This is a genomic window from Rhodosalinus sp. 5P4 (genome assembly GCF_041365695.1).
GTDB lineage: Bacteria > Pseudomonadota > Alphaproteobacteria > Rhodobacterales > Rhodobacteraceae > Rhodosalinus.
On record NZ_JBGFSJ010000001.1, the window covers coordinates 55,297 to 165,813 of the forward strand.

Consider the following 110,517-nt stretch of genomic DNA (forward strand, 5'->3'; position numbering starts at 1 on the left):
CGGTGCGGTTGCTGCCCGCCAAGGGCATGACGCTGCCCTTCGTGAGTTACGGCGGATCGTCGATCATCGCCACCGGGATCGCGATGGGCATGCTGCTCGCCTTCACGCGGACACGCCCGCAAGGCGAGATCGGCGAGCTGTTGCGGGGCAGGCTGCGGTGAGCGCCGCGCCGCTTCTCGTCATGGCCGCGGGCGGCACGGGCGGGCACATGTTTCCCGCCCAGGCGCTCGCCGAGGAGATGCTGCGCCGCGGCTGGCGCGTGAAGCTTTCCACCGACGATCGCGGTGCGCGCTACACCGGCGGCTTCCCGCACAGCGTTCAGATCGACGAGATCGCGAGCGCGAGCGTCTCGCGCGGCGGCGCGCTGGCCCGGGCCGCGGCGCCCTTCCGGATCGCGCAGGGCGTGGCGACGGCGATCCTCGCCATGCGCGGCGACCGCCCTCTGGTGGTGGTCGGCTTCGGCGGCTACCCGACGATCCCCGCGCTGTCGGCGGCGGTGGCCCTGGGCATCCCGCGCATCATCCACGAGCAGAACGGCGTGCCGGGGCGGGTGAACGCGCTTTTCGCCAGGCGCGTGGACGCGGTCGCCTGCGGCACCTGGCCCACGGCGCTGCCCGGCGGCATCGAGGGCATCCATGTGGGCAACCCCGTACGCGGCGCCGTGCAGGAGCGGGCCGGCGCGCCTTACATCCCGCCCGGCGACTACCCGATGTCGCTTCTTGTGATCGGGGGTAGCCAGGGCGCGCGCATCCTGTCCGACACGGTGCCCGCGGCGGTGGTGCGCCTGCCCGAGGCGCTGCGCGCCCGGCTGCGGGTCAGCCATCAGGCCCGCGAGGAGGACCGGGCGCGCGTCGCGGGCTTCTATGCCGAGAATGGCATCGATGCCGAGGTTCGCCCCTTCTTCAACGACGTGCCGCGCCGGATGAGCGAGGCGCAGCTCGTCATCAGCCGCGCCGGCGCCTCCTCGGTGGCCGATATCGCGGCGATCGGGCGGCCCGCGATCCTCGTGCCCTATGCCGCCGCCACGGCGGATCATCAGACCGCGAACGCCCGCGCGCTCACCGAGGCCGGGGGCGCGATCCGCATCCCCGAATCCAAGCTTTCGCCGGAAAGCCTGTCCGAGCAGATCCGCCTGGTGCTGGACAATCCCGAGGGGGCGACCCAGATGGCCGCCGCCGCGCTGTCCTGCGCGGTGCCCGACGCGGTGGAGCGGCTTGCGGGCATGGTCGAGGAGCTGGCGGTGAAAGGACAGCGATGAGCGCAGCGACCAAACTTCCCACCGATGTCGGGCCGATCCATTTCGTGGGCATCGGCGGCATCGGCATGTCGGGCATCGCCGAGGTGCTGGTCAATCACGGCTACACCGTGCAGGGGTCCGACCTGAAGCAAAGCCCGATCACCGAGCGGCTGGCCGGCATGGGCGTGCGCGTCTTCGAGGGCCAGCGCGCCGGAAACCTCGACGACGCGGAGGTCGTGGTGATCTCCTCGGCCATCAAGCCCGGCAACGCGGAACTCGACGAGGCGCGCCGGCGGGGCCTTCCGGTGGTGCGCCGCGCAGAGATGCTGGCCGAGCTCATGCGGCTCAAGTCGAACGTCGCGGTGGCCGGAACCCACGGCAAGACCACGACGACGACCCTCGTGGCGACGCTGCTCGATGCGGGCGGGCTCGATCCCACGGTGATCAATGGCGGGATCATCCACGCCTACGGCTCCAACGCGCGGATGGGGCAGGGCGAGTGGATGGTGGTCGAGGCCGACGAATCCGACGGCACCTTCAACCGCCTTCCCGCCACCATCGCCATCGTCACCAACATCGACCCCGAGCACATGGAGCACTGGGGCGATTTCGCGCGGCTGAAGCAGGGCTTCCAGGACTTCGTCTCCAACATCCCGTTCTACGGGCTCGCCGTGCTCTGCACCGACCACCCCGAGGTGCAGGCCCTTGCCGGGCGGCTGACCGATCGGCGGGTGCTGACCTACGGGTTCAACGCGCAGGCCGACGTGCGGGCGGTGAACCTGCGTTACGAGGGCGGCGAGGCGCATTTCGACGTCGCGCTGCAGGCCGAGGGCAGGATGATCGAGGGCTGCCGGCTGCCCATGCCCGGCGAGCACAACGTTTCCAACGCGCTTGCCGCGGTGGCGGTGGCGCGCCATCTCGGCATCAGCCGGGCGGGCATCCGCGACGCGCTCGCCGCCTTCCGCGGCGTGAACCGCCGGTTCACGAAGGTGGGCGAGGTCGGCGGCGTGACGATCATCGACGATTACGGCCATCACCCGGTGGAGATCGCGGCCGTGCTCCGCGCCGCGCGCCAGAGCGGCGAGGGTCGCGTGATCGCGGTGCACCAGCCGCATCGTTACACCCGCCTCTCCTCGCTCTTCGAGGATTTCTGCGGCTGCTTCAACGAGGCCGACGTGGTCGCCATCGCCGAGGTCTACGCCGCCGGAGAGGACCCCGTCGCGGGCGCCTCGCGCGACGACCTGGTGGCCGGCCTCATCCGCCACGGTCACCGGCACGCCCGCGCCATCGGCGGCGAGGAGGACCTGGTGCGGCTCGTCCGCGAAGAGGCGCAGCCGGGGGACATGGTGGTCTGCCTCGGCGCGGGCAGCATCTCCGCCTGGGCCAACGCGCTGCCCGGGCGGCTCGGGGGGTGACGGTGGCGGCCGCCGCGCACGCGCACCGCACCGGGCCGGGTCTGCCGGCCGCCCCCGGCGTGGCGGAGAGCGCGGCTGTCGCGATCGATCGATCCGGCGGCGCGATCTCGCCGCGGCCCGGCCTGCCGGCCCACGGGCCACGCGTCTTCGAAGATGCGTTCGACGGGCGCGGGAGGCCAGGCGCCGCGCGCGGCCATGTCCCTGGAGCGACCCGCGCAAGCGCGACCCCCGTGGCGCGCCCCTTCGGATCGGGCGTGCCCGCGACCTGCCGCGCGGCCGGGGGGACGCCATGACGCTGTCGCTCACGCTCGCCTGCCTCTGGGTCGTGCTGGCCAATGTCGCGGGGATGCTCCCCTCGCGGGACAATCACTGGACCCGGGCCTACTGGCTGATCGCCGCGGGCATTCCGATCCTGGGCTTCGTCACCTACGAGAACGGGCCCTGGGCGGGGCTTCTCGCGCTCGCGGCGGGGATGAGCGTGCTGCGCTGGCCGGTCTGGTATCTCTGGCGCAGCGTCGCGGCCCGCCTCGGGCCGCCGCGGGGGCCGGACGGCGATGGTTAGCCTCGGCCCCGTCCTCGCCTATGGCGGCTGGGCGCTCGCGCCGCTCATGGCCTGGGTGGCGCTTGCCGCGGGGCTCGAGGGCAGGGCGGGGCGCTACCTCGCGCTCCTCGCCCTCTATTCCGGCTTCGCGCTCGTCACCTGGGCGGCGCTCGCGCGCAGCGAGGGCCCCGCTGTCGCGCCCGCCGCCGTCGCCATCGGCTGGGCGGGCGTGGCGGCCGTCTCCTCGGCGCTTTTCGCCTTCGGCCTCTGGGCCGGGCGGCACGGGCGGTGAGCGCGGGTGCAGGCCGCGGCGCCCTTGCCCGTGGCGCCGGCGAACGCTATCGCAAAGCCGCCGGGGCCGGCACGGACCCGGCGACGGGAGACGCCGAGATGAGCCGAACCACAGCCCCGCCCCCCGCCGCCCTGCCCGAGGTCCGCGGGCGCCTGACGCAAGGCAAGCCCCTGTCGGAGCTCACCTGGCTTCGGGTGGGCGGGCCGGCGGAGTGGCTTTTCCAGCCCGCCGACACCGGGGATCTCGCGGCGTTCCTGAAGGCGCTCGACCCCGCGGTGCCGGTCTTTCCCATGGGCGTGGGCTCCAACCTCATCGTGCGGGACGGTGGCGTGCGTGGCGTGGTGATCCGCCTCGGGCGCGGATTCAACCACATTCGGATCGAGGACGGCCGCGTCATCGCCGGGGCCGCCGCGCTCGACGCCCATGTGGCGCGGCGCGCGGCGGAGGCGGGGCGCGACCTGACCTTCCTGCGCACCATTCCCGGCGCGATCGGCGGCGCGGTGCGCATGAATGCCGGCTGCTACGGCACCTATGTCGCGAACCGGTTCGTGGAGGCGACCGCGGTGACGCGCGCGGGCGAGGTCGTGACGCTGGGGCCGGGCGAGCTGAATTTCCGCTACCGCCAGACCGACCTGCCCGACGGGTGGGTGCTCACCCGGGCGGTGTTCGAGGCGCCCGCGGGCGCGCCCGAGGCGCTGCGCGCGCGGATGGAGGAACAACTGGCCCGCCGCGACGCCACGCAGCCCACCCGGGCGCGCAGCGCGGGCTCCACCTTCCGCAACCCGGCGGGGTTTTCCTCCACCGGGCGGGCCGACGACACCCATGAGCTCAAGGCCTGGAAGCTCATCGAGGAGGCGGGGATGCGCGGTGCGCGGCACGGCGGCGCGGCGATGTCGGAGAAGCACGCCAATTTCCTGACCAACGCGGGCGGGGCCACGGCCGCCGAGCTCGAGGCGCTGGGCGAACGCGTCCGAAAAAGGGTTTTCCAAAACAGCGGAATAGAGCTAGAGTGGGAGATCATGAGGGTCGGCGAAACGGCCCCTGAAACAGGCACGATCCAGTTCGATAACGACAAGTCCTGACCGGGCTTCTGCCCGGGGACCAGGCGGAACGACACGGGCGCGAACGCCCGGGGCATTGAGGCGAGGGTATGTCGAGCAGGACAACCCCGAATGTGGCGGTGTTGATGGGCGGCATGTCCGCAGAGCGCGAGGTGTCGCTGTCCTCGGGCCGCGAATGCGCGTCGGCGCTGCGCTCCGAGGGATTCCGCGTCACCGAGATCGACGCGGGCCCCGACCTGCCCGCACGGCTCGCCGAGGCTCGGCCCGGCGTGGTGTTCAACGCGCTGCACGGCCGCTGGGGCGAGGATGGCTGCGTCCAGGGCCTGCTGGAGTGGATGCGGCTGCCCTACACGCATTCCGGCGTGCTGGCCTCGGCGCTCGCCATGGACAAGCAGCGCTCCAAGGAGGTCTTCGCGGCGGCGGGGCTGCCGGTGGCCGAGAGCGTCCTCGCGCCCCGGGACGAGGTGCGCGCGCGCCACGTCATGACCCCGCCCTACGTGGTCAAGCCCAACGACGAGGGATCCTCGGTCGGGATCTACATCGTCGACGCGGCGGCCGACGCGCCGCCCGCGCTCTCCGACGAGATGCCCGAGACCGTCATGGTGGAAGCCTTCGCGCCCGGACGGGAACTGACGACCACGGTGATGGGCGGCCGGTCCCTGGCCGTGACCGACATCCTGACCGACGGCTGGTACGACTATGCCGCCAAGTACGCGCCCGGCGGCTCGCGCCACGTCGTGCCAGCCGAGATCCCCGAGGTGATCGCGGCGCTCTGTCTCGACCACGCGCGCCGCGCCCACGAGGTGCTGGGCTGTCGCGGTGTGTCGCGCACGGATTTCCGCTGGGACGAGGCGAAGGGCGCTGACGGCCTCGTGGTGCTGGAACTCAACACGCAGCCCGGCATGACGCCCACCTCGCTCAGCCCCGAACAGGCCCGCGCCGTGGGGATGAGCTTCGGCGAGATGTGCCGCTGGATGGTGGAGGACGCCTCATGCGACCGCTGACGCGCTGGGTGCGGCAGGGCGATCCGGCGCCGTCGCGCCTGGCCTACCGGATGGAACGGCTGATGCTGACGCCGCTCTTCCGCGTCGCGTTGCGCCTGGGCGTGCCGCTCGTCGCCGTGGTCGCCGCGGGGGCGGTCTATTTCTCCGACGCGGCGCGGCGCGAGGCGATCGTCGGCGCCGTGGCCAACCTGCGCCACGCGATCGAGAGCCGGCCCGAGTTCCGGGTCGACCTCATGGCAATCGACGGCGCGAGCGCGGGCGTGGCAGCCGATATCCGCGAAATCCTCCAGGTCGATTTCCCGACGACGAGCTTCGATCTGGATCTCGACGCCATGCGCGCCCAGGTCCTCGAGCTTTCCCCGGTGGAGGCGGTCGCGCTGCGCATCCGGCCGGGCGGCATCCTGCAGGTGGACGTGACCGAACGCGTGCCCGCGGTGGTCTGGCGGCACCGCGACGGGCTCGATCTGCTCGATGCCGGTGGCGCGCTTGTCCACCCGGTCGACTCGCGCGCCGCGCGCGCCGACCTGCCGCTGGTGGCCGGTGAAGGGGCCGACGCCGCGGTGGCCGAGGCGCTCGCGCTCGTCGCCGCCGCCCGTCCCCTGCACGATCGGTTCCGCGGCCTCATCCGGGTGGGCGAACGGCGCTGGGACGTGGTTCTGGACCGCGGCCAGCGCATCCTGCTGCCGCCGACGGGCGCGCGCCGCGCGCTCGAGCGGGTGATCGCCATGGACCAGGCCGAGGACCTTTTTGCCCGCGATGTCGCGGCCGTCGACATGCGCCTGCCGGCGCGGCCGACGATCCGCCTGAACGCGGGCGCGGTGGAAGAGCTGCGCCGGATCCGGGCGCTGCAATGGGGAGAGGAGTGAGACGCCCATGATCGAGCTGTACGAGTCCCAGCGCGCCATGCGCAACATGCGTCGCGCCGCGATGCAGCGCGGCGTGGTGGCCATCCTCGACGTGGGCAGCTCGAAGATCGCATGCCTGGTGCTGCGCTTCGACGGGACCGCCGGGCGTGTGGGCGACGGCGTGGGCTCGCTTGCGGGGCAGGCCGGGTTCCGCGTGATCGGGGCGGCCACGACCCGCTCGCGCGGGGTGCGCTTCGGCGAGATCGACGCGATGGCCGAGACCGAGCGCGCGATCCGCACCGCCGTGCAGGCCGCCCAGAAGATGGCGCAGATCCGGGTGGATCACGTGATCGCCTGCTTCTCGGGAGCGGGGCCGCGCTCCTACGGGCTGGCGGGAGAGGTCGAGCTGGAGGGGCCGATGGTGACGGAGCAGGACGTGGCCCGCGCCCTTTCCTCCTGCGAGGTGCCCGAATTCGGGACGGGCCGCGAGGTGCTGCACGCCCAGCCGGTCAACTTCGCGCTGGACCACCGCACCGGCCTCGGCGATCCCCGTGGCCAGATCGGAAACCGCCTCGCCTGCGACATGCACATGCTGACCGTGGATGCGCAGGCGGTCCAGAACCTCGCCTACTGCATGAAACGCTGCGACCTCGAGCTTGCGGGGCTGGCCTCGTCGAGCTACTGCGCCGGTCTATCCGCGCTGGTGGAAGACGAACAGGAGCTCGGCGCGGCCTGCATCGACATGGGCGGCGGCGCGACGGGCGTGTCGATCTTCATCAAGAAGCACATGATCTTCGCCGACGCGGTGCGCATGGGTGGCGATCACGTCACCGGCGACATCTCGATGGGCCTCCAGATCCCGACGGCGAACGCCGAGCGGATCAAGACCTTTTACGGCGGTGTCGTGGCGACCGGCATGGACGACCGCGAAATGATCGAGATCGGCGGCGATACGGGAGACTGGGAACACGACCGCCGCACCGTCTCGCGCGCGGAGCTGATCGGGATCATGCGCCCGCGGGTCGAGGAGATCCTCGAGGAGGTGCGCGCGCGCCTCGACGCGGCGGGCTTCGACCATCTGCCCTCGCAGCAGATCGTGCTTACCGGTGCGGCAAGCCAGATCCCCGGTCTCGACGGGCTGGCGAGCCGCATCCTCGGCCAGCAGGTGCGCCTTGGGCGGCCCTTGCGCGTGCATGGCCTGCCGCAGGCGGCCACCGGTCCCGGGTTCGCCGGCGTCGTCGGCCTCGCCCTCTTTGCCGCGCATCCGCAGGACGAGTGGTGGGATTTCGAGATCCCGGTGGAACGGTATCCGGCGCGCAGCCTGCGCCGGGCAGTAAAATGGTTCCGCGACAACTGGTGACCGCAAGATGTCGCAATATGAGCGAAATCCCGCGAAAATGCGCCGCGGGGCATCCATATTTGGGGCTTTTCAGGCGTTTTTTGCGTGACGAAGCGGCACAGTCCCGGTAGACTCGCGTCAGGACAGGCAGAATTCCGACCCGAAACGAGGTCGGTCCTCGAAAAAAGCAGGCGGACAGATCGATGACACTCACCCTCTCGGTCCCGGGGCAGGACGAACTGAAGCCCCGCATCACGGTCTTCGGCGTCGGCGGCGCCGGGGGTAACGCGGTCAACAACATGATCGACAAGCAGCTCGGCGGCGTTGATTTCGTGGTCGCGAACACCGACGCGCAGGCGCTGCAGCAGTCGAACGCGGAACACCGCGTCCAGCTTGGCGTGAAGGTGACCGAAGGGCTGGGCGCCGGCGCGCGGGCGACGGTGGGCGCCAAGGCGGCCGAGGAGTCGATCGAGCAGATCGTGGACCACCTCGCGGGGGCGCACATGTGCTTCATCACCGCCGGGATGGGCGGGGGCACCGGCACCGGCGCGGCGCCGATCATCGCGCAGGCCGCGCGGGAACTCGGCGTGCTGACCGTGGGCGTGGTGACGAAGCCCTTCCAGTTCGAGGGCGTGAAGCGGATGCGCCAGGCCGAGGAGGGTGTCGAGGCGCTTCAGAAGGTGGTGGACACGCTCATCATCATTCCCAACCAGAACCTCTTCCGCCTCGCCAACGAGAAGACGACCTTCACCGAGGCGTTCAGCCTCGCCGACGACGTGCTCTACCAGGGCGTGAAGGGCGTGACCGACCTCATGGTCCGCCCGGGCCTGATCAACCTCGACTTCGCCGACGTTCGCGCGGTGATGGACGAGATGGGCAAGGCGATGATGGGCACCGGCGAGGCCGAGGGCGAGGATCGCGCGATCCAGGCGGCCGAAAAGGCGATCGCCAACCCGCTGCTCGACGAGATCAGCCTGCGCGGCGCCAAGGGCGTCCTGATCAACATCACCGGCGCGCACGATCTCACGCTGTTCGAACTCGACGAGGCCGCCAACCGCATCCGCGAAGAGGTCGACCCCGAGGCGAACATCATCGTGGGCTCCACACTCGACACCGAGATGGCGGGCGTCATGCGGGTGAGCGTCGTGGCGACAGGCATCGACGCGAGCGATGCCTCGCTCGAGGTTCCGGTGCCGCGCCGCTCGCTCGCGCGCCCGCTCACGCAGGAAGAGGCGGTCGCGCCCGACTGGGAAGACGCCCCCGCCGCCGACACGCCGCGCGTGGCCGCGACCGGCGAAGAGCCCTCGCTCTTCGAGGCGCTGCCGGACGACGACGCGGCAGGCGAAGGCCATGTCGACGAAGACGACGTTCCGCCGCCGGCCTACCAGCCGGATGTGGCGCGCTTCGAGCCGCGCGAGGACACGATCGAGGCCGATCCCGAAGCCTTCGTCGCCCCGCGCGCCCCGGCGCCCGGAACCCCGTCGCCCGAGGCGATGGACCGCCTGCGCGCGGCCGTGCGCCGCGGGGGCAGCGACTCCGCGCCGGGTGCGGCCCCCGCGCAGGATGCGCGGCCCGCCCCCGCCGCCTCGGGCGATCGCAGCCGCTTCGGTCTGGGCTCCCTCATCGACCGGATGACGGGGCACGAGAACGCGGACCGCGCGAGCGGCGGTGCACAGGTCGCGCGCCGCACGCCGCCGGTTCAGGCCGCGCGCCCGGCCGAGGCGCAGGAGCCCGCCCCGTCGAGCGAGCAGGACCCCGACCAGGAGCGGATCGAGATCCCGGCCTTCCTGCGGCGGCAGGCAAACTGAGCGGCAAATCCGCAACAGCGCGAAATCGGCCGGCCCTCGGGCCGGCCTTTTCGTTTCTGAAACATCATGATTATCAGGGGCTTGTGGTGAGTTTTTCATCGTAGGCGGGTTCATGCCGTCGCGGCGGGCGCCATGTTTCAGCCCGTTAGAAAGATTGAATTGAGCACACCCGCGCCCTCCGGTTACCACCATCCCGTCCAGGAAGGTGCATGCGCTCGACGGGATCCGTCACGCCGCACGCTTTGAACGAACAGGTTTCGGGGGTCCAGTTGCAGACCACACTCAAATCAGAGTTGCGCTTCGAAGGCCTGGGCCTGCACTCGGGCCGGCCGGCGAGGATGACGATCCGCCCCGCCTCGGCCGAGCATGGCATCTGGTTTCGGCGCTCCGACATTCTGGTCGGTGACGCGCTGGTTCCGGCGCGGTGGGACGCGGTGGAGCCGACGGCGCTTTGCACGCGGCTGCGCAACCGTGCGGGCGTCACCGTGTCCACGGTGGAGCATGTCATGGCCGCGCTCGCCGGGACGGGCATCCAGAACGCGTTGATCGAGATCGACGGCCCCGAGGTGCCGATCCTCGACGGCTCGTCCGCGCCGTTCGTCCAGGCGATCCTGTCCCGCGGCGTGCGCAGGCTTCACGCGCCGGTGCGCGCGTTCGAGGTGCTCCGCGAGGTGCGCGTCGAGACGGGGGCGGGCTGGGCCATGCTGTCGCCCGACGACCGTTTGCGGATCGCGTTCGAGATCGATTTCGAGGACGCGGCGATCGGCGCGCAGGCGCTGTCGCTCGACATGTCGAACGGGACCTTCGTGCGCGAACTGTGCGACAGCCGGACCTTCTGCCGGCAGGCCGACGTGGACGCGATGCGCGAGCAGGGCCTCGCGCTTGGCGGCACGCTGGAAAACGCGGTGGTGGTGGACGGCGCGCGGGTGCTGAGCCCTGGCGGCCTGCGCCACGCCGACGAGCCCGTGCGCCACAAGATGCTGGATGCGCTCGGGGATCTCGCGCTCGCCGGGGCGCCGATACTGGGCCGCTACACCGGGCACCGGGCCGGCCACGCGATGACCAACGCGCTTCTGCACCGCCTGTTCGCGGAAACGGACGCCGTGCGTCTCGTGGCCTGCGACGCGGATACGGCGGCACGGCTGCCGGGTGTGGGGGCCGCGCTGGCGGAAATCTCCGCGGTGGCGTGAGGCGAGCCGTCCAGCCTGGGCGCCGCCGCGCCGCCGGTGGATGCTCAAAGCCGTTTTGCCTCGTTTCTTTATGTGCTAGGACCGGCGCGTCCGGCCGGGCCGGACCGGAACCGGACAACCCGGACAGAGGTGAACGAGCATGACGGGCAAGGCGATACTGTCCAGAATGACCGCGGCGGCGCTGCTTGCCGCGCTCTTGGCAGGTTGCGGCGGTGGAGGCAGCGCCGATCGGGGAGGCTTTCTTGGCAGCAACGCGCCGCTCGAGTCGTTTTCGGCCCAGCAGATCTACGAGCGCGGCGAATACGAACTGCAGCGCGGACGCGAGGAAGACGCGGCCTTCTACTTCTCCGAGGTCGAGCGGCTTTATCCCTATTCCGAATGGGCGGAGCGTGCGCTCATCATGCAGGCCTACGCCTGGCACCAGGATCGCAGCTACGAGGAGTCGCGCGCCGCGGCACAGCGCTACATCGATTTCTACCCCGCCGAAGAGGATGCCGCCTACGCCCAGTACCTGCTGGCGCTGAGCTACTACGACCAGGTCGAGGACGTGGGCCGCGACCAGGGCGTGACCTTCCAGGCGCTGCAGTCCCTGCGCGAGGTGATCGAACGTTATCCCGACAGCGAATACGCCCGGTCCGCGATCCTGAAATTCGACCTCGCCTTCGACCACCTCGCCGGCAAGGAGATGGAAGTCGGCCGCTACTACCTGAAGCGCGGCCATTACGCCGCCGCGATCAACCGGTTCCGCGTGGTGGTGGAGGATTTCCAGACGACGACCCACACGCCGGAGGCGCTGCACCGGCTGGTGGAGTCCTACCTGTCCCTCGGCCTGACCGACGAGGCGCAGTCGGCAGGGGCGATCCTGGGCTACAACTACCGCGCGACCGACTGGTACGAGGACAGCTTCGCGCTGCTGACCGGGCGCGGGCTCGAGGCGCGGGCGCAAGGCGACAACTGGCTTGCCGCCATCTACCGCCAGGTCGTGCGCGGCGAATGGCTCTGATCGGGATGCCGGGCGGCTGAATGCCGCCCGCGCCCTTCGACCCCATGCTGCGCACCCTCGACATCCGCGACATGCTGATCATCGACCGGCTGGAGCTTGCCTTCGAGCCCGGCCTGAACGTGCTGACGGGCGAGACCGGGGCGGGCAAGTCGATCCTGCTCGACTGCCTGGGCTTCGTGCTGGGCTGGCGCGGCCGGGCCGAGCTTGTCCGCGAGGGCGCCTCGGAGGGTGAGGTGACGGCGGTGTTCGCGCTGCCCCGCACCCACCCCGCCCGCGCCGTTCTGGACGAGGCGGGGCTCGTGGCCGGTGACGAGTTGATCCTGCGGCGGGTGAACCGTACCGGCGGCCAGAAGACGGCCTGGGTGAACGATCGCCGGGTTTCCGGCGAGGTGCTGCGCCGGCTGTCGGAAACGCTGGTCGAGCTTCACGGCCAGCAGGACGATCGCGGCCTGCTCGACCCGCGCGGCCACCGGCCGATGCTCGACGACTTCGCCGCTCTCGGGTCCCTGATCGCGGCCACGCGCGCGGCATGGACGGGCCGGCGCCGCGCGGCCGCCGCGCTGGACGAGGCGGAGGAGGCGCTGGCCGCCGCCCGCGCGGAGGAGGAGTTCCTGCGCCACGCCGTGGCCGAGCTGGAGGATCTCGCGCCCGAGCCCGGCGAGGAAGAGGCGCTCGACGCGCGCCGCAGGCTCATGCAGGGGGCCGAGCGCACGCGCGAGGATGTGGCCCGCGCCCTTGCGGCCCTTGGCAATGACGGTGCGGAAGGGGCCATGGGCGATGCGCTGCGCTGGCTCGAGGGGGTGGCCGACCGCGCCGAGGGCCGGCTCGAGGCGCCGCTCGCCGCGTTGTCGCGGGCCATGGTGGAGCTGGGCGAGGCCGCCTCGGGTGTCGAAGAGTGCCTCGAGGCCCTGGCCTTCGATCCGCTCGAGCTCGAGAGCGTGGAGGAGCGGCTCTTCGCCATCCGCGGCCTCGCGCGGAAGCATCAGGTGATGCCAGACGAGCTGCCCGAGCTTGCCGGGACGCTGCGCGCGCGCCTCGATGCGCTCGACGCGGGCAGCGCGGATCTGGCGCGGCTGCGCGCGGCGCGGGACGAGGCCGAGGCGGCCTACGCCGAGGCCGCCGACGCGCTCGGCGCGGCGCGGCGGGAGGCCGCCGGGCGGCTCGACCGGGCGGTGGAGGCCGAGCTCGCGCCCCTGCGGATGGAGCGCGCGGCCTTCCGCACGGAGGTGACGGAGGCGCAGCCGGGGCCCGAGGGCCGCGACGCGGTTCAGTTCACCGTCGCCACCAACCCCGGCGCACCGTCGGGCCCGTTGAACCGCATCGCCTCGGGCGGCGAGCTGAGCCGTTTCCTGCTCGCCCTCAAGGTGTCGCTCGCCGCGCCCGAGGGGGGCGTGACCATGATCTTCGACGAGATCGACCGCGGCGTGGGCGGTGCCACGGCCGACGCGGTCGGCCGGCGCCTGAAGGAGCTGGCGTCGGCCGGGCAGGTTCTGGTGGTGACCCATTCGCCGCAGGTCGCCGCGCTCGGCCGTCATCACATGCGGGTCGAAAAGCACGTGGATGCGGACACGACCCGGTCCACCGTGATCCCGCTTTCGGGTGACGCGCGGGTGGACGAGCTTGCGCGCATGCTTTCCGGCGACCGGGTGACCGACGAGGCCCGGTCGGCGGCCCGCGCGCTTCTGTCGGGCTGAGCGGGTGTCCGGCCCGCCCACGTGTGCCGGTCACCGACGCGGGCTGCGGCTCCGCGGGCCGATGTCCGGACGGGCGCGTCCGCGGTCCCGTGAGCCGCGACGATGCGCGGCGGCGGTCTCGGGCGGCCGCGAGGCGGGCGCGCCGGAGGCGAAGCGTTCAGGGCTCCGGCACCAGCTTGCCGGGGTTGAGGATGTTCCGCGGGTCGAGAGCGCGCTTCAGGGTGCCCATGACCTGCCAGCCCTCGCCGTGCTCGGCGGCCATGTAGGACGTCTTGCCCATGCCGACCCCGTGCTCGCCCGTCGCGGTGCCGCCGAGCGCGAGGGCGCGCTCGACCATCCGGTGCTGAAGCCCCTTCGCCGCCTCGAGCTCCTCCGGGCGGTCGGGGTCCACGAGCAGCACCGCGTGGAAGTTGCCGTCGCCCACATGTCCGAGGATCGGACCCGGGACCGGGCCGGCGGCGATGTCGGCGCGCGTCGCCTCCACCGCCTTGGCCAGCCGCGATACCGGCACGCAGATATCGGTCACCAGCGCCCGCGCGCCCGGACGCTGCGCGAGGATCGCGTAATAGGCATTGTGGCGCAGGGCCCAGAGCGCGCTGCGCTCCTCGGCCTTGCGGGACCAGCGGAAGGCCGCGCCGCCATGCTCGGCCACGAGGGCGCCGAAGCTGTCCGCCTCGGCCTCCACCGTGGCGGGCGCGCCGTGAAGCTCGACCAGCAGATGCGGCCGTTCCGGCAGATCGACCCCGGCATAGGCGTTGAAGGCCGCCGCCGTGGCCGCGTCCACGAACTCGATCCGGGCCATCGGCAGCGCGCACTGGATGGTCTCGATCACGCAGGCCACCGCATCCTCCATCCGGTCGAAGGCGCAGATCCCGGCGGCCACCGCCTCGGGCTGGCCGTGCAGGCGCAGCGTGAGCGCGGTGATGAGGCCCAGCGTGCCCTCCGAGCCCAGCATGAGCGCCGTGAGGTCGTATCCCGAGGCCGATTTGCGGGCGCGCGAGCCCGTGCGGATCACCCGCCCGTCGGCCAGAACGACCTCGAGGCCCAGCACATTGTCGCGCATCGAGCCGTAGCGCACGGTCGTGGTGCCCGAGGCGCGCGTGGCCGCCATGCCGCCCAGCGAGGCGTTCGCGCCGGGATCGACCGGGAAGAAAAGCCCGGTGTCGCGAAGCTCCCGGTTGAGCGCCTCGCGGGTCAGGCCCGGCTGCACCGTGCAGTCCATGTCCTCGGCGCGGATCTCGAGGATCCTGTCCATGCGGGCGAAATCCACCACGAGCCCGCCCCGCGCGGCGAGCGCGTGCCCCTCGAGCGAGGTGCCCGCCCCCCAACCGACGACCGGGCAGGCGTGGGCCGCGCAGATCCTGAGGATCTCCGCCACCTCCCCGGTGGTCTCGGGCCAGGCCACCGCGTCGGGCGGTGTCGGGGGAAAGTGGCTCTCGGAGCGGCCATGCGCCTCCAGATCGGGGTTGGAGCGGCTCAGGCGTTCGCCTAGTAAGGACGACAGGGCTTCGAGCGCGTCAGGGAAGGGCATGTCAGGGCTCCGGCAATCGCGGCAAATCCTAGGGCGTCCCAGCGGGCGGGGAAAGGCGCGTGCACCGCGCCGTCCCGTCACGCGCTGAGGCGGGCATGGAGGAGGACCCGCGCCGCCCGATCCTGCGAGAGCTCTCCGAGATGCGGGCGGCGTTCCGCAAGGGCTGGCAGCTCTTGCGCCAGCGCGGTCCCAGCCAGATCCAGTTCTGGTTCATCGCGCTGCTCGTCGGATCGGCGGCGGGGGGAGCCGCGGTCCTTTTCCGCTTCGGCATCAACGAGTTGCAGAGCCTCGCCTACGGCACCGAGGACCTGCACATGCTGCACAGCTTCGCCGAGACGCTGGACTGGTGGTGGGTGCTGACGGTGCCGGTGCTGGGCGGGCTCGCCGTGGGGGTGCTGCTGCATCTCTTCACCCCCGACGGGCGCGTGCGCTCGGTGGCCGACGTCATCGAGGGCGCGGCGCTCAACGACGGCCGGGTGGAACGGCGCGCGGGGCGCACCTCTGCGCTCTGTTCGCTGATCACGCTCTCGACCGGGGGCTCGACGGGGCGCGAGGGGCCGGTGGTGCACATCGCCGCGCTGATCTCCACCGCGGTGTCCAACGCGATCCGGGCCGACGGGATCACCGGGCGCGATCTTCTGGGCTGCGCCGTGGCGGCCGCGGTCTCGGCCTCTTTCAACGCGCCGATCGCGGGCGCGCTCTTCGCGATGGAGGTGATCCTGCGCCACTTTGCGCTCCACGCCTTCGCGCCCATCGTGATCGCCAGCGCGGCGGGCACGGTCATCGGCCGGCTGGCCTTCGGCGACGTCACCAACTTCGTTCTGCCCGGCGGCTCGGCGCTCGAATTCTACATCGAGATGCCGGCCTTCCTGCTCCTCGGTCTCGTCTGCGGCTTCGTCGGGGTGATGACGATGCGGGCGATCTTCCTGGCCGAGGATGTCGGAACCCGCCTCCAGCGCGGCACCGGGATGCCGATCTGGCTGCGCCCGGCCTGCGCGGGTCTTCTGCTCGGCGGGATCGCGATCTTCTTTCCGCACATCATCGGGGTGGGCTACGAGACGACGACGGCGGCGCTCACGGGCCAGCTTCTGCTGCACGAGGCGATCGCCTTCACCGTCGTCAAGGTGATCGCGGTCGCGGTGACCATGGGGGGCCGGATGGGCGGCGGCGTCTTCTCGCCATCGCTGATGCTGGGCGCGCTCACCGGGCTGGCCTTCGGGATCGTCGCCACCGGCATCTTCCCCGAGGTGTCGGGAAGCCCCACGCTCTACGCGCTCGCGGGGATGGGGGCGGTGGCCGCGGCGGTGCTGGGGGCGCCGATCTCCACCACGCTCATCGTGTTCGAACTGACCGGCGACTGGCAGACGGGCCTTGCGGTGATGGTCTCGGTCTCGACGTCCACCGCGCTTGCCTCGCGGCTGGTGGACCGCTCCTTCTTCCTCACGCAGCTCGAGCGGCGGGGCGTGCACCTCGCGGCCGGCCCGCAGGAATACCTGCTGCAGATGTTCCGCGTGGCCGGCGTCATGCGGGGGCCGCTCGACGATCAGGCGGCCGACGAAGATCGCTGCTGGGAGCTTGTCCGGAGCGGCGTCTACGTGGACGCCAACGCCACGCTCGACGCGGCGATGCCGATCTTCGAGAAATCGGGCCTGCCCTTCATTCCCGTGGTGACGCTGTCGGGCGAGGGCAAGGCGCCGGAGCTTCAGGGCGCGCTCTTTCACGTGGATGCGCTCAGGGCCTACAACCGGGCGCTCGCCGCCACGGCGCAGGAAGAGCATTCCTGAGCGCGGCGTGACCGGCGCGAGCGCCGCCGCGCGGACGGGCTTCGCGCCCCTTCGGCCGAAGCGCCGCGGGCTGCGCCGCGCATCCTGTCCAGATCGGCGGGTCGTGGGCGCCGCGCAGGGGCGATCGCCTGGGCTCCGCGCTGGGCTCCGGGTGAAGGCGAACGCGACGCGGCCCGTGCCGCCGCGGCTTACAGGCGCTCCACCGTCACCATGTCGGACTCGTAAAAGGCGACATGCCCCGCGATCTCGGAAACGCCGTCGACGGGCGCCTCGTAGGACCATGCCGCATCGGGAATCGTCGTGGATTTCGTGACGATCGAGAACCAGCTCGCATCGCCCTTGTGGGGGCAATGGCTGCTGCGCTCGGTGGGCTCGAGGAACGCCATCGCGAGATCCTCGCGAGGGAAGTAGATCACGGGGGCATGGCCCTCTTCGTCCAGTTCGAGCGCCGCGCTCGACTCGCCCAGGACCGCGCCGCCCGCGCGTACGCTCCATTTTCCCTGAGCCGGCCTGATGATGATCCTGGCCATGCGGTTCTCCCTCGTGTTTTCGCCGCGCTGCGCGCCTGCTGCGGCGTTGGCTGGCGTCGGCCTGTTTCCTGCCCGCGGGCTGCGCCTCAGATCGGCGCGGTGGCGGCATCCAACCATGTTTTCGCGGCGCTGCCCAGCCTTGGGCCGATCTTGGATCGCACCAGCGCATGATAGGCGTTGAGCCATGCCCGCTCGGGGCCGTGCAGCATCTCCGCCTCCACGAGGCGGCGCTCGAAGGGCACATAGGTCAGCGTGTGGAAACGCAGCATCTTCGCCACGCTGCCGCCCGGGAGTTCCGGTGCGTCCTCGACCACGATCAGGTTCTCCAGCCGGATGCCGAAGGCGCCCTCCCTGTAGAAGCCGGGCTCGTTGGAAAGGATCATGCCGGGCAGGAGTTCGGCCTCGCCGGCGCGCGCGATTTTCTGCGGCCCCTCGTGAACGGACAGGTAGGCGCCGACGCCGTGGCCGGTTCCGTGGGCATAGTCCTGCCCGGCCAGCCAGAGCGGCATCCGCGCCAGCGCGTCCAGATCCCGCCCGGCGAGCCCGGCGGGCCAGCGCAGCCGCGACAGAGTGATGAGGCCCTGCAGCACGCGGGTGTAGCAGGCGCGCATCTCTTCGGTCGGCGTGCCGATGGCCACGGTCCGGGTGATGTCGGTGGTTCCGTCGAGATACTGACCGCCGCTATCCACGAGGTAAAGCTCGCCGGCCTTAAGCGGGCGATTCGTCTCCTCGGTGACGCGGTAATGCATGATCGCGCCGTGCGGCCCCGCGCAGGAGATCGTGTCGAAGGAGATGTCCTCGAGCTTTCCGGTCGCGCGGCGGCTCTCTTCGAGTTTCGTGACGGCGTCGATCTCGGTCAGGCTGCCCGCCGGCTGATCGGCGAGCCAGGCGAGGAACTCGCACACCGCCGCGCCGTCGCGAAGATGCGCCTCGCCCGCGCCGCGGATCTCGGCCGCGTTCTTGCACGCCTTGGGCCGGACGCAGGGATCGGGGCCGCGTGCCACCTCCACGCCGGCCTCCTCGAGCGCGCGCATCACCGCGAGCGGCGCGCTTGCCGGATCGATGCGGACCGGGCCGGACAGCTCGCCCAGGGCGGCGGCGAAGCGCTCCGGCCGGTGCGCGGCGACCTCGGGGCCCAAGTGGTCGCCCAGGCCCTCGAGCTTTTCCTCGGCCATGAAGAGATCCACCCGCCCGTCCTCGTGCAGGACGGCGAAGCCATGGGCGAGGGGGGCCCGCGGCACGTCGGACCCGCGGATGTTCAGAAGCCAGCAGATGGAGTCGGGCAGGGTGATCACCGCCGCGCGGTGTCCGGCGTCGCGAAGCTCGCGGCCGAGGCGCGCGCGCTTTTCCGCCGCCCCCTCCCCCGCGAGGTCGAGGGGGTGCGCGCGTGCCCGGCCGAGCGGCGGCGCGGGCTGGTCCTGCCAGATCCGGTCCACTAGGTTCGCCGTCTCGCGCAGGCTGACGCCGCTGCCCCGAAGCGCGGTTTCGAGCTTTTCCACCTGCTCGACGGTGTGAAGCCACGGGTCGATGCCCACCACGCCACCGTTGGGCAGCGTCTCGCGCAGCCAGTCCGACGGCTTGACCTCGGGCCAGTCGACCGGCGTGAAGTCCTCGGCCACCTGCGCCTTGACCTGCACCCGGTAGCGCCCGTCCACGAAGACGCTCGCCACCGAGGGCAGCACGACCGCAAAGCCGGCCGAGCCGGTGAACCCGGTCAGCCAGGACAACCGCTCGTCCCGGGGGGCGACATACTCGCCCTGATGTGCGTCCGCGCGCGGCACCCAGAACCCGTCGAGGCCCTCGCGGGCCATCTCCTCGCGCAGCCGCGCGAGGCGCGGCGGTCCCTGATCGGGCCGCGACGTGGCCTTGAAAGACTGAAGCATCCGCCCCTCCGCTGTGATCCGCGGCAACTTTGGGCATCCGCGCGGCGGATGCAAGCGCCTCGGCCGCGAAGCCGGGGCGCCGTCAGGACGCCTTGCGGATGCCGACGAGGCGCGCGCGGGCGCGGGGGTCGGAATCGAACAGGCTGGCAAGCTGTTCGGTCATCGCCCCGGCAAGCTGGTCCACGTCGGTAATGGTCACCGCGCGGTGGTAGTAGCGGGTGACGTCATGGCCGATGCCGATGGCGATGAGTTCGACCGCGCTTCGCCGTTCCACCATCGCGATCACGTCGCGCAGATGCTTCTCGAGGTAGTTCGCGGGGTTCACGGACAGCGTCGAATCGTCCACCGGCGCGCCGTCCGAGATCACCATGAGGATCTTGCGGCTTTCCGGGCGCATCATCATGCGCCGGTGCGCCCATTCGAGCGCCTCGCCGTCGATGTTCTCCTTCAGAAGCCCCTCCTTCATCATCAGCCCGAGATTGTCGCGCGCGCGCCGCCAGGGCGCGTCGGCGGGCTTGTAGACGATGTGCCGCAGATCGTTGAGCCGCCCGGGTGCGAGGGGCCGGCCCTCGTTCAGCCACGCCTCGCGGCTCTGCCCGCCCTTCCAGGCGCGCGTCGTGAATCCCAGGATCTCGACCTTGACCGAGCAGCGCTCGAGCGTGCGCGCCAGCACGTCGGCGCAGATCGCGGCGATGGAGATCGGCCGCCCGCGCATCGAGCCCGAGTTGTCCAGAAGCAGGGTCACCACCGTGTCGCGGAACTCGGTGTCCTTCTCGACCTTGAAGGACAGCGGCGTCGTGGGGTTCGCCACGACCCGCGCCAGGCGACCGGCGTCGAGGATGCCCTCCTCGCGGTCGAACTCCCAGCTGCGGTTCTGCTGCGCCTGAAGGCGGCGTTGCAGCTTGTTGGCAAGCCGCGAGACCGCGCCCTTCAGCGGTTCGAGCTGCTGGTCGAGATAGGCGCGCAGGCGCTCGAGCTCGATGGGCTCCGCGAGATCCTGCGCCGCCACCTCCTCGTCGAAGGCGGTATTGAAGACCCGGTAGTCGGGGTCCGCATCCGAGACGGGGGCGGGCGGCGGCGGCTCCTGGGGGGCCTCGCCCTCGGGCATCTCGGTCTCTTCGCCGAGTTCCTGGTCGGCCAGCTCGTCCATGCTGACCTGCGCCTGGCTTTCGTCCTGCGTCTCGTCCTGGGACTGCTCGGGCGAGGCTTCGGCATCGTCCTGGCTGTCGTCCTGGCCGGTGCTGTCGGGTTCCTCTTCCTCCTCGGCGCCGTCCTCGGCCTCTTCCTGCTGGTCGTCGTCCTGCTGGTCGGGATCGTCGCCCAGCTGGTCGCCGTATCCGAGATCCTCGATGACCTTGCGCGCGAAGCGGGCGAAGGCGCCCTGGTCGGACAGGTTGCCCTCCAGCGCTTCGAGCGTCTCGCCCGCCTGGCTTTCGATGTAGCCGCGCCAGAGCTCCATCACGTTCTGCGCGGCCTCGGGCAGCTCGCGCCCGGTGGCAAGGTGCCGGATGAGGTAGCCCGCCGCCGTGGGCAGCGGCACGTCGCCCGGCTCGCGCGCCTCGGCGTAGCCGCGCCGCGCCGCCTCGGCGCCGATCTTGGCGTCGATGTTGGTGGCGGTGCCGGGCATGTCGCGTGCGCCCATCGCCTCGCAGCGGGCGGTTTCCATCGCCTCGTAGAGATCGCGCGCCATCTCCCCCGGCGGGCAGTAGCGGGCATGGGTTCCCGCGTCGTGATAGCGCCGGTGCAGCGCGAGCGCGTCCGCCGTCCCGCGCGCCACCAGAACCTCGTCGCGGCTCATCCGGCGGCTGACTTGCGGCAGGCGCATGGTGTCGCCGGTGATCCCCGACGGATCCACCGAATAGCTCACGCTGAGTTCGGGGTCGTGCGCCATGACCCGCGTGGCCTCGGCGAGCGCCTTCTTGAACGGATCGGCGGGATTGTCGGGCTTCTGCATGAGGGGCTTCGCACGTCCTAGTGTCTGTCGCGGGGAAGCTAATGCCTTGCCGGGGGGATGACCAGTGGCGGCGCGTTTTCCGTGAGCGTCGCACCGGCAGGCACGGCCGCAGCGGTCCCGCGCCCCTTCCGCGACGCAGATCCACGGCGCCGGTCAAGCAGGTGGCACAACACCCTGCGACCGCGCGGCGCGGCCCGCGGGTCGGCAAATGAAAACGGGCCGCGCCGGGCTGGTGCGACCCGTTCTGCGAGGTCGTGAAATCGCGCCGGGATCAGCCGAAACTGCCGTGCGCGGCGCTTTCGGGAAGTTCCTCGTTGAAGCAGCGCTGGTAGAATTCGGCCACCGTCTGCCGCTCCAGCTCGTCGCACTTGTTCAGAAAGCTCACCCGGAAGGCATAGCCCACGTTGCGGAAGATCTCCGCGTTCTGCGCCCAGGCGATCACCGTGCGCGGGCTCATCACCGTGGACAGATCGCCGTTCATGAAGGCGGTGCGGGTCAGGTCGGCCACGGTGACCATCTGCTTGACGGTCTTGCGGCCCTTCTCGGTGTTGTAGTGCGGCGCCTTGGCCAGCACGATCGCCGCTTCCGCGTCGATCGACAGGTAGTTGAGCGTCGCCACCAGGCTCCAGCGGTCCATCTGGCCCTGATTGATCTGCTGGGTGCCGTGGTAAAGGCCCGTCGTGTCCCCGAGGCCGACCGTGTTCGCCGTGGCGAAGATGCGGAAATACGGGTGCGGGGTGATGACCTCGTTCTGGTCGAGCAGGGTCAGCTTGCCGTCGGCTTCCAGTACCCGCTGGATCACGAACATCACGTCCGCACGGCCCGCGTCATACTCGTCGAAGACGATCGCCGCAGGATTGCGCAGCGCCCAGGGCAGGATGCCTTCCTGGAACTCGGTGACCTGCATGCCGTCGCGCAGCTTGATCGCGTCCTTGCCGATCAGGTCGATCCGGCTGATATGGCTGTCGAGGTTCACGCGCACGGTGGGCCAGTTGAGCCGCGCCGCCACCTGTTCGATATGGGTGGACTTGCCGGTGCCGTGATAGCCTTGGATCATCACGCGGCGATTGTTGCGAAAGCCTGCGAGGATCGCGAGCGTGGTGTCCGGGTCGAACTTGTAGGTCGTGTCGAGATCGGGCACGCGCTCGGTCCGTTCCGGGAATCCGTGCACGATCATGTCGGTGTCTATGCCGAACACCTCGCGGACCGAGACCTCTTCGGTGGGTTTCGCGTTGATGTCGATGCTGCCGTCCGCCATGACCGTCCCTGATCCTTTTCGTGCATGTCTGCCGCCGCGATGCGCGGTCCGTGGTGCAACATATTCCCGGGCGGGGCAAGGGGAAGGGCGCGCGCCGCACGCGGCATCCGGCCGCCCGCTGCGGGGTGTGCCGCCGCCCGTACCGTCCGGCGCCGACCGCGCACGCTCACGCGGTTGTGCGGGCGCGGGACTTGCCCCGGCCTGGAGGCGCCCGCTAGCCTTAAGCGTGCAACGGAGGTGCATCCATGGAACGCCGATCCTTTCTTGCGACGCTTGGCGCCGCGCTCGGGCTTGGCTCGGCGGCGAAGGGGGCCGAGACCGGGTTCGAGGTCTCGCGCTCCGACGCCGAGTGGAAGGCGATGCTCAGCGATCTGGAATACCGCGTGATGCGGGAGGAGGATACCGAGCGACCCTTCACCTCACCGCTGAACGAGGAGAAGCGCGCGGGCACCTATCTTTGCCGGGGCTGCGAGCAGCCGCTCTATTCTTCCGAGCACAAGTTCGACAGCGGGACCGGCTGGCCGAGTTTCTGGCAGGCCCTTCCCGGCGCGATCGGCACGCGGACCGACTGGAAGCTGCTGTTCCCGCGCACGGAATGCCATTGCAGCCGCTGCGGCAGCCATCTGGGCCACATCTTCGACGACGGCCCCCAGCCGACCGGCAAGCGGCATTGTATCAACGGGGTCTCGCTGGTGTTCCGCGCCGACGCCTGACCGCCGCCGCCGCTCACTTGAAGTTGCGGCTGTCCTTGATCTGATCCCAGGCCCACATGACCTGCTGCAGCTGTTCTTCCTGCGAGCGGTCGCCGCCATTCATGTCGGGGTGCAGCACCTTGATGAGCGCCTTGTAGCTCTTGCGCACCTCGGCCTTGCTCCAGTTGTCCTTGGCGTCGAGGATCTCGATCGCCTTGCGCTCGGGCGCGGGCAGGCGGCGGCTGTGGCCGTCCGAGCGGCTGCCTGGGTTGCGCGTGGCGTTTTCGCCCAGCACCTGATGCGGGTCCTCGATGCCGAGCCGCGCCCAGGCGCGCGCCTCGGGGTCGCGGAAGTCGCGGGTGTTGCGCTCCCACACCTTGTCCTTCGACATCTGAGCGTTGAGCTCGGCCTCGGTCGTGCCGTCGAAGAAATTCCATTTCAGGTTGTACTCGCGCACATGGTCCTTGCAGAACCAGTAATAGTCGTCGAGCACGTCGGGGGCCTTGGGTGCGCGGTAGAGGCCGGCTTCGCGGCATCCCTCCTTCTCGCACAGACGAGTCGAGGTTTCGGAAGCCCCGGACATGCCGCGCCTGCCGCGGGAATTCTTCTTCTTCGCCGCGGAAACCGACATGTCGAAACCGAACGGATCAGGTCTGCTCATGCTCTCACCTTTTCGACTCGGACGTGTGAGTTTAATCTGCCCCGACACGATTTGAAGAGGCCGGAGGTAAAATTTGACACGCACAGACGCGATCCGCGCGGCGCTCGAGGGTGCCTTTGCGCCGACCCGCCTCGAGGTGGTGGACGAAAGCGAGCGCCACCGCGGCCACGCGGGCTACCAGGAAGGCGGCGAAAGCCACTTCCGGGTGGTGATCCGCGCCCCGGCCTTCGCCGGCCAGTCGCGGCTTGCCCGGCACAGGGCGGTGCACGAGGCGCTCGGGCCCGACCTCGTCACCGCGATCCACGCGCTCTCCCTCGACATCGACGCCTAGCCCCGGGGCCGCGGCGACGGATCCGGTCCTTCGGCGCCGCCTCCTTCACCGGCATCGTCCGCGTCGTCATCGCGCGCCTCCCGCTCAGGTTTCCGTGCCAGCACGCGGGGCAGGGCGATCGGATCCTGCGCCGGCCCCGCGCCGGCCCCGGAGGACGCGTCGGCGCTTTCGGCGTCTTCCCCTTCCTCGACCGCGCGGGCGCGGCGTGCCGCGGCCGACCGCGTCAAGGGCGGCATCGGCGGGAACCCGTCGTCCGGTGGCGGCATATGTCCCTCCGGCGCTTCGGCCGGCGCGGCGAGCAGTCTCGGCGTGTCGCGGCTCGCGCCCCCGTCCGCCGCGCCGCGCAAGCGGCGGAAGACCAGCAGGTTGCGCCACTGCGTCGCGGTGCCCGTGAGCCCCGCGCGTTCTTCGCTCGGCAAGGTTTCGGCCCGCACATACTCCCAGCCGTCCTCGCCCATCTCGTTCATGAGCCGCTCGATCGCCAGCGCGAACCGCGCCTCGGCCGTCTTGACGCCGCGCGCCTTCTCGCCCCGCTGAGGAGCCGGGACCACCTTGTACTCGTAGTACGCCACCCTGCACCTCCCAGCCGCTCAAACCGGCGGGACGCTATCAGTTCAGGCGCGAAAGGGCCAGAGCCGACCCGGCGGGCGGCGTCACTCCGCCGGCGGGCGGCGGCGCGCATCGATGCGCCGCGCCTCCCCGCGCAGGAGCGCGATGCCGATGCCCGCCACGGCGAGCGCCACGAGAGGGACGGCGAATTCGAACATCGTCATGCGCGCGGCTCCTTCCTCAACAAGCGCAGAATATAGTGCGCCGCAACATGACGCGTCAGCCCGGCGCCACTCCACCACGCGGTGAGCCGGGAGAGCGCGGCACCCCCCTCCACAAGCGGGCGGATCAGGGCGAAGCCGATGAGCCCAGCCCCACCGCGTTCAGGAAACCCGAGAAGAGCGTCACCCGCTCGTTCTGGGCGAGGATCTCGTCGCGGAGCGGGCGCATCGGTTCAGAGGCCGAGCTTGCCGGCCACGATCTCGTTCACCGCCTTGGGGTTGGCCTTGCCGCCGGTGGCCTTCATCACCTGGCCCACGAACCAGCCGGCGAGCTTGGGGTTTTCCCTGGCCTTCTCCACCTGGGCGGGGTTCGCGGCGATCACCTCGTCCACCGCGGCCTCGATCGCGGCGGTGTCGGTGACCTGCTTCATCCCGCGCGCTTCCACCACCTCGGCCGGATCGCCGCCTTCGGTGTAGACGATCTCGAAAAGGTCCTTGGCGATCTTGCCCGAGATCTCGCCCGCCGAGATCAGGTCGATGATGCCGCCAAGCTGCGCCGGCGAGACCGGGCTCTCGGCGATGTCGAGGTCGTCCTTCTTCAGCCGGCCGAAGAGTTCGTTGATGACCCAGTTCGCCGCCGCCTTGCCGTCGCGCCCCTCCGCGACCTTCTCGAAATAATCCGCCGCCGCGACGTCGGCGGTCAGCACACCGGCGTCGTATTCCGACAGCCCCAGCGCGGTGACGAAGCGCGCCTTCTTCGCGTCGGGCAGTTCGGGCAGGCTTTCGGCGATCGCGTCCACCCAGCCCTGCTCGAGTTCGAGCGGCAGCAGGTCGGGATCGGGGAAATAGCGGTAGTCATGCGCCTCTTCCTTGGAGCGCATGGAGCGCGTCTCGCCCCGGTCCGGATCGTAGAGGCGCGTCTCCTGCACGACCCCTTCGCCGGCCTCCAGCAGCCGGATCTGCCGCCGTGCCTCGTAGTCGATCGCCTGCTGGATGAAGCGCATCGAGTTCATGTTCTTGATCTCGCACCGGGTGCCCAGATGTGCGGGATCGCCGGTTTCGGCGAACTTCTCGTAGGCGCCGGGGCGACAGACCGACACGTTCACATCCGCGCGCAGGTTGCCTGACTGCATGTTGCCCTCGCAGGTGCCGAGATAGCGCATGATCTGGCGCAGCTTCGTCAGGTAGGCGGCCGCCTCTTCCGGGCCGCGGATGTCGGGGCGCGAGACGATCTCCATCAGCGCGACGCCGGTGCGGTTGAGGTCCACGAAGGAGGCGCCGGGGTCCATGTCGTGGATCGACTTGCCCGCGTCCTGTTCGACGTGGATGCGCTCGATTCGCACGCGCCGCGCGACGCCGGGCGCCATGTCCACCAGCACCTCGCCCTCGCCCACGAGCGGGTGATAAAGCTGGCTGATCTGGTAGCCCTGGGGCAGGTCGGGGTAGAAATAGTTCTTCCGGTCGAAGGCGGAGCGCAGGTTGATCTTCGCCTTCAGGCCGAGGCCGGTGCGCACCGCCTGCTCGATGCAGAACTCGTTGAGCACGGGCAGCATGCCCGGCATCGCCGCGTCCACGAACGAGACGTTGGAATTGGGCTCGGCGCCGAACTCGGTCGAGGCGCCGGAAAAGAGCTTGGCCTTCGAGGCGACCTGGGCATGGACCTCCATCCCGATGACCAGTTCCCAGTCGTGCTTTGCCCCGGCGATCACCTTGGGCTTCGGAGGCTCGTGGGCGAGATCGAGCATGGCGGGTCCCCTGCGGCTGATGGCACCCGATGGCCTTAGCCAAAGCGCCGCGCGGTTGCAATTCCCCGCGCGTCGCCTGGCCCCGTCAGGCCGCGGCGAGCGCGGCGCGGGCGAGCGCTGTGCCCTCGGCCACGCGGCGCGGGCGCGGGGGCACGGGCCGTTCGGGGCCGATCGCGGCGGCGGTCTCCGCCCAGACCAGAGGGTGTATCTCGTGCAGGTGGTCGCGGCAGACGCCCGGCGCCCGGTCGTGCACCGCCGCACGCCGCGGCGCGATCGCGGGGTTTAGCCGCGCCCGGCCGTGATGCGGCGCCATGGTGAGGGCGCAGAAGGCGGCCACGGTGTTCGCCGCGTGCTGGTCGCCATGCCGCGCAGCGGCGGCGTCGAGCCCGGCCAGGAACCACTCGAGGTCCAGCCGCTCGAAGACGCGTTCGTCCTCGGCCAGCGCGTCCATGTGCGCCCAGAAATAGCCCGCCGGGCCCAGCTTCGCCTCGGAGAGGGCTGCGGCCTCCCGCGCCGCCCGTTCCAGCGTGGCCAGCGTGCCGGTGCGCCGGGGCAGAAGGCTGCGGCCCATGTCGCGCAGGTGGCGCGGGTTCGCGGGGTCGCGCGCCACGAGGTCGAGATAGGCGCGGGCCCGCGCCTCCGGCCCGGGCCGACGCGCAGGAAGCTGAAGGCAGCGCGCGGCGGCGAAGGCTGCGCTGTCGCCCGCGGCCTCGGCGAAGCGGTCGAGGATCTGTCCCGCGCGTGCGAGATGGGCGTGGAGCGCGGCACGCGCCTCGGGCCGCGCCGGTTCCGTCGCCGCCTCGCGCCGCGCGGCCCATCCCAGGCTGAGATGCGTGTGCACCAGCACGAGCGCGACGCCCGGCGCACGGGGATGCGCGGCCAGCGCGTCCTCGAGCTGGGCCACGCCGCAGCCGGTGCGGCGCATCCGCTCGTCGGTGTCGAAGCCGGCCTCGGCCGTCCAGAGCACGTCGGAAGCCGCGCCGAGCGCGAGACGCTGGGCCACGGGCTGCCCGTCCGGGAGGGCGGCGCGGCGACGGTCGCAGGAGCGAACAAGCGTGTCGAGCTCGTCCCAACGCTCCTGCCGGGCGAGAAAGAGGCCCTGCGCCTCGTGGGTGGCCGCCTCCCGTTCCAGCGCGGTTTCCTCGATCACGGGCAGCGCGGCGCCGGCGGCGGGCCGGCGTGGCCGGGCGGGCGCCGCGGGGCGGAACCCCGTCCTGGCGAGACGGAGCAGCGGTGCGAGGGCGGGCGCGAGGGCGATGGATCTGGACATGATCCGAACGTCGCCGCGCAATCGGGCGCGGAAAGGGCGAAGTCGCGGAGAAAGCGGTAAATTCCCGCGGCGGAGATGCGGTCAGTTGGAGTCGAGCTGACGGATCCAGGAGGGACGCCGGGTGTTGTCGAGGAGCGAGACCGTGGGCGCCCGCGGCCCGCCGAGGGCCAGCGTCGCGCGCCGCATGAGTTCGATGCCGTCTTCGGATTTCGCGGGGAGCGATGCGGGCGAGATCGGTTCGCCCACGGTCACCCGGAAGGGCTGCCGGTGCTTGTTCAACGTCTCGTGGAAGAGCGTGATGTCGCGCAGGCTGGGGTGAATGAAGTCGAAGAGGTAGAAGAGCGCCGAGTTGCGCGCGCGGATGTTCACAGGGATCACCGGCAGCTCGAACTTGCGTGCGATCATCGCCGCCGACGCCATCCAGGGCCGCTCGTGCAGCGACAGTCCGCGGCGCTTGGCCAGCCGTCCCGACGGGAAGATGACGCCGAGACGCCCCTCCTCCACCGCGCGGCGGGTGTAGGCCATGGTCTCGCGTGTCTTGCCGTGGCTGCGCCGATCCCGTCGCCACTCGACCGGCGCGATCATGTCGGTCATCTGCGGCAGCACGCGCAGGATGTCGTGGTTCGCGAAGTAATAGACATCGGGACGCAAATCCCCCAGCACCGCATGCAGCATGATCCCGTCGGCGATGCCGGTCGGATGGTTCGCGACGACCAGCGCCGCGCCGTTGCGGGGGATGTTGTCGAGGCCCGCCGCCTCCACGTCGCGGGCGAGTTCGCGCGTCATTGCCGCCATGATCCGGTCGGCGGGCAGATCCCGAAGCGCCGTGCCGAGCGCCACGGTCTTGTCGTAGCCGAGCAGCCGGTTCAGCACCCCACGGGCCGGCGCGACTGCCGGATGCTCCGAGAAAAGCCATGGCGCCCGTTCGGCGATCAGGGGGTCGATCCGGTCTTTCATGGCGCGAAGAAATCCACAGAGCTGCGACAGTGGTGTGACACCCATGTCACCATTGCACGGATTCGCGGCGACCGGAAGCCATTGGGCGGCGCAACGGCGGGAAACTGCAAGCCCTTCTAGAAAAGGGAAAAATGATGCCGCTCGGTGGAAACGCCGCGGGCGGCCAGCGCGGATTGAAGCTCGGCCAGCCGTGGCAGGCACTCCTGCGGCAGGCGGATGCGGCGGCCGGACCGAAGCACCAGCGTCACCCGCACGGAGAGGTCGAGCCTCGTGTCGAAGCGCGCGGTCTCGATCTGCGCCAGCGCCACCTCGCCGCTCCGGCGGCCGGCGTGCCACGCGATCCGCTCGGCGCCGAGCGCGAGGCCGGCGCGGCGATCCGAGATCAGGTCCCAGAGCGCGGGCAGCGTGAAGAGCGCCGGGATGGCCAGCACCCAGAGCGCGGCGTCGATCCAGAGCACCGCCGCGGCCATCGCGGCCCACGCGCCGGCGAGCGCCAGCGCCGTGCGGCGGTTTCGGCCGCGGGCCTCGTGGCGGAACTCTTCCGCCACCGGGTCAGCCGAGCATCCGGTCCAGCATCTCGGCGCTGTCGCGCGAGAGGTCCGGCGCGGCGCGCATCCGCTCGAGCTCGGCGCGGATCAGCGCCTGGCGATTCGCGTCGTAGCGCCGCCAGGTCTGGACGGCGCTCATCATCCGCGCCGCGGTCTGCGGGTTCACCGGGTCGAGCCGGACGAGCCAGTCCGCCAGCAGGCGGTAGCCCGCGCCGTCGGCCCGGTGAAAGCCCGCGTGGTGCATGGCGAGCGCGCCCATCACCGCGCGGAAGCGGTTCGGGTTCTTCCACTCGAAGGCGGGATGCTCGGTGAGGCGGCGGGCGATGTCGGCCGTTTCGGCCGGGTCCGACTGGATGATCTGGAGCGAGAACCACTTGTCCATCACCAGCCGGTCGTGCTGCCAGCGGTCGTGGAAGGCGTCGAGTTCCGGCCCGCCCTTTCCCGCGCGCAGCAGGCAGCCGAGCGCCGAGAGGCTGAGCGTCATGTTGTCGGCCTCGGCGTATTGGCGCGCGGCCGCCGCGCCACCGTCGCGCCGCGTGACGAGGGCGAGCATCGCGCCCGCGAGCGCGCGCTTGCCCGACTGCTCGGCGTCGGGCGCGTAGGGCGCCGCCACCCGCATCGCGTCGTGAAGCGCGGGCGCGAGATCGGCGAGTTCCTCCGCCATCGCGTCGCGCAGCGCCTCCGTCGCGGTCCAGATCGCGTCGGGGTCGGGCGTCGTGCCCGCCCGGTGTAGCGCCTGGGCGAGTTCCGACTGGGTGGGCAGCCCCGTGACCTGCGCGCGGAAGGCCGGGTCGAGGCTCTCGTCCCGCAGAAGCGCGGCGAGCCCCGACAGCCAGTCGGCATCCGGTGCCGCGCCCTCGCCGATCGTCGCCATCAGGCTTTCCCGCGCGAGGCTGCGGCCCGCCTCCCAGCGGTTGAAGGCGTCGGTGTCGTGGGCCATCAGGAAGGCGCGTTCGCTCCGCGAGGTCACGCGCTCCAGCACCACCGGCGCCGAGAAGTCGCGCAGGATCGAGGGGACGGGCTTTGCCGCGAGCCCCTCGAAGGTGAAGCTCTGGCGTGTCTCGGTCATCTCCAGAAGGCGGGTCGGCACCGCCTCGTCGCCGTTGGGCGACAGCAGCCCGACGGCGATCGGGATCACCTGCGGCGCCGTCTCGGGCTGGCCGGGGGTGGGCGGCGTCTCCTGCGTGAAGGTGAGCGTGTAGGTGCCGTCCTGCCAGTCCTCCTCCACCGAGAGGCGCGGCGTGCCCGCCTGCGTGTACCATCGCTTGAACTGCGACAGGTCGCGGCCCGTCGCGTCCTCGAAGACGCGAAGCCAGTCCTCGATGGTGCAGGCCTGCCCGTCATGGCGCTCGAAGTAGAGATCGAGCGCCTTGCGGTAGCCCTCCTCGCCGACGAGGCGCTTGAGCATCCCGATCACCTCCGCGCCCTTCTCGTAGACGGTCGCGGTGTAGAAGTTGTTGATCTCCTGGTAACTTTCCGGCCGGACGGGATGGGCGAGCGGGCCCTGGTCCTCGGGGAACTGGCGGGCGCGCAGCATCGACACGTCGTCGATCCGCTTCACCGGGGCGGAGCGCATGTCGGCGGTGAACTGCTGGTCGCGGAAGACGGTCAGCCCTTCCTTGAGGCAGAGCTGGAACCAGTCGCGGCAGGTGATCCGGTTGCCCGTCCAGTTGTGGAAATACTCGTGCGCGATGATCGATTCGATGCGCTCGAAATTGGCGTCCGTCGCCGTCTCGGGGCTGGCGAGCACGGCGGCGGAGTTGAAGATGTTGAGCCCCTTGTTCTCCATCGCGCCCATGTTGAAGTCGTCCACGGCGACGATGTTGAAGACGTCGAGATCGTATTCGCGCCCGTAGACCTCCTCGTCCCAGCGCATCGATTTCTTGAGCGCCTCCATGCCCCAGGCGCATTTGTGCTCGTCGCCCGGCCGCACCCAGAGCGCAAGGTCCACATCCCGCCCCGAGCGGGTGGTGAACGTATCCCGCTGCGCCACCAGATCGCCCGCGACCAGCGCGAAGAGATAGGCGGGCTTCGGCCAGGGATCGTGCCATTCGGCCCAGCCCTCGCCAGCCGCTCCCGGGTTGCCGTTGGACAGCAGCACCGGAAGATCGCCCTCGATCCGCACGGTGAAGGGCGCCATCACGTCGGGGCGGTCGGGATAGTAGGTGATCTTGCGGAAGCCCTCGGCCTCGCACTGGGTGCAATACATGCCGCGGCTCATGTAGAGCCCCTCGAGCGCGGTGTTGGTCTCGGGCGAGATCTCGACCTCCGCCTCCCAGGTGAAGGGCGCGTCGGGCACCGCGCAGGTCAGCCCCTCGTCGGTGATCTCGGGTGTGACTGGCGCGCCGTCGATCCGGGCCGCGAGAAGCGAAAGCCCCTCGCCGTGCAGGAAGAACGCGCGCGAGCGGGCGTCGGGGTTCGGGCGGAAGCGGATCCGGCTTTCGACCCGCGTCGCGCGGGGGGCGAGGCGGAAGGTCAGCTGGACCTCGTCCACCAGATACGCGGGCGGCGCGTATTCGTTCAGGTAGACGGTCTGCGGCGCGGCGTCCTTCATGGCGGTCTCCTTCGGGCCGGGGTTTCCGGGCGGGTCGCGTGACCTAGACTTCCTAAGTCTCGGCAAGAAGCACGGCAAGACGATGGCTGGAGCGGTATCTGGAACGACGATCCTGTGGTTCAAGCGCGACCTCCGGGTGGACGACCACCCGGCGCTCGCCACCGCCGTGGCGCTCGGGCGCCCGATCCTGCCGCTTTACATCCTCGAACCCGGCCTCTGGGCGCAACCCGACGCGAGCGGGCGGCACTTCGCCCTCCTGTCGGAGGCGCTGGACGCCCTCGAAGACGCGCTCGCCCGGCTGGGCGCGCCGCTGGTCCGCCGCGTCGGCGCGGCGACGGACGTGCTGGAGGATCTGCGACGCGGGCATGGCGTGACCTGCCTGACCAGCCACGAGGAGACGGGCAATGGCTGGAGCTATGCCCGCGACCGAACGGTGGCGGACTGGGCGCGCGCGCAGGGCGTGACGTGGAAGCAGGTGCCGCAGTCGGGTGTCGTCCGCAGGCTGGCCAGCCGCGACGGCTGGGCGGCGCGTCGCGACCGGTTCGTCTTCGCCGAGCCGGTTCCGGCCCCCGGCGGCCTGCGGTCCGTGCAGGCCGAAAGCGACCCCTGGCCCGGGCCCGCGCGCCTTGGCCTCCGGCCGGACCCGTGCCCGGGACGGCAAAGCGGCGGGCGCGCGGCCGCCCTCGGGACCCTCGACAGCTTCCTGACGGAGCGCGGGCGCGACTATCGCCGCGCCATGTCCTCTCCGCTCGATGGCGCGACGGCCTGCTCGCGCCTGTCGCCCCACCTCGCCCTCGGCGAGCTTTCGGTGCGCGAGGCGGCGCGCGCCGCCGCCGCGCGGCAGCGCGCGGTCAGGGGCACGCGCGAGGGCTGGGCCGGCAGCCTCAGAAGCTTCCAGTCCCGCCTCGCCTGGCGCGACCATTTCATGCAGAAGCTCGAGGACGAACCCGCGCTCGAACATCGCTGCCTGCACCCGGCCTACGAGGATCTGCGCCCCCGCGTTCCCGACGCTGACCGCCTCGCGGCGTGGGAGCGCGGCGAGACCGGGCTGCCCTTCGTGGATGCCTGCATGCGGATGCTGACCCACACCGGCTGGATGAACTTCCGCATGCGCTCGATGCTGGTGGCGGTGGCCTCCTACCACCTCTGGCTCGACTGGCGGGCCACGGGTCCGATCCTCGCGCGCCTTTTCACCGATTACGAGCCGGGCATCCACTGGCCGCAGATGCAGATGCAGTCGGGCACGACCGGCATGAACACCATCCGCATCTACAACCCCGTGAAACAGGGCCGCGACCAGGATCCGACGGGCGCCTTCACCCGCGCCTGGCTGCCGGAACTGGCGCCTGTGCCGGACCAGTATCTGCAGGAGCCGTGGCGCTGGGAGGGTGCGGGCGCGCTTCTGGGGCGCGCTTACCCCGAGCCCGTCGTCGACGTCCCCGCCGCGGCCCGCGCCGCGCGCGAGGCGGTCTGGGCCGTGCGCCGCGGCGAAGGCTTCCGCGATACCGCCCGTGGCCTCGTGCACAAGCACGCCAGCCGCAAGGACGGCACTGGCCGCTTCGTGAACGACCGCGCCCCGCGCCGCCGCCGCAAGGCCGCGGACGACCGGCAGGGGAGCTTCGGCTTCTGATGGGCGGCATGCGGCGCAAGGGCGATCTGCCCGTCAAGACCTGTGCCACCTGCGGCCGGCCCTTCGCGTGGCGCAAGAAATGGGCCCGGGTCTGGTATGAGGTGCGGTATTGTTCCGAGCGGTGCCGCCGCGCGCGCAGGCAGAACGGGGCCTAGCCCCGCCCGGCAGGCAAGGCCGGGGTTCCGCTTCGCCCGTAGCTGCCCTAGATTGTGGCGACGCGAGAGGTGAACATCATGGCACGGCCCGTCGTCGGCATCATCGGCAACCAGTACCTCATCAACGACCAGTACCCGACCCATGCGGGCGGGCAGATGAACTCGGCCGCCGTCTCCGGGGTCGCCGGATGCCTGCCGCTCGTGATCCCCTCCGACCCGGGGATCGTCTCGGTGGAAGAACTGCTGGAGGTCTGCGACGGGTTCGTGCTGACCGGGGGGCGGCCCAACGTGCACCCCGAGGAATACGGCGAGGCCGAGACCGAGAAGCACGGCGCGTTCGACCGGTGCCGCGACGCGGTCACCCTGCCGCTCGTGCGGGCCTGCGTGGCGCGCGGCCAGCCCTTTCTCGGCATCTGCCGCGGCTTCCAGGAGGTGAACGTCGCCATGGGCGGCTCGCTCTACCCCGAGATCCGCGAGCTGCCGGGGCGGATGAACCACCGGATGCCGCCCGACGGGACGCTCGAGGAAAAGTTCGCGCTTCGCCACAAGGTGAGGTTCGGCGAGGGCGGGATCTTTCACAGGCTCATGGGCGCGCGCGAGGTGATGACGAACACGCTGCACGGGCAGGGCGTGAAGGACGCGGGCGCGCGCTTCGTGATCGACGGCTGGGCCGAGGACGGCACGCCCGAGGCAGCCTACGTGGCCGACGCGCCGGGGTTCACCCTCGCGGTGCAGTGGCACCCCGAATGGAACGCGGCGCGCGACCCGGTGTCGCGCCCGCTTTTCGAGGCGTTCGGAGACGCCGTCCGGCGCTGGGCGGCGGGCGGCCGGGACCGCGCGGCGCGGCTCAGCGCTTGATCCTGCTCAAGGTGCGGGCCGCCGGGCCGGGCTATGCTGCGCGCGTCCGGTTCGGGAAGACGCGCCATGAGGCTTCTGATCGTCTACGCCACCACGGAGGGACAGACCCGCAAGATCGCGCGGTTCTGCGCCGATCGGCTCTCGCAGGCCGGCCACGCGGTGGAGCTTCTGCCCGCGGCCGACGCGGAGGGGATCGACTGGCCCCGCATCGCGGGCGCGATCCTCGCCGGTTCGGTGCACATGGGCCGGGTGCAGGAGGGGCTGGAGCGGTTCGCCGCCGCCCATGCCGGGGACCTGGGCGCGCGGCCGTCGCTATTCCTCCAGGTCTCGCTCGCGGCCGCGGGCGACGACCCCGAAGAGCGCGCCGACATCGAGCGCATCGCGGACGATTTCTGCGCGCGCACCGGATGGCAGCCCGACCGCACGCTTCAGGTCGCCGGCGCCTTCCGCTTCACGCAGTACGATTTCTTCCGCCGCTGGGCGATGCGCTGGATCGCGTCGCAGAAGGGCGAAAGGATCCGCCCGGGCGAGGACCGGGAATACACCGACTGGACGGAACTGGCGGACGCGCTCGACGCGTGGCTCGCCGCGACTTCTGAGCGAGAGGAGACAGCGAAATGAACGTGGACCGTGCCGTGATGGCCTTCGCCGGGGTGATCGTGCTTCTGTCGGCGCTGCTGGCCTGGCAACACTCCCCCTGGTGGCTTCTGCTGACCGGCTTCGTGGGGCTCAACCTGATCCAGTCGGCCTTCACGGGCTTCTGCCCGGCCGCGACCGTCTTCCGCAAGCTCGGGCTGCGACCGGGTTCGGCGTTCCAGTGAGCGCCTAGGTCACGAAGTCGAACCGCCGGGCGAGCGGCAGTTCGCGGACGCGCTCGCCGGTGAGGTCGAAGACGGCGTTGGCCAGGGCGGGCATCGACGGCGGCGTGCCGGGTTCGCCCACGCCCGACAGGCGCTCCGCGGTTTCCAGCACGCGGACCTCCACCGCGGGCGCGCTATGGATGCGAAGCGCGTCGTAGTCGGGGAAGTTCCCCTGCTGGGCTTCGCCGCCCTCGAAGGTGATCTCGCCCATGACGGCGGCGGAGAGACCGTAGAGGAGCCCCGAGACCATCTGGCTTTCGACGATGCGAGGGTCGAGCGCGGTGCCGACGTCGCAGGCGATCCAGGCCCGGGCGATGCGGATCGCCCCGTCCTCGTCCACCACTTCGACGACCTGCGCGGTGGGCGTGCCGAAGGAATAGGTGAACGCTACGCCGCGCCCGGTGCCGTCGGGCGTCTCGCCCGTCCAGCCCGACATCTCGCGCACCGCGTCCAGCACGCCTGCCGAGGGCGCGTGCACCTCGCGCATGTGGGCGAGGCGAAACTCCAGCGGATCGGCGCCCGCGGCGTGGGCCAGCTCGTCGATGAAGCTGTCGTGGAAGAAGCCGTTGAAGGAGGCCCCGACCGCGCGCCAGAAGCCGATCGGCAGCTTCATCTCGGCCAGGTGCCCCCGGATGCGGTAGTTCGGGATCGCGTAGGGCTGGTCGTAGGCGCCTTCCACGTGGCCCTTGTCCGCCCCGGGCGGGGCGAAGCCGGCGAGGCGCTGGGCGCTCTCGCGCGTGACCGACTGCGCGGCGATCGCCCCGTCGAGGAGCACCGCGCGCCCGTCGCGCACCGCGCCGCGGAAGCGGGCGAGCGCGCCGGGGCGGTAGAAGTCGTGGCCCATGTCCTCCTCGCGCGACCAGGCGACCTGCACCGGCTTGCCCGGCATCTCGCGGGCGACGATGGCCGCGAGCACGGCGAAATCCACCTCGCCGCGACGGCCGAACCCGCCGCCCAGATAGGTGGTGTGGACGCGCACGGCCTCGGGCGCGACGCCGGCCGCCTCCGCGCAGTGGTCGCGCACCAGGGTGGGCGACTGGAACCCGCCCCAGACCTCGAGCCGGTCGCCGTCGAGGAGCGCGGTGGCGTTCACCGGCTCCATCGTCGCGTGGGCGAGGTAGGGCACGCGATACTCGGCGGCGATCTCCGTCGCGCCCTCGGGCAGGGTGTCGGCGTCGCCCTCGTCGCGCAGCGCCGAGTTCGGCGCGGCGTCGAAGGCCCGCGCGATTTCCGCGAAAAGCGCCTCGGTCGTGTCGGGGTAGGGCGCCTCGGCCCAGTCGATCTCCACCGCCGCGGCGGCCCGGAAGGCGAGCCAGGTATTCGAGGCGACGACGGCGATCCCGGTGCCGAGGTCGATCACCCGCTCGACCCCCGGCATCTCCTCGGCCGCGGAGGCGTCGAAGGACCGCATCGGCGCGCCGAGGCGCGGGTTCATCCGCACCGTGGCGAACTTCATTCCCGGCAGCCGCACGTCGAGGCCGAAGCGGGCGGTGCCGGTGGCCTTCTCCACCATGTCCACGCGGGGCTGCGATGTGCCGAGGATCCGCCACTCCGCGGCGGGCCGGAGCGCGGGCGCGCGCGGCGGGTCGATCCGGGCGGCGGCCTCGGCGAGCTCGGGATAGGGGAGCCGCGCGCCGTCGGGCGCGATCACCGCGCCCGCCCTGGTCGAGAGCGCGTCGGCGGGCACGCCGAGCCGTTCGGCGGCGGCGGCCTTCAGCGTCTCGCGCGCGGCGGCGCCCGCGTGGCGCATCTTGTCGAAGGCGTCCACCGTGGAGGTCGAGCCGCCCGTCACCTGCAGCCCGAGCGCCTTGCCCATCACGCCCATCTGCTCGCGGATGGCGTGCTGGAGATCGGACATGGCGTAATCCTTGAAGGGCAGGCCGAGCCCGGCGAGGGCGCCGTTGTAATAGGAGTCCGAGGCCGGCCCGTGGAGGGTGCGGATCGCGTCCATCTCCACGTCGAGCTCCTCGGCCACCAGTGCGGCGAGCGTGGTGCGCACGCCCTGGCCCATCTCGGCGCGCGGCACGACGATCGAGACGCCGGCCCGGTCCACGATGACATAGGGGTTGAGCGCGAGTGCCTCGCCCTCGGGGTCGAGCGGATTGTCCACGGGCTTGCGCGCGTACCAGACGCCGAAGGCGACCCCGCCCGCCACGGCGGCGGAGCCGATGAGGAAGCTGCGGCGGGCGATCTTTCCGAGGCTCATGGCTCAGCCCTCCGACAGGCGGGCCGCCGCGGCGTGGATCGCCGCGCGGATGCGGGGATAGGTGCCGCAGCGGCAGAGGTTGCCCTGCATGGCGGCGTCGATGTCGTCGTCCGAGGGCGCGGGCGTCTCGGCCAGGAGCGCCGCGGCCTGCATGATCTGGCCCGACTGGCAGTAGCCGCATTGCGCGACCTGCTGTTCGACCCAGGCCGCCTGCACGGCGTGCATCGCGTCGGGCGTGCCGAGCCCCTCGATCGTCGTCACCCCGCCCCAGACATCGGCGAGCGCGACCTGGCAGGAGCGCACCGCCTGCCCGTCCACATGCACCGTGCAGGACCCGCAGGCGGCGACGCCGCAGCCGAACTTCGTCCCGGTCAGGTCGAGCGCGTCGCGCAGCACCCACAGAAGTGGCACGTCGCCCGGCAGGTCGACCTCCCGGCGCTCGCCGTTCACGGTCAGGGAAAAGGCCATGAGCATGCTCCTGTCTCGGCTTCGCCAATGAAGCGTATGGGTCGGCGACGGAATGGCAAGAGGAGACCGCCGGCAGGGCGCCGGCGCCGCCGGCCTTGTGCGCAGGCGCACAGAGCGTCTGACGCGGGCGGGAATGGTTTTTCGAGTCTACGGCGCGCATCTGGTGTGCCATCGCGGGGGCACCCCGTTCCCGCCCGACGCTCACAGGGAGACGACAATGACCACCACGACCGACCGGACGTCCGCAGGAAAAGCAGGGTTCGAAAGCTGGGCCGCTCCCGCCGGCCGCCTGATGCTCGCCGCGATCTTCGTGATCGCCGGGATCAACAAGCTGGGCGGCTACGCCGGCGTGCAGGGATACATGGAGGCGTTCGGCATCCCCGGCGCGCTGTTGCCCGTCGTGATCGCACTCGAGCTCGCGGGCGGCCTGGCCCTCGCCCTGGGTTACAAGACGCGCCTCGCGGCGGTGTTGCTCGGGGCGTTTTCGCTGGTCTCGGGAGTGATCTTCCACCTGCTGCCCGGCCTCGAGGCCGAAGGGCTCGCCGCGCAGAACGACATCAACCACTTCCTCAAGAACGTGGCGCTCGCGGGCGGCATGGCGATGATCCTGGCCTTCGGACCCGGACGGTTCTCGATCGACGCGCGCTGAGGCGTGCCGCGCGCCCGGCGTCCCTTGCGGCGCCGGGCGTCAGAGATGCGTGCGCAGGTGCCAGAGTTCGGGGAAGAGCTCCACCTCCAGCATCTTCTTCAGGTAGCTCACGCCCCCGGTTCCGCCGGTGCCGCGCTTGAAGCCGATCACCCGTTCCACCGTGGTGACGTGGTTGAAGCGCCAGCGACGGAAGTAGTCCTCGAGATCCACCAGCTTCTCGGCCAGCTCGTAAAGTTCCCAATGCGCGTCCGGGTCTCGGTAGACCCGCGTCCAGGCCTCGGCCACGGCCGGGTCTGGCGCGTGCGGGCGCGAGAGATCGCGCTCGCGGATATGGCCGGGCAGGGGCGCGACCTCCGCGTCGAGCCGCGCGAGCGCCGCGTCGTAGAGCGAGGGGCGGGCAAGTTCCGCCTCCAGCCGCGCAACGATCTCCGGCCGGTGCGCGTGGGGCCGGATCATGGCGGGGTTGCGGTTGCCCAGGGTGAACTCGATCAGCCGGTATTGCCAGGACTGGAAGCCCGAGCTCTGGCCCAGCGCCTCGCGGAAGGTGGTGTAATCCGAGGGCGTCATCGTGCGCAGCACGTCCCAGGCCGCGTTGAGTTGTTCGAAGATGCGCGAGACCCGGGCGAGCATCTTGAACGCGGGGCGCGCGGCGCCGCCCGAAAGCGCCGCGCGGGCCGCGCCGATCTCGTGCAGCGCAAGCCGCATCCAGAGCTCGGAGGTCTGGTGCTGAATGATGAAGAGCATCTCGTCATGCGCGTCCGAAAGCGGATGCTGCGCGCCGAGGATCGCGTCGAGACGCAGGTAGTCGCCGTAGGACATGGCATCCTCGAACGACATGCGCGCGCCCTCGCGGGCCGGATCGTATGGATCGCTCATGCCGGGGCCCCCGCGCCGTTCGCCCGAGCCCACGGCGCGGGGGCGGCTGCAAGCCGCGGGCGCGTCACTGTCACGTCACCGCGGCCCGGGCCCGGTAGGCCGGGTCGTCCCAGAGGTCGCCCTCCATCACCTCGGCCAGAACGTCGACCGCGCGGCGGATGTCGGCCTCGTCGATGTAGAGCGGCGTGATCCCGAAGCGCATGATGTCGGGCGCCCGGAAATCGCCGATGACACCCCGGGCGATCAGCGCCTGCATGGCCGCATACCCCTCCGCGAAGCGGAACGACACCTGGCTCCCGCGCCGGTCCGGCGCGCGCGGCGTGACCAGCTGAAGCCGCGGGCAGCGCGCCTCCACCTCCTCGATGAAGAGCGCCGTGAGCTCCAGCGAGCGGGCGCGCAGCGCGGCCATGTCCACGCCGTCCCAGACGTCGAGCGCCGCGTCGAGCGCGGCCAGCGCCAGCACCGGCGGCGTGCCCACGCGCATCCGTTCGATCCCGTCGCCGGCGCGATAGCGCGGCTCGAAGGCGAAGGGCGCGGCGTGGCCGAGCCAGCCCGAGAGGGCGGGGCGCGCGTGGTCGGCGTGGCGGGGGGCCACATAGATGAAGGCGGGCGCGCCGGGGCCGCCGTTGAGGTACTTGTAGGTGCATCCCACCGCGAAATCGGCCCCCGCGCCGGACAGGTCCACCGGCAGCGCGCCGGCGCTGTGGGCGAGGTCCCACACGGTCAGCGCGCCCGCCGCATGCGCCTTCGCGGTCAGCGCCCTCATGTCGTGCAGCCGACCCGTGCGGTAGTCGACTTCGGTGATCAGCGCGACCGCCACCTCATCGGTGATGTGTTCGGCCAGCGCCTCGGGCTCCACCACGCGCAGTTCGTGGCCCTTGTCGAGAAGTCCCGCGAGCCCTTCGGCCATGTAGAGGTCGGACGGGAAGTTGCCGCTGTCGGACAGGATCACGCGGCGGTCGGGGCGCAGCTCCAGCGCGGCGGCGAGCGCCTGCCAGACCTTGATCGAAAGCGTGTCGCCCATCACCACGTGGCCGGCTTCGGCGCCGATGAGCCGTCCCACCCGGTCGCCGGTCCGGCGCGGCTGGTCCATCCAGCCCGCGCGGTTCCAGCCGGTGATCAGCATCTCGCCCCACTCGTCGCGTAGGGTGCCCTCGAGGCGCGCCGGGGCCGCCCGCGGCAGTGGCCCGAGCGAATTCCCGTCGAGGTAGACGATCCCCTCGGGCAGGTGAAACAGGCGCTTCGTGGCGGCGAAATCGGTCATGCGCGCCCTTTCCGGCAGGTGGTCGATGCGTGGGGCGCTTCGTGCCTAAAGCCGGGGGGCGGTCCTGTCCAGTCCGCGCGCGACCGTGACGCTTTACATTCGTATTCGCCTGCGTGAATTTGACGGCAGAGCATCGAGGGAGGAACGGATGAAACGCACGATCTTGGCGGCCATTCTGGCGGCAGGGGCGGTCCATGCCAGCGAGGACATTCCCGACCAGTATCCGCAGTCGGAACTCTACGAGAAGCCCGTCGAGGTGATCCCGCATGTCTGGTCGGCGATCGGCGCCACGGCGCCGCCCACCTACGAGAACGCGGGCCACAACAACAACCTGTCCTTCGTCGTCACGGGCGACGGGGTCGTGGTGATCAACGGCGGCGCGTCCGCGAAACTCGCCGAGGCGCTGCACGAGGAGATCAAGGCGGTCACCGACCAGCCGGTGAAGCTCGTGATCAACGAGAACGGGCAGGGCCACGCCATGCTCGGCAACTCCTACTGGGCGGCGCTGGGCGTGGACATTCTCGCCCATGTGGACGCGATCCACGAGATCGAGGAGAACGGGCATTTCATCCTGGAGGGGATGAAGGGGTACAACCGCGACCGCGCCGAGGGCACCGAGGTGGTGGTGCCGAACCTCTCCTTCGAGGACAGGCGCGTGGTCGAGATGGGCGACGTGACGCTGGAGGTGCTGCATCTCGGCCCCGCCCACGGGCCGGGCGACACGCAGGTGTGGATTCCGCAATGGGACATCGTCATCGCGGGCGACATCGCCTTTCACGAACGCATGCCGCCCATCTTCGCCGACACCTGCACGTCGTGCTGGATCGAGACCTTCGACGGCCCGTTCACCGAGCTCGGCGCGACCTACGTGATCCCGGGACACGGCCACCCCACGAACATGGCGCAGGTCACCCGCTACACCTCGGACTACCTCAAGGACATCCGGGAGAAGATCGGCGCGCATCTCGACGCGGGCGGCGACCTTGCCAGCGCCTATTACGTCGACCAGTCGCGCTGGGCGCATCTCGACACCTTCGAGGAACTCGCCACGAAGAACGCGGGCCGCGTCTTCGAGGAGATGGAGTGGGAATGAACGCCTCGGGCGGGCACAACCGGCGCCTCGCGGCTTCGCGGGCACGGATGACGTGGCGATGCTGAAATGGGTCGACATTCCGCCCGTCTGGCTCGCCGCCGCGCTCGCGCTGGCCTGGGCGCAGTCGCGGTGGCTGCCCATGGGGCTCGGGTTCGGCGCGGGGCCTGTGCCCGACCTTGTCGGCGGGCTTCTGGTCGGCGCGGGCGTGCTCCTGGTGCTGATGGCGGCGTTCGAGTTTCGCCGCGCGCACACCACGCTCCTGCCGCACGAGACGCCCGAGACGCTTGTCACCACGGGCATCTATAGCCGAAGCCGCAATCCGATCTATCTCGCCGATCTGCTGATCCTGGCGGGGTTCATCCTCTTCTGGGACGCGGTGCCGTCGCTCGTGCTGCTGCCCGTGCTGCTGTGGGTGCTGGAGCGCCGCTTCGTCCTGCCCGAGGAGAAGCGGATGCGCCGGGTGTTCCGGGCCGACTTCGCCCGGTACGCGCACAAGGTGCGCCGATGGATCTAGCTGTGGGACGCGGCGTGCGGCGCGCCTCGTCGCTTGTGGAGTGGCGATTCAGCGGGTAGGGATCGCCTGAGGTAAGCAAAGCCCGGGGCCGCCGGGCCCCGTCAACGGGGGGACGTGACAGGTGAAGATCGGAACACCCAAGGAAGTGCTGGAGGGCGAGGCGCGGGTCGCGATGACACCGCAAAGCGCCCGCGACCTGCAGAAACTCGGCCACGAGTGCCTGATAGAGACCGGCGCGGGCGAGCGCGCGGGCTTCTCGGACGCGCTTTACGAAGAGGCCGGCGTGAAGGTCGTCCCCGGCGCCGAGGCGCTCTGGGCGGAGGCGGACGTGATCGCGAAGGTGCGCCCGCCCACCGACGCGGAAGTGAAGCGTTTCCGCAAGGGCCAGACGCTCGTCTCCTTCTTCTGGCCCGCCTCGAACGAGGCGCACATGACCGCGCTGGCCGAGAAGGGCAGCACCGTCATCGCCATGGACATGATCCCGCGGATCAGCCGGGCGCAGAAGATGGACGCGCTGTCGTCCATGGCCAATATCGCGGGCTACCGCGCAGTGATCGAGGCCGGCAACAATTTCGGCCGCTTCTTCACCGGCCAGGTCACGGCCGCGGGCAAGGTGCCGCCGGCGAAGGTGCTCGTGGTGGGCGCGGGCGTCGCCGGCCTCGCCGCGATTGGCACCTCGACGTCGCTCGGCGCGATCACCTACGCCTTCGACGTGCGTCCCGAGGTGGCCGAGCAGGTCGAATCGATGGGGGCGGAGTTCGTCTATCTCGACTTCGAGGAGGACGTGGAGGACGGCTCGGCCAGCGGCGGCTATGCCAAGCCCTCAAGCCCCGAGTTCCGCGAGGCGCAGCTGGCGAAGTTCCGCGAACTGGCGCCGGAGGTGGACATCGTCATCACCACCGCGCTGATCCCCAACCGCGAGGCGCCCGAACTCTGGACCGAGGACATGGTCGCGGCCATGAAGCCCGGCTCGGTCATCGTCGACCTCGCCGCGGAACGCGGCGGCAACTGCAAGCTGACCGTGATGGACGACAAGATCGTCACCGACAACGGCGTGACGATCATCGGCTACACCGACTTCCCCAGCCGGATGGCCACGCAGAGCTCGACGCTCTATTCGACCAACATCCGCCACCTGATCACCGATCTGACGCCCGAGAAGGACGGCCGCATCGATCACGACATGGAAGACGACGTGATCCGCGGCGCGACCATCGCCCATGAGGGCGACGTGACCTTCCCGCCGCCGCCGCCGAAGGTGCAGGCGATCGCGGCGCAAAAGCCCAAGGAAAAGCCGAAGGAGCTGACCCCCGAGGAGAAGCGCGCGCAGGAGATCGCGGCCTTCAAGGCGCAGACGCGCAACCAAGTCACGCTGATCTCGATCGGCGCCCTGGCCGTGCTCGCCGTGGGCCTCGTCGCGCCGGCCAGTTTCATGCAGCACTTCATCGTCTTCGTGCTGTCGGTGTTCATCGGCTTCCAGGTGATCTGGAACGTGGCGCATTCGCTGCACACGCCGCTCATGGCGGTCACGAACGCGATCTCGTCGATCATCATCCTGGGCGCGCTGATCCAGATCGGATCCTCCTCGCTGCTGATCACGATCCTCGCCGCCGCGGGGGTGCTCATGGCGTCCGTGAACATCTTCGGCGGCTTCCTCGTGACACGGCGCATGCTCGCCATGTTCCAGAAATCCTGAGCGCGCAGGGGTAGAGACAATGGAATTCGGATTCACCATTGCGGCCTATGCCGTGGCCGCCGTCCTCTTCATCCTGTCGCTGGGCGGGCTTTCGGGGCAGGAAAGCGCGAAACGCGCCGTCTGGTACGGTATCGCCGGCATGGCCATCGCGGTCGTCGCGACCATGATCGGCCCGGGGCAGGGGCTCTGGCTCGTCTCGCTGGTGCTGATCGCGATCGGCGCCGTCGTGGGCCACCAGCTCGCCACGCGGGTGCAGATGACGCAGATGCCCGAGCTGGTGGCGATCATGCACAGCCTCGTGGGCCTGGCCGCCGTCGTCGTGGGCTTCAACGCGGATATCGAGATCGGCCGCGTCGCCGCCTCCTTCGCCGAGGCGGGCGTGCCCTTCCCGCGGCCTGACGAGGTGACGACCGAGGGCGCGGCCTTCGCCAGCGGCTTCAGCGGTTTCGCGGGGATCGTGGCCAAGAAGACCGCCGTCGAGATCACCATTCTCCAGATCGAGCTGATGCTCGGCATCTGGATCGGCGCGGTGACCTTCACGGGCTCCGTCATCGCCTATGGCAAGCTTGCCGGCCGCGTGGACACGTCCGCCAAGAAGCTGCCCGGCGGTCACATGCTGAACGCCGGCGCCGCGGCGGCGTCTCTGCTTTTCGCCGCGCTCTATCTCGGCGACGCGGGCAGCTGGACGCTCGTGATCCTGGCGCTGCTCGCCTTCTTCATCGGCTACCACCTCATCATGGGGATCGGGGGCGCGGACATGCCCGTGGTCGTGTCGATGCTGAACAGCTATTCGGGCTGGGCGGCGGCGGCGATCGGCTTCTCGCTCGGCAACGACCTGCTGATCGTGGTGGGCGCGCTGGTGGGCTCCTCGGGCGCCATCCTGAGCTACATCATGTGCAAGGCGATGAACCGGTCCTTCATCAGCGTGATCCTCGGCGGCTTCGGCGGTGCGACCGGCGAGGCCGCGGCGATCGAGGGCGAGCAGGTCGCCATCGATGCCGAGGGCGTGGCCAGCGCGCTCGACGAGGCGGACAGCGTCATCATCGTGCCGGGCTACGGCATGGCGGTGGCGCAGGCGCAGAACGCCGTGTCGGAGCTGACGAAGAAGCTGCGGGGCAAGGGCAAGGAGGTGCGTTTCGCCATCCACCCCGTCGCGGGCCGGCTGCCGGGGCACATGAACGTGCTGCTGGCCGAGGCCAAGGTGCCCTACGACATCGTGCTGGAGATGGAGGAGATCAACGACGATTTCCCCGACACCGACGTGGTGATCGTCATCGGCTCCAACGACATCGTGAACCCGGCGGCGCAGGACGACCCGAACTCGCCCATCGCCGGGATGCCGGTGCTCGAGGTCTGGAAGGCCAAGAACGTCTTCGTCTCGAAGCGCGGGCAGGGAACGGGCTATTCCGGGATCGAGAACCCGCTCTTCTTCAAGGAGAACACGCGGATGTTCTACGGCGACGCCAAGGAGAGCCTGAACAAGCTGCTGGCGCTCGTCGACTAGGCGCCGGTCCCGGCCTATCCGTGGAAGGGCGCCCATCCGGGCGCCCTTTCGCTTTTCGAATCAGGACCTTGGGCGAAAATTGCGTCCGGGCATACCGTAGTGCACCCCTAAGCCCATGATATCGAACGGGTTTCCCGCTTTACATTTCCGCGCTGCAGCATAGGCTCGACGCAACCAGGAGAGTGCGATGCCGCCGATTTCCGATCACCCTCTGCGCTACCAGCTTGCCAACGAGCTTCACGCGCGCCCGTTCCCGACGCTTCCGGCGACCGGCCGGGCCGTGTTCATCGCCATCAAGCAGCCGGACGAGGCCCCGTCGCGGGACCGGCAGGCCGATCTCGACCACCTGATCGCGCTGCTCGACCGGCACGGCGCGGACCACCCCAAGCCGGGTGCGACGCACTGGTTCGGCCAGATCGGCAAGCACCGGATGAAATGGGAAAGCCACACGGAATTCGTGACCTACACGGCCTTCCTCGACGGGCCGGGCGAGCGGCCGTTCGACCCCGATGATTTCGCGGTCTTCCCGAGCGACTGGCTGGAGGCCGCGCCCGGCCAGCGCATCACCTCGGTCATGGTCCGTGTCGAGAACCGCCCGGAGACCGAGGCCGAGATCACCGCGCGCCTCGCCGACTGGTTCGTCTCCGAAAGCGTCGCGATCAGCCATGTGGTCGATGACGCGGCCGTGGTGGCCGGCGATTTCCGCATCGATCCGGCCGGGCATCTGCGCTTCGCCGTCTTCCCGTCCGAAGACACCGGCCGGCGGCGGGTGGGGCGGATCGTGCAGCGGCTTCTCGAGATAGAGACCTACAAGACGATGTCGATGCTGGGGTTCCAGCGGGTGCAGTCGCTCGGGCCGCGCATGCACGAGATCGACACGGAGCTCGGCCGCCTGATGTCCGGGCTCACCGAGGAAGGCGGAAGCGCCGAGGATACGCTCAAGGCCTTGCTGACAGTCTCGGCGGAGCTCGAGTCGCTGTCGGCCCAAAGCGCCTTCCGCTTCGGCGCCACGGCCGCCTATGAGGCGATCGTGACCCAGCGGATCGAGGTCCTTCGAGAGGAACGTTTCGCCGGCCGCCAGACCTTCGCGGAATTCATGATGCGCCGCTTCGATCCGGCGATCCGCACCGTGAAGCACACCGAGCGCCGGCTGCAGACGATGGCGGACCGCGCGATGCGCGCCGGCGACCTGCTGCGGACGCGGGTGGACGTGGCGCGCAGCGCGCAGAACCAGGCGCTTCTGGAAAGCATGGACCGCCGCGCGGACCTCCAGCTGCGCCTCCAGAAGACGGTGGAGGGGTTTTCCGTCGTCGCCATCAGCTATTACGCGGTCTCGCTTGGCGGTTATCTGCTCTACCCGCTCGCCGACGCCATTGGCGTGAGCAAGGGCACGGTCACCGCCGCGATCACTCTGCCGGTTGTGGCCGTGGTGTTCGTCGCGGTGCGCCGGATGCGCGGAAAGATCGGCTGAGCGGGCGCAGCGCGGCCTCGGTGAGGCGCGCGCCCGCCGCGATGGCGCAAAGCGCGAGAAGCGCGGCCACCGACAGGGTCGGGATGCCGGACAGTCCCGCCCCCACCGTGCAGCCGCCCGCAAGCACGCCGCCCACGCCCATCAGCGCCGCGCCGGCAAGGTAGCGACCCGTCTGCGCCGGTCCCTCGAAGCCCTGCCAGCGGAAGCTTTTGAAGAGAAGCGCGGCGGCGAGGCCGCCCCCGAGAACCCCGGCGATGAGCCCCGTGCCGAACCCCGCGGGGATCGAGGTCGCGGCGACCGTCCAGAAGAGGCTCTCGGCGATCGGCCCGGTGAACGAAAGGCTTTGCTGCGCGATCGGATCGAAATCGTCCTGCAGCACGAGCCCCGTGCCGACCCACCCCGCCGGCACCAGAAAACCCAGCGCCACGGCCAGCGCCAGTGTGCCGGCGCGGTTACCGGATCCCAGCGCCACCGCCAGCGCAGCCGCGCCGAGAAGCCCCGCCCAGACCGGCGCGCCGCCCGGAAGCGCCGCGAGGCTCGCCGCCTCGCCCAGCGGCAGCGTCACCGTGCCCAGCGCGACGCGGAGCGGCGCGAGCGCGCCGGTCATTGCGGCCTGGGCCGAGATGCCCGCCACCAGCAGCACGAGGACGGCACGCAGGTTGCCGCCGCCCGCAAGCACGGCGAGCCTCGAAAGGCAGCCGCGGGTCAGCACCATGCCCGCCCCGAACAGCAGGCCGCCGGCGATGACGGCGATCACGGGCAGGTCCGCGGCGTGGAACCGGTGATCGGAGAAGCCGATCCATCCCGCGGCCACCGCCGCCTGCGTGCCGAGAAGCGCCGCTGCGAGCGCCGCGAGCCAGACGCCCATTGCCGCGCGGCGGTCCTCCCCCACCAGCGCGCGGCGGAAACAGAAGCCCGTACGCTCGGCGAGCACGCCGAAGGCGAGGCCGAGCGTGAGCGCGAAGATCACCGCCGCTTGCGGCGCGGTGAGCGACTGGATGCCGAGCGTTTCGTACATGGGACATCTCCGTGGATCGGAATACGCGTCCAAATGATCCGGAAGAAACGGTGTGGCAAGAGTGTAGCGAGCCGCTTATGGGTGGTTTGCATGGGAAATTTTCCCGGCGCGCGACGGGGGGTCGGACGGGTGTCCGGCTTCGTGATCGGGCGCGGCATGATGATCCGCCGCCCGCGCCGCGAGATGGATAGGGTCCCTTTTTCGCATCCCCGTGGCCAAAGCGCCCCCTGTCCGCCCCCCATCGGCGGTGCTACATCTTGAAAGCTGCCAAGGGAGAGACCCGATGCCCGTCAAGAATCGCTTTGCTGAAATGCACGACGAAATCACGGCCTGGCGCCGCGACCTCCACGAGAATCCCGAGATCCTGTTCGACACGCACCGAACCGCGGGCCTGGTGGCCGAGAAGCTCCGCGCCTTCGGCTGCGACGAGGTGACCGACGGCATCGGACGCACCGGCGTCGTCGGCGTGATCCGGGGTCGAAGCAACAACTCCGGCCGCGTGATCGGCCTTCGTGCTGACATGGACGCGCTGCCGATCGAGGAGAAGACGGGCAAGCCCTACGCCTCCAGGACGCCCGGGGCGATGCACGCCTGCGGCCATGACGGGCACACCGCGATGCTGCTCGGCGCCGCGCGCTATCTCGCGGAGACGCGCAACTTCGACGGGACCGCCGTCGTGATCTTTCAGCCCGCCGAAGAGGGCGGCGGCGGCGGCAAGGAGATGTGTGACGACGGGCTGATGACGCGCTGGGGCATTCAGGAGGTCTACGGCATGCACAATTGGCCCGGCATGCCGGCAGGCAGCTTTCACATCCGTCCGGGGGCGTTCTTCGCGGCCACCGACCAGCTCGACATCCGCTTCGAGGGCAAGGGCGGGCACGCCGCGAAACCCCACGACACGGTGGACACCACGGTTATGGCCGCGCACGCCGTCACCGCGCTCCAGACCATCGCGAGCCGCAACGCGGACCCGGTGGAGCAGATCGTGGTCTCCGTGACGAGCTTCCAGACCTCGTCCACCGCCTTCAACGTGATCCCGCAATCGGTGCATCTTCGGGGCACCGTGCGCACGCTGAACCCCGCGATGCGTGACCTGGCCGAACGCCGGGTGCGCGAGATCTGCGAGGGCGTCGCGGCCACCTTCGGCGGGCGCGCGGAGGTGGACTACCAGCGCGGCTACCCGGTGATGGCGAACCACGAGGCCGAAACCACCTTCGCCGCCGAGGTGGCCCGCGCGGTCGCGGGGGATTGTGGCGAGGCGCCGCTCGTCATGGGAGGCGAGGATTTCGCCTTCATGCTGGAAGAGCGCCCGGGCGCCTATATCCTGGTGGGCAACGGCGACACGGCGATGGTCCACCACCCCGAATACGACTTCAATGACGAGGCGATCCCGGCGGGCTGCTCCTGGTGGGCTGAACTGGTGGAGCGGCGCATGCCCGCCGCCTGAGGCCCCGCCTCTGGCCATTCCCCAAGGCCTGGGCTAGGGGGCGGCAGCCGCCGCCTGCGAGGACAGCCCATGCATCGCGCCACCGTCGTCTGCATCAAGTGGGGCACCGCCTTTGGTCCCGACTATGTGAACCGCCTCTACTCGGGCGTGCGAAGGAATTTCGCCCGGCCCGTCCGGTTCCTCTGCATGACGGAGCACCCGGAGGGCATCCACCCCGACGTGGAGATCCTCCCGCTCCCCGCCGAGCCCTTCCAGCCCGAGATGGACCGCGCCCTCGCCGTGGCGAACCGGCAGGGCGCGATGCGCAAGGTCTCGCTTTTCCGCCCCGGCGCGATCCCCGACCACGCGGGGCCGGTGCTCGGCTTCGACCTCGACGTGGTCATCACCGGCGATCTGGAGCCGATCTGGGCGCTCGACCCCGCGAAGGTCGCCATGCGCCACGACTGGGTGGAGAAGCGGAAGGGCCGGCCCACCGGCCACGGCTCCGTCTTCCGCTTCGATCCGGATCGCCACGGCTACCTCTACGAAGACATGGCGGCGAACCCCTACGAGGAGGTCGCGCGCGCCCGCGGGTCCGAGCAGCGCTACACCTCTCACAAGGCGATGGAGCGGCACGCTTTTATCCATATCCCTCCTGAATGGGTGGTGAGCTTCAAGCACGACTGCCTGGGCCTGCCGCCCGCGAACTGGCTTCGCCCGCCGCGTCTGCCCGAAGACGCGCGCGTCGTCTGCTTCCATGGCCGCCCCAAGATGCCCGAGGCCGTCAAGGGCTATCGCGGTTCGCTGCTACGCCGATCGCTTCCCTGCGCGTGGTTGAAGGAGCACTGGATCAACCGCGCCCGCGCCGACCTCGGTGCCGGCTGGGCCTGAGCCGGCGGCGCGCGCTGACGCGCGCAAGGCTTCTGGCACTTCGTGCGATGGGGGCTCCGCCCCCGCCGCCTGTCGGCGGCTCCCCCGGAGTATTTTGTCCAAGAAGAACAGACCGCGACGCGGGCATCTTCTTCTTGGCGCAAATACTCGGGGGTGAATTGGGCATTTGCCCAAGAGGGGGCGAAGCCCCCTTGCAACGCCGAAGCCAAGTGCCCCGGGTGTTGAGGGGCGTCAACCGCCGGTGTGGCTCATGTGGCGGGAGACCTGCCCGTCGGGCCGCTGGCGGGAGTAGTCGAAATCGTGACCCTTGGGCTTGCGGTCGATCGCGGCCCGGATCGCGGTTTCCAGCGCGGTATCGTCGGCGGGGTTGTTTCTGAGCGGCGCGCGGAGGTCGGCCATGTCCTCCTGCCCGAGGCACATGAAGAGCTGGCCCGTGCAGGTGAGGCGGACGCGGTTGCAACTTTCGCAGAAATTGTGGCTGAGCGGCGTGATGAACCCGATGCGCTGGCCGGTTTCCTCCAGGCGGGCGTAGCGTGCGGGCCCGCCGGTACGTTCGGGCGTGTCGACGACGGTGTAGCGGCTCTCCAGCCGCGCGCGGAGATCGCGCAGCGACCAGTATTGGCCCACCCGGTCCTCGTTGCCGATATCGCCCATCGGCATGACCTCGATCCAGGTCAGGTCGATGTCGTTGCGCGCGCACCACTCGGTCAGCGTGAAGAGTTCGTCCTCGTTGAAATCTCGCAGCGCGACGGCATTGATCTTGACCCGAAGCCCCGCGTCCTGCGCGGCGCGGATGCCGTCGAGCACCTGCGGCAGGCGGCCCCAGCGCGTGACGCGGGCGAATTTTTCCTCGTCCAGCGTGTCGAGCGACACGTTCACGCGGCGCACGCCGGCGTCGTAAAGCGGCCTGGCGAAGCGGGCGAGCTGCGAGCCGTTTGTCGTGAGCGTGAGTTCCTTCAGGGCGCCGGTCTCGAGGTGGCGTCCCATCGCTTCGAAGAACGTCATGATCCCCTTGCGCACCAGCGGTTCGCCGCCGGTGATGCGCAGTTTTTCCACCCCCATCCGGATGAAGGCGGTGCACATCCGGTCGAGTTCCTCCAGCGTAAGCAACTCCGCCTTCGGCAGGAAGGTCATGTTCTCGGCCATGCAGTAGACGCAGCGGAAATCGCAGCGGTCGGTGACCGAGATGCGCAGATACTTGATCGCGCGCTCGAAGGGATCGATGAGGGGCGCTGTCATGCGCGGAACCTAGGCCGCGGGCCATGGCGCCGCAAGGGGGCGCGCGGCGTTGATGAAACGATCCGGCGGGGCTAGGCTGCACGCATGAAAGCGTTGCACGTCCTTCTCTCGGTGCCGATTCTCCTTGCCGGCTGTGGCGCGATCCAGCAGATGGCCACGCCGGCGCAGGCCCCCGCCGGGGTGGATTCAGAGGCTGCGGCGGTGCGACCCGTGGCGCGGCCGCGTGCCGATGCCCCGCAATCGGCCGAATCCTTCGACACGACAACCGCGGCGGAGCGCGCCGCGGCGGCCGCGCCGGCGCCGCAGGGCGCGCTGCGGCTTGGCACGACCGTGGCCTCGCTGGGCGATCCGACCGAGGCCGGGTTCTGGCTCAAGACGCCCCTGGTCGACGCGCCGGCGCCGGGTCGCGTGGTCGCGACCGGCACCGGGCAGTCCGCGCGGGTGGAGCTTCGCCCGCTCGCCGCCGAGCCCGGCTCGGGCAGCCAGATCTCGCTTGCCGCCATGCGGCTTATCGGCGCGCCGCTGACCGGCCTTCCCGAGATCGAGGTCTTCCGGCTGCCCGGCGGCTGAGCCTGCCGCACCCGGCCGCGGCGTCACTCCACCGTGACGGATTTCGCGAGGTTCCGCGGCTGGTCCACGTCCGTGCCTTTCGCCACGGCCGTGAAATAGGCCAGAAGCTGGGCGGGGATCGCGTAGAGAAGCGGCGTGAGGATCGGGTCGGCGGCGGGCATCACGAGGCTGTGCCAGGCGTCGGAACCCGCGACCGCCGCGCCGGCGGGATCGGTGATCAGCAGCACCTTGCCGCCACGGGCCATCACCTCCTGCATGTTCGAGACGGTCTTGTCGAAAAGCGCGTCGCGCGGCGCCATGACCACCACGGGCACGTTCTGATCGATCAGCGCGATGGGGCCGTGCTTGAGTTCCCCGCTCGCATAGCCTTCGGCATGGATGTAGCTGATTTCCTTGAGTTTCAGAGCGCCTTCGAGCGCGAGGGGATACATGAGCCCGCGGCCGAGGAACAGGATGTCGCGCGCTTCGGCGAGGCTGCGCGCGATCTCCTCGGCGGCGCCGCGGGTCTCGAGCGCCTGGCCCAGCAGGGTGTGCAGCCCGCGCACGCCCGAGAGCCTATCCGCCAGCGCCTCGTCGTCGAGCCGCCCGCGGTCATGCGCGGCCTTGAGCGCCAGCAGCAGAAGCACGGCGAGCTGGCAGGTGAACGCCTTGGTCGAGGCCACCCCGATCTCCACGCCGGCATGGATCTGCAGGTCGAGATCGGCCTCGCGCGCGATGGAGCTTTCCGGGACGTTCGTGACCGACAGGATGCGCGCGCTCTTGCCCTGGCAGTAGCGCAGCGCGGCCAGCGTATCGGCGGTCTCGCCCGACTGGCTGACGAAGACGGCCCAGCTTCGGGCGCTCACCGGCGGTTCGCGATAGCGGAACTCCGAGGCGACATCCACCTCGACGGGAAGCCCCGCGATCTGCTCGAACCAGTATTTCGCCGTGAGGCAGGCGTAGTAGGCGGTGCCGCAGGCCACCATGGTGAGCCTTTCCACGCCGGCGAAGTCGACCGTCTGCGGCAGGCGGAGCGCCTGCCCGTCGGCCGAGAGATAGGCGGCCACCGCCTCGCCCACGGCCCAGGGCTGCTCGGCGATCTCCTTGGCCATGAAGTGCTTGTGCCCGCCCTTGTCGAGGCGTGCGGCCTCGAGGCGGATCTCTCGCACCGCACGGGTCACGGGACGGCCCTCGGCATCGAAGATCTCGGCGCCCGCGCGGGCGATCACGGCGCGATCGCCCTCTTCGAGATAGGTCATGCGGTCGGTGAGAGGCGCGAGCGCGATGGCGTCCGAGCCCACGAACATCTCGCCCTCGCCCCAGCCGATGGCAAGCGGGCTGCCCTTGCGCGCGGCGACGAGAAGATCGCCCTCGCCCTCGAACAGGAAGACAAGCGCGAAGGCGCCCTCCAGCCGGTCCAGCGTCGCGAAGGCCGCCTGCACGGGCGAAAGCCCCGCCTCCATCTCGCGCCGTGCCAGAAGGGCCACCGTTTCGGTGTCGGTGTCGGTCTCGCAGGCATAGCCCGCCTCGGCGAGTTCACGCCGCAGCGCGCGGTAATTTTCGATGATGCCGTTATGGACCACCGCGACGGGCCCCGCGCGGTGGGGATGGGCGTTGTCCTCTGAGGGCGCGCCGTGGGTGGCCCAGCGGGTGTGCCCGATCCCGGCCTTGCCGGGCAGCGGGTCGTGCACCAGCAGGTCCGAGAGATTGACCAGCTTGCCCACGGCGCGGCGCCGGTCCAGCCGGCCCGCGTTCACCGTGGCGATGCCGGCGCTGTCGTAGCCGCGATATTCCAGCCGTCGCAGCCCCTCCAGGATCGCCGGGGCGACCTCGTGATTGCCCAGTATCCCGATAATGCCGCACATCAGCCTGCCTCCTTGCCGCGCCGCGACGCCTGCGCGCGCAGCCGGTCCATGAGTTTCCGCGCGAGTCCGGGCTTCGTCTCCTGGCGGGCGCGCCCGATGGCGAGCGCCGCGTCGGGCACGTCGTCGGTGATTACCGAGCCCGAGGCCGTGAGCGCGCCCGCGCCGACGCGCACGGGCGCTACGAGCATGGTGTCCGACCCGATGAAGGCGCCCGCCCCGATCTCGGTGCGGTGCTTGGAGACGCCGTCGTAGTTGCAGGTGATCGTGCCCGCGCCGATGTTGGCGCCCGCGCCCACCTCGGCGTCGCCGAGATAGGCCAGGTGGTTGGCCTTGGCCCCGGCGCCGAGCCGCGCGTTCTTAACCTCGACGAAATTGCCCACGCGCGCGTCCTCTTCGAGTTCCGCGCCGGGGCGCAGCCGCGCGTAGGGGCCCACTTCCGCGCCGCGCGCGACGTGGCAGCCCTCGAGATGGGAAAAGGCGCGGATCCGTGCGCCCGTTTCCACCGTGACGCCGGGGCCGAAGACCACGAAGGGCTCCACCACCGCGTCCCGCCCGATCGCGGTGTCGAAGGCGAAATGCACGGTTTCAGGCGCGGCGAGGGTGACGCCCGTCTCCAGCGCCTCGGCCCGCGCGCGGGCCTGGAAGGCGGCCTCGGCGGCGGCAAGCTCTGCGCGGGAGTTGATGCCGAGCGTCTCGGCCTCGTCGCAGGCCACCACCCCCGCCGTCAGCCCGCGCGCCGCGCCAAGGGCCACCACGTCGGTCAGGTAGTATTCGCCCGAGGCGTTGTCGTTGCCGACCGCGGCCACGAGGTCCATGAGAGCCGCGGCTTCGGCCGCCATCACGCCCGAATTGCACAGCGTGATCGCGCGCTCCGCCTCGGTCGTGTCCTTGTATTCCACGATGCGCTTCAGGCGGTCGCCCTCGGTCACGAGCCGCCCGTAGCGGCCGGGATCGGCGGCGTCGAAGCCCAGCACGACGATGTCGGCGCCTCCGCGCGCGGCGGCCATGGCCGACAGCGTCTCGGGGCGGATGAAGGGCGTGTCGCCGTAAAGTACGACCACGTCGCCGGCAAAGCCCTCGAGCGCGGGCGCGGCCTGCGCCACGGCATGGGCGGTGCCCAGCTGTTCGTGCTGACGCACCACCTGCGCCTCGGGCTCGACCTCGCGCGCCGCGGCCTCCACCGCCTCGGCGCCGTGCCCGGCGACGACGATCACGCGCTCCGGCGCGAGGGCCCGTCCCGCCCGGATCGCGTGGGCGAGCAGGGAGGTGCCGGCCACCTCGTGCAGCACCTTGGGCAGATCGGAGCGCATGCGCGTGCCGAGCCCGGCCGCCAGAATGACCAATGCAGTGCCCATGCCTGTTCTCTCGCCCCGTTCCCGGTTGTGATCCACCACCGCCCGTTCTATCGGTCTGGCAAGGCGTCGCAAGCCCGGTCGGGTTCAAGATCCGTTTCGGGAGATGACAGTGGCGGCGCGCCTTGCGGGGATGCGGTATGCGCACGGTGATATTCGATCTCGACGGCACGCTGGCCGATACGAGCGGTGATCTCATCGCCGCGGCCAACGCCTGCTTCCGCGCCATGGGGGCGGGCGACGTGCTCGACCCCGCGCGCGACGCGGGCACGGCGCTGCGCGGGGGGCGGGCCATGCTCCGGCTCGGCCTCGAGCGGTTGGGGCGGGCCGAGGACGCGGCGGAGATCGACCGGAACTATCCCCTGCTGCTCGAAGCCTATGGCGGGGCGATCGACGTGCACACCACGCTCTATCCAGGGGCGATGACCGCCGTGGCCGCGCTGGGGTCGGCGGGATACCGGGTCGGCATCTGCACCAACAAGCCCGAGGCGCTCGCCCATCTGCTGATGACCCGGCTGGGCGTGCGTGACGCCTTCGCCTCGCTCGTGGGCGCGGACACGCTTGCGGTGCGCAAGCCCGACCCCGAGCCGCTGCGCGAGGCGGCCCGGCGCGCGGGCGGGGACCCGGCGCGCAGCCTGCTCGTGGGCGATTCCGAGACCGACCGCGAGACGGCCCGGGCCGCGGGCGTGCCTTCGGTTCTGGTGGGCTTCGGCCCCGGGGCGGCGGCGGTACCGGCGCTGTCGCCCGAGGCGGTGATCGCGCATTTCGACGAGCTGCCCGGCGTGGTGGAACGCCTGATCGGGTGACGTTGCGCGCCGCAAAGCGCTGAAAAGGCGTTTTTTCCAAGGTTATCCCCAGCAGGACTTGTGGATGATCTCGCGCGGGGTGCCCGATTTCTGCCGGCAATGATGTCGCCCCAATCGGCGTTGCGCCGGGCTGCATCGCGCATCGGCCCATACCGGTGCGCGTCTCTTGCTGGAACTCTCATTCATTGAATTAAAAGAATGGCTTTCCGGCCGATCCTCAGGCGGTCGCAGGGCGTGGGTCCCCGGTTTCCGCCGAAAGACGGTCGCCCGCGGGATCTCCGCGCCCTTTCGCCCGGTGGCCGATCGGGTCCCGCGGCCGTTGACGGCTGCCGCGCCAATGGTCACTGATACCACATGGACGAGAAATTCACCGGCAGTTTCACGCAGCAGGAACCGATTCCCGATGCCGGCATCTCCGCGGCGGTCGAGATCATGCGCAGCGGACGGCTTCATCGCTACAATCTCGTGCCTGGCGAGGCGGGGGAGGTGAACCTGCTCGAAGAGGAGTTCGCGGCCTTCACCGGGGCGCGCTACTGCCTTGCCGTGGCCTCGGGCGGCTATGCCATGGCCACGGCGCTGCGTGCGGTCGGGGTGGGGCCGGGCGATCCGGTGCTGTCCAACGCGTTCACCCTGGCCCCGGTGCCCGGCGCGATCGCCGCGCTCGGCGCGCGGCCCGTCCTGGTGGAGACGACGCGCGATCTGACCATCGACCTCGACGATCTGGAGGCCAAGGCGGGCGCGGCGCGGGTGCTGCTGCTCAGCCACATGCGCGGGCATATCTGCGACATGGACCGGCTCATGCGGATCTGCGACGCGGCGGGCATCACCGTGGTGGAGGATTGCGCGCACACCATGGGCGCGGCGTGGCGTGGCGTGCCCTCGGGCCGGCACGGCGCGGTCGGATGCTACTCCACGCAGACCTACAAGCACATCAATTCCGGCGAGGGCGGGCTGCTCGTCACGGACGATCCCGAGATTGCGGCGAGGATGATCGTCTTGTCGGGTTCCTACATGCTTTATGACCGGCACACGGCGTCTCCCCCTGTGGAAATGTTCGAAAAGGTCAAGTGGGAGACGCCCAACATTTCGGGCCGGATGGACAATCTGCGCGCCGCGATCCTGCGCCCGCAGCTGGCCGCGCTTCCCCGAAGCTGCGCGCGCTGGACCGATCGCTACCGGGTGGTCGAGGCGGGCCTGCGCGACACGCCGGGACTGACGCTGGTCGAACGTCCGCCGGAGGAGCGCTTCGTCGGATCGTCCTTCCAGATCCTGCTCGAGGGCTGGCCCGGGGCCGCGGTGCGCGATGTGGTGCAGCGATGCGCCGCGCGCGGCGTCGAGCTGAAATGGTTCGGAGAGGTCGAGCCGCGCGGCTACACCTCGCGCTACGACAGCTGGCGCTATGCGCCGTCCGCACCCATGCCCGCGACCGACCGTATCCTCGCCGGGCTTCTGGACATGCGGTTGCCGTTGACCTTCAGCCGGGAAGACTGCGCATGCATCGCGCGGATCATCCGCGCGGAGGTGAGCGCGGTGTTCCAGCACGGCGCGGCGCCGGCCGGCGCGGACCATTGACCGGCGCGGCTGTCGGGCGTAAGATTTGAACGCATGTTCAATTATCCTCGGGGGGAGGGGAGATGTTCACGGCTTCGATGACGTTCGATCTCGGCGAGGATGTCGCCGCCCTGCGCGAGACGGTCCACCGCTGGGCGCAGGAACGGGTGAAGCCGATGGCGGCCGAGATCGACCGCGAGAACCTGTTTCCGCACAGGCTCTGGCGCGAGATGGGCGAGCTTGGCCTCCTGGGCATCACGGTGGAGGAGGCGTATGGCGGCGCCGACATGGGCTATCTCGCCCATGTCGTGGCGATCGAGGAGATCGCCCGCGCCTCGGCCTCGGTCTCGCTGTCCTACGGGGCGCATTCCAACCTCTGCGTGAACCAGATCCGCCTGAACGGAACCGAGGCGCAGCGGCGCGCCTACCTGCCCAAGCTCGTCTCGGGCGAGCATGTCGGCGCGCTCGCCATGTCAGAGGCCGGCGCGGGTTCGGACGTGGTGGGCATGAAGCTCGCCGCCGAGAAGCGCAACGACCGCTACGTGCTCAACGGCACGAAATACTGGATCACCAACGGGCCCGACGCCGACGTGCTGGTGGTCTACGCCAAGACCGACCCCGAGGCCGGATCGAAGGGGATCACCGCCTTCCTGGTCGAGAAGGACATGAAGGGCTTCTCGACCTCGCCCCATTTCGACAAGCTCGGGATGCGCGGGTCGAACACCGCCGAGCTCGTCTTCGAGGACGTGGAAGTGCCGTTCGAGAACGTGCTGGGCGCCGAGGGGCAGGGCGTGCGCGTGCTGATGTCCGGCCTCGATTACGAGCGTGTGGTGCTCTCGGGGATCGGCACCGGCATCATGGCGGCCTGCCTCGACGAGATCATGCCCTACCTGCGCGACCGCAGGCAGTTCGGCCAGCCCGTCGGCAATTTCCAGCTGATGCAGGGCAAGATCGCCGACATCTACACCAAGATGAACTCGGCCCGTGCCTACGTCTACGAGGTGGCCAAGGCCTGCGACCGGGGCGAGGTGACCCGCCAGGACGCCGCGGCCTGCGTGCTCTACGCCTCCGAGGAGGCGATGGTCGTCGCGCACCAGGCGGTGCAGGCGATGGGCGGCGCGGGGTTCCTCTCGGACACGCCGGTAAGCCGCATCTTCCGCGACGCCAAGCTGATGGAGATCGGCGCCGGCACCTCCGAGATCCGGCGCATGCTGATCGGGCGCGAACTGATGGGGGCGATGGGGTGACGCCCGCCCGCGCCGTCGCCTTCGGTTTCGCGGGTCTTCTGGCCGGGGCCGGGGCGCTCGGCGCGGGGCTCGGATGGCGGACGGCGGAATTGGGCGAGACCCAGATCATCGAGCATTACGCCGCGCTCTACGCCGCGCGCGGGCCGGGGGCGGAGCGCGGGCATTGCCACGCCGAGCCGGGCCGCGCCATGCTGGAACGGCTGGTGGTGGTCTGCGCCCCGCCCGGCCGGCCCGAGGCGCGGGTGGCCTACCACGTCGCGCCCTGGGGTCAGCTCTGGCGCGTGGACACCCCGGCGGACCGGGCCGCATTGCCGAAGGAGCCGCGGACATGACCGATTTCAGCGATCTCAGGGCGCTTTACGTCAACACCTCGCTCAAGAAAGAGGCTGGCGAGAGCCACACGCGCCTTCTCATGGGCGCCTCGCAGGCCATCATGGAGAAGCAGGGCGTCACGGTGGAGCATGTGCACATGCTGGATCACCAGGTGCCGCCGGGCGTCTACCCGGACATGACGGAGCATGGCTGGGCGCGGGACGACTGGCCCGCGCTCTGGGAGAAGGTGAAGGCCGCCGACATCCTCGTGATCGGCACGCCGCTCTGGCTCGGCGAGGAAAGCTCGGTCTGCCGGGTCCTGATCGAGCGGCTTTACGGCATGTCGGGCCAACTCAACGACAGGGGCCAGTCGATCTATTACGGCAAGGCCGGGGGCTGCGTGGTCACCGGCAACGAGGACGGGGTCAAGCACGCCGCCATGACGCTGTGCTACGCGCTGTCCCATCTCGGCTACACGATCCCGCCGCAGGCCGATTGCGGCTGGATCGGCGAGGCCGGGCCCGGTCCCTCCTACGGCGACGAGGTGGAGGGCGCGCCCGCGGGCTTCGACAACGAATTCACCCAGCGCAACACCACGATCATGACGTGGAACCTCATGCATCTCGCGCGGATGCTGAAGGGCGCGGGCGGCTACCCGAGCGAAGGCAACGACCGCCGTGCGTGGCAAGCGGGCTGTCGCTTCGACTACGAGAACCCGGATTACAGGGCCTGATGCTGGCGCGGGCGGAAACATACGAGGCGCTCTTGCAGGGCTTCCGCTGGGAGCTGCCCGCGACGCTAAACATGGCGCGACAGGCGCTCGACGGCTGGGCCGAGCGCGAGCCCGAGCGCCTCGCCGTGCTGGATCTTTCCGAGGGCCGGGAGGCGGTGAGCTACGACCGCCTTCGCGAGATGGCCGATGGGCTGGCCGGCGCCTTCGCGGCGCGGGGCGTCGGGCGGGGCGACCGGGTGGGCGTCCTGCGCGCGCAGGGCGCCTGGACGCTCGCCGCGCATCTCGCGGCCTGGAAGCTCGGCGCGATTTCCATCCCGCTCTTCAAGCTTTTCGGGCGCGACGCGCTTCTCACGCGGCTCTCCGACGCCGGGGCGGCGCTCGTCGTCGCCGATCGCGACCCGCCCGCCGGGCTTGCCGCATGGGAGGGGGCGGTCCTCGTGCCGGAGGAGACGCGGCTCCTCACCGCGCCGGTGGAAACCTGCGAGACCGGGCCGGAAGATCCGGCGGTGCTGATCTACACCTCCGGCACCACGGGCGCACCCAAGGGGGCGCTTCACGCCCATCGCGTGCTCACCGGCCACCTGCCGGGGGTCGAGATGAGCCACGATTTCCTCGGCCAGCCGGGCGACTGCCTCTGGACGCCGGCCGACTGGGCCTGGATCGGCGGGCTCTTCGACGTCGCCATGCCGGGGCTCGCCCTCGGCGTGCCGGTCGTCGCCGCGCGGCGGCCGAAATTCGACCCCGCCGACGCGCGCGAGATCGTGCGGGCGGGCGGGGTGCGCAACGTCTTCTTCCCGCCGACTGCGCTGCGCATGCTGAAGGCCGCGGATGTGGCCATTCCCGGCCTGCGCTCCGTCGCTTCGGGCGGAGAGCCGCTCGGCGCGGAGATGCTGGCGTGGGGGCGGCGCGCCTTCGGCCTCGCCATCAACGAGTTCTACGGCCAGACCGAGTGCAACATGGTGGCGTCTTCCTGCGGCGCGCTCTTCCCGCCCCGGCCGGGCTGCATCGGCCGCCCGGTGCCGGGCCACGAGGTCGAGGTGATCGGCGAGGACGGGGCGCCCGTGGCCGGCGAGGGCGAGATCGCCGTCCGGCGCGGCTCGGCCTCGATGATGCTCGGCTACTGGAACCGTCCCGAGGAGACCGCGGCGAAGTTCCGCGGCGACTGGATGCTGACGGGCGACCGCGGCCTGCGAGAGGGCGACCATCTGCGCTTCCTCGGCCGCGACGACGACGTCATCACCTCGGCAGGCTACCGCATCGGCCCCTCCGAGATCGAGGATTGCCTGCTCACGCACCCGAAGGTCGCCTCGGCGGGCGTCGTGGGCAGGCCCGATGCGTTCCGCACCGAGATCGTGGTGGCCTTCGTCGTCCTGCGCGAGGGCGCGGCGCCCGGCGACGCGCTGGCCGAGGAGCTTCGGGGCTGGGTGCGCGAGCGTGCCGCTGCCCATGCCTATCCGAGGGAGTTTCGTTTCGTGGAGAGCCTGCCGATGACGGTGACGGGCAAAGTGCTGAGGCGGGAGCTGCGCGCGCGCCTCGATGCAGAGGCGGAGGGTGCGGCATGAAAATCGGCTCGAAGATCCTGACCGGCTCGGACGAGTTCCGCGCCAATCGTGCCGCGCATCTGGAAATGCTGGCCGAGGTCGAGGCCGCCGCGGCCGAGGCCGCCGCGGGCGGCGGCGCGCGCGCCCGCGCCCGCCACGAAGAGCGGGGCAAGATGCTGCCGCGGGACCGGGTGGCGGCGCTTCTCGACCCCGGAAGTCCTTTCCTAGAGGTGGGCGCGACCGCCGCGCACGGCATGTATGACGGCGCCGCGCCCGCGGCCGGCGTCATCGCGGGGGTGGGCCGCGTGGCCGGGCGCGACTGCATGGTGGTCTGCAACGACGCCACGGTGAAGGGCGGCACCTACTACCCGATGACGGTGAAGAAGCATCTGCGCGCCCAGGAGATCGCGGAGCAGAACCGGTTGCCCTGCGTCTACCTGGTGGATTCGGGCGGCGCCAACCTGCCCAACCAGGACGAGGTCTTCCCCGACCGGGACCATTTCGGCCGCATCTTCTACAATCAGGCGCAGATGAGCGCCAAGGGGATCGCGCAGATCGCGGTGGTCATGGGGTCCTGCACCGCCGGCGGCGCCTACGTGCCCGCCATGTCGGATGTCGCCATCATCGTGCGCGAGCAGGGAACGATTTTCCTCGCCGGGCCGCCGCTGGTGAAGGCCGCCACCGGCGAGGTCGTGACCGCGGAGGAGCTGGGTGGCGGCGACGTGCACACGCGCCTCTCGGGCGTCGCGGACTACCTTGCGGAGGATGACGCACATGCGCTGGCGCTTGCGCGGCGCGCGGTGGCGAATCTGGGCCCCGCCCGGGACGCGACGGTGGGCTGGCAGGCCCCCGAGCCGCCCGCCTACGACCCCGACGAGATCCTGGGCGCGGTGCCGGCCGATCTGCGCACGCCCTACGACATCCGCGAGGTGATCGCCCGGATCGTGGACGGCTCGCGCTTCGACGAGTTCAAGGCGCGCTTCGGCGAGACGCTGGTGACGGGCTTCGCCCATGTCGAGGGCTGCCCGGTGGGCATCGTCGCCAACAACGGCGTGCTCTTCTCCGAGGCGGCGCAGAAGGGCGCGCATTTCGTAGAGCTCTGCTCGCAGCGGAAGATCCCGCTGGTCTTCCTGCAGAACATCACCGGTTTCATGGTGGGCCGGCGCTACGAGAACGAGGGCATCGCGCGCCACGGCGCGAAGATGGTCACCGCCGTCGCCACCACCGCGGTGCCCAAGATCACGTTGCTGGTGGGCGGTTCCTTCGGGGCGGGGAATTACGGCATGGCGGGGCGCGCCTACTCCCCCCGCTTCCTCTGGACCTGGCCCAATTCGCGCATCAGCGTGATGGGCGGCGAGCAGGCGGCGGGCGTCCTCGCCACCGTCAAGCGCGACGCCATGGAGCGCACGGGGGAGGACTGGCCCGCCGAGGAGGAGGAGGCCTTCAAGCGGCCCACGATCGAGATGTTCGCGCGGCAGAGCCACCCGCTTTATGCCGCCGCGCGGCTCTGGGACGACGGCGTGGTGGACCCGCGCAAGAGCCGCGCCGTGCTGGCGCTGTCGCTGCGGGCCACGCTCAACGCGCCGATCGAGGAGACACGCTTCGGCGTGTTCCGGATGTGAGGCGGCATGGCGCGGCGGCGCTACAACTCGGCGCCTGTCGGTCGGGGCGATCGGGCGCGACACGGGCGGAACACGGGCCGTCCGCCGCGACGGCCCCGGCCAAGGCGCGGCGGACGCGCCTTCGGCTGGGCCGTCGGCCTCGTTGCCGCACTGTTCCTGTTCGCGCCATTGGGCGATGCGGTCAACGGGTTCGTGACCCCGCACGTGGGGTGCCGGATCGTCACCGTGATGGACGGCGATACCGTGAAGATGATCTGTCCCCGCAGCGGATGGCGAACGGGCCGCATCCTCGCATACGATACACCGGAAACCCAGGGGAGGTGCGCGCGCGAAACCGGCTTGGCGGTGGCCGCGACATACTACCTGCGCTGGATTCTCTGGACGGGAGGGCACATCGAGGCGCGGACGGAGGGCACAGACCGATACGGCCGCGCCCTCACGCTGCTGCTGGTCGATGGCGAAGGCGTGGCGCGCCGCATGGTCGAGGCGGGGCTCGCGCGGTGGTACGATGGGGGCCGGCGCGCGAGCTGGTGCGACTGAGGAAGCGGACATGTTCGACAGCGTTCTGATCGCCAACCGCGGGGAGATCGCCTGCCGCGTCATCGAGACGGCGCAGGCGATGGGGCTGCGCAGCGTGGCGATCTACTCCGATGCCGACGCGGGCGCGCGTCACGTCGAGATGGCCGATGAAGCGGTGCGGATCGGGCCGCCGGCGCCGGGCGAGAGCTATCTCCGGGGCGACGCGATCATCGAGGCCGCGCGCGCCACGGGCGTGCAGGCCATCCATCCGGGCTACGGGTTCCTGTCGGAGAACCCCGACTTCGTGGCCGCGGTGGAGGCGGCGGGGCTCGTCTTCGTCGGCCCCTCGGCCGAGGCGATCCGGGCCATGGGCCTCAAGGACGCGGCCAAGGCGGTGATGGAGCGCGCCGGAGTGCCGGTGGTTCCGGGCTATCACGGCGAGAACCAGGACGACGAGCATCTCTCGGGGGCCGCGGACGCGATCGGCTACCCGGTGCTCATCAAGGCGGTGGCGGGCGGCGGCGGCAAGGGCATGCGCCTCGTCGAGCGGGCGGAGGACTTCCCGGCGGCGCTCGCCTCGGCGCGGGCGGAGGCCCGAGGCGCCTTCGGCAACCCGGCCGTTCTGGTGGAGAAATTCGTCGCCAAGCCGCGCCATATCGAGGTCCAGGTCTTCGGGGACGGGGCGCGGGCGGTGCATCTCTTCGAACGGGACTGTTCGCTCCAGCGCCGTCACCAGAAGGTGATCGAGGAGGCCCCCGCGCCCGGAATGACCGCCGAGATGCGGGCGGCGATGGGGCGCGCGGCCGTGCGCGCGGCGGAAGCCATCGGCTATCGCGGCGCGGGCACGGTGGAGTTCATCGTGGACGCCTCCGAGGGACTCCGGCCCGACGGGTTCTGGTTCATGGAGATGAACACGCGGCTGCAGGTGGAGCACCCCGTCACCGAGGCGGTCACGGGCGTCGATCTGGTGGAGTGGCAGTTCCGCGTGGCGGCGGGCGAGCCTCTGCCCGCGCGCCAGGAGGAGTTCGCGCTTTCGGGCCACGCCTTCGAGGCGCGGCTCTATGCCGAGGATGTGCCGAAGGGGTTCCTGCCCGCGACGGGCCGGCTGTCGCATCTGGGTTTTCCCGCGGCCGTGCGCGCGGACACCGGGGTGCGCGCGGGCGACGAGATCACCCCGCATTACGACCCAATGATCGCGAAGCTCGTGGTCCACGGACCCACGCGGGACATCGCGCTCTCGAAGCTCCGGCGCGCGCTCGATGAGACGGAGGTGGCGGGCACGGTGACGAACCTCGCCTTCCTGCGCGCGCTCGCACGCCATGACGGGTTCGGCAAGGGCGACGTGGACACGGGGCTGATCGCGCGCGATCTCGACGCGCTCGCCACGGCGCCCGCGCCGTCGCCCGAAACCCGGGCCGAGGCGGCGCTCGCCGCGGCCGGGCTTCTCGCGCCGGCGGGCCCCGCGACGGGCTTCGCGCTGTGGGCGCCGCTGCGGTGGCGCGTCGCGCTCCGCCTTGGCGAGACGGATATCGAGGCCGGGATAACGTGCCTTGGCCCCGATCGGCGCGTCGTGGAGATCGCCGGGACGGAACTGTCCTGCGAGCGCCGCGACGGCGCCTGGCGGATCGGCGGCCGGCCGGCGGCCGGAACCCATGTCGCCGCCGGCACGGTCACGGTTTTCGGGGCCTCCGGGGCGGAGTTCGAGATCGTCGATCCGCTGGCGCAGGCCTGGGCGGCCGGACACGGGGCGGACGTAATCGAGGCGCCGATGCCGGGCCTCTTGCGCGCGATGATCGCCACGCCCGGCCAGACGGTGCGTGCGGGCGAGCGGCTGGCCGTGCTCGAGGCGATGAAGATGGAACACGCCCTCGCCGCGCCGCGCGACGGGGTGGTGGCCGAGGTGCTGGCGGCCGAGGGCGCCCAGGTCGAGGCGGGCGCGGCGCTGGTGCGGCTCGAGGCGGAGGAAGGCTGAGGAGCGCAGGCCATGGCGGAACGGGTGGAGATCTTCGAGGTGGGCCCGCGCGACGGGCTTCAGAACGAGACGGCGCCGATCCCGACGGCCGACAAGATCGCGCTCGTCGATCTGCTGAGCCGCGCGGGGTTCCGGCGCATCGAGGTGGCGAGCTTCGTCTCGCCGAAATGGGTGCCGCAAATGGCGGATGCGGCGGAGGTGCTCGCGGGCATCCGCCGCGCGCCCGGCGTCTCCTATGCCGCGCTCACCCCCAACATGCGCGGGCTCGAACGGGCCATCGCGGCCCAGGCCGACGAGATCGCGGTGTTCGGGGCGGCCTCGGAAGGCTTCTCGAAGGCCAACATCAACGCGTCGGTCGCTGGGAGTCTAGAGCGGTTCCGGCCCGTGGTCGAGGCCGCGCGGGCCGCGGGCCTGCCGGTGCGGGGATACGTCTCCTGCGTGACGGACTGCCCCTATGACGGGCCGGTCCCGCCGGCGAAGGTGGCGGAGGTCGCGGGCGCGCTCGACGCGATGGGCTGCTACGAGATCAGCCTCGGCGACACGGTGGGGCAGGGCACGCCGGAGCGCGTCGGCGCAATGTTCGAGGCGGTGGTGGCGGCCGTTCCGGCCGCGCGGCTGGCCGGGCATTTCCACGACACGGCTGGCCGCGCGCTTCGAAACATCGAGGTGGCGCTCGACATGGGGTTGCGGGTTTTCGACGCGGCGGTCGGCGGTCTCGGCGGCTGCCCCTATGCGCCGGGCGCGGCGGGCAACGTGGCGACCGAGCGGGTGGCCGCGCGGCTTGCCGAGCTAGGTTACGCGACCGGGCTCGACATGGACGTGCTGGGCGAGGCCGCGGCGATGGCGCGCGCGATGCGCGGGGCGTGAGGCAAGGCTTTTCGAAAAGCCTTGCGCGACCCGCTGCGCGGCCGGGCTCGAAAGCGCGGCCGTCCGGCACGCGGCCCGGGGGCCATGTCGTGCCGGGACATCCCGCGGCAGGTGCTGGCAAGGCTTTTCGAAAAGCCTTGCCCCGGTGAGGCGGAGGCAGTCGGGAGCGGATGACATGCAGGACTTCGAGACGATCCGGATCGGCCGCGACGGGCGCGGCGTGGCGACGCTGACGCTCGCGCGGGCGCAGAAGCACAACGCCATGTCGGCGCAGATGATCGCCGAGCTCTCCGCGGCCGCGGGGCGGCTGGGCGCCGACGAGGAGGTCCGCGTGGTGGTCCTCGCCGCCGAGGGCGAGAGCTTCTGCGCCGGCGGTGATCTCGGCTGGATGCGCGCACAGATGGAGGCCGGCCGCGAGACGCGGATGGCGGAGGCGGGCGCGCTCGCGCGGATGCTGATGGCGCTCGACCGGCTGCCCAGGCCGCTCGTCGGGCGCATCCACGGCAACGCCTTCGGCGGTGGCGTGGGCCTCGCCTCGGTCTGCGACGTCGCGGTGGGCGCGGAAGGGATCCGCATGGGGTTCACCGAGACCCGGCTGGGGCTCATCCCGGCCACCATCGGGCCCTACGTCGTGGCGCGCATGGGCGCGGCGCGGGCGCGGCGCGTCTTCATGTCGGCGCGGCGGTTCGGCGCGGAAGAGGCCGTGGCGCTCGGTCTTCTGGCCCGCGCCGTGCCGGTCGACGACCTCGATGCCGCCGTCGAGGCCGAGGTCGCGCCCTATCTCGCCTGCGCGCCGGGGGCGGTGGCGGAGGCCAAGGCGCTCTTGCGCGCGCTCTCGCGCCCGATGGAGGAGGCGGATATCGCGCAAACCGTCGCAGCACTCGCCGATCGCTGGGAAAGCGCCGAGGCGGCCGAGGGCATCGCCGCCTTCTTCGAGCGGCGCGCGCCCGGCTGGGCAGAGGGGTAGCCGCCAGGCTTTGCACCGGCCGCATGCGGCGGTATGCAGCATGTGTCGCCGCGGCCGGATCGGGTGCCGCGGCATCGGCGTCGGTTGACCGCCCCGGGGGTGGAGAGTAGATCGTTGCCTGACGGGCGCGGCGCGCTGCCGCCGCCTGCGGGCGGGCATGACAAGGAGAGCTCCGTGGAAGAGACGCTCAGGGAATACCTCCCCATCCTCGTTTTCCTGGCCATCGCGATCGGGCTCGGGCTGGTGCTGATCCTCGCGGCCACGGTGATCGCGGTGCGAAATCCCGACCCCGAGAAGGTGTCGGCCTATGAATGCGGCTTCAACGCCTTCGACGACGCGCGGATGAAATTCGACGTGCGCTTCTACCTGGTGTCGATCCTGTTCATCATCTTCGACCTCGAGATCGCCTTCCTGTTCCCGTGGGCGGTGGCCTTCCAGGACATCTCGATGACGGCGTTCTGGTCGATGATGGCGTTCCTCGCGGTGCTGACCGCAGGCTTCGCCTATGAATGGAAGAAGGGGGCCATGGAATGGCAGTGACCACGGGCGCGAACACGGCCGGCCCGGATCCCGAGCACGGCACGCAGCTTCTGAACCGCGAATTGCAGGACAAGGGCTTCCTCGTCACGACGTCGGAGGACCTCATCAACTGGGCGCGCACCGGCTCGCTGCACTGGATGACCTTCGGGCTGGCCTGCTGCGCGGTCGAGATGATGCACACCTCGATGCCGCGCTACGACGCCGAACGGTTCGGCGTCGCGCCGCGCGCGAGCCCGCGCCAGTCCGACGTGATGATCGTCGCGGGCACGCTCACGAACAAGATGGCGCCGGCGCTAAGGAAGGTCTACGACCAGATGCCCGAGCCGCGCTACGTGGTCTCGATGGGATCCTGCGCCAATGGCGGGGGGTATTACCACTACAGCTATTCGGTGGTGCGCGGCTGCGACCGGATCGTGCCGGTGGACATCTACGTGCCCGGCTGCCCGCCCACGGCCGAGGCGCTGCTCTACGGCATCCTCCAGCTTCAGCGGAAGATCCGCCGCACCGGCACCATCACGCGCTGACGCGGCCGGCCCCTAACGGAAAGGTAAGCATGACCGACGCTCTCAAAGAACTCGGCGCCCATGTCGAGGCGAAGCGACCCGACTGCGTGCTGTCCTGGCAAGTGACCCGCGGCGAGCTGACCGTGTCGGTCACGCCGGCGCGCATCGCGGGGCTGGTGGAGTTCCTGAAATCCGACGCGGCCTGCGGCTTTTCCACCCTCGTGGACATCACCGCGGTCGATAGGCCGGAGCGGCCCAAGCGCTTCGACCTCGTCTACCACCTGCTGTCGATGTACCAGAATCACCGCATCCGCTTGCGGGTCCCGGTGAGCGAGGACGACATGGTGCCCTCGATCACCGACGTGCACCCCTCGGCCGGCTGGTTCGAGCGCGAGGTGTTCGACATGTTTGGCATCCTCTTCTCCGGCCATCCGGACCTGCGCCGCATCCTCACCGATTACGGCTTCCGCGGTCATCCGCTGCGCAAGGATTTCCCGACCACGGGCTATACCGAGGTGCGCTATGACGAGGTGCAGAAGCGCGTGGTCTACGAGCCCGTGAAGCTGGTGCAGGAATACCGGCAGTTCGATTTCATGAGCCCCTGGGAAGGCGCGGATTACATCCTGCCCGGCGACGAGAAGGGTGAGGAGGCCGCGAAATGATGGGGCCGATGAACGGCGGCGGCCTGATCGGACTGCTCTTGGTCGCGGTGCTCGTCGTCGTACCCTTCTGGAAGCTGCTGCCGCGGTTCGGGATGCCCGGCTGGCTTGCGCTGGCGGCGCTCGTGCCGCTCGGGGCGGTGGTGCTGCTGTGGGTCATGGCCTTCAGGGACGACGTGTCCGCCAGGCGCGGGTAAGGCGCGCCGCATGGCCCAGCCCCTGCTTCTGTTCGGCCTCGGCGCCACGAAGGCTGGCAGCGGCTGGCTTTACCGCTACCTGCGGGGGCACCCGGAGTGCAGGATGAAAAGCGTGAAGGAACTTCACTTCTTCGACACGCTGCAGGCGGGCCGGCGGCCGCGCCGGCTGCGCAAGCTCGACGCGGCGATCTCGGCCGAGGCGCGGCGGGCGGATGGCGGGCAGACCCGCGCGCTCCGCCGCGTGAGCGACCTGCAGGAGCTGGCCGAGGTGACCCATGCCGCGACCGACGCCGCCTATCTCGATTACCTGATGCGCGGGCGCGGTGAGGCTAAGCTGGTGGGCGACATCACGCCCGCCTACGCGTTGCTGCCCGCCGACTGGCTTCGGCGCATGCAGGCGCTCAGCCCGGGCACGCGCTTCGTCTACCTGATGCGCGACCCGCTGGCGCGGCTCTGGTCCAACCTGCGCATGGTCGCTCGGCGCGATGCCGAGGGCGCGGCGCTCGCCCCGCGCGCCAACCGGCTCATGGCGGAGTGGCTCGACGGCGGGCATCGCGACGTGGCGGCGCGGGGCGACTATGCCGGCGTCCTGTCGCGCCTCGATGCCGCGCTGGAACCCGCGCGGCTCTTTCTCGGCTTCTTCGAGGAGGTCGTCACCGCGCCCGTGCCCGACGCGCTGTGCCGTTTCCTCGGCCTGACCCCGCGCCCCGCGGCCGCGACCCCCGTGCACGAGGGCGTGCCCGCGACGCTCGACCCCGACCTGCGCGCCCGCGCGCTCGCGCGCCTCGCCCCGCAATACGATACCGTTGCGGCCCGCATGGGCCGCCTTCCCGCCAGTTGGGAAGCCAATCTCGAGAGGTCATAGAATGGACGGCCAGTTCGACGACGTGCTCACCGGCGAGCAACGGATCCGCAACTTCAACATCAATTTCGGGCCCCAGCACCCGGCGGCGCATGGCGTGCTGCGTCTCGTGCTGGAGCTCGACGGCGAGATCGTGGAGCGGTGCGATCCGCATATCGGGCTGCTGCACCGCGGCACCGAAAAGCTGATGGAAAGCCGGACCTATCTGCAGAACCTGCCCTATTTCGACCGGCTCGACTATGTCTCGCCGATGAACCAGGAACATGCCTGGTGCCTCGCCATCGAGAAGCTCACCGGCGTGGAGGTGCCGCGCCGGGCGAGCCTGATCCGGGTGCTCTACTCCGAGATCGGACGGGTGCTGAACCACCTGCTGAACGTGACGACGCAGGCGATGGACGTGGGCGCGCTCACCCCGCCGCTCTGGGGGTTCGAGGAGCGCGAGAAGCTGATGGTCTTCTACGAGCGCGCCTGCGGCGCGCGGCTTCACGCCGCCTATTTCCGCCCGGGCGGCGTGCACCAGGATCTGCCGCCCGCGCTCCTCGACGACATCGAGGCATGGTCCGAGACCTTTCCGGCCGTGCTCGACGACATCGACGGGCTTCTGACGGAGAACCGGATCTTCAAGCAGCGCAATGTCGATATCGGCGTGGTCAGCGAGCAGGAGATCCTCGACTGGGGCTTCTCGGGGCCGATGGTGCGCGGCTCCGGCCTTGCCTGGGACCTGCGCCGCGCGCAGCCCTACGAGTGTTACGACGAGTTCGACTTCCAGGTGCCCGTGGGCAAGAACGGGGACTGCTACGACCGCTACCTCGTGCGGATGGCCGAGATGCGCGAGAGCGTGAAGATCATCCGACAGGCGATCGTGAAGCTGCGCGCGGAACCGGGCGAGGTGATCGCGCGCGGCAAGATCGCGCCGCCCTCGCGCGGCGACATGAAGACCTCGATGGAGGCGCTGATCCATCACTTCAAGCTCTACACCGAGGGATTCCACGTCCCCGAGGGCGAGGTCTACGCCGCGGTCGAGGCGCCCAAGGGCGAATTCGGGGTCTACCTGGTGGCTGACGGGACCAACCGGCCCTACCGCGCGAAGCTGCGCGCGCCGGGCTTCCTGCACCTGCAGGCGATGGATCACATCTCGCGCGGCCATCAGCTGGCCGATGTGGCGGCGATCATCGGCACGCTCGATGTGGTGTTCGGAGAGATCGACCGCTAAGACGGCGCCCGGGGGCGACCTCGGAGCAAAGAAGGGGACGGGGAAGAATGACGACGACGACAGAATTGGGCCTGCCCCGCGCCGCCGTGCTCGCGGTCGCCGCGGCCGCTGCGCTCGCGGGTTGCGCGATGCCGCCGGAGAACGTGAGCGACGCGCAGCTTGCGGATTACGATCTCGCCGTGGCCAGCATCGGCTGTGAGCTGCGTTACGAATCCGATTACGCGCCGGTCGAGCTTCAGGCCGGCCTCACCCGCCAGCAGGTTCTCGACATCTCGCAATACCGCCTTGCCAGCGACCAGGCGGTGCGCACGTCCGAGGGCGGCGTGCGGCTCGTCTCCGGGCCCTGCGCCCCCGCCGCCTGAGCGATCAACCGAGGGAGCGTCCATGCTTCGCCGTCTTCACCACGAACAACCGGAGAGTTTCGCCTTCACCCCCGCCAATCTGGAATGGGCGCGGGCGCAAATGACGAAATATCCCGAGGGCCGGCAGGCCAGCGCCATCATCCCGCTTCTGTGGCGCGCGCAGGAGCAGGAGGGCTGGCTGTCGCGGCCGGCCATCGAATACGTCGCCGACCTGCTGGGCCTGGCGCATATCCGCGCCCTCGAGGTCGCGACCTTCTACTTCATGTTCCAGCTCGCGCCGGTGGGCTCGGTCGCGCATGTGCAGGTCTGTGGCACGACCTCCTGCATGATCTGCGGCGCCGAGGACCTGATCGGCGTCTGCCGCGAGAAGATCGCCCGGGAACCGCACGAGCTGAGCCCTGACGGCAAGTTCTCGTGGGAGGAGGTCGAGTGCCTCGGCGCGTGTTCGAACGCCCCGATGGCGCAGATCGGCAAGGATTATTACGAGGACCTGACCGCCGGGCGGCTGGGCGAGATCCTCGATGCGCTGGCGGCGGGCGAGGTGCCCTTGCCGGGGCCGCAGCGGGGGCGCTACGCGTCCGAACCCGCGGGCGGGCTGACGAGCCTGCACGCCCATGGCGAGGACCGCCTGCCGCGCAACGCCTCCGTCGCGCTCGCCGAGGAGCTGGGCGACACCGTGAAGCGGATCGACGGCAGCGAGGTGCCTCTCGTGACCCCGTGGCGCGACCGGTCCGGCAACGACACCGCGCCCGAGCCCGACCCGCACTCGCCGGTCCTCGCCGAGGAACTGCCCGCCGACGACACCGGGATCGACCGGCGCGAGGCCCCGGTGAAGGGCCGGGGCAAGCCCGAGAGCGGCGCGCCGGCCCCCGAGGCCAGGCTCGACCCCGACGCGCCGCGGCCCGAACCCGATGCCGCCGATCTGGGCACGCGACCCGAGGGCCTGGAGGCCCCGCGCGAAGGCGGGCCGGACGACCTGAAGAAGATCAAGGGGATCGGCAAGAAGCTGGAAAAGCTTCTCCACGGTCTGGGCTTTTACCATTTCGACCAGATCGCTGGCTGGACGGCAAAGGAGATCGCCTGGGTCGACCAGAACCTCGAGGGCTTCAAGGGCCGCGTCACGCGCGACAACTGGGTGGAGCAGGCACGGGTTCTTTCCGAAGGGGGAGAGACGGATTTCTCGGAGCGTGTTAGTAAGGGTGATGTCTATTGACGGTGCCTTGCAAACCGACATCTGAGGGGGAATGGGAATGACGACCAGCAGCAAGGACGATACCTGCCTCAAGTTCTGCTGGGGCCTCGCCGCCGTGGCCGGGCTTGGCATGGTGGTGGCGCTGAACGACAGGATGTGGTTCCTGGTCGCGCTCGTTCTGGGCGGCGCGTTCGGGGCCGGCATGGGCGTCGTGCTTCAACGCAAGGTCTGCGGCATACTCGGCAATCCGCTGGAGGACACCACGCTTGGCGAGCTGACCGGGATGGAGCCGCTTCGCCGGGAAAAGCTGGAGGCGCTGGACATGGCCGAGACCGAAGCGCCGGCGCCGCGCCACGTGCCGCCGGCGTCGTCCGCCCCGGCCTCCGCAACGCCGCCCGCCGCGAAGGCCGCCGCCAGCACCGCCGCGCCGAAATCGGCCGGTCCGGAAGATAGCGCCGGCAAGACCGGCGCTGCCGCGGCGAAGGAGGCCGCCGGGGCCGGGGGCGGGACGAAGCCGGCGACACTGTCGGCCCCCCGTGGCGGCCAGGCGGACGATCTGAAGAAGATCAAGGGCGTCGGCCCGAAGCTCGAGACGCTGCTGAACGGCCTCGGCTTTTACCATTTCTACCAGATCGCGGCATGGTCCGAGGACGAGATCGCCTGGGTCGACGAGAACCTCGAAGGCTTCAAGGGCCGGGTGACCCGTGACGACTGGGTGGCGCAGGCGAAGGACCTGGCCGCCGCAAAGAGCGATTGACCACGGGGGCGCGATGAGCTCGGAGGACCGGCAGCGACGGATCGCACGGCAGGGGCGGATCGCCGCGCTCGTGATCGCCGGCGCCGGTCTCGCCGCGATCCTCGCGCCCTGGCTCGTGGCGCTTGCAGGTTTGCCTGTGCGCTACGAGATGCTGATCTATTTCGCCTCCATGGGCGCCTTTCTCTGGGCGCTCGTGGTGGCGGCAAGACTGTGGCGCGCCCGCGACCGATGAGGACGCGCCCGGAGCTGGGAAGGACTGTTCGATGCTGAAGGACGAAGATCGTATCTTCACCAACCTCTACGGCATGCATGACCGCTCGCTCGCCGGGGCGAAGGCGCGCGGCCACTGGGACGGCACCGGCGCGATCATCGCCCGCGGCCGCGACGCGATCGTGGAGGAGATGAAGAAATCGGGCCTGCGGGGCCGGGGCGGCGCAGGCTTCCCCACGGGCCTGAAATGGTCCTTCATGCCCAAGGAATCCGATGGTCGCCCGGCCTACCTCGTGGTCAATGCCGACGAGTCCGAGCCCGGCACCTGCAAGGACCGGGAGATCATGCGCCACGATCCGCACACGCTGATCGAGGGCTGCCTGATCGCGTCCTTCGCGATGGGGGCGCATGCCTGCTACATCTACATCCGAGGCGAATACATTCGCGAGCGCGAGGCGCTGCAGGCCGCGATCGACGAATGCTACCAGGCGGGGCTGCTGGGCCCCAACGCCGCCGGCTCGGGCTGGGATTTCGACCTCTACCTGCATCACGGCGCGGGCGCCTACATCTGTGGCGAGGAGACGGCGCTTTTGGAAAGCCTGGAGGGGAAGAAGGGCATGCCGCGCATGAAGCCGCCCTTCCCGGCGGGCGCGGGCCTCTACGGGTGCCCCACGACGGTCAACAACGTCGAATCCATCGCGGTGGTGCCCACCATCCTGCGCCGCGGCGCGGACTGGTTCGCGGGCTTCGGGCGTGCGAACAACACGGGCACCAAGATCTTCGCGATCTCGGGGCATGTGAACCACCCTTGCGTGGTCGAAGAGGAGATGTCGATCTCCTTCGAGGAACTGATCGAGCGGCATTGCGGCGGCATCCGCGGCGGCTGGGACAACCTGAAGGCGGTGATCCCCGGCGGCTCGTCCGTGCCGATGCTGCCCGCCTCGGTCATGCGCAAGGGGATCATGGATTTCGACTGGCTGCGCGAGAACCGGTCGGGCCTCGGCACGGCGGCGGTGATCGTGATGGACCAGTCCACCGACATCATCAAGGCGATCTGGCGGCTGTCGAAATTCTACAAGCACGAAAGCTGCGGCCAGTGCACGCCCTGCCGCGAGGGCGCGGGCTGGATGATGCGCGTGATGGAGCGTCTGGTGAACGGCGAGGCGGAAGTCGAGGAGATCGACATGCTGCTCGACGTGACCAAGCAGGTGGAGGGCCACACGATCTGCGCGCTGGGCGACGCGGCGGCCTGGCCGATCCAGGGCCTCATCCGGCATTTCCGCGACGAGATCGAGGACCGCATCAAGGCGCAGCAGACGGGCCGCGCGAGCGCGGTGGCCGCGGAATGAGAGGGCGGCGGCGCGCGATCATCGCGGCGCTGGCCGCGGCAGCGACGCTGGCCGCGTGCGGCCAGGGCCAGAGCCGCGTGGCGTTCGACGGCAACATCTATCCCGCCAGCGTCTCGACCATCGGTGGCGAGCGGGAGAAGTTCACGATCTCGGTGCGCAATGCCGGGCAGGGACTTGCCGGCGCCCGCGAGGCCGGCCGCTACGAGGCGACCGTCTACTGCATCCGCAATTACGGATCCTCGGCGGTGCGCTGGACGCTCTCGCCCGATGCCGAGGCGTCCGCGCTGCGGATCGAGAATGGCGCGCTCCTTCTTCAGGGAGAGTGCCTGGGCTGGTAGGACGGTATGGTCGCCAGAGAGGCGCGGCGGACCCCGTGTTATTGCATGACAGGCGATCATGTGTCGTCTCTTGGGCGACGCGCGGGACCACGATGCATCCCGCGAACCCGGGGAGAGTTCGACCATGCGAAGACCGATTGCCGCCGCCCTCGCCGCCCTGCTCCTGGCCGGCACCGCCACCGCCTCCGACGCGCGCCCGCCGTTGCGGGAGGTGAAGGAGATCGATGGCGCCCTCCTGGCCGTGGCCATCGCCGACGAGATCCGCACCCGCTGCGACACCATCGACGCGCGGATGCTTCGGGCGCTCGCCACGCTGAACCGGCTGGAAAACCGCGCCCGTGACCTCGGCTATACGAAGTCCGAGATCGACGCCTACGTGAACAGCAAGGACGAAAAGGCGCGCATCCGCGCCCTCGGCGAGCGCTATGTCCGCCAGCAGGGGGCCGACCCGGAAAGCCTGGCCGATATCTGCGATCTCGGCCGGCGGGAAATCGCCCGGGGCAGCGCCATCGGCGCGCTGCTGAGAGAGAAGTGAGGGCGGTGGTTCTCAGGCGGATGCGAGGGGGGTAAAATCCCTCCAGATCAAGGGTGTCGCGGCGGAAGCTCATGTTTGCGGATCGTAGAGATGTCGCGGTTCGCGACCGTCGTGGCGCAATGGGCGGGACCGGTTTCGCGCGAATCCACGCGACACCCGGGAGCTGAAGCCCCCGGGCGATCCGCCGAGAGGCCATCGCGCGGTCTCGTTCCGTCGAACGCCGCCCGAGGGGCGGAGGCGACCTTCCTCCCAAAAGCCCTGGAGACGTGGACCGCTCCCGGCGTGCACGCTGCGCATGTGTGCCCGACACGACAGATCATGCCGGGATGGCGGCCCTTCCGATCTGCGAGGCGCTTCTGCTGACGATGAACGATCGCGACCGGCTTCCCGAGGACGAGATCATGACGGTGCTCCGCGATGCCGCGGCGACCCAAGGGAATGCCTCCGGCCCGGACGCGGAAACGCACAGGGCGTTGGCGGCGCTCATCGACCGCATCATCGCCGGCGCCAATTCCGTCCGCAGGCCCTGAGCCCGGGCCAGCCACGGGGCGCGTCGGGATCGCGCCTCGGAATCCGTCTTCGCCATCGCCCAGCCGCAGGCCGCGGCCCTCGGGACGATCGGGGCATGCAGTCCGGCCCCGGGGACGACGCGCATCCCGGAGGTGCAACGCGGGTCTGGCAGGAGAGGCGCCCGACCGTCCCGGCATCGGCCGTCGCCACGGGTGCCGCCCGCCGTTCCCGCAATCACGGGGGGCATCTCCCCTGAAGACGGCGCAGAGCGGGGAGGGCGATGCGGGCCTGCGTGCCCTCCCGCCCGGTCTCTTACAGTCCGAGCGCCCCTCTGCGCAGCCACTCGTGGACGAAGACGAGCTTGCGCCAGGCGGCCGACGAAAGCACGAAGGGATAGACATCCGCGAGCCCCATAGAACGGTTGACGTGGTTGATGCCGGCGACGAGGGCGGCCGCGACGCGGATGAGGCGGTCGGCATCCGGCTCCGAGTAGGGATCCCAGCCGCGGGCCGGCAGGTCCGGCGACGAGAATCCCGCGGCGGCGACGCTGTCGGTGATGTCGGTCAGGTGCAGCAGATGCGCGGCGGTTTCGGCCCAGTCCTCGTGGGGATGCGCGGAGGCGTAGGTCGTTATGAAGCGCTCCCGCCAGTCCTGCGGCGGTCCGTTGCCGTAATGACGCTGCAACGCCGCCTGGTAATCCTCCCGTTCGTCGCCGAAGACGGCGCGGAATGCCTCGAGGAAATCGGCGCGCAGGCTGAGACGCCACCAGAGCATGTGCGCGATCTCGTGGCGCATGTGGCCGATCATCGTGCGATACGGCTCCTCCAGCGCCTCGCGGCGGCTGGTGCGCAGGACCTCGTCCGCCTCGGCCACGCTGATCGTCACGACGCCGTCGACATGGCCCATCGCGACCGGGGTCGGGCCTTCGGCCAGCATGTGAAAGGCCGGGCGCGTTCCCACATCCTCGGGGCGGAACCAGTGCCAGCGGCCGAGATTGTCGAGCACCCAACGCTTCGCCGCCTCGGTCTGGGCCCAGTTAGGGATCGCGTCGGGGATCGACGTGTCGGGGGCCAGCACCGTCATCGCGCAGGCGCGACAGAAGGCGCCCTGCTCCGGCGCGATCCAGTTGCACCCGATGATCTCGCGGTTCGCGCAGAAGGGCGGCGCAGCAAGGAACGCGCGCGCCTGCGGATCATATGCGACGGGGGTTCCGTCCGCCGTGGCGAGATTGTCGAACCAGAGCAAGCCTTGTCCGACAGGGTTGGAAAAAACGCGCATGTGGAAGTTGCTCCTTGGAGGTCCCGGGTCGGGCGATGCCGCTTGCCCCCGCAGGGGGCGGCGATCGTGCGGCGCTTGTGCGGCCGCCTGCGGCACAGTGCCTTGTCAGCGCAGGCGTTCCAAGAGCCCGCCGACATCCGAAAGCATCCGCGACACCGTCGCCTCGTCCAGGTAACCGGTGACGGCCAGGTCGCGGGCGCGCTGGAAACGGCGGATCGCGCGACGCGTCGCTTCGTCGAAAACGCCGTCGGCCGGCCCGGGCTCCAGCCCCAGCTGGTCCAGTCGCCGTTCGACCAGGGTGCGTGTCAGGATGTTGAGGCCCAGCGCCTCCTCGGCCTCTCGCGCCTGCTGCTGGCGCGCGCTGCCGTCGTCCTGCAGCGCGGCAATGCGGGCCTGCGCCTCGGCCGCGAAGGCGCCGTCCGGAAAGGCGCGCAGATACGCCTGATACGCGGCCACCGTGCCGGCGGCTCTGGCCTCCTCCCAGGCCAGGCGGTCGCGCTCGGCGGCCCGGTCGCGCTTGGCCGCCTCGATGTCCGCCAGGCGTTCGGTCGCGATATCCGCGAAGAGCCCGTCTGGGAAGCGTTGCAGATACGTCCGCAGGCCCGCCTCGTCGGCGCCCGAGCCGGTCGCCTCCCACGCCGCGCGATCGCGGCGCTCCTGCTCGAGGCGGCGGCGTTCGGCCTCGGCCTCGAGTTCGGCCTGCCGCCGCTCCGCCTGGCGGTCGAGCATCTCTATCTGCCGCGCGCTCAGGTAGCCGGTCTCGGGCAGGCCGGCGTCGCGCTGGAACCGGGTGATCGCGCCGCGGGTGCCGGGGCCGAAGATCCCGTCGATCCCGCGCGGCTCATGGTCCAGCAGGGTGAGATGACGCTGGATCTGCCGGCGCTCGTCGCGCGTGAGGTTCAGGGCGTCCTCGGCCAACCGGGCGGCGCGATCGGGCTCCGCCTCGATCTCCGCGATGGCCGCGCGCGCCGCGTCGGCGAACCGGCCGTCCGGATGGCGGTCGAGATAATCGCGGTAGGCGGCCGCGTCGTCGCGCTCGCGCGCCGCGTCCCAGCGCGCGCGCTCGGTGGCGTCGCGATCGGGTGCGGGTATCGCGGCGCGCTCCTGGCCCTCGGGGAGGAAGGGCACGCGATCGGTCACGAATCCGGTCGCGGAGACATCCCGCGCCGCGGCAAGGGCCGTCGCCAGCCGCTGTCCCGGCACCAGCAGATCCTCCGAGACGAAGCGCGCGACCGACGCCGAGGGTCCCTGAAGAACCGTCACGCCTTGCGGCACCGCGCCCGGCGTCGCACCGCGCCGCAGGCCGGCGCCGGGGTCCGGGCCGTTTCCGGCCAGCGCCAGGGCCACGACCGCCCCGCCAGGCGCCCGGCCGGCCACGGCGAGGACCGTCTCGACCGACAGCGCCGCGCCCTCGACGGTGACGAGGTCGAGTGGCCCCTCGGCCCCCGCCTCGGTCATCCAGCTGCGCCCGTCGTCCCGCAGGAAGGCGCCGGACAGGTAGATCACGATCCGCTCTTCCCCGTCCGCGACGGCTAGCAGATCCGACAGCGCGGACCGCGCTTCGGACAGGTCGTCCCCGGGGACCGCGACAGTCTCGAACCCCGCGGCGCGCAGCGCGGCCGCGACGTCGGGCCCGCTCGACGTTCCGAAAAGGCCTTGCCGCTCTTCCGGCATCGCGCCGATCACGAGCGCGCGGTCGGCGGCCGAAAGGGTGGGCAGGACCGCGAGCGCGGCACAGAGGGTCAGGGCAAGGCGGGCCGGGGTCTTCATCGAATCCTCCGCATGTCGGGCGATGGCATCGACCCTAGGGGCATACGCGGTTATCATACAATAACGCCCGCCATCGGCGCTAGCCCGCAGCCCCGCCGCTCCGGGCGCGCGCGGGTCCCGGAAAGCGCCCTTAATGGCGCGCGACCATGGGCGCGGCAGGCCTCGCGGGATGCCCGGGATGTGGTCGCGCCAGAAACCTCCCGTCTCGTCCTGTTCCCGCCGCCGTTTTCCCCGCGGCGGTCCCTCCTCGCCTTGCGGAACCGGGGTCCCTGCTCTAGCTTCTCGCACAGCAGGAGCCGGTCCCAAGAGCTGCGTCCATCTTGTTGCCTTGTTTGCGCAGCCCGACGCGGATGCTCCTTGAAAGCAAAGGCCCCGAAGGGTCTCGAGGCGCGTCTGAGAAAGAAGTGAGAGCATGAGCGAACTGCGCAAGATCGTCATCGACGGTCGGGAGATCGAGGTCGACCCGGCCATGACCCTGATCCAGGCCTGCGAGGAAGCCGGCATCGAGATCCCGCGTTTCTGCTACCACGAGCGGCTCTCGATCGCGGGCAATTGCCGCATGTGCCTCGTCGAGGTGGTGGGCGGCCCGCCGAAACCCGCCGCATCCTGCGCGATGCAGGTCAAGGACCTGCGCCCCGGTCCCGAGGGCGAGGCGCCGCAGGTCAAGACCAATTCGCCCATGGTCAAGAAGGCGCGCGAGGGGGTGATGGAGTTCCTGCTCATCAACCATCCGCTCGACTGCCCGATCTGCGACCAGGGCGGCGAATGCGATCTTCAGGACCAGGCAATGGCTTACGGGGTGGACTTCTCCCGCTACCGCGAGCCCAAGCGGGCGGTCGAGGATCTCGACCTCGGGCCGCTGGTCGAGACGCACATGACGCGCTGCATCTCCTGCACGCGCTGCGTGCGCTTCATCACCGAGGTGGCGGGGATGCCCGAGCTTGGCCAGACGGGCCGCGGCGAGGACGCCGAGATCACTTCCTACCTGGGCCAGACGCTCGAATCGAACATGCAGGGCAACATCATCGACCTCTGCCCGGTCGGCGCGCTGGTCTCGAAGCCCTACGCCTTCACCGCGCGGCCCTGGGAGCTGACCAAGACCGAGTCGATCGACGTGATGGACGCGCTCTGCTCCAACATCCGGGTGGACACAAAGGGGCGGGAGGTGATGCGTTTCCTGCCGCGCAACCATGACGGCGTGAACGAGGAGTGGATCTCGGACAAGACGCGATTCGTCTGGGACGGGCTGCGCCGCCAGCGCCTCGACCGGCCTTACATCCGCGAGAACGGCAAGCTGCGGCCCGCGGGCTGGGGCGAGGCGCTCGCGGCCGCCGCCGAGGCGGTGAAAGGGGCGAAGCGGCTTGCAGGTCTCGTGGGGGACCTTGCCCCGGTCGAGGCCGCCTTCGCGCTCAAGCAGCTCGTGGAGAGCCATGGCGGCGTTGTCGAGTGCCGGACCGACGGTACGAAGCTGCCCGCAGGCAACCGCTCGGGTTATGTGGGCACCGCCGCGGTGGAGGATCTCGAACATACCCGGCGCGTCGTGATCGTGGGCAGCGATCCCGCGCAGGAGGCGCCGGTGCTGAACGCGCGCATCCGCAAGGCCTGGGTGCAGGGCGCCGAGGTCACGCTCGTGGGCCGGCCGGTGGATCTGACCTACGGCTACACCCATGCCGGGACCGGGCGCGCGGCGCTTGCACAGCTCGCGGAGGCGCCCCCCGCGGAGTTTTCCGAGCACGAGAGCGTCGTGATCGTGGGCCAGGCCGCGCTGCGCGAGGATGACGGCGAGGCGGTGCTGGCCACGGCCATGCAGCTTGCCGAAAAGACCGGGTCGGGCCTTCTGGTGCTGCACACGGCAGCGGGGCGCGCGGGCGCGATGGATGCCGGCGCGACCTGCGAGGGCGGGATCGACGCGGCGCTCGCGGGCGACGTGATCTGGAACCTCGGCGCGGACGAGGTCGAGATCCCCGAAGGAGCTTTCGTGATCTACCAGGGAAGCCATGGCGATCGCGGCGCGCATCGTGCCGACGTGATCCTGCCCGCCGCGGCCTGGACCGAGGAGCAGGGGCTTTTCGTCAATACCGAGGGCCGTCCGCAGCTTGCGCTGCGCGCGTCCTTCCCGCCCGGAGAGGCCAAGGAAAACTGGGCGATCCTGCGTGCCGCGTCGGAAAGTGCGGGGGCGACGCTGCCCTATGACAGCCTCGCGCAGCTGCGCCAGAAGCTGGTGGCGGCGGCGCCCCATCTCGCGCGGATCGACGAGGTGCCCGAGAACGCGTGGGAGCCGCTGGCGCCCGCCGCGCTGGGCGAGGGCGATTTCGGCCTCGCGGTCGGGGATTTCTGGCTCACGAACCCGGTCGCGCGGGCGAGCGAACTCATGGCCGAGCTTTCGCGCCGCGCGAGCGATCGCGCGACCGACCGCCTCGCGGCAGAGTGACATGCGCGGCATCGCCGCCATAGCGTCCGCCGCCGTCACGCTGGCGGGGTGCGCACCGGAGCGGCCGCACGCCGCGGCCGCCGAGGCGGTCGGGCGGGCGGCACCGGACTATCGCGGGGTCGAGACGCGGCTTCTCGACCTCGACCTGCTGCGCGTCGACGTCGCGATGGGCGGCGCGGCCAGCCTCGAGGAGATCGAAGGCTACGCCCGCTGCGCGGCGGCGCTCGATACGCTGTCGCGGGCGCGGAAGTTCCTGCGCCATCTGCGGACAAATGTCGCCAAAGAGGGTGGCCTCTGGCGCGCAGATGCGGTTTACACCATCTCGGCGCGCCGGCCCGAGGGCCTTCGCACCATCGACGCCGAGGTCGAGGCCGCCGCCTGCGCCGAACGTGGGATACCGATGGTATGAGGACCTGATGGAAGCTTTCTTTTCCACCCCTCTCGGCACGGGCCTCATCATCGTCGCCCAGTGCCTGTCGGTGCTGGCCTTCGTGATGATCTCGCTGCTCTTCCTGGTCTACGCGGACCGCAAGGTCTGGGCGGCCGTGCAGATGCGGAAGGGTCCGAACGTCGTGGGCGCCTTCGGCCTGCTCCAGACGGTGGCCGACGCGGCGAAATACGTCCTCAAGGAGGTGGTGGTGCCCGCGGGCGCGGACCGCCCGGTCTTCATCCTGGCGCCGATGACGAGCTTCGTGCTCGCAGTGATCGCCTGGGCGGTGATCCCCTTCAATGAGGGCTGGGTGCTCGCGGACATCAACGTGGCGATCCTTTACGTCTTCGCCATGTCCTCGCTCGAGGTCTACGGCGTCATCATGGGCGGCTGGGCCTCGAACTCCAAGTATCCCTTCCTCGGCAGCTTGCGGTCGGCCGCGCAGATGATCTCCTACGAGGTGTCGATCGGCCTCATAATCATCGGGGTGGTGATTTCGTCGGGCTCGCTCAACTTCAGCCAGATCGTTGCCAGCCAGGATGGCGCCTACGGCTTCTTCTCGTGGTACTGGCTGCCGCATCTGCCGATCGTGTTCCTGTTCTTCATCTCGGCGCTGGCGGAGACGAACCGACCGCCCTTCGACCTGCCGGAGGCGGAATCCGAGCTCGTCGCGGGCTACCAGGTGGAATACTCGTCCACGCCCTTCCTGCTTTTCATGGCCGGCGAATACATCGCCATCTTCCTGATGTGCGCGCTGATGAGCCTGCTCTTCTTCGGCGGCTGGCTGTCGCCGATCCCGGGGCTGCCCGACGGGGCGCTCTGGATGGTGGGCAAGATGGCGGTCTTCTTCTTCCTCTTCGCCATGGTGAAGGCGGTGACGCCCCGCTACCGGTACGACCAGCTCATGCGGCTGGGCTGGAAGGTGTTCCTTCCCATGAGCCTGTTCTGGGTGGTGTTCGTGTCCTTCGCCGCGAAATTCGACTGGTTCTGGGGCGCCTATGCCCGTTGGACCGTGGGAGGCTGACATGCAGGAACTCAAGACGGCGATCCTGAACGCCCGCTACATCGACATGATGGATCTTGCCGCCGCGGCGGGAGAGGCCGCCCGGACGGCGCCGGAGGGGGACAACCAACTGGCCGGCCCGCGCGAACAGGCGATCGCTGCGGCGATCTTCCGCTGGGCCGCCGAGGGAATCGAAGGAGGTTCCGGATGACGAACATCGATTACGGCCGCGCCGCGAAGTATTTCCTGCTTCAGGATTTCTTCCATGGCCTCAAGCTCGGACTGAAGTATTTCTTCGCGCCCAAGGCCACGGTGAACTACCCGCACGAGAAGGGGCCGCTTTCCCCTCGGTTCCGCGGCGAACACGCGCTGCGCCGCTATCCCAACGGCGAGGAACGCTGCATCGCCTGCAAGCTCTGCGAGGCGATCTGCCCCGCGCAGGCCATCACCATCGACGCGGAGCCGCGCGCCGACGGCTCGCGGCGCACCACGCGCTACGACATCGACATGACGAAGTGCATCTATTGCGGCTTCTGCCAGGAGGCGTGTCCGGTGGACGCCATCGTCGAGGGCCCGAACTTCGAGTTCGCCACCGAGACGCGCGAGGAACTTTTATACGACAAGGCGAAGCTTCTGGAGAACGGCGACCGCTGGGAGGCCGAGATCGCGCGCAACCTCGAACTGGACGCGCCCTATCGATGAACGACACGCGCAACCCCTTTGAGGAGATGGTGTCGGCCATGCAGGACATGGCGAAGACCATGAACCCCGCGCTCGAGACCTTTTCGCCGAAGGGGGTCGAGGCGATGTGGCCCACGATGCCGCGCGACTGGATGGAGGTGCTGTTCGGCAACGCCTTCAACAAGGGCGGTCTCGATGCCCGGACCCGGCTGCTCTTGACACTCGCGGGTCTGACCATGCAGGGGGCGCAGGCGGAATCGCATCTGCGGCTGACCGTGCGCCATCTGCTTGAGGCCGGTGCCACTCGGCAGGAGATCGTCGAGGCCATCGGCATGATGTCGGTCTTCGCGGGGCTTCCGGCGAGCACGCGGGCCATGCAGCTCGCACAGGATGTGTGGCAGGACAGTGAGGAGCAGGAAGAATGACCGCCGCGGCCTTCGCTTTCTATCTCTTCGCGCTTTCCCTGATCACCGGCGCGCTCTTCACGGTGATCGCGCGCAACCCGGTGCACTCCGTGCTCTGGCTGATCCTCGCCTTCCTGAGCGCGGCGGGCCTTTTCGTGCTGCTCGGCGCGGAGTTCGTGGCGATGCTGCTGATCATCGTCTACGTGGGCGCGGTGGCGGTGCTCTTCCTGTTCGTGGTGATGATGCTCGACGTGGACTTCGCCGCCTTGAAGGCCGAGATGGCCAGATACATGCCGCTCGCGCTACTGATCGGCGTGGTGCTGCTGATGCAGCTGGGGCTCGCGCTGGGCACATGGGACGTAAGCGCCACCGCCGAGGCCGCGCGCGCGCAGCCCATCCCGGCCGACCGGCACAACACCGAGGCGCTGGGCATGGTGCTTTACGACGAGTATTTCCTGCTCTTCCAGCTCTCCGGGCTCATCCTGCTCGTGGCGATGGTGGGCGCGATCGTGCTGACGCTGCGCCACCGCGCGGACGTGAAGCGCCAGGACGTGCTGGCGCAGATGTATCGCGACCCCGCCAAGGCGATGGAGCTGAGGGACGTGAAGCCGGGGCAGGGCCTCTGAACGGACACGACACAACCCGGCGCGTGAACGCCGAGGACGGGACGGTACGATGATAGGACTGGAACACTACCTGACGGTGGCCGCGGCGCTTTTCGTGATCGGCATCTTCGGGATCTTCCTCAACCGGAAGAACGTGATCATCCTGTTGATGTCGATCGAGATCATGCTGCTCGCGGTCAACATCAACCTCGTCGCGTTCTCGTGGTATCACGGCGACCTCGTGGGGCAGGTCTTCACGCTCTTCGTGCTGACCGTGGCCGCGGCAGAGGCGGCCATCGGCCTCGCCATCCTCGTCTGCTTCTTCCGCAACCGCGGCACCATCGCGGTGGAAGACATCAACGTGATGAAGGGCTGAGACGATGGAGACGATCCTGCTTTTCGCCCCGCTCGTGGGCGCGCTCGTCGCGGGTTTCGGCTGGCGGCTGACCGGCGAGACCGCGGCGCAGTGGATCGCGACCGGACTTCTGGCCCTCTCCTGCCTTCTGTCGTGGATCGTTTTCCTGTCCTTCGACGGGGAAACCCAGCAGATCCAGATCCTGCGCTGGATCGAGAGCGGGACGCTCGCCACGGACTGGGCGATCCGGCTCGACCGGCTGACGGCGGTCATGCTGATCGTGATCACCACGGTCTCGGCGCTCGTGCACCTCTACAGCTTCGGCTACATGGCGCATGACGAGAACTTCCGCGAGGGAGAGCACTACAAGGCGCGCTTCTTCGCCTATCTCTCCTTCTTCACCTTCGCCATGCTGATGCTGGTGACGGCCGACAACCTCGCGCAGATGTTCTTCGGCTGGGAGGGCGTGGGCCTCGCCTCCTACCTGCTGATCGGCTTCTACTACCGCAAGCCCTCGGCGAACGCGGCCGCGATGAAGGCGTTCATCGTGAACCGCGTCGGCGATTTCGGCTTCGCGCTCGGGATCTTCGCGCTGTTCTTCCTGGTGGATTCCATCCAGCTTCAGGACATCTTCGAGGCCGCGCCGCAGATCGCCGAGACGCAGGTCACCTTCCTATGGGGATCCTGGAACGCGGCCGAACTCGTGGCCTTCCTGCTTTTCGTGGGTGCGATGGGCAAGTCGGCGCAACTCATCCTGCACACCTGGCTGCCCGACGCCATGGAAGGCCCGACGCCCGTCTCGGCGCTGATCCATGCCGCCACGATGGTGACGGCGGGGGTCTTCCTCGTCTGCCGGATGTCGCCCGTGATGGAATTCGCGCCCTCGGCGCAGACCTTCATCGTCTATCTCGGCGCCTTCACGGCCTTCTTCGCGGCCTCTGTCGGCCTCGTCCAGAACGACATCAAGCGGGTGATCGCCTATTCCACCTGCTCGCAGCTTGGCTACATGTTCGTCGCGGCGGGGGTCGGCGCCTACTCGGTGGCGATGTTCCACCTCTTCACCCACGCCTTCTTCAAGGCGCTCCTCTTCCTCGGCGCGGGCTCGGTGATCCACGGGATGCACCACGAGCAGGACATGCGGAAATACGGCGGCCTGCGCCGGAAGATGCCGATGACCTTCTGGGCCATGCTGGTGGGCACACTCGCCATCACCGGCGTCGGCGTGCCGGCGGTGCTTTTCACCGCCGGCGGGATTCCGATCGGCCTTGCCGGCTTCCAGTCGAAGGACGCGGTGGTGGAAAGCGTCTTCGCCGGCACGGATGGGGGCGCCGCCTTCTGGCTGCTGGTGGTCTCGGCGCTCTTCACCTCCTTCTACTCCTGGCGGCTGATGTTCCTGACCTTCTGGGGCGCGCCGCGCGGCGACAGGCACACCCACGAGCACGCCCATGAAAGCCCCACGGTGATGCTCGCGCCGCTCGGCGTGCTGGGTCTCGGCGCGGTGACGGCGGGCATGATCTGGTACAACGCCTTCTTCGGGCACACCGACACCGTGGCGAAATTCTTCGGCGTGCCCTATGCCGAGGCCGCGGCGGAAGAGGACCACGGCGAGGCCGAGGCGGGCAAGGGCGCGCATCACTACGTCTTCGCCGGCGAACCGGGGCAGGGCGCGATCTATGTCGCGCCCGGCAACGACGTGATCAACGAGGCGCACGAGGTGCCGAAATGGGTCAAGACGAGCCCCTTCCTCGCCATGCTGATCGGGCTGGGCGTCGCCTACTGGTTCTACATCGCGAACCCCGCGCTGCCCGGGCGCCTCGCGCAAAGCCAGCGGCCGCTTTACCTCTTCCTGCTCAACAAGTGGTATTTCGACGAGGTGTACGATTTCGTCTTCGTGCGTCCGATGCGGGCGACGGCGCGGGTGCTCTGGCGGCGCGGTGACGGCGACGTGATCGACGGCACCATCAACGGCATCGCCATGGGAGCGATCCCGTGGCTCACGCGGCTCGCGGGGCGCGCGCAGACCGGATACATCTTCACCTACGCGCTTGCGATGGTTCTGGGCCTCGTGGGGCTGATCGCCTGGGTCACCTTCGCCGGGGGGGCGCGCTGATGGACAACCTGCTTTCCATCGTCACCTTCACGCCGGCGCTCGCCGCGCTGATCCTGCTCGTCTTCCTCAGGGGCGACGACGAGGCCGCGCAGCGCAACGCCAAGTGGCTCGCGCTGATCGCGACCTCGGCCACCTTCCTCGTGTCGCTCTTCATCCTGGCGCAGTTCGACCCGTCCGACACCGGCTTCCAGATGGTGGAGGAGGGCGCGTGGATCCTCGGGCTGTCCTACAAGATGGGCGTGGACGGGATCAGCGTGCTTTTCGTCATGCTGACCACCTTCATCATGCCGCTCGCCATCGCCGCGTCGTGGAGCGTCACGCATCGCGTGAAGGAATACATGGTCGCGTTCCTCGTGCTCGAGACGCTGATGCTGGGCGTCTTCATGGCGCTCGACCTCGTGCTCTTCTACCTCTTCTTCGAGGCGGGCCTCATTCCGATGTTCCTCATCATCGGGATCTGGGGCGGCAAGGCGCGTATCTACGCCGCGTTCAAGTTCTTCCTCTACACCTTCCTCGGCTCGGTCCTGATGCTGGTGGCCATGGTGGCGATGTATGTCGATGCGGGCACGTCGGACATCCCGGCGCTGCTGAACCACCGCTTCGGCACGGACAGCTTCAGCCTTCTGGGCATCCAGGTGATCGGCGGCGCGCAGACGCTGATGTTCCTGGCCTTCTTCGCGTCCTTCGCGGTGAAGATGCCGATGTGGCCGGTGCACACCTGGCTGCCCGACGCGCATGTGCAGGCGCCCACGGCCGGATCCGTGGTGCTCGCCGCGATCCTGCTGAAGATGGGCGGCTACGGTTTCCTGCGCTTCAGCCTGCCGATGTTCCCGGTCGGGGCCGAGGTGATGACGCCGCTGGTGCTGTGGATGAGCGCGATCGCGATCGTCTACACCTCGCTGGTGGCGCTCGCGCAGGAGGACATGAAGAAGCTGATCGCCTACTCCTCGGTGGCGCATATGGGCTTCGTGACGATGGGCATCTTCGCGGCCAACCAGCAGGGCGTGGACGGCGCGATCTTCCAGATGATCAGCCACGGCTTCATCTCGGGCGCGCTCTTCCTCTGCGTGGGGGTCATCTACGACCGGATGCACACGCGCGAGATCGAAGCCTATGGCGGTCTCGTGCACCGGATGCCCGCCTATGCCGCGGTCTTCATGCTGTTCACCATGGCCAATGTCGGCCTGCCCGGCACCTCGGGCTTCGTGGGCGAGTTCCTGACGCTGACGGGCGCGTTTCAGGTCAATACCTGGGTCACTGCCGTCGCGGCCACCGGCGTGATCCTCTCGGCCGCGTATGCGCTCTGGCTCTACCGGCGCGTCGTCTTCGGCGACCTCATCAAGGCGTCGCTCCGGTCCATCGCCGACATGGACCGGCGCGAGAGGGCGATCTTCGCGCCGCTCGTGGTCATGACGCTGCTGCTGGGCGTCTATCCCGCGCTCGTGACCGACATCATCGGCCCGTCGGTCGGCGCGCTGGTGTCCGATTATCAAACCGCCCTGGCGGAGCATGCGGCGACCGGCATGGTCGCGCGCGCCGAATGAACGGGAGCCCCTGATGATCCAGGCCGATCTCAACATCCTTCTGCCAGAGCTCCTGCTGTCGGTTTACGCGCTGGGCGCGCTCGTGGCCGCGGCCTACACCGGCAAGGACCGCATCGCGCCATCGCTGACCTGGGGCACCGCCGCGATCTTCGTCGTGCTTGCCGCCTGGATCGGTCTGCGCGGCGAGGGCGTGCAAATCGCCTTCGGCGGAATGTTCGTCGACGACGGCTTCGCGCGGTTCGCCAAGGTCGCGATCCTCTTGTCCGCCGCGGCGGTGCTCGCGATCAGCCAAGACTACATGGAGCGGCGAGGCTTGTTGCGGTTCGAGTTTCCGCTTCTCGTCGCGCTTGCCGTGGTCGGCATGATGGTGATGGTGTCCGCCGGAGACCTGATGGCGCTCTACATGGGGCTGGAGCTGCAATCGCTCGCGCTTTACGTCGTCGCCGCGATGCGCCGCGACAGCGCGAAGTCGACCGAGGCGGGGCTGAAATACTTTATGCTGGGCGCGCTGTCCTCCGGCCTGCTGCTCTACGGCGCCTCGCTCACCTACGGCTATGCCGGCACCACGCTCTTCACCGGCGTGATCGAGGCCGCGGGCGAGGGGCGGGCCGATCTGGGGCTTCTGATCGGCCTCGTGCTCGTGGCGTGCGGGCTGGCCTTCAAGGTTTCCGCCGTGCCGTTCCACATGTGGACGCCCGACGTCTACGAGGGGGCGCCCACGCCCGTGACGGCGTTCCTGTCCACCGCGCCCAAGATCGCCGCCATGGCGCTTTTCGCGCGGGTGCTGCACGACGCGTTCGGCGGGATCGTGGCGGACTGGCAGCAGGTCATCGCGCTCCTGTCGCTGCTGTCGATGTTCCTGGGCGGGATCGCCGCGATCGGCCAGACCAACATCAAGCGGCTGATGGCCTATTCCTCCATCGCGCATATGGGCTACGCGCTCATGGGCCTTGCCGCCGGAACGGCCTTCGGCGTGCAGGCCATGCTCGTCTACATGGCGATCTACGTCGCGATGAGTGTCGGAACCTTCGCGTTCATCCTCTCGATGGAGAGGGACGGCCAGCCAGTGACGGATATCGGTTCGCTCCACATGTTCTCGCGCGTCGAACCGGGGCGCGCCTTCGCGATGCTGGTCCTCCTTTTCAGCCTCGCGGGGGTTCCGCCGCTTCTGGGCTTCTTCGGCAAGCTCTACGTGCTGCGCGCGGCCTATGAGGGCGGGCTCGTCTGGCTGGCCGTGGCGGGCGTCGTGGCCTCCGTCATCGGTGCGTTCTACTACCTGCGCATCGTCTACTACATGTATTTCGGCGAGGAGCGTGCCGAGCCGCTCGAGGCAGGGGGCGGCCCGGTGCTCTGGGGGATGCTGATGGCCTCCGCGGTGGCCATGCTCGTCGGCATCGTCAACCTGTTCGGGATCGAGGGCGCGGCGGCCGCCGCCGCGGCGGCGCTTGTCAACTGACGCGCACCAGCCGCAGGGCTGGCCTGCCGCCTATGACCGGATCGTCCTCGACGAAGCGCCCTCCACCATGACCGAGGCGCGCGCGCGCGCGCCCTCCCTTTCGCGGCCCGCGTGGATCATGGCGCATCGCCAGACCGCCGGGCGCGGACGGCGCGGCCGCGCCTGGGCCGATCCGCCGGGCAATTTCGCCGCGACGCTCGTGCTGCGCGAGGATGACCCGCGCCGCGCCGCGTTGCGGTCCTTCGTGGCCGCGCTCGCGCTTTACGACACGGTCGCGGTTCTCGGCGCGCGGCCCGAGGGGCTGGGGCTCAAATGGCCCAACGACGTGCTGCTCAACGGGGGCAAGCTGGCCGGCATCCTGCTCGAAAGCCTGCCGGGCGGCGCGCTCGCCATCGGCGTCGGCGTCAATCTGCGCCATGCCCCCGAGCCGGAACGGCTGGAACAGGGGGCGCTCCGGCCCGTGGCGCTTCTGCACGAGACCGGCGCGGCGGTGCCGCCCGAGGCGTTCCTCGACCATCTCGCAAGCGCCTTCGACATGCGCGAGGGGCAGTTCGCCACCTTCGGCTTCGCGCCGATCCGTACCGCCTGGCTCGACCGGGCCGCACGGATCGGCCAGCCGCTGACCGCGCGGATCGGCCCGCGCGAGGTCACGGGCACGTTCGAGACGGTGGACGAGGCGGGCAACCTCATCCTGCGAACGCCGCGCGGGCGCGAGGCCATCGCCGCCGCGGATGTCTACTTTCCCGAGGGGGTCTGAGGGCGATGCTACTCGCGGTCGATTGCGGCAACACCAACACCGTCTTCTCGATCTGGGACGGGGAGCGGTTCGTCGCCAGCTGGCGCATGGCGACCCAGCACCAGCGCACGGCGGATGAATACTACGTCTGGCTGTCCACGCTCAAATCCTTTCAGAAGATCGAGACCGCGATCACCGACGTGATCGTGTCCTCGACCGTGCCGCGGGTGGTGTTCAACCTTCGCGTCCTGTCGGACCGCTATTTCAACACGCGGCCGCTGGTCGTCGGCCGGCCCGACTGTTTGTTGCCCGTCGATATCCGGGTCGATCCGGGCACGCAGGTGGGGCCCGACCGGCTGGTCAACACCGTCGCGGGCTTCGACCGTTACGGCGGCGACCTGATCGTGGTGGACTTCGGCACCGCGACGACCTTCGACGTCGTCGATGGCGACGGCGCCTATGTCGGCGGGGTGATCGCGCCCGGGGTTAACCTCTCGCTCGCCGCGCTGCACGAGGCCGCGGCCGCCCTGCCGCATGTGGACATCTCGCGGCCGCAGCGGGTCGTGGGCACCAACACCGTGGCCTGCATGCAATCGGGGATCTTCTGGGGCTATGTCGGGCTGATCCGCGAGATCTGCACCCGCATCAAGGCAGAACGCGACCGGCCGATGAAGGTCATCTCCACGGGCGGGCTCGCGCCGCTCTTCCAGCAGGCCGAAACCCTTTTCGACACTTTCGACGACGATCTGACGATGCACGGCCTTGCCGTGGTCCACGCCTACAACAAGAAGAACGGAGCGACGCCATGAGCAGCGACCGACTGATCTATCTTCCCCTCGGCGGTGCCGGCGAGGTCGGGATGAACGCCTATGTCTTCGGCTACGGACCGAAGAACAAGGAGCGGCTTATCCTCGTGGACCTCGGCGTGACCTTCCCCGACATGGACACGAGCCCCGGGGTCGACCTGATCTTTCCCGACATCGCCTGGCTCGAGGCGCGCCGCGACCGGCTGGAGGCGATCTTCATCACCCACGCGCACGAGGACCATGTGGGCGCGCTCGGTCATCTGTGGTCGCGGCTTGGTGCGCCGGTCTATGCGCGCAGCTTCACCGCCGAGATCGCGCGCGGCAAGATGGAAGAGCACGGCCAGCCCGAGCGCGTGGTCAAGGTGGTCGAGCCGATGCCCGACATGACCGAGGCGGGGCCCTTCCGCGTGGGCTTTCTGCCCGTCTCGCATTCGATCCCGGAAAGCTCGGCGCTGGTGATCGACACGCCCGCGGGGCGCGTCGTGCATACCGCGGATTTCAAGATCGATCGCGACCCGGTGGTGGGTGATGCCTTCGACGACGAGGCCTGGGCCGAGGCGGCGAAGCCCGGGGTCCGTGCGTTGATGTGCGACTCGACGAATGTCTTCACGCAGCATCCCGGCCGGTCGGAGTCCACGCTCGGCCCTGCGATCGAGGCGCTGGTGGGCGGCGCCTCGGGCATGTTCATGGCGACGACCTTCGCCTCGAACGTGGCGCGGCTGAAGACGCTGGCCGAGGCGGGCCAGCGTGCCGGACGGTCGATCTGCCTGATCGGGCGCTCGATGAAGCGCATGGTCGAGGCGTCGGTTCAGACCGGCGTGCTGAAGGGGTTCCCGCCGGTGATCAGCCCCGAGGACGCCGCCCGCGTTCCGCGCGAGAACCTGATGGTGATCGTCACCGGCAGCCAGGGCGAGCGGCGCGCCGCCTCGGCGCAGCTCGCCCGGGGCGGCGCCTATCAGGGGCTCGAGCTCAAGGCCGGCGACACGTTCCTGTTCTCGTCGCGCACGATCCCCGGAAACGAGCGGGGTGTCCTGCGCGTGATCAACCAGCTTTCGGAGCTGGGCGTGGACGTGGTCGACGACGCCACGGACCGCTACCACGTCTCGGGCCACGCGAACCGCCCCGATCTCGAAGCGATGCATGCGCTGATGCGGCCGCAGATGGTGATCCCGATGCATGGCGAGCACCGGATGCTGCGCGAGCATGTGAAGATCGCGAAGGCCAAGGGCATCGAGGCGGCCATCGCCGTCAACGGGACCATGCTGGATCTCACCGGCGAGGCGCCGGCGGTCTGCGACTATGTCGAGACCGGGCGCACCTATCTCGACGGCGCGGTGCAGGTCGGCGCGCTCGACGGGATCGTGCGTGACCGCATCCGGATGGCGCTGAACGGCCACGTGATCGTGACCGTGATCCTCGACGAGGACGACGAGCCCGTGGGCGATCCGTGGTGCGACCTGATGGGCCTTGCCGGGACGGGCCGCTCGGACGCGCCGCTGACCGACGTTCTGGAAGAGGATCTTTCGCAGTTCATCGGGCGCGCGGCGCGGAAGGTCCGCGCCGACGACGACAAGCTCGAGGAAGGCATGCGCCGCGTGGTGCGCCAGAGCGCCCTGAACGAGATCGGCAAGAAGCCCGAGGTGACGGTGGTGATCAGCCGCCTGAGCTGAGCGCCGCCGGGCCATCGCTTGCGCGGCGGGCCCGGCGCCCGGGCGGCGGGGGTGTCCCTGGCAGGGGCGTGTCCGTGTGCGCGATCGCGCGAAATGGCGCGCCCTTGCGCACGCCGTGCGCGTCATCCGCACGGCGCGAGAACCGCATCGGGTCGGCGGGCGGGGCCTTCGCGGAGGCGCTCCGCGGACGCGGGTCAGCCGCTCAGCCGTTCCTCGAAGCTCATCGCGATGAAAGAGGGCAGGTGATCGCCCATTCCTACCACGGCCGGGCCCTTGCCGCGCGACGTGTCGCGCGCGCGCGCGGGCGCCTTGCGCGGTGCGGGCTCGCGCTCGGGCGCTTCGGCGGCGGGCTCGTCCGTGGCCTCGGAAGCTGCGGAAACGGCGGCCTTCTCCGCGGCGGGCGGCGTGTCTTCCTGCTTGGTGCGCCGTCCGCCACGGCGTCCGCGGCGCGGACGCTCCTTGTCCGGCTCCTCCGCGTCGGGGGCGGCGGGCCGTTCCTCGGCCGCCTCGGCCGGGGCGGCGCCAGAGGGGCTGTCCACGCGCGGGATTTCCTTTTGCAAGAGTTTCTCGATGTCCTCGAGGTTCTTGTCGTCCTTGGGCCCGCAGATGGTCAGCGCCTTGCCTTCGCGTCCGGCCCGCCCGGTGCGCCCGATCCGGTGGACGTAATCTTCCGCGTGCGATGGCACGTCGTAGTTGAAGACGTGGCTGACGGCAGGGATGTCGAGGCCGCGCGCGGCGACATCGGAAGCCACGAGAAAGCGCAATTCGCCCGACCGGAAGGCATCCAGCGTCTTCGTGCGCTGGGACTGGTCCAGGTCGCCGTGGATCGGCGCGGCGTCGTAGCCGTACTTCTTCAGCGACTTGGCGAGCATGTCGACGTCGATCTTGCGGTTGCAGAAGATGATCGCGTTCTTGCACGCCGCGCCCTCGCGGTCGATCAGGTCGCGCAGCAGCCGCCGCTTTTCCGAGGCCTCGCGGTCGCGCCGCGACGGCTTGAACATCGCCACGCCCTGCGCGATCGTTTCCGATGCCGTGGCCTGCCGCGCCACCTCGATGCGGGCGGGGGCCTGCAGGAAGGTCTTGGTGATCCGCTCGATCTCGGGCGCCATGGTGGCCGAGAAGAAGAAGGTCTGCCGCGTGAACGGCGTCAGGCTGAAGATGCGCTCGATGTCGGGGATGAACCCCATGTCGAGCATGCGGTCGGCCTCGTCCACCACCATGATCTGAACGCCCGTGAGAAGCAGCTTGCCGCGCTCGAAATGATCGAGAAGCCGCCCCGGCGTCGCGATCAGCACGTCGACGCCCTTGTCGATCAGCGCGTCCTGTTCCTTGAAGCTGACGCCGCCGATCAGCAGCGCCTTGGTGAGCTTCACGTGCCTGGCGTAGGTGTCGAAGTTCTCGGCGACCTGCGCGGCAAGCTCGCGCGTCGGGCAGAGCACGAGGCTGCGCGGCATCCGCGCCCGTGCGCGGCCCCGTGCCAGGAGCGTGATCATCGGCAGCGTGAAGCTTGCGGTCTTGCCGGTGCCGGTCTGGGCGATGCCCAGAACGTCGCGCCCTTCGAGCGCGGGCGGAATGGCGCCGGCCTGGATCGGGGTGGGAGATTCGTATCCCGCCTCCTCAATCGCTTTCAGAACCTTCGGGTTGAGGTCGAGATCGGTAAACTTTGTCATGTGCATCCGTGGTTTACGGACACGCGTGGCCCGTAGCGTCTGGTATGGCGGCGCTCACGCCCATGATAGGCGGCGCGCCAGGTCGGCCCGTGTGGGCGCATCTACCCGAAAATTCGTGCCGGGGTCAATCCGCGGCGCTCCCAACGCGAAGAAGGGGGTATTTCGGGCCGGATCGTCGCGAAACGGGCAACAGTCACACGCCCAACCTGTCGCGCAGCGCGTACCAGCTCATCGCGAGGACGAGGAGCGGGCTGCGCACCAGCGTACCGCCCGGAAAGGCCGGCGCTGGCACCGAGGCCATGGTGTCGAAACCCGCGCTTTCGCCGGCCACGGCGTCCGCCAGAAGCTTGCCGGCCAGCGTGGCGTTGCCCACCCCGTGCCCCGAGTAGCCGGAAGCCGACAGGACCTGCCGCCCGACCCGCGCGAGATAGGGCATCCGCCGCATGGTGATCGCGAGCGTGCCGCCCCAGGCATAGTCGATCGGCACGTCCGCGAGATGCGGAAAGACCCGCGCCATCGGCCGGCGCACCAGCGCGGCGATATCGCGCGGGAAGCGGTAGCCGTAGCTTTCGCCCCCGCCGAAGAGAAGCCGCCCGTCATGGCTCAGCCGGAAGTAGTTCACCACGAACTTGGTGTCCGCGACGGCGACGTCCCGGGTGAGCACCTGGGCCGTCCGCGCGCCCAGCGGCTCGGTGGCCGCGACGAAGTTGTTGATCGGCATGACGCGCGCCGCGACCTGCCGGTTCAGCCCGCCGAGATAGCCGTTGCAGGCCAGGATCACGTGCTCGGCCTCGACACGGCCCTCCTCGGTCCGCAGGACGGGGCGCGCGCCGCTGTCGTCGATCTCCGCGACGCGGGTCGTCTCGTGGATGCGCGCGCCGGCAGCCTCTGCCGCGCGGGCGAGGCCCAACGCGAAAGCCAGCGGATGCAGGTGGCCCGCGCCCATGTCGAGGGTGCCGCCGCGATAGCGCGGCGAGGGGCAGAGCGCGTGGCCGGCCTCGGCGTCGAGCGCTTCGATCTCCGCGTAGCCGTAGCGATGTTGCAGCGTCTCGGCCTCCTCGTGCAGCTCCCGCCGCTCGGCGTCGGAATAGGCCATGTGGGCCACGCCCGGCTTGAGATGGCAGTCGATGCCGTGGCGTGCGGTGAGGTCCTTCACGAGGGCCTTGGCGTCCTGGCCGAGCGCCCAGAGCCTGTCCGCCGCCTCGGCGCCCAGAAGCCGGGTCAGCTCCGCCTGGCCGACCCGCTGGCCGCTGCCCAGCTGCCCGCCGTTGCGCCCCGACGCGCCGAAGCCCGCGCGGTGCGCCTCCAGCACCACGACGTCGTGGCCGCGTTCGGCCAGATGGAGCGCGGCCGAGAGCCCGGTGAAGCCCGCGCCCACGATGCACACATCGGCACGGATCTCCTCGCGCAGCGGCGCGCGAGGCGCCGGCGTCTCCACCGTCGCGGCATACCAGCTCGCGGGATAGCGGCCCGGCCGGTCATTGGCGTAAAGCAGGTTCGTCATGCCAGGGCGCGCTCCTTGCGCGGTATCGTCACACGTTGAGCAGGAGATGCTCCCGCTCCCACGGGCTGATCACCTGCAGGAATTCCTCGTACTCGGTGCGCTTGACGACGGAATAGACGCGGCAGAACTCCGGGCCCAGCACCTCGCGCAGCGCCTCGGCCTCGTCGAAGAGGTCGAGCGCATCGCCGAGAACGCGCGGGATGTCCCCCTCGCCCTCGTAGGCGTCGCCGCGGAACTGCTTGGACGGCCAGTCCTCGTTCACGAGGCCGATATATCCGGCCGCCAGAGAGGCGGCGATCCCCAGATACGGATTGCAGTCCATGCCGGCGAGGCGGTTTTCCACGCGCCGCGCCTGCGGCTCGGAAATCGGGATGCGCAGGCCCGTGGTGCGGTTGTCGCGGCCCCATTCGAGATTGATGGGGGCGGCGTGGTCCTTGACGTATCGGCGGTAGCTGTTGACGTAAGGCGCGAAGATCGCGATCGCCGAGGGCAGGTGCTTTTGCAGCCCGCCAAGGAAGTTGAAGAACGCGTCCGTTTCCCCGCCCTGGGGGCCGGCGAAGAGGTTCCGCCCGGTGCCAGTGTCGATCACCGAGTGATGGATATGCATGGCGCTGCCGGGCTCGTCCTCGATGGGCTTGGCCATGAAGGTTGCGAAGCAGTCGTGGCGCAGCGCCGCCTCGCGGATCAGCCGCTTGAAGTAGAACACCTCGTCGGCCAGCTTCACCGGATCGCCGTGGCGCAGGTTGATCTCCACCTGGCCCGCGCCGCCTTCCTGGGTGATGCCGTCGATCTCGAAGCCCTGCGCCTCGGCGAAGTCGTAGATGTCGTCGATCACGGGGCCGTATTCGTCCACCGCGCTCATGGAATAGGCCTGGCGCGCGGCCGCCGGGCGCCCGGTGCGGCCCATCATCGCCTCGATCGGCTTGGCCGGGTCCACGTTGCGCGCGACGAGGAAGAACTCCATCTCCGGCGCGATCACCGGTTCCCAGCCCTGGTCGCGGTAAAGCTGCACCACCCGCTTGAGCACGTTGCGCGGCGCGTAGGGGATCGGCGCTCCGGCGCGGTCGAAGGCGTCGTGGATCACCTGGAGCGTCCAGTCGCCGGTCCAGGGCGCGGCGGTTGCCGTGGACATGTCGGGCTTCAGGATCATGTCGGGCTCGACATAGCCCTCGTCGCCCGCGGCCTCGGCCCAGTCCCCGGTGATGGTCTGGAAGAAGATCGAATTGGGCAGGTGGAAACTGAGCTGCCGGGCGAACTTCGAGGCGGGGACCGCCTTGCCGCGGGCGATGCCGGGAATGTCGGCGATGATGCACTCGACCTCGTCGAGGCGGCGGCCCTCGAGGTAGAGGCGCGCGGCCTCGGGAAGGCTGTCGCTCCAGTCGCTCATTCGAGGCTCCTTTCGCGGAAGAACCGCGCGATCATCTGGCCGAGTTTGGCGTTGTCGGTCGGGGCGGGCAGCGCGTCCCGCGCCGCGTCGAGCTGGTCTTCGGGCACCACGCCCTTGCCGCGGGTGCGGATGAGGCCGTCGATCACCTGCGCGCCGAATTCCGGGTGCGGCTGGACGGTGAAGATCTCTCCGGGCCAGACGAGCGCGGCGTAGGCGCAGAAGGGGTTGGAGGCGATCACCTCCGCCCCCTCCGGCAACGCGACGATCTGGTCCTGGTGCCAGGCGTTCAGCGCCACGGGGGCGCCCTGCCAGTCGTAGACCGTTCGGCCCACGGTCCAGCCGCCCGCGAATTTCTCGACCCTGCCGCCAAGCGCCTGCGCGATGATCTGATGGCCGAAGCAGATGCCGACGAGCGGCTTGCCGGCCGCGCGGATCTCGCGGATGAGCGCCTCGAGCGGGGGAATCCAGTCATGATCCTCGTAGGCCCCGTGGCGCGAGCCCGTGATGAGCCAGCCGTCGGCAGCCCCGGGGCCGTCGGGGAAGGCGCCGTCCTCGACCACCCAGGTTTCGAAGTCGAAGCCCCGGCCCGCGAGGAGATGCTCGAACATGTCCGGGTAGTCGCCCGTCTCGGGCCGGATGTCCGCCGGCGCGCGGCCGGTCTGGAGGATGCCGATCTTCATGAAATCACCGTTTGACGTGCCAAAAACTAGCGACTGCCCCGACCCCTCACAAGGGGGTCAGACGGCTTCCAGGTAGGACTGCCAGTGCTTTTCGGCCGGCAGTTCGGCGAAGCGGGCGAGCTCCTGCCGCTTGGTCCGGCACAGGTTCTCGATCAGCAGCGGGGGAAGGATGCGCGCCATCAGCGAGTCGCCTTCCAGCACCTCGATCGCCTCGGCCCAGCTCGGGGCGAGTTGCGGAAGGTCCTGCTCGTAGCAGTTGCCGGTCAGCGGCGCCGGCGGCTCGAGCGCGTCCTCGATGCCGGAAAAGGCCGCGCCCAGCACGGCGGCCATCAGCAGGTAGGGCGTGATGTCGCCGCCCGCAACGCGATGCTCGATCCGCCGCGCCCTGGTCGGACCGCTCGGGATGCGGATCGCGGCGGTGCGGTTCTCGTAGCCCCAGCCGGCGCCGGTGGGCGCGTGCGCGCCGGGCACGAGGCGGTCGTAGCTCGCACCGTGCGGCGCGAAGACCAGCGTCGAGGCCGGCATCGCCCGCAGGCAGCCCGCCACCGCCTGCCGGAGAAGCGCGGAGCCCTCCGGCCCGCCATCGTCGAAGACGTTCTGCCCGGCCTCGTCCAGCACCGAGAAATGCACATGCATCCCGTTGCCGGCATCGTCGGGATAGGGTTTGGCCATGAAGGTGGCGGCCATCCCGTGGCGCCGCGCCAGCCCGCGCGCCAGCGCCTTGAAAAGCCACGCGTCGTCGGCCGCGGCCATGGCCGCGCGGTGGCCCAGCGTGATCTCGAACTGGCCGAGCCCCGCTTCGGACGTGGCCGACTGGACCGGGATGCCCATCGCGGCGCAGCCCTCGTAGAGATCGGTGAAGAAGGCGTCGAACGCGTCCAGCTGGCGGATCGAGAGCACCGCGTGCCCTTGCAGCGGGCGGCCCGTCACCGGGTTCGCGGGCGGGTGCAGCGCGTCGCCCGAATCGTCCACCAGCGTGAATTCCATCTCGGTGGCCGCGATCACGTGCCAGCCGCGCCCGGCGAAGCGTTCCAGCACCGCGCGGAGCGCGTGGCGCGGGTCGCCCATGAAGGGCGCGCCGCCTTCGTCCGACATCCACATCGGCACCAGCGAGGAGGGGGTGGCGAGCCACGGCATGGGCACCGGCCCGCGCTCGGTCGGGTGGAGCACGCCGTCGCGGTCGCCGGTTGCGAAGACGAGGGGGCTGTCGTCGATGTCGCGACCCCACAGATCCACGTTGAGCGCCGAGAGCGGCATCCGCAGCCCGTCGTTTTCGAGCTTCTCGGCCTCGCCGGCCGGCAGGCGCTTGCCGCGCATCTGGCCATTGAGATCGCAGGCCGCGGCGCGCAGCGTTCGGAACTGGGAGAGGTCCATGGGGCGTCCTTCGGAATTTTGATCAAATTACAGAAGGCGGCACATGTGTCCAGAGGCGAGCGCGCCTTCGGCCGGCGGACGCGCGCTCAGCGAATTAGATTCGGGCGGAAACGGATGGGTCGACGCAACTCTTGCGGCATGTGCCGGTTGAGGCGCCGGTTGGCGACCCCGAAGAGCCATATGATCACAAGTGTGAGCAGGATGAAGTAGCCCGCGAGGATGGGGTAGGGCACGAAGGGGTTGAACGTCTTGTCCGCGAAGTAGCTGGCGTAATAAAGCGCGTCGCCTTTCTGCTGCCAGGCCGGAAAGCCCGAGAAGTAGACGAGCGTCGTGGCGTGGAAGAGGAATATCGCCTCGTTGGTGTAGGCCGGCCAGGCCAGCCGCAGCATGGTCGGGAAGACGATGCGCCGGAACCGCGCCCATCCCGTGAAGCCGTAGGCGTCGGCCGCCTCCGTCTCGCCCTTGGGGATCGTGCGCAGCGCGCCGTAGAAGATCTCTCCGGAATAGGCGGCCGTGTTGAGGAACAGCACGATCAGCGCGCCGAGCCCCGCCGAGGTCAGGGAATCGAAGACGGGCGAGACGGATTTCAGGTTGAGGAAGAAGAAATAGGCGAAGAAGAACTGGATGAAGAGCGGCGAGCCCCGGAAGACGAGGATGAACCACTCCGAGGGTTTGCGCACCCAGGCCGAGCGCGCCGCCTTGCCCATCGCCACGGCGACGGCCAGAAAAAAGCCCGAGGCCAGGGCCAGAACGCCGAAATAGACGTTCCAGATGAGCCCCGAGCCGATCAGCGTGATCTGCTGGCAGAGCGTGAAGTTGTCGCGCGGCAGAAGCCGCTCGCCGATCCCGACCGAGCGCAGCGCGTAATCGCCGATCGTCTCCCAGCAGCTCATGCGCCCGCCTTGCGCTGGGCCTCGCCCTGCGCCGTCGCCTGCCCGTGGCTGAGGCGCACGGTCAGCCGCTCCAGCACGATCTCGGAGACGCGGGTGAAGGCGAGGTAGAAGACCAGCAGCGCGAGGAAATACCACATCCGCCAGTCGCCGTGGGGGTAGTCGGTGAAGCGCGCGGTCTTGGCGCCGCCGAGCTCGCGCGCCCAGTAGACGATATCCTCGACGCCGAGCAGGAACAGCAGGGGCGTGGCCTTGATGAGCACCATCCAGAGATTGGAAAGCCCGGGCAGGGCGTAGATCCACATCTGTGGCACGAGGATGCGCCAGAACGCCTGGCGGCGGCTCATGCCGTAGGCCTCCGCCGTCTCGATCTGCGCCTGCGGCACCGCGCGCATCGCGCCGAAGAGCACGTTGGCCGCGAAGGCGCCGAAGACGATGGCGAAGGTCAGCACGGCGAGGAAGAAGCCGTAGATTTCGTGCATCCATTGCGGCGCGTTGCCGAGGGGCAGCTTGGCCTCGGGGCAGACCACGAAGTCGTTGCCCTGCCGCACCGCCTCTGTCCAGTCGGGGCAGAGCGCCTGGTGGCGGATCCATTCGAAGCCCTGGTCGAGCGCGATCACGAAGAAGAGGAAGAAGGCGATGTCGGGCACGCCGCGCACCACGGCGATGTAGCCCTTGCCGAGGATCGAGACGGGTAGAACCCGCGACCGCGCGGCGGCGGCGCCGGCGAAGCCGAAGGCCAGCGCGGTGGGCGCCGTGATGGCGAGCAGGGTGAGGACCGTGCCGAACGCCGCATAGAACGACATGTGCTTGCCCGTGGTGAGGTAGCAGGCAAGCCACCGGAGGGTCCCGAGGCTCTCGGGATCTGTGCAGAACGCGAAGATGGCCTCGCTCCGTCGTGATGGAGGGGCGGACCCGCGGGCCCGCCCCGTTCACGGGATCAGAACTGGGACGAGACGTCCCACTTCGCGATGAGCTCGTTCAGCGAGCCGTCGTCCTTCATCGACTGGATCGCCGCGTCGAAGGTGTCGCGCAGCTCCTGGTCGCTTTCGCGGAAGCCCATGCCGACGCCGCCGCCGAGCGGCACGTCGGGGCCCACGAAGATGAGGTCCGGATCCTCCTCCACGATGGGCGCGAGGAACGACTTGTCGGCGAGCACCGCGTCCGCCTCGCCGCTTTTCACCGCAGCGATCGTCTCGTCGGGGGAGGCGAACTCGACCAGCGTGCCGCCCGTCTCGGCGACGTAGCCGGCCTGGATGGTGCCGGTCTGCGCCGCGATGACGGCGGCCTCGACATCGATGCCGTCCGACACGGCCGCATAGGCCGACGGATCGGGCGGGGTGTAGTTCTGCGAGAAGTCGATGACCTCGTCGCGCTCGTCGGTGATCGACATGCCGGCGATGATGGCGTCGTAGTTGCCCGAGACGAGGTTGGGGATGATCGAATCCCAGTCGTTCGTCACCCACTCGCAGGTCAGCTCGGCGCGGCGGCAAAGCTCGTCGCCCAGCTCGCGCTCGAACCCGTCCACCTCTCCGGCGTCGTTGAGGAAGTTCCACGGGGGGTAGGCGCCTTCGGTGCCGAGGCGCACGACGTCCTGGGCGCTGGCAAGCCCGGCGCTCAGCGCCAGGGCCGCGGTTGCGAGGATCATTTTCTTCATGGTCGGTCTCCCTCTGGTTGGACTGGTGTTGGTCGGGCCGGCCGCTCTCAGGCGGCCTGGGTCGAGGACAGGAAGCCCCTCAGCCGCTCGGAGTCCGGCTGGCCGAACAGGGTCTCGGGCGGGCCTTCCTCCTCGATCCGCCCCTGGTGAAGAAATACCACGTGATCAGAGACATCGGCGGCCATCCTCATGTCATGCGTGACGATGAGCATGGTCCGCCCCTCCTGCGCGAGATCCTTGATGACGCGCACCACCTCCTGCTCGAGTTCGGGATCGAGGGCCGAGGTGGGCTCGTCGAAAAGAAGCGCCTCGGGCTCCATGCAGAGCGCCCGCGCGATCGCCGCGCGCTGCTGCTGCCCGCCCGAAAGCTGCGCCGGGTAGACATCCGCCTTGTCGCCGATGCCGACCTTTTCGAGATAGCCCCGCGCCGCCGTCTCCACCTCCTGCCGGTCGCGGCCCAGAACGGTTACCGGCGCCTCCATCACGTTCTGCAGGACCGTCATGTGCGCCCAGAGATTGAACTGCTGGAACACCATGGAAAGGTTGGTGCGGATGCGCAGCACCTGCCTGGGGTCCGCCGGGTGCCGGTGCAGGCCCGTCCCGCGCCATTTCACCGGCTCGCCCTTGAAGAGGATCTCTCCCTGCTGGCTGTCTTCCAGCAGGTTCGCGCAGCGCAGCAGCGTCGATTTCCCCGAACCCGAAGAGCCGATCAGCGAGACGACGTCGCCGCGCCGCGCGGTGATGTCCACGCCCTTGATGACCTCGAGCTCGCCGTAGCTCTTGTGCAGGTCCCGGATCTCGATGACGGGGTCGGTGTCGGACAAGGCGGCCTTCACGGTGGTGTCACGGTTTCGCGCTACTAGGGCGGAAAACACGCGGCGATGCAATGCGCAACCCGGCGAAACCGACAGGCCGCCCGGCATATTCGTGCTGTCATGCGTCGGATTCGGGCGGTACCGGCGTGGGCACCTCGAAATAGGCCGCGGCGGGAATGGCGACGATGCCGGCCAGGCAAAGCCGCGTCCGGTCCGCCGGATCCAGCCGCTCCGCGGCGCGGCGGACGGCCGCCAGGATCGGGCCGGGGTCGCGGCCCCGCGCCGTGATGAGCGGCAGACCCGGGGTGGGCCGCGTGCGGGCGATGACGCGAAGCGCCCCGGCGAAATCGTCGTGCGCGGCGATGAGGCGCCATGTCTGGGCGTCGAGCGCGGCGAAATCGGCGCGCCCCGACGCCACCGCGCGGGCCGAGGCCGCATGCGCCCCGGTGCGCAGGAGTGGCCCGAAGCCCAGCCCGGCCTCGGCCATGTGGTGAGCCGGCGCCGCCCAGCCCGATTGCGAAAGCGCCTCGTTGAAGGCGAAGCGCCGGCCCGCGAAGGCCGGCAGGTCGCCCGGATCGTCGCGCCGCGCCACGAAGACGGAGCGGTAATGGCCCGGCGGGCAGCCCTCGAGCGCGTAATCGGGCGTGCCCACCAGCGTCACGCGATCGCGCAGGCGGGTGCGGAACGGATAGCCGCAGGTCTGCGCGAGGAGGAGGTCGGGGTGTTCCCAGATCTCCCAGGGATCGCGCCCCCGGGTGAGCGCCTCGGGGCCGTATCCCAGCTCGCCCCGGATCGCGCGCCAGAAGCTGTCATTCGCCGCCGCCGTCTCGGGGCGGTCGTACATCGGCAGCGCCGCGATCAACCGGCGTCCGCGACCCGTTGCCGGGCCATGGCGCTCTCCACGTCCGAGATGCCCAGAAGGTTCGCCACGAGCCGCAACAGCGTATCCTCGTCGTGGTCGCGGTGCCCATCGGCAAGCACCACGCGCCACAACGCCTCGATCACGCCGAGCCGCTCCTCGTGCGGGACCGCGTCCTTGATCGTGCGGGTGAAGCGAACGGTGTCCGGCGCCTCGGTCTCGGCGGCCTCTCCCTCGCCGCGCAGGCTTTCGGCCTCGGCGCGGGACAGCTCGAACCGGTCAGTGATGATCCGGGTGATGAGGTCGCGCTCGGCCTCGGCGTAATCGCCGTCCGAACGCGCGACGCGCACCAGCAACGCCGTCAGCGCCAGCCGGGCGTCCTCGTCCGGCAGGGTTTCGGGCGTGTGGCCGGAGAGTCTCTTGAAGAAATCTGCAAACATGATGCGCTATATAGCGGTGCCGGTCCGGCGCGCCAATGGTCAGCGGATCGCGCGCGCGCTCGCCCGGGCCTCGGCGCTGTCGTACTCCTGGATGCCGAGCGCCGCCTCGATGGCGGCGATGGCGGCCTCCTCGTGCTCCTCGGCCTCGCCGTCGGCCATCATCACCTCCCAGAGCGCGCCCACCATGCCAAGCCGCTCGGGATAGGCCACGGTCTCGCGGATGACCCGGGCGAGGCGCTCCATGTCGCCGGGCGCCTGGCGCTCCAGCTTCTCGGCGTCGGCGCGGAGCTTTGCGGCCTCCACGGGGTTCAGATCGAAGCGGGCGGCGAGGATGCGGTCGATCCGGCTGATCTCCTCGAAGAGATAGGCATGGTCCGACTTCGCCACGCGGACCAGCAGCGCCGCGAGCGCCATGCGGGCGTCGGGCTCGGGCAGCATCTCGGCCGGCTGGGCGTGATGGGCGAAGCGGGCGAGGATCCGCCGGAACATCTCAGCCCTCGTAGCCTTCCACGATGACGAGGTTGGCGTCCGAGACCGGGTCGCGGATCGCCTTGGCGCGCTGGTATTCGGGGCTGTCGTAGCAGGCGCGCGCCGCCTCGAGATCGGGGAACTCGATCACGACGGTACGACCGTGGCCCGCGCCCTCGCGTTGTTCCTGCGCGCCGCCGCGCACCAGGAAGCGCCCGCCATACTTGGCGAAGGCCTCGGCGTTCGCCTCGCGGTATTTGGCGTATGCGTCGGCGTCGCGCACGTCCACGTTCGCCACCCAGTAGGCCTTGGGCATGGCTGCCTCCCTCGTTACGGCGCCGCGTAGTCTGGCCGCGGCGCGGGCCGATTGCAATCGCCGCCGTGCTCAGCCGGTGACATTCGGGCAGCCGAAACGCACGTCGTCGAAGGAGATGCCGCCCGGGTCGCGGTTTTCCACCGTCACCCCCGCGATGCCCCCGCCCGTGTCGAGGAAACCGTGGCCGGAGATATGCTCGGGCGCCAGCACGGTCACCCGGCCGATCTCGGCGCCGTCGCGGGCGTAGAAGGTCAGGTCGATCTCGCCCAGATGCCCCTCGTTGGCGCCGAAGGCGTCGGTGTATTCGGTGTGAACCCGCAGCCCGAAGGCGCAGGCGTCCTCGTGGAAGAGGATCGCCGCCGCGCCCTCGCCGCGCGCCTCGGGGTCGGGCTGGCCGAGGGGCCCGAGCGGGTAGAGCGCCATGCTGCGGAAGGCGGAGTGGAGCGACAGGCTCACCCCCTCGCCCGGGGCGCCCGGCTCCACCGCGAGCGGGGCGGTGGGGCGGCCCCGTAGCACGTCGTGGGGGCCGCCCTCGTCCAGCGTGACCTCCCCGAGCGTCTGCCCGGCGAACCGCTCCCCGATCCGCCCGCCCGCGAAGGCGATGCCGTGATCGAAGACGTAGCCGGGGTAGGGCTTGGCCGGCAGGCGCTCGAAGGTCAGAAGCTCGGGCGCGAGCGGCGGAAGCTCCTCGTAGGGCAGGGGCGTTATGCGCTCCGCGGCGGCCGGGGCCGCCAGCGCCGACAGGAGGGACGCCGCGAGGCCCGCGCAGAGGCGCCGGGCGCGGCCCATCATACCAGCCGGCTCACGTCCTTCGCCGCGCGGATGAAATCCCTAAAGAGCGGGTGCGGGTCGAAGGGCTTGGACTTGAGCTCGGGATGGAACTGCACGCCGATGAACCACGGGTGCTCGGGCCATTCCACGATCTCGGGCAGGCGCCCGTCCGGCGACATGCCCGAAAAGCGCAGCCCCGCGGCCTCCAGCTTGTCGCGATACGCGATGTCCACCTCGTAGCGGTGGCGGTGGCGCTCCTCGATCCGGGTCGCACCGTAGACCTCCGCCACCTTGGAGCCGGGCTCCAGAACCGCGTCGTAGGAGCCCAGCCGCATCGTGCCGCCCTTGTCGTCGTCGGGGCGCCGCGCGACCGTCGCGTTGCCCTGCACCCATTCCTTGAGGTGATAGACGACGGGCGTGAAACGCTTGCGCCCGGCCTCGTGGTCGAACTCCTCCGAGCCCGCGTCCGCGAGCCCCGCGGCGTTCCGCGCGGCCTCGATCACCGCCATCTGCATGCCGAGGCAGATGCCGAGATAGGGCACGTCATGCTCGCGCGCGAATTGCGCGGCGCGGATCTTGCCCTCGGTGCCCCGCTCGCCGAAGCCGCCGGGCACGAGGATCGCATGGAAGCCTTCCAGGTATGGCGCGGGGTCCTCGCGCTCGAAGATCTCGGCGTCGATCCATTCGGAATTGACCTTCACCCGGTTGGCCATGCCGCCATGGGTGAGCGCCTCCGCGATGGACTTGTAGGCGTCCTCGAGCTGGGTGTACTTGCCGACGATCGCGACGTTCACCTCGCCCTCGGGGTTGAAGACGCGGTCGGCCACGTCCTCCCAGCGCGCCAGATCCGGCCGCGGCGCGGGCGAGATCTGAAAAGCGTCGAGCACCGCCTGGTCCAGCCCCTCGCGGTGGTAGGCCAGCGGCGCCTCGTAGATCGACTTCAGGTCGTAGGCCGCGATCACCGCCTCGGGCCGCACGTTGCAGAAGAGCGCGAGCTTGTCGCGCTCCTTCTGCGGGATGGGCTTTTCCGAGCGGCAGACCAGGATGTCGGGGGCGATGCCAATGGAGCGCAGCTCCTTCACGGAGTGCTGGGTGGGCTTGGTCTTGAGCTCCCCCGACGCGGCGATCCAGGGCAGCAGCGTGAGATGCATGAAGATGCACTGTCCGCGCGGTTTGTCCTGGGCGAACTGGCGGATCGCCTCGAAGAAGGGCAGGCCCTCGATGTCGCCCACCGTGCCGCCGATCTCGCAGAGCATGAAATCGACCTCGTCCTCGCCGATGCGGATGAAGTCCTTGATCTCGTCGGTGACGTGGGGAATGACCTGGATCGTCTTGCCGAGGTAGTCGCCGCGGCGCTCCTTCTCCAGCACGTTGGAATAGATCCGCCCCGAGGAGACCGAGTCGGTCCGGCGGGCGGCCACGCCGGTGAAGCGCTCGTAATGGCCGAGGTCGAGGTCGGTTTCCGCGCCGTCGTCGGTGACGAAGACCTCCCCGTGCTCGAAGGGCGACATGGTGCCTGGGTCGACGTTTAGATAGGGGTCGAGCTTCCGCAGCCTCACGCTGAAGCCGCGCGCCTGCAACAGCGCGCCGAGCGCCGCCGAGGCCAATCCCTTGCCGAGTGACGAGACCACGCCGCCGGTGATGAATACGAACCTGGCCATGTGCAGGCGATCCCCCGTGATATGCCATGCGGTCGGGGCCGATCCTGCCGCCATACCGGTGCGGACGCTGGCATCCGCCGGGCGTCATCACGGGATTTGATCGTTACAGGATTCGGCGGGCCTTGGCAAGCCGACCGCAAGATGATGTTGACGTTGCGTTCGGGCCCAACAAGCCCTTGTGGCTCATTCGGCGCGGGGCACCAGTGGCGCGTCGGGGTCCGCCGCCGGCGGCGGCAAGAGCCCGTCGGTTTCGGGAACCGCCGGCACGGCTGGCGCGTCCTGCGCGGGGGCCTCGTTGCCCAGCCGGTCGACCACCGAACTGCCCGCGGAGTTCTGCGCCGCGAAGATCGTCAGCGTGATCGACGTGCCGATGAAGGCGATGGCCAGGATCCAGGTGAGCCGGCCCAGCGCCGTGGCCGCGCTGCGCCCGGACATCGCGCCGCCGCCACCGCCGCCGCCCATGCCGAGCCCGCCGCCCTCGGACCGCTGCAGAAGCACGACGCCGATGAGCGACAGCGCAAGCAGGAGGTGGATGATGAGCAAGACGTTTTCCATGGCACCCCGCGTGGCTGGCCGATGCGGCGCTACTTATGCGATGCGGCGCGCAGGGGCAAGGGAGGCGGGGCCGCCGCGACGCGGCGCCCGGCTGCCCCTGCGGCATTCCCGGGATTCGCGGTTTCCGCGCCGCGCGCGCGCGGCTATACCCGGCGCCGGAACGAGGCAGCCGGACGGGAGCGGCAGGCATGGCGAACGTGGTCGTGGTGGGCGCCCAGTGGGGCGACGAGGGCAAGGGCAAGATCGTCGACTGGCTCTCCGAGCGGGCCGACGTGATCGCCCGCTTCCAGGGCGGGCACAACGCCGGGCACACGCTGGTCATCGACGGGCAGACCTACAAGCTGCACGCGCTGCCCTCGGGCGTGGTGCGCGGCGGCAAGCTCAGCGTGATCGGCAACGGCGTCGTGCTCGATCCCTGGCACCTCGTGGACGAGATCGCGGCGCTGCGGGACCAGGGCGTGGAGATCACGCCCGCATCGCTGATGATCGCCGAGAACACGCCGCTCATCCTGCCCTTCCACGGAGAGCTCGACCGCGCCCGCGAGGCGGCCGTCGCGGTGGCCAAGATCGGCACCACCGGGCGCGGCATCGGCCCGGCCTACGAGGACAAGGTGGGCCGGCGCGCGGTGCGCGTGGCCGACCTCGCAGATCGCGCCACGCTGGAGGCCCGGGTGGACCGGGCGCTCGTCCATCACGACGCGCTGCGCCGCGGCCTCGGGCTCGAGCCCGTGGACCGGGAGGCGCTTCTCGCGGCGCTTTCGGAGGTGGGAGAGCGGATCCTGCCTTTCGCGGCGCCGGCCTGGAAGGTGCTGAACGAGGCGCGCCGCGCGGGCCGCCGCATTCTCTTCGAGGGAGCGCAGGGCGCCATGCTCGACATCGATTTCGGCACCTACCCGTTCGTGACTTCCTCCAACGTGATCGCCGGGCAGGCCGCCACGGGCACCGGGCTCGGCCCCGGCGCGATCGATTTCGTGCTGGGCATCGTCAAGGCCTACACGACGCGCGTGGGAGAGGGCCCGTTCCCGACCGAACTCGACGACGCCGATGGCGAGCGCCTGGGCACGCGGGGCCACGAGTTCGGCACCACCACGGGCCGCAAGCGCCGTTGCGGCTGGTTCGACGCGGTGCTGGTGCGCCAGGCCATCGCCACCTCGGGCATCAACGGTATCGCGCTCACGAAACTCGACGTGCTCGACGGGTTCGACCGGCTGCGCATCTGCACGGCATACGAGCTTGACGGGCAAAGGCTGGATCACCTGCCCACCGCCGCCGACCGCCAGGCGCGGCTCACGCCCGTCTACGAGGAGATGCCGGGCTGGAGCGAAAGCACCGAGGGCGCGCGCAGC

General features: G+C 70.1%; 108 protein-coding genes (2 of these 108 cut by a window edge). 70 read left to right on the forward strand and 38 right to left on the reverse strand.

Annotation, left to right across the window (positions count from 1 at the left end):
* The 13 genes from ftsW to recN form a co-directional block, all read left to right on the forward strand.
* Positions 1–161, forward strand: the end of a protein-coding gene (gene ftsW / locus AB6A69_RS00260; RefSeq protein ID WP_371036740.1) for a putative lipid II flippase FtsW. Its footprint begins 1,006 nt before the window's first position; only the last 161 of its 1,167 coding nucleotides appear in the window; the start codon falls outside the window, past its left edge; its stop codon occupies positions 159–161.
* A gap of 20 nt (positions 162–181) precedes the next feature.
* Positions 182–1,258, forward strand: coding sequence for a UDP-N-acetylglucosamine--N-acetylmuramyl-(pentapeptide) pyrophosphoryl-undecaprenol N-acetylglucosamine transferase (locus AB6A69_RS00265; protein ID WP_371059610.1), 1,077 nt, complete (start codon positions 182–184; stop codon positions 1,256–1,258).
* Entirely contained in the window at positions 1,255–2,652 is a 1,398-nt protein-coding gene (gene murC, locus AB6A69_RS00270; RefSeq protein ID WP_371059194.1) for a UDP-N-acetylmuramate--L-alanine ligase, read from the forward strand. The genes AB6A69_RS00265 and murC overlap by 4 nt, the downstream gene beginning before the upstream one ends.
* 289 nt (positions 2,653–2,941) lie before the next feature.
* Complete coding sequence (locus AB6A69_RS00275) at positions 2,942–3,214, forward strand: DUF2484 family protein (RefSeq protein ID WP_371059195.1); 273 nt, start codon at positions 2,942–2,944, stop codon at positions 3,212–3,214.
* Positions 3,207–3,485, forward strand: coding sequence for a hypothetical protein (locus AB6A69_RS00280; RefSeq protein ID WP_371059196.1), 279 nt, complete (start codon positions 3,207–3,209; stop codon positions 3,483–3,485). The genes AB6A69_RS00275 and AB6A69_RS00280 overlap by 8 nt, the downstream gene beginning before the upstream one ends.
* A 98-nt stretch (positions 3,486–3,583) precedes the next feature.
* The gene (murB, locus tag AB6A69_RS00285; protein WP_371059197.1) at positions 3,584–4,567 is read left to right on the forward strand and encodes a UDP-N-acetylmuramate dehydrogenase; all 984 of its coding nucleotides are present in this window, start codon (positions 3,584–3,586) and stop codon (positions 4,565–4,567) included.
* A 113-nt stretch (positions 4,568–4,680) separates the two neighbouring features.
* The gene (locus tag AB6A69_RS00290) at positions 4,681–5,550 is read left to right on the forward strand and encodes a D-alanine--D-alanine ligase (RefSeq protein ID WP_371059198.1); all 870 of its coding nucleotides are present in this window, start codon (positions 4,681–4,683) and stop codon (positions 5,548–5,550) included.
* The gene (locus tag AB6A69_RS00295) at positions 5,538–6,416 is read left to right on the forward strand and encodes a cell division protein FtsQ/DivIB (RefSeq protein WP_371059199.1); all 879 of its coding nucleotides are present in this window, start codon (positions 5,538–5,540) and stop codon (positions 6,414–6,416) included. Before AB6A69_RS00290 ends, AB6A69_RS00295 begins: the two co-directional genes overlap by 13 nt.
* 7 nt (positions 6,417–6,423) lie before the next feature.
* Positions 6,424–7,755 (forward strand): cell division protein FtsA, encoded by a 1,332-nt coding sequence (ftsA, locus tag AB6A69_RS00300; RefSeq protein ID WP_371036733.1) that lies wholly within the window; start codon positions 6,424–6,426, stop codon positions 7,753–7,755.
* A 182-nt stretch (positions 7,756–7,937) separates the two neighbouring features.
* Complete coding sequence (gene ftsZ / locus AB6A69_RS00305) at positions 7,938–9,542, forward strand: cell division protein FtsZ (protein WP_371059200.1); 1,605 nt, start codon at positions 7,938–7,940, stop codon at positions 9,540–9,542.
* A gap of 269 nt (positions 9,543–9,811) precedes the next feature.
* Positions 9,812–10,732, forward strand: a complete 921-nt coding sequence (lpxC, locus tag AB6A69_RS00310; RefSeq protein ID WP_371059201.1) for a UDP-3-O-acyl-N-acetylglucosamine deacetylase — start codon at positions 9,812–9,814, stop codon at positions 10,730–10,732.
* 139 nt (positions 10,733–10,871) lie between these two features.
* Positions 10,872–11,735: an outer membrane protein assembly factor BamD gene (locus tag AB6A69_RS00315; protein WP_371059202.1), complete on the forward strand. Its 864-nt coding sequence runs from the start codon at positions 10,872–10,874 to the stop codon at positions 11,733–11,735.
* 44 nt (positions 11,736–11,779) lie between these two features.
* Complete coding sequence (recN, locus tag AB6A69_RS00320; RefSeq protein WP_371059611.1) at positions 11,780–13,429, forward strand: DNA repair protein RecN; 1,650 nt, start codon at positions 11,780–11,782, stop codon at positions 13,427–13,429.
* 157 nt (positions 13,430–13,586) lie between these two features.
* Here recN and AB6A69_RS00325 read toward each other — a convergent pair whose 3' ends face one another.
* On the reverse strand, positions 13,587–14,960 hold the full coding sequence (locus AB6A69_RS00325; protein WP_371059203.1) for an FAD-binding oxidoreductase: 1,374 nt from the start codon (positions 14,958–14,960) through the stop codon (positions 13,587–13,589).
* Positions 14,961–15,055: 95 nt separating this feature from the next.
* On the opposite strand from AB6A69_RS00325, the gene AB6A69_RS00330 reads away from it, so the two are divergent.
* Positions 15,056–16,744, forward strand: coding sequence for a chloride channel protein (locus AB6A69_RS00330; RefSeq protein WP_371059204.1), 1,689 nt, complete (start codon positions 15,056–15,058; stop codon positions 16,742–16,744).
* A gap of 188 nt (positions 16,745–16,932) precedes the next feature.
* Here AB6A69_RS00330 and AB6A69_RS00335 read toward each other — a convergent pair whose 3' ends face one another.
* The 4 genes from AB6A69_RS00335 to cobS all read right to left on the reverse strand — a co-directional run bounded on the left by AB6A69_RS00335 (position 16,933) and on the right by cobS (position 22,369).
* Positions 16,933–17,274: a DUF427 domain-containing protein gene (locus AB6A69_RS00335; RefSeq protein WP_371059205.1), complete on the reverse strand. Its 342-nt coding sequence runs from the start codon at positions 17,272–17,274 to the stop codon at positions 16,933–16,935.
* 86 nt (positions 17,275–17,360) lie between these two features.
* On the reverse strand, positions 17,361–19,157 hold the full coding sequence (locus AB6A69_RS00340; protein ID WP_371059206.1) for an aminopeptidase P family protein: 1,797 nt from the start codon (positions 19,155–19,157) through the stop codon (positions 17,361–17,363).
* Between the two features lie 82 nt (positions 19,158–19,239).
* The gene (cobT, locus tag AB6A69_RS00345) at positions 19,240–21,111 is read right to left on the reverse strand and encodes a cobaltochelatase subunit CobT (RefSeq protein ID WP_371036725.1); all 1,872 of its coding nucleotides are present in this window, start codon (positions 21,109–21,111) and stop codon (positions 19,240–19,242) included.
* A 271-nt stretch (positions 21,112–21,382) separates the two neighbouring features.
* Positions 21,383–22,369 carry a cobaltochelatase subunit CobS gene (gene cobS, locus AB6A69_RS00350; RefSeq protein ID WP_371059207.1) on the reverse strand — a complete coding sequence of 329 codons (987 nt, stop codon included), beginning with the start codon at positions 22,367–22,369 and terminating at the stop codon, positions 21,383–21,385.
* Positions 22,370–22,614: 245 nt separating this feature from the next.
* On the opposite strand from cobS, the gene msrB reads away from it, so the two are divergent.
* Positions 22,615–23,082: a peptide-methionine (R)-S-oxide reductase MsrB gene (gene msrB, locus AB6A69_RS00355; RefSeq protein ID WP_371054708.1), complete on the forward strand. Its 468-nt coding sequence runs from the start codon at positions 22,615–22,617 to the stop codon at positions 23,080–23,082.
* A gap of 13 nt (positions 23,083–23,095) precedes the next feature.
* On the opposite strand, the gene AB6A69_RS00360 is transcribed toward msrB, so the two are convergent.
* A complete protein-coding gene (locus AB6A69_RS00360; RefSeq protein WP_371036722.1) occupies positions 23,096–23,722 on the reverse strand; it encodes a DnaJ domain-containing protein in 627 nt (208 codons plus the stop codon).
* Positions 23,723–23,795: 73 nt separating this feature from the next.
* Between AB6A69_RS00360 and AB6A69_RS00365 the strand changes: the two genes are divergently transcribed.
* Positions 23,796–24,053: a BolA family protein gene (locus tag AB6A69_RS00365; protein ID WP_371059208.1), complete on the forward strand. Its 258-nt coding sequence runs from the start codon at positions 23,796–23,798 to the stop codon at positions 24,051–24,053.
* On the opposite strand, the gene AB6A69_RS00370 is transcribed toward AB6A69_RS00365, so the two are convergent.
* From AB6A69_RS00370 to pepN, 6 genes are all read right to left on the reverse strand, one after another.
* Positions 24,050–24,625, reverse strand: coding sequence for a DUF4177 domain-containing protein (locus AB6A69_RS00370; protein ID WP_371059209.1), 576 nt, complete (start codon positions 24,623–24,625; stop codon positions 24,050–24,052). The two genes, AB6A69_RS00365 and AB6A69_RS00370, sit on opposite strands and share 4 nt — an antisense overlap.
* Before the next feature lie 431 nt (positions 24,626–25,056).
* The gene (gene gatB / locus AB6A69_RS00375) at positions 25,057–26,568 is read right to left on the reverse strand and encodes an Asp-tRNA(Asn)/Glu-tRNA(Gln) amidotransferase subunit GatB (RefSeq protein ID WP_371059210.1); all 1,512 of its coding nucleotides are present in this window, start codon (positions 26,566–26,568) and stop codon (positions 25,057–25,059) included.
* A gap of 85 nt (positions 26,569–26,653) precedes the next feature.
* Positions 26,654–27,838: a hypothetical protein gene (locus tag AB6A69_RS00380; protein ID WP_371059211.1), complete on the reverse strand. Its 1,185-nt coding sequence runs from the start codon at positions 27,836–27,838 to the stop codon at positions 26,654–26,656.
* A gap of 81 nt (positions 27,839–27,919) precedes the next feature.
* Positions 27,920–28,795 carry a lysophospholipid acyltransferase family protein gene (locus AB6A69_RS00385; protein ID WP_371059212.1) on the reverse strand — a complete coding sequence of 292 codons (876 nt, stop codon included), beginning with the start codon at positions 28,793–28,795 and terminating at the stop codon, positions 27,920–27,922.
* 116 nt (positions 28,796–28,911) lie between these two features.
* On the reverse strand, positions 28,912–29,343 hold the full coding sequence (locus AB6A69_RS00390) for a hypothetical protein (RefSeq protein WP_371059213.1): 432 nt from the start codon (positions 29,341–29,343) through the stop codon (positions 28,912–28,914).
* A 4-nt stretch (positions 29,344–29,347) separates the two neighbouring features.
* Positions 29,348–31,897 carry an aminopeptidase N gene (pepN, locus tag AB6A69_RS00395; RefSeq protein WP_371059214.1) on the reverse strand — a complete coding sequence of 850 codons (2,550 nt, stop codon included), beginning with the start codon at positions 31,895–31,897 and terminating at the stop codon, positions 29,348–29,350.
* On the opposite strand from pepN, the gene AB6A69_RS00400 reads away from it, so the two are divergent.
* The 5 genes from AB6A69_RS00400 to AB6A69_RS00420 all read left to right on the forward strand — a co-directional run bounded on the left by AB6A69_RS00400 (position 31,896) and on the right by AB6A69_RS00420 (position 35,361).
* Positions 31,896–33,527, forward strand: a complete 1,632-nt coding sequence (locus AB6A69_RS00400; RefSeq protein ID WP_371059215.1) for an FAD-binding domain-containing protein — start codon at positions 31,896–31,898, stop codon at positions 33,525–33,527. The two genes, pepN and AB6A69_RS00400, sit on opposite strands and share 2 nt — an antisense overlap.
* Positions 33,528–33,535: 8 nt before the next feature.
* Positions 33,536–33,682: a DUF2256 domain-containing protein gene (locus AB6A69_RS00405; protein ID WP_371059612.1), complete on the forward strand. Its 147-nt coding sequence runs from the start codon at positions 33,536–33,538 to the stop codon at positions 33,680–33,682.
* A gap of 78 nt (positions 33,683–33,760) precedes the next feature.
* Positions 33,761–34,540, forward strand: a complete 780-nt coding sequence (locus AB6A69_RS00410; RefSeq protein ID WP_371054715.1) for a gamma-glutamyl-gamma-aminobutyrate hydrolase family protein — start codon at positions 33,761–33,763, stop codon at positions 34,538–34,540.
* Between the two features lie 66 nt (positions 34,541–34,606).
* Complete coding sequence (locus tag AB6A69_RS00415) at positions 34,607–35,161, forward strand: flavodoxin domain-containing protein (RefSeq protein ID WP_371059216.1); 555 nt, start codon at positions 34,607–34,609, stop codon at positions 35,159–35,161.
* Positions 35,158–35,361: a DUF2892 domain-containing protein gene (locus AB6A69_RS00420; RefSeq protein WP_371036710.1), complete on the forward strand. Its 204-nt coding sequence runs from the start codon at positions 35,158–35,160 to the stop codon at positions 35,359–35,361. Before AB6A69_RS00415 ends, AB6A69_RS00420 begins: the two co-directional genes overlap by 4 nt.
* Before the next feature lie 4 nt (positions 35,362–35,365).
* Here the strand turns inward: AB6A69_RS00420 and AB6A69_RS00425 are convergent, their stop codons facing one another.
* Both AB6A69_RS00425 and AB6A69_RS00430 read right to left on the reverse strand, forming a co-directional pair.
* On the reverse strand, positions 35,366–37,606 hold the full coding sequence (locus tag AB6A69_RS00425) for a molybdopterin cofactor-binding domain-containing protein (protein WP_371059217.1): 2,241 nt from the start codon (positions 37,604–37,606) through the stop codon (positions 35,366–35,368).
* Positions 37,607–37,609: 3 nt separating this feature from the next.
* Positions 37,610–38,074 (reverse strand): (2Fe-2S)-binding protein, encoded by a 465-nt coding sequence (locus AB6A69_RS00430; RefSeq protein ID WP_371059218.1) that lies wholly within the window; start codon positions 38,072–38,074, stop codon positions 37,610–37,612.
* Positions 38,075–38,291: 217 nt separating this feature from the next.
* On the opposite strand from AB6A69_RS00430, the gene AB6A69_RS00435 reads away from it, so the two are divergent.
* Positions 38,292–38,723 carry a DoxX family protein gene (locus AB6A69_RS00435; protein ID WP_371059219.1) on the forward strand — a complete coding sequence of 144 codons (432 nt, stop codon included), beginning with the start codon at positions 38,292–38,294 and terminating at the stop codon, positions 38,721–38,723.
* A gap of 39 nt (positions 38,724–38,762) precedes the next feature.
* Here the strand turns inward: AB6A69_RS00435 and kynA are convergent, their stop codons facing one another.
* Both kynA and kynU read right to left on the reverse strand, forming a co-directional pair.
* A complete protein-coding gene (gene kynA, locus AB6A69_RS00440; protein ID WP_371059220.1) occupies positions 38,763–39,599 on the reverse strand; it encodes a tryptophan 2,3-dioxygenase in 837 nt (278 codons plus the stop codon).
* Positions 39,600–39,669: 70 nt separating this feature from the next.
* On the reverse strand, positions 39,670–40,863 hold the full coding sequence (gene kynU / locus AB6A69_RS00445) for a kynureninase (protein ID WP_371059221.1): 1,194 nt from the start codon (positions 40,861–40,863) through the stop codon (positions 39,670–39,672).
* Positions 40,864–41,011: 148 nt separating this feature from the next.
* On the opposite strand from kynU, the gene AB6A69_RS00450 reads away from it, so the two are divergent.
* The 5 genes from AB6A69_RS00450 to AB6A69_RS00470 all read left to right on the forward strand — a co-directional run bounded on the left by AB6A69_RS00450 (position 41,012) and on the right by AB6A69_RS00470 (position 47,141).
* Positions 41,012–41,956 (forward strand): MBL fold metallo-hydrolase, encoded by a 945-nt coding sequence (locus tag AB6A69_RS00450; RefSeq protein WP_371036704.1) that lies wholly within the window; start codon positions 41,012–41,014, stop codon positions 41,954–41,956.
* A gap of 58 nt (positions 41,957–42,014) precedes the next feature.
* The gene (locus AB6A69_RS00455; protein WP_371054721.1) at positions 42,015–42,470 is read left to right on the forward strand and encodes an isoprenylcysteine carboxylmethyltransferase family protein; all 456 of its coding nucleotides are present in this window, start codon (positions 42,015–42,017) and stop codon (positions 42,468–42,470) included.
* Positions 42,471–42,591: 121 nt separating this feature from the next.
* Positions 42,592–44,166, forward strand: a complete 1,575-nt coding sequence (locus AB6A69_RS00460; protein ID WP_371036702.1) for a Re/Si-specific NAD(P)(+) transhydrogenase subunit alpha — start codon at positions 42,592–42,594, stop codon at positions 44,164–44,166.
* Positions 44,167–44,185: 19 nt separating this feature from the next.
* The gene (locus tag AB6A69_RS00465; protein ID WP_371036701.1) at positions 44,186–45,670 is read left to right on the forward strand and encodes an NAD(P)(+) transhydrogenase (Re/Si-specific) subunit beta; all 1,485 of its coding nucleotides are present in this window, start codon (positions 44,186–44,188) and stop codon (positions 45,668–45,670) included.
* A gap of 187 nt (positions 45,671–45,857) precedes the next feature.
* Positions 45,858–47,141, forward strand: coding sequence for a DUF3422 family protein (locus tag AB6A69_RS00470; protein WP_371036700.1), 1,284 nt, complete (start codon positions 45,858–45,860; stop codon positions 47,139–47,141).
* On the opposite strand, the gene AB6A69_RS00475 is transcribed toward AB6A69_RS00470, so the two are convergent.
* The gene (locus AB6A69_RS00475; RefSeq protein WP_371059222.1) at positions 47,077–48,159 is read right to left on the reverse strand and encodes a YeeE/YedE thiosulfate transporter family protein; all 1,083 of its coding nucleotides are present in this window, start codon (positions 48,157–48,159) and stop codon (positions 47,077–47,079) included. The two genes, AB6A69_RS00470 and AB6A69_RS00475, sit on opposite strands and share 65 nt — an antisense overlap.
* Before the next feature lie 283 nt (positions 48,160–48,442).
* Between AB6A69_RS00475 and AB6A69_RS00480 the strand changes: the two genes are divergently transcribed.
* Positions 48,443–49,606, forward strand: coding sequence for a M20 aminoacylase family protein (locus AB6A69_RS00480; RefSeq protein ID WP_371059223.1), 1,164 nt, complete (start codon positions 48,443–48,445; stop codon positions 49,604–49,606).
* A 69-nt stretch (positions 49,607–49,675) separates the two neighbouring features.
* Positions 49,676–50,476 (forward strand): glycosyl transferase, encoded by an 801-nt coding sequence (locus AB6A69_RS00485; RefSeq protein ID WP_371059224.1) that lies wholly within the window; start codon positions 49,676–49,678, stop codon positions 50,474–50,476.
* 231 nt (positions 50,477–50,707) lie between these two features.
* Here the strand turns inward: AB6A69_RS00485 and moaA are convergent, their stop codons facing one another.
* Positions 50,708–51,715, reverse strand: coding sequence for a GTP 3',8-cyclase MoaA (gene moaA / locus AB6A69_RS00490; RefSeq protein ID WP_371059225.1), 1,008 nt, complete (start codon positions 51,713–51,715; stop codon positions 50,708–50,710).
* A gap of 84 nt (positions 51,716–51,799) precedes the next feature.
* Between moaA and AB6A69_RS00495 the strand changes: the two genes are divergently transcribed.
* Positions 51,800–52,285: a hypothetical protein gene (locus AB6A69_RS00495; RefSeq protein ID WP_371059226.1), complete on the forward strand. Its 486-nt coding sequence runs from the start codon at positions 51,800–51,802 to the stop codon at positions 52,283–52,285.
* Between the two features lie 23 nt (positions 52,286–52,308).
* Here the strand turns inward: AB6A69_RS00495 and glmS are convergent, their stop codons facing one another.
* Together glmS and glmU are read right to left on the reverse strand one after the other, a co-directional pair.
* Positions 52,309–54,129, reverse strand: a complete 1,821-nt coding sequence (gene glmS / locus AB6A69_RS00500; RefSeq protein WP_371059227.1) for a glutamine--fructose-6-phosphate transaminase (isomerizing) — start codon at positions 54,127–54,129, stop codon at positions 52,309–52,311.
* A complete protein-coding gene (glmU, locus tag AB6A69_RS00505; protein WP_371059228.1) occupies positions 54,129–55,484 on the reverse strand; it encodes a bifunctional UDP-N-acetylglucosamine diphosphorylase/glucosamine-1-phosphate N-acetyltransferase GlmU in 1,356 nt (451 codons plus the stop codon). Before glmU ends, glmS begins: the two co-directional genes overlap by 1 nt.
* A gap of 137 nt (positions 55,485–55,621) precedes the next feature.
* Between glmU and AB6A69_RS00510 the strand changes: the two genes are divergently transcribed.
* The 25 genes from AB6A69_RS00510 (at position 55,622) to AB6A69_RS00630 (ending at position 76,865) form a co-directional block, all read left to right on the forward strand.
* Positions 55,622–56,287: an HAD-IA family hydrolase gene (locus AB6A69_RS00510; RefSeq protein WP_371036692.1), complete on the forward strand. Its 666-nt coding sequence runs from the start codon at positions 55,622–55,624 to the stop codon at positions 56,285–56,287.
* A 354-nt stretch (positions 56,288–56,641) separates the two neighbouring features.
* Complete coding sequence (locus AB6A69_RS00515) at positions 56,642–57,859, forward strand: DegT/DnrJ/EryC1/StrS family aminotransferase (RefSeq protein WP_371059229.1); 1,218 nt, start codon at positions 56,642–56,644, stop codon at positions 57,857–57,859.
* 62 nt (positions 57,860–57,921) lie between these two features.
* Positions 57,922–59,085, forward strand: coding sequence for an isovaleryl-CoA dehydrogenase (locus AB6A69_RS00520; RefSeq protein ID WP_371059230.1), 1,164 nt, complete (start codon positions 57,922–57,924; stop codon positions 59,083–59,085).
* Positions 59,082–59,417 (forward strand): hypothetical protein, encoded by a 336-nt coding sequence (locus AB6A69_RS00525; RefSeq protein WP_371059231.1) that lies wholly within the window; start codon positions 59,082–59,084, stop codon positions 59,415–59,417. The genes AB6A69_RS00520 and AB6A69_RS00525 overlap by 4 nt, the downstream gene beginning before the upstream one ends.
* Entirely contained in the window at positions 59,414–60,130 is a 717-nt protein-coding gene (locus tag AB6A69_RS00530; RefSeq protein ID WP_371059232.1) for a flavodoxin family protein, read from the forward strand. The genes AB6A69_RS00525 and AB6A69_RS00530 overlap by 4 nt, the downstream gene beginning before the upstream one ends.
* Positions 60,130–61,692 (forward strand): AMP-binding protein, encoded by a 1,563-nt coding sequence (locus AB6A69_RS00535; protein ID WP_371059233.1) that lies wholly within the window; start codon positions 60,130–60,132, stop codon positions 61,690–61,692. Before AB6A69_RS00530 ends, AB6A69_RS00535 begins: the two co-directional genes overlap by 1 nt.
* Positions 61,689–63,293, forward strand: a complete 1,605-nt coding sequence (locus tag AB6A69_RS00540) for a carboxyl transferase domain-containing protein (protein WP_371059234.1) — start codon at positions 61,689–61,691, stop codon at positions 63,291–63,293. Before AB6A69_RS00535 ends, AB6A69_RS00540 begins: the two co-directional genes overlap by 4 nt.
* Before the next feature lie 345 nt (positions 63,294–63,638).
* A complete protein-coding gene (locus tag AB6A69_RS00545) occupies positions 63,639–63,833 on the forward strand; it encodes a thermonuclease family protein (RefSeq protein WP_371059613.1) in 195 nt (64 codons plus the stop codon).
* 10 nt (positions 63,834–63,843) lie between these two features.
* Positions 63,844–65,784: a biotin carboxylase N-terminal domain-containing protein gene (locus tag AB6A69_RS00550; RefSeq protein ID WP_371059235.1), complete on the forward strand. Its 1,941-nt coding sequence runs from the start codon at positions 63,844–63,846 to the stop codon at positions 65,782–65,784.
* Positions 65,785–65,796: 12 nt separating this feature from the next.
* On the forward strand, positions 65,797–66,651 hold the full coding sequence (locus AB6A69_RS00555; protein ID WP_371059236.1) for a hydroxymethylglutaryl-CoA lyase: 855 nt from the start codon (positions 65,797–65,799) through the stop codon (positions 66,649–66,651).
* A gap of 175 nt (positions 66,652–66,826) precedes the next feature.
* Complete coding sequence (locus AB6A69_RS00560) at positions 66,827–67,618, forward strand: crotonase/enoyl-CoA hydratase family protein (RefSeq protein WP_371059237.1); 792 nt, start codon at positions 66,827–66,829, stop codon at positions 67,616–67,618.
* 174 nt (positions 67,619–67,792) lie between these two features.
* Complete coding sequence (locus AB6A69_RS00565; protein WP_371036683.1) at positions 67,793–68,158, forward strand: NADH-quinone oxidoreductase subunit A; 366 nt, start codon at positions 67,793–67,795, stop codon at positions 68,156–68,158.
* Positions 68,149–68,682 carry an NADH-quinone oxidoreductase subunit B family protein gene (locus AB6A69_RS00570; protein ID WP_371059238.1) on the forward strand — a complete coding sequence of 178 codons (534 nt, stop codon included), beginning with the start codon at positions 68,149–68,151 and terminating at the stop codon, positions 68,680–68,682. The genes AB6A69_RS00565 and AB6A69_RS00570 overlap by 10 nt, the downstream gene beginning before the upstream one ends.
* 29 nt (positions 68,683–68,711) lie before the next feature.
* Entirely contained in the window at positions 68,712–69,323 is a 612-nt protein-coding gene (locus AB6A69_RS00575) for an NADH-quinone oxidoreductase subunit C (RefSeq protein ID WP_371036681.1), read from the forward strand.
* On the forward strand, positions 69,320–69,517 hold the full coding sequence (locus AB6A69_RS00580; RefSeq protein ID WP_371059239.1) for a hypothetical protein: 198 nt from the start codon (positions 69,320–69,322) through the stop codon (positions 69,515–69,517). Before AB6A69_RS00575 ends, AB6A69_RS00580 begins: the two co-directional genes overlap by 4 nt.
* Before the next feature lie 10 nt (positions 69,518–69,527).
* Positions 69,528–70,382 (forward strand): sulfotransferase, encoded by an 855-nt coding sequence (locus tag AB6A69_RS00585; RefSeq protein ID WP_371059240.1) that lies wholly within the window; start codon positions 69,528–69,530, stop codon positions 70,380–70,382.
* A 1-nt stretch (position 70,383) separates the two neighbouring features.
* Entirely contained in the window at positions 70,384–71,592 is a 1,209-nt protein-coding gene (locus AB6A69_RS00590; RefSeq protein WP_371036677.1) for an NADH-quinone oxidoreductase subunit D, read from the forward strand.
* Positions 71,593–71,639: 47 nt separating this feature from the next.
* Positions 71,640–71,954 (forward strand): hypothetical protein, encoded by a 315-nt coding sequence (locus tag AB6A69_RS00595; RefSeq protein ID WP_371036676.1) that lies wholly within the window; start codon positions 71,640–71,642, stop codon positions 71,952–71,954.
* A 22-nt stretch (positions 71,955–71,976) separates the two neighbouring features.
* Positions 71,977–73,167, forward strand: a complete 1,191-nt coding sequence (locus tag AB6A69_RS00600) for an NADH-quinone oxidoreductase subunit E (RefSeq protein ID WP_371059241.1) — start codon at positions 71,977–71,979, stop codon at positions 73,165–73,167.
* Positions 73,168–73,204: 37 nt separating this feature from the next.
* On the forward strand, positions 73,205–73,903 hold the full coding sequence (locus tag AB6A69_RS00605; RefSeq protein ID WP_371059242.1) for an NADH:ubiquinone oxidoreductase: 699 nt from the start codon (positions 73,205–73,207) through the stop codon (positions 73,901–73,903).
* 13 nt (positions 73,904–73,916) lie between these two features.
* Entirely contained in the window at positions 73,917–74,135 is a 219-nt protein-coding gene (locus tag AB6A69_RS00610; protein ID WP_371054739.1) for a DUF5337 family protein, read from the forward strand.
* 31 nt (positions 74,136–74,166) lie between these two features.
* Complete coding sequence (nuoF, locus tag AB6A69_RS00615) at positions 74,167–75,462, forward strand: NADH-quinone oxidoreductase subunit NuoF (RefSeq protein ID WP_371059243.1); 1,296 nt, start codon at positions 74,167–74,169, stop codon at positions 75,460–75,462.
* Complete coding sequence (locus tag AB6A69_RS00620) at positions 75,459–75,800, forward strand: hypothetical protein (RefSeq protein WP_371036671.1); 342 nt, start codon at positions 75,459–75,461, stop codon at positions 75,798–75,800. The genes nuoF and AB6A69_RS00620 overlap by 4 nt, the downstream gene beginning before the upstream one ends.
* Positions 75,801–75,924: 124 nt before the next feature.
* Complete coding sequence (locus AB6A69_RS00625) at positions 75,925–76,335, forward strand: DUF5333 domain-containing protein (RefSeq protein ID WP_371059244.1); 411 nt, start codon at positions 75,925–75,927, stop codon at positions 76,333–76,335.
* 326 nt (positions 76,336–76,661) lie between these two features.
* Complete coding sequence (locus AB6A69_RS00630) at positions 76,662–76,865, forward strand: hypothetical protein (RefSeq protein ID WP_371059245.1); 204 nt, start codon at positions 76,662–76,664, stop codon at positions 76,863–76,865.
* Between the two features lie 292 nt (positions 76,866–77,157).
* On the opposite strand, the gene AB6A69_RS00635 is transcribed toward AB6A69_RS00630, so the two are convergent.
* Both AB6A69_RS00635 and AB6A69_RS00640 read right to left on the reverse strand, forming a co-directional pair.
* The gene (locus tag AB6A69_RS00635) at positions 77,158–78,123 is read right to left on the reverse strand and encodes a putative zinc-binding metallopeptidase (protein WP_371059246.1); all 966 of its coding nucleotides are present in this window, start codon (positions 78,121–78,123) and stop codon (positions 77,158–77,160) included.
* A gap of 105 nt (positions 78,124–78,228) precedes the next feature.
* Complete coding sequence (locus AB6A69_RS00640; RefSeq protein WP_371059247.1) at positions 78,229–79,893, reverse strand: peptidoglycan-binding domain-containing protein; 1,665 nt, start codon at positions 79,891–79,893, stop codon at positions 78,229–78,231.
* A 412-nt stretch (positions 79,894–80,305) separates the two neighbouring features.
* Between AB6A69_RS00640 and nuoG the strand changes: the two genes are divergently transcribed.
* From nuoG to AB6A69_RS00710, 14 genes are read left to right on the forward strand one after another with little or no spacing between them, the layout of a single operon-like run.
* Complete coding sequence (nuoG, locus tag AB6A69_RS00645) at positions 80,306–82,324, forward strand: NADH-quinone oxidoreductase subunit NuoG (RefSeq protein WP_371059248.1); 2,019 nt, start codon at positions 80,306–80,308, stop codon at positions 82,322–82,324.
* Between the two features lies 1 nt (position 82,325).
* Positions 82,326–82,733 carry a hypothetical protein gene (locus tag AB6A69_RS00650; RefSeq protein ID WP_371059249.1) on the forward strand — a complete coding sequence of 136 codons (408 nt, stop codon included), beginning with the start codon at positions 82,326–82,328 and terminating at the stop codon, positions 82,731–82,733.
* Between the two features lie 7 nt (positions 82,734–82,740).
* Positions 82,741–83,778, forward strand: coding sequence for an NADH-quinone oxidoreductase subunit NuoH (nuoH, locus tag AB6A69_RS00655; RefSeq protein ID WP_371036653.1), 1,038 nt, complete (start codon positions 82,741–82,743; stop codon positions 83,776–83,778).
* 1 nt (position 83,779) lies between these two features.
* Positions 83,780–83,968, forward strand: a complete 189-nt coding sequence (locus AB6A69_RS00660) for a hypothetical protein (RefSeq protein ID WP_371036652.1) — start codon at positions 83,780–83,782, stop codon at positions 83,966–83,968.
* Entirely contained in the window at positions 83,965–84,459 is a 495-nt protein-coding gene (nuoI, locus tag AB6A69_RS00665; protein ID WP_371059250.1) for an NADH-quinone oxidoreductase subunit NuoI, read from the forward strand. The genes AB6A69_RS00660 and nuoI overlap by 4 nt, the downstream gene beginning before the upstream one ends.
* The gene (locus AB6A69_RS00670; protein ID WP_371036650.1) at positions 84,456–84,863 is read left to right on the forward strand and encodes a carboxymuconolactone decarboxylase family protein; all 408 of its coding nucleotides are present in this window, start codon (positions 84,456–84,458) and stop codon (positions 84,861–84,863) included. The genes nuoI and AB6A69_RS00670 overlap by 4 nt, the downstream gene beginning before the upstream one ends.
* Complete coding sequence (locus AB6A69_RS00675) at positions 84,860–85,468, forward strand: NADH-quinone oxidoreductase subunit J (RefSeq protein WP_371036649.1); 609 nt, start codon at positions 84,860–84,862, stop codon at positions 85,466–85,468. Before AB6A69_RS00670 ends, AB6A69_RS00675 begins: the two co-directional genes overlap by 4 nt.
* A 49-nt stretch (positions 85,469–85,517) precedes the next feature.
* Positions 85,518–85,823, forward strand: a complete 306-nt coding sequence (gene nuoK / locus AB6A69_RS00680; RefSeq protein WP_371036648.1) for an NADH-quinone oxidoreductase subunit NuoK — start codon at positions 85,518–85,520, stop codon at positions 85,821–85,823.
* A gap of 4 nt (positions 85,824–85,827) precedes the next feature.
* Positions 85,828–87,912 (forward strand): NADH-quinone oxidoreductase subunit L, encoded by a 2,085-nt coding sequence (nuoL, locus tag AB6A69_RS00685; protein ID WP_371059251.1) that lies wholly within the window; start codon positions 85,828–85,830, stop codon positions 87,910–87,912.
* Positions 87,912–89,456 carry an NADH-quinone oxidoreductase subunit M gene (locus AB6A69_RS00690; RefSeq protein WP_371036646.1) on the forward strand — a complete coding sequence of 515 codons (1,545 nt, stop codon included), beginning with the start codon at positions 87,912–87,914 and terminating at the stop codon, positions 89,454–89,456. The genes nuoL and AB6A69_RS00690 overlap by 1 nt, the downstream gene beginning before the upstream one ends.
* A gap of 13 nt (positions 89,457–89,469) precedes the next feature.
* Positions 89,470–90,912: an NADH-quinone oxidoreductase subunit NuoN gene (gene nuoN, locus AB6A69_RS00695; protein ID WP_371054751.1), complete on the forward strand. Its 1,443-nt coding sequence runs from the start codon at positions 89,470–89,472 to the stop codon at positions 90,910–90,912.
* Positions 90,902–91,669, forward strand: a complete 768-nt coding sequence (locus AB6A69_RS00700; protein WP_371059252.1) for a biotin--[acetyl-CoA-carboxylase] ligase — start codon at positions 90,902–90,904, stop codon at positions 91,667–91,669. The genes nuoN and AB6A69_RS00700 overlap by 11 nt, the downstream gene beginning before the upstream one ends.
* A 5-nt stretch (positions 91,670–91,674) precedes the next feature.
* The gene (locus tag AB6A69_RS00705; RefSeq protein WP_371059253.1) at positions 91,675–92,457 is read left to right on the forward strand and encodes a type III pantothenate kinase; all 783 of its coding nucleotides are present in this window, start codon (positions 91,675–91,677) and stop codon (positions 92,455–92,457) included.
* The gene (locus AB6A69_RS00710; RefSeq protein WP_371059254.1) at positions 92,454–94,124 is read left to right on the forward strand and encodes a ribonuclease J; all 1,671 of its coding nucleotides are present in this window, start codon (positions 92,454–92,456) and stop codon (positions 94,122–94,124) included. Before AB6A69_RS00705 ends, AB6A69_RS00710 begins: the two co-directional genes overlap by 4 nt.
* A gap of 194 nt (positions 94,125–94,318) precedes the next feature.
* On the opposite strand, the gene AB6A69_RS00715 is transcribed toward AB6A69_RS00710, so the two are convergent.
* The 16 genes from AB6A69_RS00715 to secG all read right to left on the reverse strand — a co-directional run bounded on the left by AB6A69_RS00715 (position 94,319) and on the right by secG (position 109,171).
* Positions 94,319–95,794: a DEAD/DEAH box helicase gene (locus AB6A69_RS00715; RefSeq protein WP_371059255.1), complete on the reverse strand. Its 1,476-nt coding sequence runs from the start codon at positions 95,792–95,794 to the stop codon at positions 94,319–94,321.
* A 193-nt stretch (positions 95,795–95,987) separates the two neighbouring features.
* Positions 95,988–97,298, reverse strand: coding sequence for an NAD(P)/FAD-dependent oxidoreductase (locus AB6A69_RS00720; RefSeq protein WP_371059256.1), 1,311 nt, complete (start codon positions 97,296–97,298; stop codon positions 95,988–95,990).
* A 28-nt stretch (positions 97,299–97,326) separates the two neighbouring features.
* Positions 97,327–98,685: a glutamine synthetase family protein gene (locus AB6A69_RS00725; RefSeq protein ID WP_371059257.1), complete on the reverse strand. Its 1,359-nt coding sequence runs from the start codon at positions 98,683–98,685 to the stop codon at positions 97,327–97,329.
* Complete coding sequence (locus tag AB6A69_RS00730; RefSeq protein WP_371059258.1) at positions 98,682–99,365, reverse strand: type 1 glutamine amidotransferase; 684 nt, start codon at positions 99,363–99,365, stop codon at positions 98,682–98,684. Before AB6A69_RS00730 ends, AB6A69_RS00725 begins: the two co-directional genes overlap by 4 nt.
* A gap of 57 nt (positions 99,366–99,422) precedes the next feature.
* Positions 99,423–100,739 (reverse strand): glutamine synthetase family protein, encoded by a 1,317-nt coding sequence (locus tag AB6A69_RS00735; protein ID WP_371059259.1) that lies wholly within the window; start codon positions 100,737–100,739, stop codon positions 99,423–99,425.
* Positions 100,740–100,825: 86 nt separating this feature from the next.
* On the reverse strand, positions 100,826–101,632 hold the full coding sequence (locus AB6A69_RS00740) for an ABC transporter permease (RefSeq protein ID WP_371059260.1): 807 nt from the start codon (positions 101,630–101,632) through the stop codon (positions 100,826–100,828).
* Positions 101,629–102,513, reverse strand: coding sequence for an ABC transporter permease (locus tag AB6A69_RS00745; RefSeq protein WP_371059614.1), 885 nt, complete (start codon positions 102,511–102,513; stop codon positions 101,629–101,631). The genes AB6A69_RS00740 and AB6A69_RS00745 overlap by 4 nt, the downstream gene beginning before the upstream one ends.
* A gap of 56 nt (positions 102,514–102,569) precedes the next feature.
* Complete coding sequence (locus AB6A69_RS00750) at positions 102,570–103,286, reverse strand: transporter substrate-binding domain-containing protein (RefSeq protein WP_371036635.1); 717 nt, start codon at positions 103,284–103,286, stop codon at positions 102,570–102,572.
* A 47-nt stretch (positions 103,287–103,333) separates the two neighbouring features.
* Positions 103,334–104,110 carry an ABC transporter ATP-binding protein gene (locus AB6A69_RS00755; protein ID WP_371059261.1) on the reverse strand — a complete coding sequence of 259 codons (777 nt, stop codon included), beginning with the start codon at positions 104,108–104,110 and terminating at the stop codon, positions 103,334–103,336.
* A 109-nt stretch (positions 104,111–104,219) separates the two neighbouring features.
* Positions 104,220–104,963: a phosphate/phosphite/phosphonate ABC transporter substrate-binding protein gene (locus AB6A69_RS00760; RefSeq protein WP_371059262.1), complete on the reverse strand. Its 744-nt coding sequence runs from the start codon at positions 104,961–104,963 to the stop codon at positions 104,220–104,222.
* A complete protein-coding gene (locus tag AB6A69_RS00765) occupies positions 104,960–105,400 on the reverse strand; it encodes a TerB family tellurite resistance protein (RefSeq protein ID WP_371036632.1) in 441 nt (146 codons plus the stop codon). The genes AB6A69_RS00760 and AB6A69_RS00765 overlap by 4 nt, the downstream gene beginning before the upstream one ends.
* 39 nt (positions 105,401–105,439) lie before the next feature.
* The gene (locus AB6A69_RS00770; protein WP_371036631.1) at positions 105,440–105,889 is read right to left on the reverse strand and encodes a TerB family tellurite resistance protein; all 450 of its coding nucleotides are present in this window, start codon (positions 105,887–105,889) and stop codon (positions 105,440–105,442) included.
* 1 nt (position 105,890) lies between these two features.
* Positions 105,891–106,184: a DUF1330 domain-containing protein gene (locus tag AB6A69_RS00775; RefSeq protein WP_371036630.1), complete on the reverse strand. Its 294-nt coding sequence runs from the start codon at positions 106,182–106,184 to the stop codon at positions 105,891–105,893.
* A 69-nt stretch (positions 106,185–106,253) separates the two neighbouring features.
* Positions 106,254–106,976: a hypothetical protein gene (locus tag AB6A69_RS00780; protein ID WP_371059263.1), complete on the reverse strand. Its 723-nt coding sequence runs from the start codon at positions 106,974–106,976 to the stop codon at positions 106,254–106,256.
* Positions 106,973–108,616: a CTP synthase gene (locus AB6A69_RS00785; protein WP_371054766.1), complete on the reverse strand. Its 1,644-nt coding sequence runs from the start codon at positions 108,614–108,616 to the stop codon at positions 106,973–106,975. The genes AB6A69_RS00780 and AB6A69_RS00785 overlap by 4 nt, the downstream gene beginning before the upstream one ends.
* Positions 108,617–108,799: 183 nt before the next feature.
* Entirely contained in the window at positions 108,800–109,171 is a 372-nt protein-coding gene (gene secG / locus AB6A69_RS00790) for a preprotein translocase subunit SecG (protein WP_371054767.1), read from the reverse strand.
* A gap of 188 nt (positions 109,172–109,359) precedes the next feature.
* On the opposite strand from secG, the gene AB6A69_RS00795 reads away from it, so the two are divergent.
* Positions 109,360–110,517, forward strand: the 5' portion of a protein-coding gene (locus AB6A69_RS00795; protein WP_371054768.1) for an adenylosuccinate synthase. 135 nt of this gene lie beyond the right edge of the window; the window shows 1,158 of its 1,293 coding nt (coding positions 1–1,158); the start codon lies at positions 109,360–109,362; its stop codon lies beyond the right edge, outside the window.

What these genes read in the sequence shown, in the direction of transcription:
- AB6A69_RS00730 (WP_371059258.1), bottom strand. Translation starts at nt 99,365, where the DNA reads ATGAAGATCGGCATCCTCCAGACCGGCCGCGCGCCGGCGGACATCCGG.
- AB6A69_RS00595 (WP_371036676.1), top strand. Translation starts at nt 71,640, where the DNA reads ATGACGACGACGACAGAATTGGGCCTGCCCCGCGCCGCCGTGCTCGCG.
- AB6A69_RS00550 (WP_371059235.1), top strand. Translation starts at nt 63,844, where the DNA reads ATGTTCGACAGCGTTCTGATCGCCAACCGCGGGGAGATCGCCTGCCGC.
- ftsA (WP_371036733.1), top strand. Translation starts at nt 6,424, where the DNA reads ATGATCGAGCTGTACGAGTCCCAGCGCGCCATGCGCAACATGCGTCGC.
- nuoF (WP_371059243.1), top strand. Translation starts at nt 74,167, where the DNA reads ATGCTGAAGGACGAAGATCGTATCTTCACCAACCTCTACGGCATGCAT.
- AB6A69_RS00275 (WP_371059195.1), top strand. Translation starts at nt 2,942, where the DNA reads ATGACGCTGTCGCTCACGCTCGCCTGCCTCTGGGTCGTGCTGGCCAAT.
- nuoL (WP_371059251.1), top strand. Translation starts at nt 85,828, where the DNA reads ATGGAGACGATCCTGCTTTTCGCCCCGCTCGTGGGCGCGCTCGTCGCG.
- AB6A69_RS00330 (WP_371059204.1), top strand. Translation starts at nt 15,056, where the DNA reads ATGGAGGAGGACCCGCGCCGCCCGATCCTGCGAGAGCTCTCCGAGATG.
- AB6A69_RS00325 (WP_371059203.1), bottom strand. Translation starts at nt 14,960, where the DNA reads ATGCCCTTCCCTGACGCGCTCGAAGCCCTGTCGTCCTTACTAGGCGAA.
- AB6A69_RS00425 (WP_371059217.1), bottom strand. Translation starts at nt 37,606, where the DNA reads ATGAGCCTCGGAAAGATCGCCCGCCGCAGCTTCCTCATCGGCTCCGCC.
- nuoG (WP_371059248.1), top strand. Translation starts at nt 80,306, where the DNA reads ATGAGCGAACTGCGCAAGATCGTCATCGACGGTCGGGAGATCGAGGTC.
- AB6A69_RS00430 (WP_371059218.1), bottom strand. Translation starts at nt 38,074, where the DNA reads ATGGCCTTTTCCCTGACCGTGAACGGCGAGCGCCGGGAGGTCGACCTG.
- AB6A69_RS00740 (WP_371059260.1), bottom strand. Translation starts at nt 101,632, where the DNA reads ATGAGCTGCTGGGAGACGATCGGCGATTACGCGCTGCGCTCGGTCGGG.
- AB6A69_RS00780 (WP_371059263.1), bottom strand. Translation starts at nt 106,976, where the DNA reads ATGATGGGCCGCGCCCGGCGCCTCTGCGCGGGCCTCGCGGCGTCCCTC.
- AB6A69_RS00605 (WP_371059242.1), top strand. Translation starts at nt 73,205, where the DNA reads ATGACGACCAGCAGCAAGGACGATACCTGCCTCAAGTTCTGCTGGGGC.
- AB6A69_RS00560 (WP_371059237.1), top strand. Translation starts at nt 66,827, where the DNA reads ATGCAGGACTTCGAGACGATCCGGATCGGCCGCGACGGGCGCGGCGTG.
- AB6A69_RS00580 (WP_371059239.1), top strand. Translation starts at nt 69,320, where the DNA reads ATGATGGGGCCGATGAACGGCGGCGGCCTGATCGGACTGCTCTTGGTC.
- AB6A69_RS00570 (WP_371059238.1), top strand. Translation starts at nt 68,149, where the DNA reads ATGGCAGTGACCACGGGCGCGAACACGGCCGGCCCGGATCCCGAGCAC.
- AB6A69_RS00405 (WP_371059612.1), top strand. Translation starts at nt 33,536, where the DNA reads ATGCGGCGCAAGGGCGATCTGCCCGTCAAGACCTGTGCCACCTGCGGC.
- cobS (WP_371059207.1), bottom strand. Translation starts at nt 22,369, where the DNA reads ATGGCGGACGGCAGCATCGACATCAACGCGAAACCCACCGAAGAGGTC.
- AB6A69_RS00620 (WP_371036671.1), top strand. Translation starts at nt 75,459, where the DNA reads ATGAGAGGGCGGCGGCGCGCGATCATCGCGGCGCTGGCCGCGGCAGCG.
- AB6A69_RS00315 (WP_371059202.1), top strand. Translation starts at nt 10,872, where the DNA reads ATGACGGGCAAGGCGATACTGTCCAGAATGACCGCGGCGGCGCTGCTT.
- AB6A69_RS00725 (WP_371059257.1), bottom strand. Translation starts at nt 98,685, where the DNA reads ATGAGCGACTGGAGCGACAGCCTTCCCGAGGCCGCGCGCCTCTACCTC.
- AB6A69_RS00775 (WP_371036630.1), bottom strand. Translation starts at nt 106,184, where the DNA reads ATGCCCAAGGCCTACTGGGTGGCGAACGTGGACGTGCGCGACGCCGAC.
- AB6A69_RS00455 (WP_371054721.1), top strand. Translation starts at nt 42,015, where the DNA reads ATGCTGAAATGGGTCGACATTCCGCCCGTCTGGCTCGCCGCCGCGCTC.
- AB6A69_RS00590 (WP_371036677.1), top strand. Translation starts at nt 70,384, where the DNA reads ATGGACGGCCAGTTCGACGACGTGCTCACCGGCGAGCAACGGATCCGC.
- AB6A69_RS00710 (WP_371059254.1), top strand. Translation starts at nt 92,454, where the DNA reads ATGAGCAGCGACCGACTGATCTATCTTCCCCTCGGCGGTGCCGGCGAG.
- AB6A69_RS00475 (WP_371059222.1), bottom strand. Translation starts at nt 48,159, where the DNA reads ATGTACGAAACGCTCGGCATCCAGTCGCTCACCGCGCCGCAAGCGGCG.
- AB6A69_RS00635 (WP_371059246.1), bottom strand. Translation starts at nt 78,123, where the DNA reads ATGCGCGTTTTTTCCAACCCTGTCGGACAAGGCTTGCTCTGGTTCGAC.
- ftsZ (WP_371059200.1), top strand. Translation starts at nt 7,938, where the DNA reads ATGACACTCACCCTCTCGGTCCCGGGGCAGGACGAACTGAAGCCCCGC.
- AB6A69_RS00385 (WP_371059212.1), bottom strand. Translation starts at nt 28,795, where the DNA reads ATGAAAGACCGGATCGACCCCCTGATCGCCGAACGGGCGCCATGGCTT.
- AB6A69_RS00705 (WP_371059253.1), top strand. Translation starts at nt 91,675, where the DNA reads ATGCTACTCGCGGTCGATTGCGGCAACACCAACACCGTCTTCTCGATC.
- gatB (WP_371059210.1), bottom strand. Translation starts at nt 26,568, where the DNA reads ATGCTCGATCTCGCCCACGAGCCTCCGAAGCCCAAGGTGATCGCCGGG.
- AB6A69_RS00380 (WP_371059211.1), bottom strand. Translation starts at nt 27,838, where the DNA reads ATGTCCAGATCCATCGCCCTCGCGCCCGCCCTCGCACCGCTGCTCCGT.
- AB6A69_RS00295 (WP_371059199.1), top strand. Translation starts at nt 5,538, where the DNA reads ATGCGACCGCTGACGCGCTGGGTGCGGCAGGGCGATCCGGCGCCGTCG.
- AB6A69_RS00770 (WP_371036631.1), bottom strand. Translation starts at nt 105,889, where the DNA reads ATGTTCCGGCGGATCCTCGCCCGCTTCGCCCATCACGCCCAGCCGGCC.
- secG (WP_371054767.1), bottom strand. Translation starts at nt 109,171, where the DNA reads ATGGAAAACGTCTTGCTCATCATCCACCTCCTGCTTGCGCTGTCGCTC.
- recN (WP_371059611.1), top strand. Translation starts at nt 11,780, where the DNA reads ATGCTGCGCACCCTCGACATCCGCGACATGCTGATCATCGACCGGCTG.
- AB6A69_RS00515 (WP_371059229.1), top strand. Translation starts at nt 56,642, where the DNA reads ATGGACGAGAAATTCACCGGCAGTTTCACGCAGCAGGAACCGATTCCC.
- AB6A69_RS00535 (WP_371059233.1), top strand. Translation starts at nt 60,130, where the DNA reads ATGCTGGCGCGGGCGGAAACATACGAGGCGCTCTTGCAGGGCTTCCGC.
- AB6A69_RS00415 (WP_371059216.1), top strand. Translation starts at nt 34,607, where the DNA reads ATGAGGCTTCTGATCGTCTACGCCACCACGGAGGGACAGACCCGCAAG.
- AB6A69_RS00280 (WP_371059196.1), top strand. Translation starts at nt 3,207, where the DNA reads ATGGTTAGCCTCGGCCCCGTCCTCGCCTATGGCGGCTGGGCGCTCGCG.
- AB6A69_RS00465 (WP_371036701.1), top strand. Translation starts at nt 44,186, where the DNA reads ATGGAATTCGGATTCACCATTGCGGCCTATGCCGTGGCCGCCGTCCTC.
- glmS (WP_371059227.1), bottom strand. Translation starts at nt 54,129, where the DNA reads ATGTGCGGCATTATCGGGATACTGGGCAATCACGAGGTCGCCCCGGCG.
- AB6A69_RS00575 (WP_371036681.1), top strand. Translation starts at nt 68,712, where the DNA reads ATGACCGACGCTCTCAAAGAACTCGGCGCCCATGTCGAGGCGAAGCGA.
- AB6A69_RS00470 (WP_371036700.1), top strand. Translation starts at nt 45,858, where the DNA reads ATGCCGCCGATTTCCGATCACCCTCTGCGCTACCAGCTTGCCAACGAG.
- AB6A69_RS00400 (WP_371059215.1), top strand. Translation starts at nt 31,896, where the DNA reads ATGGCGGTCTCCTTCGGGCCGGGGTTTCCGGGCGGGTCGCGTGACCTA.
- AB6A69_RS00735 (WP_371059259.1), bottom strand. Translation starts at nt 100,739, where the DNA reads ATGGACCTCTCCCAGTTCCGAACGCTGCGCGCCGCGGCCTGCGATCTC.
- AB6A69_RS00555 (WP_371059236.1), top strand. Translation starts at nt 65,797, where the DNA reads ATGGCGGAACGGGTGGAGATCTTCGAGGTGGGCCCGCGCGACGGGCTT.
- AB6A69_RS00540 (WP_371059234.1), top strand. Translation starts at nt 61,689, where the DNA reads ATGAAAATCGGCTCGAAGATCCTGACCGGCTCGGACGAGTTCCGCGCC.
- AB6A69_RS00660 (WP_371036652.1), top strand. Translation starts at nt 83,780, where the DNA reads ATGCAGGAACTCAAGACGGCGATCCTGAACGCCCGCTACATCGACATG.
- murB (WP_371059197.1), top strand. Translation starts at nt 3,584, where the DNA reads ATGAGCCGAACCACAGCCCCGCCCCCCGCCGCCCTGCCCGAGGTCCGC.
- AB6A69_RS00785 (WP_371054766.1), bottom strand. Translation starts at nt 108,616, where the DNA reads ATGGCCAGGTTCGTATTCATCACCGGCGGCGTGGTCTCGTCACTCGGC.
- AB6A69_RS00510 (WP_371036692.1), top strand. Translation starts at nt 55,622, where the DNA reads ATGCGCACGGTGATATTCGATCTCGACGGCACGCTGGCCGATACGAGC.
- AB6A69_RS00480 (WP_371059223.1), top strand. Translation starts at nt 48,443, where the DNA reads ATGCCCGTCAAGAATCGCTTTGCTGAAATGCACGACGAAATCACGGCC.
- murC (WP_371059194.1), top strand. Translation starts at nt 1,255, where the DNA reads ATGAGCGCAGCGACCAAACTTCCCACCGATGTCGGGCCGATCCATTTC.
- nuoK (WP_371036648.1), top strand. Translation starts at nt 85,518, where the DNA reads ATGATAGGACTGGAACACTACCTGACGGTGGCCGCGGCGCTTTTCGTG.
- glmU (WP_371059228.1), bottom strand. Translation starts at nt 55,484, where the DNA reads ATGGGCACTGCATTGGTCATTCTGGCGGCCGGGCTCGGCACGCGCATG.
- AB6A69_RS00585 (WP_371059240.1), top strand. Translation starts at nt 69,528, where the DNA reads ATGGCCCAGCCCCTGCTTCTGTTCGGCCTCGGCGCCACGAAGGCTGGC.
- AB6A69_RS00650 (WP_371059249.1), top strand. Translation starts at nt 82,326, where the DNA reads ATGCGCGGCATCGCCGCCATAGCGTCCGCCGCCGTCACGCTGGCGGGG.
- AB6A69_RS00410 (WP_371054715.1), top strand. Translation starts at nt 33,761, where the DNA reads ATGGCACGGCCCGTCGTCGGCATCATCGGCAACCAGTACCTCATCAAC.
- msrB (WP_371054708.1), top strand. Translation starts at nt 22,615, where the DNA reads ATGGAACGCCGATCCTTTCTTGCGACGCTTGGCGCCGCGCTCGGGCTT.
- AB6A69_RS00610 (WP_371054739.1), top strand. Translation starts at nt 73,917, where the DNA reads ATGAGCTCGGAGGACCGGCAGCGACGGATCGCACGGCAGGGGCGGATC.
- AB6A69_RS00640 (WP_371059247.1), bottom strand. Translation starts at nt 79,893, where the DNA reads ATGAAGACCCCGGCCCGCCTTGCCCTGACCCTCTGTGCCGCGCTCGCG.
- AB6A69_RS00630 (WP_371059245.1), top strand. Translation starts at nt 76,662, where the DNA reads ATGGCGGCCCTTCCGATCTGCGAGGCGCTTCTGCTGACGATGAACGAT.
- AB6A69_RS00600 (WP_371059241.1), top strand. Translation starts at nt 71,977, where the DNA reads ATGCTTCGCCGTCTTCACCACGAACAACCGGAGAGTTTCGCCTTCACC.
- AB6A69_RS00750 (WP_371036635.1), bottom strand. Translation starts at nt 103,286, where the DNA reads ATGAAGAAAATGATCCTCGCAACCGCGGCCCTGGCGCTGAGCGCCGGG.
- AB6A69_RS00715 (WP_371059255.1), bottom strand. Translation starts at nt 95,794, where the DNA reads ATGACAAAGTTTACCGATCTCGACCTCAACCCGAAGGTTCTGAAAGCG.
- cobT (WP_371036725.1), bottom strand. Translation starts at nt 21,111, where the DNA reads ATGCAGAAGCCCGACAATCCCGCCGATCCGTTCAAGAAGGCGCTCGCC.
- AB6A69_RS00520 (WP_371059230.1), top strand. Translation starts at nt 57,922, where the DNA reads ATGTTCACGGCTTCGATGACGTTCGATCTCGGCGAGGATGTCGCCGCC.
- AB6A69_RS00450 (WP_371036704.1), top strand. Translation starts at nt 41,012, where the DNA reads ATGAAACGCACGATCTTGGCGGCCATTCTGGCGGCAGGGGCGGTCCAT.
- AB6A69_RS00675 (WP_371036649.1), top strand. Translation starts at nt 84,860, where the DNA reads ATGACCGCCGCGGCCTTCGCTTTCTATCTCTTCGCGCTTTCCCTGATC.
- nuoH (WP_371036653.1), top strand. Translation starts at nt 82,741, where the DNA reads ATGGAAGCTTTCTTTTCCACCCCTCTCGGCACGGGCCTCATCATCGTC.
- AB6A69_RS00485 (WP_371059224.1), top strand. Translation starts at nt 49,676, where the DNA reads ATGCATCGCGCCACCGTCGTCTGCATCAAGTGGGGCACCGCCTTTGGT.
- AB6A69_RS00690 (WP_371036646.1), top strand. Translation starts at nt 87,912, where the DNA reads ATGGACAACCTGCTTTCCATCGTCACCTTCACGCCGGCGCTCGCCGCG.
- kynU (WP_371059221.1), bottom strand. Translation starts at nt 40,863, where the DNA reads ATGACCGATTTCGCCGCCACGAAGCGCCTGTTTCACCTGCCCGAGGGG.
- AB6A69_RS00720 (WP_371059256.1), bottom strand. Translation starts at nt 97,298, where the DNA reads ATGACGAACCTGCTTTACGCCAATGACCGGCCGGGCCGCTATCCCGCG.
- AB6A69_RS00420 (WP_371036710.1), top strand. Translation starts at nt 35,158, where the DNA reads ATGAACGTGGACCGTGCCGTGATGGCCTTCGCCGGGGTGATCGTGCTT.
- pepN (WP_371059214.1), bottom strand. Translation starts at nt 31,897, where the DNA reads ATGAAGGACGCCGCGCCGCAGACCGTCTACCTGAACGAATACGCGCCG.
- AB6A69_RS00765 (WP_371036632.1), bottom strand. Translation starts at nt 105,400, where the DNA reads ATGTTTGCAGATTTCTTCAAGAGACTCTCCGGCCACACGCCCGAAACC.
- AB6A69_RS00495 (WP_371059226.1), top strand. Translation starts at nt 51,800, where the DNA reads ATGAAAGCGTTGCACGTCCTTCTCTCGGTGCCGATTCTCCTTGCCGGC.
- nuoI (WP_371059250.1), top strand. Translation starts at nt 83,965, where the DNA reads ATGACGAACATCGATTACGGCCGCGCCGCGAAGTATTTCCTGCTTCAG.
- AB6A69_RS00360 (WP_371036722.1), bottom strand. Translation starts at nt 23,722, where the DNA reads ATGAGCAGACCTGATCCGTTCGGTTTCGACATGTCGGTTTCCGCGGCG.
- AB6A69_RS00340 (WP_371059206.1), bottom strand. Translation starts at nt 19,157, where the DNA reads ATGCTTCAGTCTTTCAAGGCCACGTCGCGGCCCGATCAGGGACCGCCG.
- kynA (WP_371059220.1), bottom strand. Translation starts at nt 39,599, where the DNA reads ATGAGCGATCCATACGATCCGGCCCGCGAGGGCGCGCGCATGTCGTTC.
- AB6A69_RS00670 (WP_371036650.1), top strand. Translation starts at nt 84,456, where the DNA reads ATGAACGACACGCGCAACCCCTTTGAGGAGATGGTGTCGGCCATGCAG.
- moaA (WP_371059225.1), bottom strand. Translation starts at nt 51,715, where the DNA reads ATGACAGCGCCCCTCATCGATCCCTTCGAGCGCGCGATCAAGTATCTG.
- AB6A69_RS00625 (WP_371059244.1), top strand. Translation starts at nt 75,925, where the DNA reads ATGCGAAGACCGATTGCCGCCGCCCTCGCCGCCCTGCTCCTGGCCGGC.
- AB6A69_RS00530 (WP_371059232.1), top strand. Translation starts at nt 59,414, where the DNA reads ATGACCGATTTCAGCGATCTCAGGGCGCTTTACGTCAACACCTCGCTC.
- AB6A69_RS00290 (WP_371059198.1), top strand. Translation starts at nt 4,681, where the DNA reads ATGTCCGCAGAGCGCGAGGTGTCGCTGTCCTCGGGCCGCGAATGCGCG.
- nuoN (WP_371054751.1), top strand. Translation starts at nt 89,470, where the DNA reads ATGATCCAGGCCGATCTCAACATCCTTCTGCCAGAGCTCCTGCTGTCG.
- AB6A69_RS00435 (WP_371059219.1), top strand. Translation starts at nt 38,292, where the DNA reads ATGACCACCACGACCGACCGGACGTCCGCAGGAAAAGCAGGGTTCGAA.
- AB6A69_RS00335 (WP_371059205.1), bottom strand. Translation starts at nt 17,274, where the DNA reads ATGGCCAGGATCATCATCAGGCCGGCTCAGGGAAAATGGAGCGTACGC.
- AB6A69_RS00265 (WP_371059610.1), top strand. Translation starts at nt 182, where the DNA reads ATGGCCGCGGGCGGCACGGGCGGGCACATGTTTCCCGCCCAGGCGCTC.